This window comes from Streptomyces sp. NPDC056835 (assembly GCF_042789485.1).
In the GTDB taxonomy this organism is placed as follows: domain Bacteria; phylum Actinomycetota; class Actinomycetes; order Streptomycetales; family Streptomycetaceae; genus Streptomyces.
Genome location: NZ_JBHUBB010000025.1, coordinates 1 through 114,526, shown reverse-complemented (window position 1 = coordinate 114,526; position 114,526 = coordinate 1). Strand labels below are relative to the sequence as shown.

General features: G+C 69.6%; 94 protein-coding genes and 13 pseudogenes (1 of these 107 cut by a window edge). 52 read left to right on the top strand and 55 right to left on the bottom strand.

Annotation, left to right across the window (positions count from 1 at the left end):
* Nucleotides 1–230 carry the start of a winged helix-turn-helix transcriptional regulator gene (locus ACFRMN_RS26655; protein WP_383023584.1) on the bottom strand. Its footprint begins 634 nt before the window's first position, so the window shows 230 of its 864 coding nt (coding positions 1–230); the start codon lies at nucleotides 228–230; its stop codon lies beyond the left edge, outside the window.
* 91 nt (nucleotides 231–321) lie between these two features.
* Between ACFRMN_RS26655 and eno the strand changes: the two genes are divergently transcribed.
* On the top strand, nucleotides 322–1,614 hold the full coding sequence (eno, locus tag ACFRMN_RS26650; protein ID WP_383023581.1) for a phosphopyruvate hydratase: 1,293 nt from the start codon (nucleotides 322–324) through the stop codon (nucleotides 1,612–1,614).
* Here the strand turns inward: eno and ACFRMN_RS26645 are convergent.
* From ACFRMN_RS26645 to ACFRMN_RS26630, 4 genes are read right to left on the bottom strand one after another with little or no spacing between them, the layout of a single operon-like run.
* A complete protein-coding gene (locus ACFRMN_RS26645; protein ID WP_383023579.1) occupies nucleotides 1,611–2,681 on the bottom strand; it encodes a serine hydrolase domain-containing protein in 1,071 nt (356 codons plus the stop codon). The genes eno and ACFRMN_RS26645 overlap by 4 nt on opposite strands.
* Nucleotides 2,665–3,603 (bottom strand): DUF6895 family protein, encoded by a 939-nt coding sequence (locus tag ACFRMN_RS26640; protein WP_383023576.1) that lies wholly within the window; start codon nucleotides 3,601–3,603, stop codon nucleotides 2,665–2,667. The genes ACFRMN_RS26645 and ACFRMN_RS26640 overlap by 17 nt, the downstream gene beginning before the upstream one ends.
* Complete coding sequence (locus ACFRMN_RS26635) at nucleotides 3,600–4,424, bottom strand: hypothetical protein (RefSeq protein WP_383023573.1); 825 nt, start codon at nucleotides 4,422–4,424, stop codon at nucleotides 3,600–3,602. Before ACFRMN_RS26635 ends, ACFRMN_RS26640 begins: the two co-directional genes overlap by 4 nt.
* 55 nt (nucleotides 4,425–4,479) lie before the next feature.
* Nucleotides 4,480–4,674 carry a hypothetical protein gene (locus ACFRMN_RS26630; RefSeq protein ID WP_383023571.1) on the bottom strand — a complete coding sequence of 65 codons (195 nt, stop codon included), beginning with the start codon at nucleotides 4,672–4,674 and terminating at the stop codon, nucleotides 4,480–4,482.
* A gap of 437 nt (nucleotides 4,675–5,111) precedes the next feature.
* Between ACFRMN_RS26630 and ACFRMN_RS26625 the strand changes: the two genes are divergently transcribed.
* Together ACFRMN_RS26625 and ACFRMN_RS26620 are read left to right on the top strand one after the other, a co-directional pair.
* Nucleotides 5,112–7,034 carry a glycoside hydrolase family 97 catalytic domain-containing protein gene (locus ACFRMN_RS26625; RefSeq protein ID WP_383023568.1) on the top strand — a complete coding sequence of 641 codons (1,923 nt, stop codon included), beginning with the start codon at nucleotides 5,112–5,114 and terminating at the stop codon, nucleotides 7,032–7,034.
* Nucleotides 7,035–7,332: 298 nt separating this feature from the next.
* A complete protein-coding gene (locus ACFRMN_RS26620) occupies nucleotides 7,333–9,543 on the top strand; it encodes a glycoside hydrolase family 95-like protein (RefSeq protein WP_383023565.1) in 2,211 nt (736 codons plus the stop codon).
* A gap of 91 nt (nucleotides 9,544–9,634) precedes the next feature.
* Here ACFRMN_RS26620 and ACFRMN_RS26615 read toward each other — a convergent pair whose 3' ends face one another.
* The 3 genes from ACFRMN_RS26615 to ACFRMN_RS26605 form a co-directional block, all read right to left on the bottom strand.
* Complete coding sequence (locus tag ACFRMN_RS26615; protein ID WP_383023562.1) at nucleotides 9,635–10,930, bottom strand: PP2C family protein-serine/threonine phosphatase; 1,296 nt, start codon at nucleotides 10,928–10,930, stop codon at nucleotides 9,635–9,637.
* A gap of 17 nt (nucleotides 10,931–10,947) precedes the next feature.
* On the bottom strand, nucleotides 10,948–11,268 hold the full coding sequence (locus ACFRMN_RS26610; protein ID WP_383023559.1) for a hypothetical protein: 321 nt from the start codon (nucleotides 11,266–11,268) through the stop codon (nucleotides 10,948–10,950).
* Nucleotides 11,269–11,452: 184 nt separating this feature from the next.
* Complete coding sequence (locus ACFRMN_RS26605) at nucleotides 11,453–12,904, bottom strand: amidase (protein ID WP_383023623.1); 1,452 nt, start codon at nucleotides 12,902–12,904, stop codon at nucleotides 11,453–11,455.
* A gap of 127 nt (nucleotides 12,905–13,031) precedes the next feature.
* Here ACFRMN_RS26605 and ACFRMN_RS26600 point away from each other — a divergent pair, with 127 nt between their 5' ends.
* Nucleotides 13,032–13,658 (top strand): TetR/AcrR family transcriptional regulator, encoded by a 627-nt coding sequence (locus tag ACFRMN_RS26600; protein ID WP_383023556.1) that lies wholly within the window; start codon nucleotides 13,032–13,034, stop codon nucleotides 13,656–13,658.
* 173 nt (nucleotides 13,659–13,831) lie between these two features.
* Here ACFRMN_RS26600 and ACFRMN_RS26595 read toward each other — a convergent pair whose 3' ends face one another.
* From ACFRMN_RS26595 to ACFRMN_RS26530, 14 genes are all read right to left on the bottom strand, one after another.
* Nucleotides 13,832–15,238, bottom strand: coding sequence for a cytochrome P450 (locus ACFRMN_RS26595; RefSeq protein WP_383023553.1), 1,407 nt, complete (start codon nucleotides 15,236–15,238; stop codon nucleotides 13,832–13,834).
* A 47-nt stretch (nucleotides 15,239–15,285) separates the two neighbouring features.
* Nucleotides 15,286–16,818 carry an FAD-dependent oxidoreductase gene (locus tag ACFRMN_RS26590; RefSeq protein WP_383023550.1) on the bottom strand — a complete coding sequence of 511 codons (1,533 nt, stop codon included), beginning with the start codon at nucleotides 16,816–16,818 and terminating at the stop codon, nucleotides 15,286–15,288.
* Nucleotides 16,815–18,737 (bottom strand): prenyltransferase/squalene oxidase repeat-containing protein, encoded by a 1,923-nt coding sequence (locus ACFRMN_RS26585; RefSeq protein ID WP_383023547.1) that lies wholly within the window; start codon nucleotides 18,735–18,737, stop codon nucleotides 16,815–16,817. Before ACFRMN_RS26585 ends, ACFRMN_RS26590 begins: the two co-directional genes overlap by 4 nt.
* A complete protein-coding gene (locus tag ACFRMN_RS26580; protein WP_383023544.1) occupies nucleotides 18,734–19,177 on the bottom strand; it encodes a DUF2834 domain-containing protein in 444 nt (147 codons plus the stop codon). Before ACFRMN_RS26580 ends, ACFRMN_RS26585 begins: the two co-directional genes overlap by 4 nt.
* A complete protein-coding gene (locus tag ACFRMN_RS26575) occupies nucleotides 19,164–20,735 on the bottom strand; it encodes a flavin-containing monooxygenase (RefSeq protein ID WP_383023541.1) in 1,572 nt (523 codons plus the stop codon). Before ACFRMN_RS26575 ends, ACFRMN_RS26580 begins: the two co-directional genes overlap by 14 nt.
* The gene (locus tag ACFRMN_RS26570; RefSeq protein ID WP_383023538.1) at nucleotides 20,732–21,628 is read right to left on the bottom strand and encodes a 1,4-dihydroxy-2-naphthoate polyprenyltransferase; all 897 of its coding nucleotides are present in this window, start codon (nucleotides 21,626–21,628) and stop codon (nucleotides 20,732–20,734) included. Before ACFRMN_RS26570 ends, ACFRMN_RS26575 begins: the two co-directional genes overlap by 4 nt.
* Nucleotides 21,625–22,344: a bifunctional 2-polyprenyl-6-hydroxyphenol methylase/3-demethylubiquinol 3-O-methyltransferase UbiG gene (gene ubiG, locus ACFRMN_RS26565; protein WP_383023535.1), complete on the bottom strand. Its 720-nt coding sequence runs from the start codon at nucleotides 22,342–22,344 to the stop codon at nucleotides 21,625–21,627. The genes ACFRMN_RS26570 and ubiG overlap by 4 nt, the downstream gene beginning before the upstream one ends.
* A 114-nt stretch (nucleotides 22,345–22,458) precedes the next feature.
* Nucleotides 22,459–23,523: an LLM class flavin-dependent oxidoreductase gene (locus ACFRMN_RS26560; protein WP_383023532.1), complete on the bottom strand. Its 1,065-nt coding sequence runs from the start codon at nucleotides 23,521–23,523 to the stop codon at nucleotides 22,459–22,461.
* A gap of 1 nt (nucleotide 23,524) precedes the next feature.
* Nucleotides 23,525–24,595 carry a methyltransferase gene (locus ACFRMN_RS26555; protein ID WP_383023529.1) on the bottom strand — a complete coding sequence of 357 codons (1,071 nt, stop codon included), beginning with the start codon at nucleotides 24,593–24,595 and terminating at the stop codon, nucleotides 23,525–23,527.
* A gap of 18 nt (nucleotides 24,596–24,613) precedes the next feature.
* A complete protein-coding gene (gene kynU / locus ACFRMN_RS26550) occupies nucleotides 24,614–25,891 on the bottom strand; it encodes a kynureninase (protein WP_383023526.1) in 1,278 nt (425 codons plus the stop codon).
* Between the two features lie 30 nt (nucleotides 25,892–25,921).
* A complete protein-coding gene (locus tag ACFRMN_RS26545; RefSeq protein ID WP_383023523.1) occupies nucleotides 25,922–26,749 on the bottom strand; it encodes a tryptophan 2,3-dioxygenase in 828 nt (275 codons plus the stop codon).
* The gene (locus ACFRMN_RS26540) at nucleotides 26,736–27,620 is read right to left on the bottom strand and encodes an alpha/beta hydrolase (protein ID WP_383023521.1); all 885 of its coding nucleotides are present in this window, start codon (nucleotides 27,618–27,620) and stop codon (nucleotides 26,736–26,738) included. Before ACFRMN_RS26540 ends, ACFRMN_RS26545 begins: the two co-directional genes overlap by 14 nt.
* Nucleotides 27,617–29,338, bottom strand: a complete 1,722-nt coding sequence (locus tag ACFRMN_RS26535; RefSeq protein ID WP_383023518.1) for a polyprenyl synthetase family protein — start codon at nucleotides 29,336–29,338, stop codon at nucleotides 27,617–27,619. Before ACFRMN_RS26535 ends, ACFRMN_RS26540 begins: the two co-directional genes overlap by 4 nt.
* 238 nt (nucleotides 29,339–29,576) lie before the next feature.
* Nucleotides 29,577–30,539, bottom strand: coding sequence for an amidohydrolase family protein (locus tag ACFRMN_RS26530; RefSeq protein WP_383023515.1), 963 nt, complete (start codon nucleotides 30,537–30,539; stop codon nucleotides 29,577–29,579).
* Between the two features lie 225 nt (nucleotides 30,540–30,764).
* Here ACFRMN_RS26530 and ACFRMN_RS26525 point away from each other — a divergent pair, with 225 nt between their 5' ends.
* The 9 genes from ACFRMN_RS26525 to ACFRMN_RS26485 all read left to right on the top strand — a co-directional run bounded on the left by ACFRMN_RS26525 (nucleotide 30,765) and on the right by ACFRMN_RS26485 (nucleotide 40,040).
* The gene (locus tag ACFRMN_RS26525) at nucleotides 30,765–31,544 is read left to right on the top strand and encodes an MBL fold metallo-hydrolase (RefSeq protein ID WP_383023512.1); all 780 of its coding nucleotides are present in this window, start codon (nucleotides 30,765–30,767) and stop codon (nucleotides 31,542–31,544) included.
* 82 nt (nucleotides 31,545–31,626) lie between these two features.
* Nucleotides 31,627–32,733: an NAD(P)-dependent alcohol dehydrogenase gene (locus ACFRMN_RS26520; protein WP_383023510.1), complete on the top strand. Its 1,107-nt coding sequence runs from the start codon at nucleotides 31,627–31,629 to the stop codon at nucleotides 32,731–32,733.
* A 74-nt stretch (nucleotides 32,734–32,807) separates the two neighbouring features.
* Nucleotides 32,808–33,359 (top strand): VOC family protein, encoded by a 552-nt coding sequence (locus tag ACFRMN_RS26515; protein WP_383023507.1) that lies wholly within the window; start codon nucleotides 32,808–32,810, stop codon nucleotides 33,357–33,359.
* On the top strand, nucleotides 33,356–35,101 hold the full coding sequence (locus ACFRMN_RS26510; protein WP_383023504.1) for an FAD-dependent monooxygenase: 1,746 nt from the start codon (nucleotides 33,356–33,358) through the stop codon (nucleotides 35,099–35,101). The genes ACFRMN_RS26515 and ACFRMN_RS26510 overlap by 4 nt, the downstream gene beginning before the upstream one ends.
* A gap of 15 nt (nucleotides 35,102–35,116) precedes the next feature.
* On the top strand, nucleotides 35,117–35,974 hold the full coding sequence (locus tag ACFRMN_RS26505) for a fumarylacetoacetate hydrolase family protein (RefSeq protein ID WP_383023501.1): 858 nt from the start codon (nucleotides 35,117–35,119) through the stop codon (nucleotides 35,972–35,974).
* Nucleotides 35,971–36,411 carry a hypothetical protein gene (locus tag ACFRMN_RS26500; RefSeq protein ID WP_383023499.1) on the top strand — a complete coding sequence of 147 codons (441 nt, stop codon included), beginning with the start codon at nucleotides 35,971–35,973 and terminating at the stop codon, nucleotides 36,409–36,411. Before ACFRMN_RS26505 ends, ACFRMN_RS26500 begins: the two co-directional genes overlap by 4 nt.
* Nucleotides 36,412–36,483: 72 nt before the next feature.
* Nucleotides 36,484–37,734 (top strand): oxygenase MpaB family protein, encoded by a 1,251-nt coding sequence (locus ACFRMN_RS26495; protein ID WP_383023497.1) that lies wholly within the window; start codon nucleotides 36,484–36,486, stop codon nucleotides 37,732–37,734.
* Nucleotides 37,735–37,841: 107 nt separating this feature from the next.
* Entirely contained in the window at nucleotides 37,842–38,501 is a 660-nt protein-coding gene (locus ACFRMN_RS26490; protein WP_383023494.1) for a TetR/AcrR family transcriptional regulator, read from the top strand.
* 555 nt (nucleotides 38,502–39,056) lie between these two features.
* A complete protein-coding gene (locus ACFRMN_RS26485) occupies nucleotides 39,057–40,040 on the top strand; it encodes a heme o synthase (protein WP_383023621.1) in 984 nt (327 codons plus the stop codon).
* Between the two features lie 355 nt (nucleotides 40,041–40,395).
* Here the strand turns inward: ACFRMN_RS26485 and ACFRMN_RS26480 are convergent, their stop codons facing one another.
* Nucleotides 40,396–41,895 (bottom strand): phosphoesterase, encoded by a 1,500-nt coding sequence (locus tag ACFRMN_RS26480; RefSeq protein ID WP_383023491.1) that lies wholly within the window; start codon nucleotides 41,893–41,895, stop codon nucleotides 40,396–40,398.
* Nucleotides 41,896–42,389: 494 nt separating this feature from the next.
* On the opposite strand from ACFRMN_RS26480, the gene ACFRMN_RS26475 reads away from it, so the two are divergent.
* The gene (locus ACFRMN_RS26475; RefSeq protein ID WP_383023488.1) at nucleotides 42,390–43,430 is read left to right on the top strand and encodes a C40 family peptidase; all 1,041 of its coding nucleotides are present in this window, start codon (nucleotides 42,390–42,392) and stop codon (nucleotides 43,428–43,430) included.
* Nucleotides 43,431–43,521: 91 nt separating this feature from the next.
* On the opposite strand, the gene ACFRMN_RS26470 is transcribed toward ACFRMN_RS26475, so the two are convergent.
* Nucleotides 43,522–44,424: a M56 family metallopeptidase gene (locus ACFRMN_RS26470; protein WP_383023485.1), complete on the bottom strand. Its 903-nt coding sequence runs from the start codon at nucleotides 44,422–44,424 to the stop codon at nucleotides 43,522–43,524.
* Complete coding sequence (locus ACFRMN_RS26465; RefSeq protein WP_365751676.1) at nucleotides 44,421–44,786, bottom strand: BlaI/MecI/CopY family transcriptional regulator; 366 nt, start codon at nucleotides 44,784–44,786, stop codon at nucleotides 44,421–44,423. The genes ACFRMN_RS26470 and ACFRMN_RS26465 overlap by 4 nt, the downstream gene beginning before the upstream one ends.
* 435 nt (nucleotides 44,787–45,221) lie before the next feature.
* Between ACFRMN_RS26465 and ACFRMN_RS26460 the strand changes: the two genes are divergently transcribed.
* From ACFRMN_RS26460 to ACFRMN_RS26450, 3 genes are all read left to right on the top strand, one after another.
* Nucleotides 45,222–45,797 (top strand): hypothetical protein, encoded by a 576-nt coding sequence (locus ACFRMN_RS26460; protein ID WP_383023482.1) that lies wholly within the window; start codon nucleotides 45,222–45,224, stop codon nucleotides 45,795–45,797.
* Between the two features lie 79 nt (nucleotides 45,798–45,876).
* Complete coding sequence (locus ACFRMN_RS26455; protein ID WP_383023479.1) at nucleotides 45,877–46,458, top strand: copper resistance protein CopC; 582 nt, start codon at nucleotides 45,877–45,879, stop codon at nucleotides 46,456–46,458.
* A 16-nt stretch (nucleotides 46,459–46,474) separates the two neighbouring features.
* Nucleotides 46,475–48,505 (top strand): cytochrome c oxidase assembly protein, encoded by a 2,031-nt coding sequence (locus ACFRMN_RS26450; protein WP_383023476.1) that lies wholly within the window; start codon nucleotides 46,475–46,477, stop codon nucleotides 48,503–48,505.
* Between the two features lie 61 nt (nucleotides 48,506–48,566).
* Here ACFRMN_RS26450 and ACFRMN_RS26445 read toward each other — a convergent pair.
* Nucleotides 48,567–48,725 (bottom strand): annotated as a pseudogene (locus ACFRMN_RS26445) (MFS transporter); the annotation flags it as partial.
* Nucleotides 48,726–48,775: 50 nt separating this feature from the next.
* On the bottom strand, nucleotides 48,776–48,934 hold the full coding sequence (locus tag ACFRMN_RS26440; protein ID WP_383023626.1) for a hypothetical protein: 159 nt from the start codon (nucleotides 48,932–48,934) through the stop codon (nucleotides 48,776–48,778).
* Between ACFRMN_RS26440 and ACFRMN_RS26435 the strand changes: the two are divergent.
* Nucleotides 48,870–49,312 (top strand): annotated as a pseudogene (locus ACFRMN_RS26435) (DeoR family transcriptional regulator); the annotation flags it as partial. The gene ACFRMN_RS26440 and the pseudogene ACFRMN_RS26435 sit on opposite strands and share 65 nt — an antisense overlap.
* 178 nt (nucleotides 49,313–49,490) lie before the next feature.
* Here the strand turns inward: ACFRMN_RS26435 and ACFRMN_RS26430 are convergent.
* Entirely contained in the window at nucleotides 49,491–50,696 is a 1,206-nt protein-coding gene (locus ACFRMN_RS26430; RefSeq protein ID WP_383023473.1) for a glycosyltransferase, read from the bottom strand.
* Between the two features lie 483 nt (nucleotides 50,697–51,179).
* Here ACFRMN_RS26430 and ACFRMN_RS26425 point away from each other — a divergent pair, with 483 nt between their 5' ends.
* Complete coding sequence (locus tag ACFRMN_RS26425) at nucleotides 51,180–51,869, top strand: hypothetical protein (RefSeq protein WP_383023470.1); 690 nt, start codon at nucleotides 51,180–51,182, stop codon at nucleotides 51,867–51,869.
* Nucleotides 51,870–51,889: 20 nt separating this feature from the next.
* Here ACFRMN_RS26425 and ACFRMN_RS26420 read toward each other — a convergent pair whose 3' ends face one another.
* Nucleotides 51,890–52,231: a sigma factor gene (locus ACFRMN_RS26420; protein WP_383023467.1), complete on the bottom strand. Its 342-nt coding sequence runs from the start codon at nucleotides 52,229–52,231 to the stop codon at nucleotides 51,890–51,892.
* Between the two features lie 242 nt (nucleotides 52,232–52,473).
* Here ACFRMN_RS26420 and ACFRMN_RS26415 point away from each other — a divergent pair, with 242 nt between their 5' ends.
* The 3 genes from ACFRMN_RS26415 (at nucleotide 52,474) to ACFRMN_RS26405 (ending at nucleotide 53,910) form a co-directional block, all read left to right on the top strand.
* Nucleotides 52,474–52,743 carry a Tn3 family transposase gene (locus tag ACFRMN_RS26415; RefSeq protein ID WP_383023464.1) on the top strand — a complete coding sequence of 90 codons (270 nt, stop codon included), beginning with the start codon at nucleotides 52,474–52,476 and terminating at the stop codon, nucleotides 52,741–52,743.
* Nucleotides 52,730–53,029: a hypothetical protein gene (locus ACFRMN_RS26410; RefSeq protein WP_383023461.1), complete on the top strand. Its 300-nt coding sequence runs from the start codon at nucleotides 52,730–52,732 to the stop codon at nucleotides 53,027–53,029. Before ACFRMN_RS26415 ends, ACFRMN_RS26410 begins: the two co-directional genes overlap by 14 nt.
* Before the next feature lie 233 nt (nucleotides 53,030–53,262).
* Nucleotides 53,263–53,910: a hypothetical protein gene (locus tag ACFRMN_RS26405; RefSeq protein WP_383023459.1), complete on the top strand. Its 648-nt coding sequence runs from the start codon at nucleotides 53,263–53,265 to the stop codon at nucleotides 53,908–53,910.
* Here the strand turns inward: ACFRMN_RS26405 and ACFRMN_RS26400 are convergent.
* The 4 genes and pseudogenes from ACFRMN_RS26400 to ACFRMN_RS26385 form a co-directional block, all read right to left on the bottom strand.
* Nucleotides 53,870–54,418 (bottom strand): GNAT family N-acetyltransferase, encoded by a 549-nt coding sequence (locus tag ACFRMN_RS26400; protein ID WP_383023456.1) that lies wholly within the window; start codon nucleotides 54,416–54,418, stop codon nucleotides 53,870–53,872. The genes ACFRMN_RS26405 and ACFRMN_RS26400 overlap by 41 nt on opposite strands.
* Before the next feature lie 112 nt (nucleotides 54,419–54,530).
* A complete protein-coding gene (locus ACFRMN_RS26395) occupies nucleotides 54,531–56,774 on the bottom strand; it encodes a serine/threonine-protein kinase (RefSeq protein WP_383023454.1) in 2,244 nt (747 codons plus the stop codon).
* A gap of 418 nt (nucleotides 56,775–57,192) precedes the next feature.
* Nucleotides 57,193–57,491 (bottom strand): annotated as a pseudogene (locus ACFRMN_RS26390) (hypothetical protein).
* Between the two features lie 103 nt (nucleotides 57,492–57,594).
* Nucleotides 57,595–57,949, bottom strand: a pseudogene (locus ACFRMN_RS26385) (DUF317 domain-containing protein).
* A 444-nt stretch (nucleotides 57,950–58,393) separates the two neighbouring features.
* On the opposite strand from ACFRMN_RS26385, the gene ACFRMN_RS26380 reads away from it, so the two are divergent.
* Complete coding sequence (locus ACFRMN_RS26380; protein ID WP_383023451.1) at nucleotides 58,394–59,227, top strand: PIG-L family deacetylase; 834 nt, start codon at nucleotides 58,394–58,396, stop codon at nucleotides 59,225–59,227.
* A gap of 75 nt (nucleotides 59,228–59,302) precedes the next feature.
* Here the strand turns inward: ACFRMN_RS26380 and ACFRMN_RS26375 are convergent.
* Nucleotides 59,303–59,537, bottom strand: a pseudogene (locus ACFRMN_RS26375) (transposase family protein); the annotation flags it as partial.
* Between the two features lie 29 nt (nucleotides 59,538–59,566).
* On the opposite strand from ACFRMN_RS26375, the pseudogene ACFRMN_RS26370 reads away from it, so the two are divergent.
* Nucleotides 59,567–59,902, top strand: a pseudogene (locus ACFRMN_RS26370) (ATP-binding protein); the annotation flags it as partial.
* Nucleotides 59,903–60,271: 369 nt separating this feature from the next.
* Entirely contained in the window at nucleotides 60,272–60,745 is a 474-nt protein-coding gene (locus tag ACFRMN_RS26365; protein WP_383023448.1) for a hypothetical protein, read from the top strand.
* Between the two features lie 133 nt (nucleotides 60,746–60,878).
* Here ACFRMN_RS26365 and ACFRMN_RS26360 read toward each other — a convergent pair whose 3' ends face one another.
* The 4 genes and pseudogenes from ACFRMN_RS26360 to ACFRMN_RS26345 form a co-directional block, all read right to left on the bottom strand.
* Nucleotides 60,879–61,427: a DUF4240 domain-containing protein gene (locus ACFRMN_RS26360; RefSeq protein WP_383023445.1), complete on the bottom strand. Its 549-nt coding sequence runs from the start codon at nucleotides 61,425–61,427 to the stop codon at nucleotides 60,879–60,881.
* A gap of 173 nt (nucleotides 61,428–61,600) precedes the next feature.
* A pseudogene (locus ACFRMN_RS26355) lies at nucleotides 61,601–61,918 on the bottom strand (MerR family transcriptional regulator); the annotation flags it as partial.
* A gap of 501 nt (nucleotides 61,919–62,419) precedes the next feature.
* On the bottom strand, nucleotides 62,420–63,250 hold the full coding sequence (locus tag ACFRMN_RS26350; RefSeq protein WP_383023442.1) for an SDR family oxidoreductase: 831 nt from the start codon (nucleotides 63,248–63,250) through the stop codon (nucleotides 62,420–62,422).
* A 236-nt stretch (nucleotides 63,251–63,486) separates the two neighbouring features.
* Nucleotides 63,487–64,304 (bottom strand): annotated as a pseudogene (locus ACFRMN_RS26345) (IS5 family transposase).
* Nucleotides 64,305–64,403: 99 nt separating this feature from the next.
* Here ACFRMN_RS26345 and ACFRMN_RS26340 point away from each other — a divergent pair.
* Nucleotides 64,404–64,838: a DUF6228 family protein gene (locus ACFRMN_RS26340; protein ID WP_383023439.1), complete on the top strand. Its 435-nt coding sequence runs from the start codon at nucleotides 64,404–64,406 to the stop codon at nucleotides 64,836–64,838.
* A gap of 41 nt (nucleotides 64,839–64,879) precedes the next feature.
* Here the strand turns inward: ACFRMN_RS26340 and ACFRMN_RS26335 are convergent, their stop codons facing one another.
* Both ACFRMN_RS26335 and ACFRMN_RS26330 read right to left on the bottom strand, forming a co-directional pair.
* The gene (locus tag ACFRMN_RS26335; protein WP_383023437.1) at nucleotides 64,880–66,136 is read right to left on the bottom strand and encodes an LGFP repeat-containing protein; all 1,257 of its coding nucleotides are present in this window, start codon (nucleotides 66,134–66,136) and stop codon (nucleotides 64,880–64,882) included.
* 313 nt (nucleotides 66,137–66,449) lie between these two features.
* A pseudogene (locus ACFRMN_RS26330) lies at nucleotides 66,450–67,209 on the bottom strand (alpha/beta fold hydrolase); the annotation flags it as partial.
* A 117-nt stretch (nucleotides 67,210–67,326) separates the two neighbouring features.
* On the opposite strand from ACFRMN_RS26330, the pseudogene ACFRMN_RS26325 reads away from it, so the two are divergent.
* The 5 genes and pseudogenes from ACFRMN_RS26325 to ACFRMN_RS26305 form a co-directional block, all read left to right on the top strand.
* Nucleotides 67,327–67,722, top strand: a pseudogene (locus tag ACFRMN_RS26325) (sensor histidine kinase); the annotation flags it as partial.
* Nucleotides 67,640–67,930 carry an FAD-dependent monooxygenase gene (locus ACFRMN_RS26320; RefSeq protein ID WP_383023618.1) on the top strand — a complete coding sequence of 97 codons (291 nt, stop codon included), beginning with the start codon at nucleotides 67,640–67,642 and terminating at the stop codon, nucleotides 67,928–67,930. The pseudogene ACFRMN_RS26325 and the gene ACFRMN_RS26320, both read left to right, overlap by 83 nt.
* A gap of 11 nt (nucleotides 67,931–67,941) precedes the next feature.
* Nucleotides 67,942–68,590, top strand: a pseudogene (locus tag ACFRMN_RS26315) (CatB-related O-acetyltransferase).
* Nucleotides 68,591–68,638: 48 nt separating this feature from the next.
* Nucleotides 68,639–69,916, top strand: a complete 1,278-nt coding sequence (locus ACFRMN_RS26310; RefSeq protein WP_383023434.1) for an erythromycin esterase family protein — start codon at nucleotides 68,639–68,641, stop codon at nucleotides 69,914–69,916.
* A pseudogene (locus ACFRMN_RS26305) lies at nucleotides 69,913–70,325 on the top strand (VOC family protein). The gene ACFRMN_RS26310 and the pseudogene ACFRMN_RS26305 overlap by 4 nt, the downstream one beginning before the upstream one ends.
* A 330-nt stretch (nucleotides 70,326–70,655) precedes the next feature.
* Here ACFRMN_RS26305 and ACFRMN_RS26300 read toward each other — a convergent pair.
* The 3 genes from ACFRMN_RS26300 to ACFRMN_RS26290 all read right to left on the bottom strand — a co-directional run bounded on the left by ACFRMN_RS26300 (nucleotide 70,656) and on the right by ACFRMN_RS26290 (nucleotide 72,595).
* A complete protein-coding gene (locus ACFRMN_RS26300) occupies nucleotides 70,656–71,084 on the bottom strand; it encodes a hypothetical protein (RefSeq protein ID WP_383023431.1) in 429 nt (142 codons plus the stop codon).
* Between the two features lie 387 nt (nucleotides 71,085–71,471).
* Entirely contained in the window at nucleotides 71,472–72,194 is a 723-nt protein-coding gene (locus ACFRMN_RS26295; protein ID WP_383023428.1) for a class I SAM-dependent methyltransferase, read from the bottom strand.
* A gap of 215 nt (nucleotides 72,195–72,409) precedes the next feature.
* On the bottom strand, nucleotides 72,410–72,595 hold the full coding sequence (locus ACFRMN_RS26290; protein WP_383023425.1) for a hypothetical protein: 186 nt from the start codon (nucleotides 72,593–72,595) through the stop codon (nucleotides 72,410–72,412).
* Between the two features lie 249 nt (nucleotides 72,596–72,844).
* Between ACFRMN_RS26290 and ACFRMN_RS26285 the strand changes: the two genes are divergently transcribed.
* A complete protein-coding gene (locus ACFRMN_RS26285; RefSeq protein WP_383023422.1) occupies nucleotides 72,845–73,591 on the top strand; it encodes a phosphotransferase family protein in 747 nt (248 codons plus the stop codon).
* A 274-nt stretch (nucleotides 73,592–73,865) separates the two neighbouring features.
* Here the strand turns inward: ACFRMN_RS26285 and ACFRMN_RS26280 are convergent, their stop codons facing one another.
* Nucleotides 73,866–74,132, bottom strand: coding sequence for a transposase (locus ACFRMN_RS26280; RefSeq protein ID WP_383023615.1), 267 nt, complete (start codon nucleotides 74,130–74,132; stop codon nucleotides 73,866–73,868).
* A 543-nt stretch (nucleotides 74,133–74,675) separates the two neighbouring features.
* Here ACFRMN_RS26280 and ACFRMN_RS26275 point away from each other — a divergent pair.
* Nucleotides 74,676–76,331, top strand: coding sequence for a phosphatidylinositol-specific phospholipase C domain-containing protein (locus tag ACFRMN_RS26275; protein WP_383023421.1), 1,656 nt, complete (start codon nucleotides 74,676–74,678; stop codon nucleotides 76,329–76,331).
* A 278-nt stretch (nucleotides 76,332–76,609) separates the two neighbouring features.
* Here ACFRMN_RS26275 and ACFRMN_RS26270 read toward each other — a convergent pair whose 3' ends face one another.
* Nucleotides 76,610–78,658: an RICIN domain-containing protein gene (locus ACFRMN_RS26270; protein ID WP_383023418.1), complete on the bottom strand. Its 2,049-nt coding sequence runs from the start codon at nucleotides 78,656–78,658 to the stop codon at nucleotides 76,610–76,612.
* A gap of 1,142 nt (nucleotides 78,659–79,800) precedes the next feature.
* Nucleotides 79,801–80,766 (bottom strand): pirin family protein, encoded by a 966-nt coding sequence (locus ACFRMN_RS26265; protein WP_383023416.1) that lies wholly within the window; start codon nucleotides 80,764–80,766, stop codon nucleotides 79,801–79,803.
* A 115-nt stretch (nucleotides 80,767–80,881) separates the two neighbouring features.
* On the opposite strand from ACFRMN_RS26265, the gene ACFRMN_RS26260 reads away from it, so the two are divergent.
* Nucleotides 80,882–81,226, top strand: coding sequence for a tetratricopeptide repeat protein (locus ACFRMN_RS26260; protein WP_383023413.1), 345 nt, complete (start codon nucleotides 80,882–80,884; stop codon nucleotides 81,224–81,226).
* Nucleotides 81,227–81,451: 225 nt separating this feature from the next.
* Here ACFRMN_RS26260 and ACFRMN_RS26255 read toward each other — a convergent pair whose 3' ends face one another.
* The 5 genes and pseudogenes from ACFRMN_RS26255 to ACFRMN_RS26235 all read right to left on the bottom strand — a co-directional run bounded on the left by ACFRMN_RS26255 (nucleotide 81,452) and on the right by ACFRMN_RS26235 (nucleotide 89,465).
* Nucleotides 81,452–83,857, bottom strand: a complete 2,406-nt coding sequence (locus tag ACFRMN_RS26255) for a phosphoketolase (protein ID WP_383023410.1) — start codon at nucleotides 83,855–83,857, stop codon at nucleotides 81,452–81,454.
* Between the two features lie 105 nt (nucleotides 83,858–83,962).
* Entirely contained in the window at nucleotides 83,963–85,372 is a 1,410-nt protein-coding gene (locus tag ACFRMN_RS26250; protein WP_383023408.1) for an NADP-dependent succinic semialdehyde dehydrogenase, read from the bottom strand.
* 219 nt (nucleotides 85,373–85,591) lie between these two features.
* Nucleotides 85,592–85,774, bottom strand: a pseudogene (locus ACFRMN_RS26245) (WhiB family transcriptional regulator); the annotation flags it as partial.
* A 450-nt stretch (nucleotides 85,775–86,224) separates the two neighbouring features.
* Nucleotides 86,225–88,075 (bottom strand): transketolase, encoded by a 1,851-nt coding sequence (locus ACFRMN_RS26240; protein WP_383023612.1) that lies wholly within the window; start codon nucleotides 88,073–88,075, stop codon nucleotides 86,225–86,227.
* Between the two features lie 67 nt (nucleotides 88,076–88,142).
* A complete protein-coding gene (locus ACFRMN_RS26235; protein WP_383023405.1) occupies nucleotides 88,143–89,465 on the bottom strand; it encodes an NAD(P)/FAD-dependent oxidoreductase in 1,323 nt (440 codons plus the stop codon).
* A gap of 303 nt (nucleotides 89,466–89,768) precedes the next feature.
* On the opposite strand from ACFRMN_RS26235, the gene ACFRMN_RS26230 reads away from it, so the two are divergent.
* Nucleotides 89,769–90,221: a DUF5709 domain-containing protein gene (locus tag ACFRMN_RS26230; RefSeq protein ID WP_383023609.1), complete on the top strand. Its 453-nt coding sequence runs from the start codon at nucleotides 89,769–89,771 to the stop codon at nucleotides 90,219–90,221.
* A gap of 43 nt (nucleotides 90,222–90,264) precedes the next feature.
* Here the strand turns inward: ACFRMN_RS26230 and ACFRMN_RS26225 are convergent, their stop codons facing one another.
* Nucleotides 90,265–90,642 carry a hypothetical protein gene (locus ACFRMN_RS26225; RefSeq protein WP_383023402.1) on the bottom strand — a complete coding sequence of 126 codons (378 nt, stop codon included), beginning with the start codon at nucleotides 90,640–90,642 and terminating at the stop codon, nucleotides 90,265–90,267.
* 157 nt (nucleotides 90,643–90,799) lie between these two features.
* Entirely contained in the window at nucleotides 90,800–91,810 is a 1,011-nt protein-coding gene (locus tag ACFRMN_RS26220) for an amino acid ABC transporter permease (protein ID WP_383023399.1), read from the bottom strand.
* Between the two features lie 655 nt (nucleotides 91,811–92,465).
* Between ACFRMN_RS26220 and ACFRMN_RS26215 the strand changes: the two genes are divergently transcribed.
* The 11 genes from ACFRMN_RS26215 to ACFRMN_RS26165 all read left to right on the top strand — a co-directional run bounded on the left by ACFRMN_RS26215 (nucleotide 92,466) and on the right by ACFRMN_RS26165 (nucleotide 105,137).
* Nucleotides 92,466–93,599, top strand: coding sequence for an LLM class flavin-dependent oxidoreductase (locus ACFRMN_RS26215; RefSeq protein WP_383023396.1), 1,134 nt, complete (start codon nucleotides 92,466–92,468; stop codon nucleotides 93,597–93,599).
* Nucleotides 93,599–94,129, top strand: coding sequence for a GNAT family N-acetyltransferase (locus ACFRMN_RS26210; protein WP_383023393.1), 531 nt, complete (start codon nucleotides 93,599–93,601; stop codon nucleotides 94,127–94,129). The genes ACFRMN_RS26215 and ACFRMN_RS26210 overlap by 1 nt, the downstream gene beginning before the upstream one ends.
* Nucleotides 94,130–94,193: 64 nt before the next feature.
* Nucleotides 94,194–95,099, top strand: coding sequence for an ABC transporter substrate-binding protein (locus ACFRMN_RS26205; RefSeq protein WP_383023606.1), 906 nt, complete (start codon nucleotides 94,194–94,196; stop codon nucleotides 95,097–95,099).
* A 16-nt stretch (nucleotides 95,100–95,115) separates the two neighbouring features.
* Nucleotides 95,116–96,114, top strand: coding sequence for an amino acid ABC transporter permease (locus ACFRMN_RS26200; RefSeq protein WP_383023390.1), 999 nt, complete (start codon nucleotides 95,116–95,118; stop codon nucleotides 96,112–96,114).
* Complete coding sequence (locus ACFRMN_RS26195) at nucleotides 96,111–96,926, top strand: amino acid ABC transporter ATP-binding protein (RefSeq protein ID WP_383023386.1); 816 nt, start codon at nucleotides 96,111–96,113, stop codon at nucleotides 96,924–96,926. The genes ACFRMN_RS26200 and ACFRMN_RS26195 overlap by 4 nt, the downstream gene beginning before the upstream one ends.
* Before the next feature lie 97 nt (nucleotides 96,927–97,023).
* Nucleotides 97,024–98,025 (top strand): ABC transporter substrate-binding protein, encoded by a 1,002-nt coding sequence (locus tag ACFRMN_RS26190; RefSeq protein WP_383023383.1) that lies wholly within the window; start codon nucleotides 97,024–97,026, stop codon nucleotides 98,023–98,025.
* A gap of 65 nt (nucleotides 98,026–98,090) precedes the next feature.
* Nucleotides 98,091–99,215, top strand: coding sequence for an LLM class flavin-dependent oxidoreductase (locus tag ACFRMN_RS26185; protein WP_383023380.1), 1,125 nt, complete (start codon nucleotides 98,091–98,093; stop codon nucleotides 99,213–99,215).
* Nucleotides 99,216–99,900: 685 nt separating this feature from the next.
* On the top strand, nucleotides 99,901–101,742 hold the full coding sequence (locus tag ACFRMN_RS26180; RefSeq protein WP_383023603.1) for an APC family permease: 1,842 nt from the start codon (nucleotides 99,901–99,903) through the stop codon (nucleotides 101,740–101,742).
* Between the two features lie 368 nt (nucleotides 101,743–102,110).
* Nucleotides 102,111–102,857, top strand: a complete 747-nt coding sequence (locus ACFRMN_RS26175; RefSeq protein ID WP_383023378.1) for a hypothetical protein — start codon at nucleotides 102,111–102,113, stop codon at nucleotides 102,855–102,857.
* Between the two features lie 154 nt (nucleotides 102,858–103,011).
* The gene (locus ACFRMN_RS26170; protein WP_383023375.1) at nucleotides 103,012–103,935 is read left to right on the top strand and encodes a DUF6895 family protein; all 924 of its coding nucleotides are present in this window, start codon (nucleotides 103,012–103,014) and stop codon (nucleotides 103,933–103,935) included.
* Entirely contained in the window at nucleotides 103,932–105,137 is a 1,206-nt protein-coding gene (locus ACFRMN_RS26165; protein WP_383023372.1) for a serine hydrolase domain-containing protein, read from the top strand. The genes ACFRMN_RS26170 and ACFRMN_RS26165 overlap by 4 nt, the downstream gene beginning before the upstream one ends.
* A 94-nt stretch (nucleotides 105,138–105,231) precedes the next feature.
* Here ACFRMN_RS26165 and ACFRMN_RS26160 read toward each other — a convergent pair whose 3' ends face one another.
* A complete protein-coding gene (locus ACFRMN_RS26160) occupies nucleotides 105,232–106,626 on the bottom strand; it encodes an LCP family protein (RefSeq protein WP_383023369.1) in 1,395 nt (464 codons plus the stop codon).
* A gap of 328 nt (nucleotides 106,627–106,954) precedes the next feature.
* Here ACFRMN_RS26160 and ACFRMN_RS26155 point away from each other — a divergent pair, with 328 nt between their 5' ends.
* From ACFRMN_RS26155 to ACFRMN_RS26140, 4 genes are all read left to right on the top strand, one after another.
* The gene (locus tag ACFRMN_RS26155) at nucleotides 106,955–107,533 is read left to right on the top strand and encodes a hypothetical protein (RefSeq protein ID WP_383023366.1); all 579 of its coding nucleotides are present in this window, start codon (nucleotides 106,955–106,957) and stop codon (nucleotides 107,531–107,533) included.
* Between the two features lie 14 nt (nucleotides 107,534–107,547).
* On the top strand, nucleotides 107,548–108,033 hold the full coding sequence (locus ACFRMN_RS26150; RefSeq protein WP_383023364.1) for a hypothetical protein: 486 nt from the start codon (nucleotides 107,548–107,550) through the stop codon (nucleotides 108,031–108,033).
* A gap of 206 nt (nucleotides 108,034–108,239) precedes the next feature.
* The gene (locus ACFRMN_RS26145) at nucleotides 108,240–109,601 is read left to right on the top strand and encodes a bifunctional o-acetylhomoserine/o-acetylserine sulfhydrylase (protein WP_383023361.1); all 1,362 of its coding nucleotides are present in this window, start codon (nucleotides 108,240–108,242) and stop codon (nucleotides 109,599–109,601) included.
* Nucleotides 109,598–110,770, top strand: coding sequence for a homoserine O-acetyltransferase (locus tag ACFRMN_RS26140; protein WP_383023601.1), 1,173 nt, complete (start codon nucleotides 109,598–109,600; stop codon nucleotides 110,768–110,770). Before ACFRMN_RS26145 ends, ACFRMN_RS26140 begins: the two co-directional genes overlap by 4 nt.
* A 32-nt stretch (nucleotides 110,771–110,802) precedes the next feature.
* Here ACFRMN_RS26140 and ACFRMN_RS26135 read toward each other — a convergent pair whose 3' ends face one another.
* Nucleotides 110,803–112,554, bottom strand: coding sequence for a purine-cytosine permease family protein (locus ACFRMN_RS26135; RefSeq protein WP_383023358.1), 1,752 nt, complete (start codon nucleotides 112,552–112,554; stop codon nucleotides 110,803–110,805).
* A gap of 108 nt (nucleotides 112,555–112,662) precedes the next feature.
* On the opposite strand from ACFRMN_RS26135, the gene ACFRMN_RS26130 reads away from it, so the two are divergent.
* Both ACFRMN_RS26130 and ACFRMN_RS26125 read left to right on the top strand, forming a co-directional pair.
* Nucleotides 112,663–112,860 (top strand): hypothetical protein, encoded by a 198-nt coding sequence (locus ACFRMN_RS26130; RefSeq protein ID WP_383023356.1) that lies wholly within the window; start codon nucleotides 112,663–112,665, stop codon nucleotides 112,858–112,860.
* 348 nt (nucleotides 112,861–113,208) lie between these two features.
* On the top strand, nucleotides 113,209–114,486 hold the full coding sequence (locus ACFRMN_RS26125) for a YeeE/YedE family protein (RefSeq protein ID WP_383023353.1): 1,278 nt from the start codon (nucleotides 113,209–113,211) through the stop codon (nucleotides 114,484–114,486).
* Nucleotides 114,487–114,526: the final 40 nt, after the last annotated feature.

Sequence of the window (114,526 nt, the reverse complement as noted above, 5' to 3'; positions counted from 1 at the left end):
TAGCGGACCGGACGTCGCTGGTAGAGGCCGCGGCGCAGCACTCCCAGGGCGACGAGCCGGCCGAGCCGTTCGGTGAGGACCTTGCGGGAGAGCCCGATCTCGGTGGCCAGCGCGTCGAAGCGGACGTGGCCGCGCACGATCTCCCGCAGGACCAGGACGTTCCACCAGTCCCCCAGGACGACGGCCGCCTGGGCGATACCGCAGGTCTCGTCAGCGTTGTGCATTCTCATCCGCCCATAGTAAGTTCCCTTTCGAGACTCACTTTGTTTCTCGACGGAACTTAAATCCGTCGTCGTACAGCCGAACGTGAGGAGCAGCAAGGTGACCGCTATCAGCCGAGTCGTCGGCCGAGAGATCCTCGACAGCCGGGGCAACCCCACCGTCGAGGTCGACGTCGAACTGTCGGACGGATCGCTCGGCCGTGCGGCCGTACCATCCGGGGCCTCCACCGGCGCCCGCGAGGCGGTGGAGCTGCGCGACGGTGATCCCGCCCGCTTCCACGGCAAGGGAGTGCGGCGCGCTGTCGACGCCGTCAACGACACCATCACGGATGCCGTCGTCGGGCTCCACGCCGAGGACCAGGCAACGGTCGACGCAACGCTCATCGAGGTGGACGGCACGCCGGATAAATCAGTGCTCGGCGCGAACGCGGTCCTCGGTGTCTCCCTGGCCACCGCGAAGGCCGCCGCGGCCGCCCACCGCCTGCCGCTGTACCGCTACGTGGGCGGGGTCGACGCCCGCCTGCTGCCGGTGCCGATGATGAACATCGTCAACGGCGGCGCCCACGCCGACAATCCGCTCGACTTCCAGGAGTTCATGATCGCTCCGATCGGCGCGGCCACCTTCGCCGAGGCCGTCCGGATGGGCTCGGAGGTCTTCCACACCCTGCGCCGTGACCTCCTCGCCGCCGGCCACAGCGTGAACGTGGGCGACGAGGGTGGCTTCGCCCCCGACCTGCGCACCGCCGACGAGGCTCTGGACTTCGTCGTACGAGCTGTCGAACGCACCGGTTACAAGCCCGGCACTGACATCACCGTCGTCATGGACCCGGCCTCTTCGGAGTTCTACCGCGACGGCGTCTACGACTACACGGGGGAAGGCGTACGCCGCGGCCCCGCCGAGCACGCCGACTATCTCGCCGCACTGGTCGACCGCCACCCCATCGCCTCCATCGAGGACCCGATGGCCGAGGACGATCAGGACGGCTGGCGGCTGCTCACGACCCGGCTCGGCGACCGCTGCCAGCTCACCGGCGACGACGTCTTCTGCACCAACGAAGCCCTGCTGCGGGCGGGGATCCGCGACGGCATCGCCAACTCGATTCTGGTGAAGGTCAACCAGATCGGCACCCTGACGGAGACCCTGGCCACCGTCGCCACCGCCCACCGCGCCGGCTACACCGTCGTCATGTCCCACCGCTCGGGCGAGACCGAGGACACCACTATCGCCGACCTCGCCGTTGCCACCGGCTGCGGCCAGATCAAGACGGGTTCGCTCTCCCGCGCCGACCGCACCGCCAAGTACAACCAGCTCGTGCGCATCGAGGAGGAACTGGGCGCCCGGGCCCGCTACGCGGGACGGGAGGCACTGGGACTGGGCCGTCGGGACAACTAGAACCTCTCCGGTCGATCTTCGCGGGCGAGGTCCCGGAGCAGCTGGTACGCGGCCTGGACTAATCGGCTGTGCAGGCCGGGCGCGGTGTTCGTCAGGGCTACGACGGCGACCGCCGGGTCCTGGCTGAAGCCGATGAAGGCGGTGAAGCCGCGGGTGGCGCCGGAGTGGAAGTACAGAGCGGGGGCGCGGCCGGGCCGCGCGCGCCTGGTCCAGGCGAGACACAGTTCCGGGCCGCCGGGGGCGCGGCGGCGGGGGCGGGTCACCTCGTGCAGGGCGAGATTCAGCGGGTCCCCGGGCGGTGCGGCGGTGTGCGGGGCGATGAGGCCGCGCAGGTAGCGCAGCAGGTCCCGGGCGCTGGAGCGAAGGGCGCCGGCGGCGGGCATCGCGGGGATGAGGAAGGGCGGCCGCGGGCGGCCGTGCCAGTGGCCGGTGGCCTGGGGTTCGGCGGGGTCGGCGGTGGTGTCGGTCAGGGCCAGCGGCTCCAGTACATGTGCGTGAAGCAGCGCGCCGTAGCTGGTGGCGGCCCGCTCGGTGAGCAGGCCGCCGAGCAGGCCGACGCCGAAGTTGGAGTAGCGCACCCGTGTGCCGGGGGTGTGCCGCAGTCGGCTGGCGGCCAGGGAGTCCAGCAGCGCGTCCGGCGGGAAGGCCCGGTACGGGTTCGTGGTCCACGAGGGCAGTGCGGTCCACAGCAGACCCGGGGGGAGCCGTGGCAGGCCGGAGGTGTGGGTCGCCAGGTGCTCCAGGGTGATGTCCGCGGCTACGGCGCTCCGTGGCAGCGACCGGATCGGGATCCGGTCGCCGAGTCGTTCGTCGAGACGTACCGAACCCCGCACCGCCAGGTCGGCGAGCAGCAGCGAGGTGAACGTCTTGGTGACCGAACCGAGTTCGAAGCGGGTCCGGTCGGTGACGGGGACCGTTCCGGTGCGGTCGGTGAACCCCCGGCAGAGCGTGGCGGATTCGCCCGCCGCGTACGCCGCGACCACCAGGCCCGCCCGGTCGCCCGTGGCGTTCGCGACCGGTTCCAGTCGCCCGGGCGGCAGCCGGGCGGAGTCAGGCGCGGGCGGCATCGCCGTAGCGGGACGACGCCAGGGTCCCTGCGACGGTCACCACGACCGCCGTGTGGCGGTGATCCCGGAACGCGTTGTCGGGGTCCTCGTCCACCGGCTGACCGTCGCGGGGCAGCAGACCGTCCGAACGCTGGGCCTCGGCAAGCCGCTCCCAGACTCCCGGCACACATCCCGGCCGAGGGAGGCAGCCGTCGACGATGAGCAGTTCGGCGACGAGGTCCCACTCCTGGATCTCCAGCCAGATATCCATCCAGACCGGCAGCCAAGCGGTCAGGTAGTCGCCCACGCGGGGCGGCAGACCGTCCGGTCGTGCTCCCCAGTCGGTGGCGTGGAAGACGGTGTGGGTCATGGAGTAGGCCGTCATCCAGTCGATCATCCACGGCTCGGGGGTGTGCCCCAGCCATGTGGCGTCGAGCAGCGCCCGCCAGTCGGCACGGCGACCCACCCCGGAGATCCTGGCCGCGTTCGCCACCGCCAGCCGGCGGTTGGGCAGCATCTCCGCGCCCCGCTGTGACATGAGGCCGCCGAGGTGCGCGATCAGCGTCTCCAGGCGCTCGTGCCGATGGCCGCCGCGCGCGAAGTGGGTATACAGCTCCATCGGATCCGTCACCATCGGATACCGCAGTTGCCGCTCGTAGAGCAGGTCGCCGGAGCCCAATTGCTTCCACGCGAAGTCGAGGAGATCCCGGGCCGCCTGCCGGCCGCCCGACGAGGCCATGCCTTCGCGCAGCACCAGGGAGGCGGCCAGCGCCGATTCGCCGAGGGGTTTGTAGACGCTGTCGGGATCGGCGAGTTCGGCCGTGGTGTCCGGCGGTACCCCGGCGCGGTCGAGGTTGTGGTGCAGCCATCCCAGCGCGCGAGCGGCCATCAGGTGCGCGACCTGCCGGGCGGGCACCGGCGCTCCGTTCGACGTCGTACTCATGTGCCGTGCTCCTTCCGCTGCTGGTGCTCGGCGATGAGCAGCCGTGCGATCGCCGTGTTCACGACGGTCCTGACACCGGTCGCTCCGCACAGCTCCAGGTGTGTCACTACGGCGGCGATGTCCATGCCCGGCACGGCGACCTCGCCCGGGGCCAGCGCGATCCAGCGGGCGAGCCGCGCGGCCGTGGGGTAGTCGCGGCGCAGCATCGAGCGGGTGAGCCCCCGGCTCAGATCGAGCGTCCGGTCGGCGGCCCGCTCGGACACCGGCCCCGCCAGGTCGGGCAGCGCGAGCGGTGACAGCCGCGCCATCCACTGCGCCCAGGCACGCCAGTCACCTTCGGTCTCCACCACCGACAGGTCACGCACCGACAGGTCACGTACCGACAGGTCACTCGCGGCCGTGACACCGTCCGCGGCCTCCACCGGGCCGGATCCGGCCACCGGGCCCGGCCGGGCCGCGCCCCTGTCCGGCACGGCGGCGCTCGTCCCCTCGCACCGGGCGAGCAACGTGGCCGTCGCCCGGCCGAGAAGGACGGCCTCGGGCGGATCATCAGGGGACAGCGGGAAGACACGCAGCGCCTCGGCCACCACCTCCCGGTCCGCCGGCCCGAAGGGTATTCCGGTGAGCAGTGCGGGTGCGAAGACATCGGGTCCCAGCACCCGCACCGCCGCCAACGCCGCGTGCGTGTCCGCCGCTCGCGCGACATGAACAGCCAGGCCCTGCACGTGCTTCACGTTCCGCAGGGCATCCAGAATCTGTCCGGCCAGACTGTCCACGGCCGCCGCATAGTCAGCCGACGGCGCGAAGCCCGCGTGCGACATCGGCAACCCACCTTTCTCTGTGAACCATCGGAGAAGCTTCCGTCACCTACGGCGTCTACTTCTCGCGAGGCTCCGTCGGCTCCTTGGGCGACAGCAGAAGCAGGGCCAGCAGGAGCGCGGCGGCCTCCGGCGCGAACACGGGCGCGCCACTGACCGATGCCTCCGGTTCGGCGATCAGTGAGTTCACCGCGGCACGCTCCGCCGATCCGGCGAGCACCGCGCGGGTGCGAGTGATGGTCTGCACAGACATCTTTCCTCCAACCTGACAGCCGCCCAATCCTGGACGGCCCCAGCCACGTCGCGCGGCGACTACCGCCAACGAACGGGCCGCCACGCACAACGTGCGCCCGTTACAAGTCAGTTGCCCAGGTACCTTCGCCTTCACGACAGACCACACCTTTTTCACTCCTTCCAGCGAGCGTGCGGGGCGGCGGAGTTGGGGTGGTGATGTGCTTGCGCGGCCATGGGCAACACCGTGGGCCGGACCCGCGCGCAGCACGGAAGGCACCGTGATCAGCCCGCGGCGTCGGCGCCGCGCATGCCCCGGGATCAAGGCGGGTCCATGTGACAGGTGATCAAGCGGAATCACCCAGCCACCCGATGAATTGCGCGTCAGATTCATTGACAGGCCCTTGAATCTCCGCCACGCTCCGATTCATCCGATGACTGGAGAAGGAGTGGATCCGCATGGCGGTCCATGTCCGTATCCGCACCACTGTGTTGACGCTGTGTCTCGCGCTCGTGGCAGTGCTGGTCGCCGCGCTGCCGGCCGGCGCCGGGCCCTCCGGCTGGCGGGTCTCCGCCCCGTCCGCGCATGCCGGGCACGGTCCCGGCGCCGTACTGAGACTCGATCCCTCCAGCGGCAGCCCGTCGCTGGAGGTGACCCACGACGGGCAGACCGTCATCGAGCCCTCTCCCCTCGGGATCGTCACGGAAAGAGCCGACCTCTCCACCGGGCTGCGCCTTCTCGGGCGCGGCGACCGTAAGGTCTCCGAGTCGTACCGCACCACCGTCGGCAAGAACCGCACCCGCCATGTCCGGATGACTGAGGCGCGCTTCCGCTTCGGCACCGCGGACGGCGCCAGGCTCGATCTGCTCGTGCGGGTCTCCGGCGACGGGGTGGCCTACCGCTATGTCCTGCCCGCCGACACCGGCGATGTGGTCGGTGAGACCTCCGCGTTCACCCTGCCCGCCGGATCGGCGGCCTGGCTCGGCAAGTACCGGAAGGACAACGAGAATCTGTTCGCCCGGTACGACGCGGCCGGCGCCCCCGCCGGCGAGTACATGATGCAGGCGCTGTTCAAGGCCGGTGACAGCTACGCGCTGGTCGCGGAGTCCGATCTCACCGGGACCTACTCGGGCGCGCGCCTGGTGCACGACGCGGGGTCGGCCACCTACCGTGTCAAACTCTGGGACGGGCGGGTGCGGGTCGACGGGGCGCTCACCACCCCCTGGCGTGCTGTGATCACCGGCGATCCGGCGACCGTCACCGAGTCCACGTTCGTCGACGACCTCGCCCCCGCCTCGAAGGTTCGTGACACCTCCTGGATCAAGCCGGCACCCGCGCTGTGGACCTGGCTCGCGGGAGGCCGGCCGGCCGGGCAGAGCCTGGAGAAGCAGAAGGCGTACGTGGACTACGCGGCTCAGCGCGGCTGGCCGTACACCGTGGTCGACGCGGGCTGGTACTTCGACCCGGACGAGTGGGACGTCACCGATCCGGACTGGCAGACGAACAGCTGGATGCCCGAGCTCGTGCGGTACGGCCGTGAGCACGGCGTCGGCATCCAGGTCTGGATCCACCACCGTGACCTCGACACTCCCGAGGAGCGGGAGCGGTGGCTGCCGACGCTGCAGGAGTGGGGCGTCAAGGGCGTGAAGATCGACTTCATGGACTCCGAGGCGCAGGAGACCTTCCGCTGGTACGACGCGATCCTGGCCGGGACCGCGGAGCACCGCCTCCTCGTCAACTTCCACGGCTCGACGATCCCCAAGGGAATTCACCGCACATGGCCGCAGGTCATGACGATGGAGGGCGTCAACGGCGAGGAGAAGAAGACCAATACCCCGGAGCACCTGGCGACGCTCCCCTTCACCCGCAATGTCATCGGTGGGATGGACTACACGCCGGGCGCGTTCCACCGCGCGGAACGTCCCAACGCGGCTTCGGACGCGGGCGAGTTGGGGCTCTCCGTGCTCTACGAGTCCGGCATTCAGAACCTCGCGGGCACGCCCGAGTCGTATGACGAACGACCCGAGGCCCGGCGTTTCCTGGAGCAGATCCCGGCGGCCTGGGACGAGACGAGACTGCTGGCGGGTGACCCGGGCGAGAGCGCGGTGCTGGCCCGGCGCGACGGCGAACGCTGGTTCATCGGCGGCACCTTCGCCGGTGCGGCCCGCACCGCCGAGGTCCCGCTGCGCTTCGGTCATGGCAAGTGGCTGGTGGAGACGGTCACCGACGGTCCCGGTGGCCTGGTGCGCGAGGGCAGGACGCTGCGCGGTGAAGCGAAGCTTTCCGTGCCGGTGGTCGCGAACGGCGGCTTCGCGGCGGTGGCGTGCCACTGGTATCAGGGCCGTACCAGCTGCGATCGCCAAGGCGTGTTCCGGAAGTAGCGCGGTCCCCCGCGGCGCGTGCCGTCGCGAGCTGGAGGACCGGCGTCGGCGGCGTCCCGGACGCACTCGGGCCTTCACCGGACGCACTCGGGCCCTCAAGGGATAGCTCGGATCAATCTTGTCATCTTTGTATGAGTCGCTGGGAGGCATCATGGCCACCGCACCAGATCCGTCGAGAAGGGCCCTTATCGCTACCGGCACCGCGTTGGGCGGCGCGCTGGTCGTGGGAGGCGGCACGGCCGTGCCGGCCCGGGCCGCTTCCCCCGCCCGGGAATCCGGATCACCGCGGAACGCGCCGATGGAACCACAGGTATCCCCGGACACCTGGCGCGCCGTCCTCGACGACGCCGACCCGGTATGGCAGCGGATGCCGAAGACCTGGTACGAGGGCCCGTTCCTCGGCAACGGCTTCCTCGGCTCCGGCATCTACGCCGAACCGGGCGGGAACGCCGTCCGCTTCAATGTCCAGCACTCCGAAGTCCAGGATCACCGGCCGGAGTTCGGTTCGCTCTTCGGCCTCGCCCGGCTGCCGATCGGTTACTTCACGCTGGAACCCGTCGGCACCATCACCGGCCTCGACTGGCGGCTGCGGCTGCGCGACGCCGAGCTGACCGGCACCCTCACCACCACCGCGGGCTCCCTGACGCTGCGCGCTTTCGTACACTCCTCGACCGACCTGCTCGCCGTCGAGATCACGCCGAGCGAGGGAGAGCGCGGCTTTCGCTGGGTCTTCCACCCGGCCGTGGCGATCAGCCCGCGCGCCGCGTCCAAACCCATCCCCCCGGGATACGTGGCCAATCCACCGGCCACGATCGAGCGACACGGGGACATGACCGCCGCCGTACAGCCGCTGCTCGCGGGCGGCCGGCATGTCACCGCCTGGCAGGAAGTGGCCCGCCACGGCAGGCGCACCCTCTATGCGACGGTCGCGCACTCCCACCCGGCGAACACCGCCCGTGACCGTGCGCTGCGCTCCGTGCGGGCGGCTCGGGCCGTTCCGTACGACGTGCACGCGCTCCCCCACCGCGCGTGGTGGCAGCGCTACTACCAAAAGGGCTTCCTGTCGCTGCCCGACGCCCGGTTGCAGAGCTTCTACTGGCTCCAGCTCTACAAGGTCGCGGCGGCGGCCCGCAAGGACGCGCCGGTGATGGCGACCTCCGGGCCATGGCTGGAGCCGACGCCCTGGCCCAACACCTGGTGGAACCTCAACGTCCAGCTTGAGTACTGGCTGATCCACGGCTCCAACCATCTCGAACTCGACGCCGTCACACGCACGTTGAGCGAGTTCCGGGATCAGCTGGGTGCGGAGATCGCCGCTCCCTACCGCGGGGACTCGTACGGCATTCCGCGCACCACCGACCCCCGGCTCGTCAACGGCGGTGCCACGTCGGGAGATCTGGGCTACGGCGTCGGCATCCCCGGCCAGGACCCGCCCACCCCCGAGGTCGGCAACCTCACCTGGGCACTGCACAACGTCTGGCTCAGCTACCGGCACACCATGGACGAGGCCATCCTGCGCGATGTCCTCTTCCCGCTGCTGCGCAGGGCCGTCAACTACTATCTGCACTTCCTGTCCCCCGGCACCGACGGCAGGCTGCACCTCCCGGCGACCTTCTCCCCCGAGTACGGGGTCAACGCGCCCGACTGCAACTACGACCTGATGCTGCTGCGCTGGGGCTGCCGAACCCTCCTCGACTCAGCCGAACTGCTGGGCAGGCGGGACCCGTTGGCGGACCGCTGGCGCGAGGTGCTGGCCAGGCTCACGCCGTATCCGGTGGACGGCGACGGTTACATGATCGGGGCCGGGGTCCCGTTCGCCAAGTCACACCGCCACTACTCGCACATGCTCGCCGTCTATCCGCTGTACGAGGTCACGGGCCGGACGGCGGACGAGCGCGCGCTGATCGAGAGGTCGCTCGCCCACTGGGTCGGCTTCGAAGGAGCCCTCCAGGGTTACACCTTCACCGGTGCGGCCTCCATGTCGGCGCTCCTCGGCAAGGGCGACGACGCGCTCGGCTATCTCGGTCAACTGATGACACGCTTCATCCAGCCCAACACCATGTACAAGGAGTCGGGCCCGGTCATCGAGACCCCGCTGTCCGCCGCCCAGTCGCTGCACGACATGGTGTGCCAGTCCTGGGGCGGCACGATCAGGGTGTTCCCGGCTCTCCCCGCCGTCTGGCGCGATCTGGCCGTGCACGACTTCCGTACTCAGGGTGCTTTCCTGCTCAGCGCGGTACGGGAGAAGGGCGCGACCCGCTGGGTGCGGCTCACCAGCGAGGCGGGCGCCATGTGCGTCGTACGCCACGGCATCGTGGGAGCCGTCGAAGTCCGGGACAGCCGGGGACGGCCCATGAGGTACGAGCAGACCGGCGAGGGCGAGATCCGCGTCCCCCTCCGCAAGGGTGAGTCGGCGCTCATCACCGCGGCCGGTGACGACCCGGACCTCACCATCCGCCCCGTCGCCCCCAACGAACCGGCCCCCCGGTGGGGGCTGCCGGCCGCATGAGGCGAAGGCGGGCAAGATCGCCCGGGCCCAGAAGGACGGCCTCGTCCCGGCCATGCTGCCCGAGCGGGCGTAGGCCGTGCCGCCTCGGGGGTCACGCGGGCGGAGTACGCAGGGCGAGGACGGCGATGTCGTCGTGGCCATCGCTGGGGTGATGGTCGGCCAGGGCTTCCACGAAGTCCTGCAGGGGAAGGCCGGCGTGCTCGGTGGCGAGGGCGGCAAGCCGTTCCAGGCCGTCATCGAGGGGGTGGTCGTGATGTTCGACGAGCCCGTCGGTGAAGAAGATCACGGTTGCGTCCGCCGGTACCGGGTGCGCGTGGTCGTGGCGTGGCTTGGTGGTGTCTACGCCGAGGGGCAGGTCAGGCTCGGCATTGAGGTAGCGGGTCCGGCGGTCGGGGGTGAGCAGCAGTGGCGGGGGGTGGCCCGCGGTGCTCCAGCGCAGCCTCCAGCTTCCCGGCGCTTCGGGTTCGATGCGGGCGAGGCACGCGGTGGTGAGGGGGTTGTCGGTGATCGCCTGGAGGGATCGGTCGAGGTGGGTGAGGACGATACTGGGTGGTGTGCGCTGGTCGTAGAGCAGGGCACGCAGCATGTTGCGGATCTGGGCCATCGCGGCGGCGGCATGCAGGTCGTGGCCTGTGACGTCGCCGATGACGGCGGCGCAGGCCCGGTCGGGGACGAGCAGGGCGTCGTACCAGTCTCCGCCGAGGTGACGGGGGGTAATGGCGGGGCGGTAGGCCGCGGCGGCGGCGAAGGGCCGCACATCGGGCAGGCGCGGTAGCAGCAGACGTTGGAACTGCTCGGCGTCGAGGCGGGTTTGCTGGTAGAGGCGGGCGTCGTCAATGGCGAGGCCCGCGGCGTCGGCCAGCGCGACGATCATGTCTTCATCGTGGTGGTCGAAAGGCCGGCCGTCGCGTCGCTCGGCGACATACAGTTGTCCGTAGGTCTTGCCCCGGATGCTGACCCTGGCACCGAGCAGGGTGCGCATCGGCGGGTGGCCGGGCGGGAAGCCCGCCGACTCGGGGTGACCGGAGATGTCGTCGACGCGCAGCGGTTCGGGGTGCGCGGTCAGATGCCCCAGCAGGCCGCGGCCCCGGGGGAAATCCACCTTGGCCAGGTCGGCCCGCTCCTCCTCCGACAGGCCCGCCGGAATGAACTGTGCGAGATATTCGCCGCTCTGGTTGAGCACGCCCAGAGCGCCGTAGCGGGCACCGACCAGCTCCATCGCGGTATCAACGATCAGCCGCAGCACAACGGGCAGGTCCGATTCCCGGCCGAGTACCGCCTCGTACAGGTCGTGCAACCGGTCCTGGGCCCGGGCCAGCGACCTGAGCTGCTCCGCGATCCGCTCCAGTTCCGCGCCCAGGGGCAGACGCGGCAGATCCTGGGGCATTTCCCGCTTCCCCGCCATCACCGGCGCCTGGTCAGCTGGTGTTCGGTTTCGGGGCGGCCCTTCCGCACCCGGGCGGGGTTCTCCGGCTCGCTGATCCGGCGACGGCCGGTCCGGGCGGCGAAGTCCCCCGGGCCCAAGCGGTTGGAGGACTTCCGGTTCGAGAGGAACCCGAACGTCGCGCCCGAAGTGACGAACCGCTCCCGGAACGCGGGCTGCCGACGGTCGCGGCAGGCCTCGTCGATCGGCGCGTCCTCCGCATCGCCCGACGGCCGGATCCTGGCCGGCGACGCCGGCGGCGGTTGCCCGCCGGTGGTTTCGGCGGTCTTGGTGGGAGTCATGCGCTCGTGCCCTTCGTCGTCGCGTGGGTCGTCGCCGGCGGGCGATCACCCCACGGCCGTCGGAGATCCAGACCTCGTCTGCCCTCAGCTTCACCCGCACCGGCACGACATGCACGATGTGACTCTTCCTCTCGCCCAGTGCCTGGTCCTCTCCCGTGGCCTCCCGGCTCTCCCGGAGCGCTCCTCAGTGGCCCGCGTGGTTCCCCGCCCACACCGTGGGGGTCCGGCCCGACCACGGGCTTGCCTGTTCGAGTTGGCCGGCGAGGCGGAAGAGGCGGCCTTCGAGCCCGTAACCGGCGGCGAACTGCATACCGATCGGGAGCCCCGTCTCGGCGTCGGCCGTCACAGGCACGGACATGGCGGGCGTGCCCGCCACATTGAACGGCACGGTGAACGGCGAGCGGTCGAGGACGCGGCCGATCCAGCCAAGGCCGTCCAGCGCCTCCGCGCCCTCGGCATAGGTGCCCAAGGGCACGGGAAGCTCCGGCACGGTCGGGGTGAGCAGCATGTCGTGCGCGTCGAAGTACCGTGCCAGGCTTCGAGCGACCCGGTTCCGGATCGCGAGAGCGGTGACGAACTGGGCGCCACTGACCCGCTGCCCGTAGTGGTAGCCGGCGAGGGTCACCGGTTCGAGGGTTGAGGAGTCGATGGGCCGGTCGAAGGCGGCCGCGAGCCCGTCGACCGAGGCGGTGAGATTCGCCGTCCACAGACGGGCGTTGGCCAGGACGAACTCCTCCCAGTCGGCCCCGAGGTCGACCTCGGCGTCCTCCACCTGGTGGCCGAGGGATTCGAGCAGACGCACGGTACGGGAGAGAGCGTCGGCCACTGGTGCGGTGGTGCGGCGTCCGCCCCATGCCTGGGTGAGGACACCGATCCGCAGCGGGCCCGGGGGGCGGGTGACTTCCTCCGCGTACGGCCGGGACGGCTGCTGGGCGAAGTAGGGATCACCCGGTTCCGGGCCGCGGATCCGGTCGAGCAGTGCCGCACTGTCACGTACTGTGCGGCTGACGCCGCCCTGCACGGCCAGGCCGTTGAAGACCTCGTCGGCGTCGGGGCCCATGGAGACGCGGCCACGGGTGGGCTTCAACCCGAAGAGGCCGCTGTAGGCGGCGGGGACGCGCAGCGAGCCGGCGGCGTCGGTGCCGTGTGCGACCGGGACCACCCCGGCAGCGACAGCCGCGCCCGCGCCCCCGCTGGATCCGCCCGCGCTCCGCTCCAGGTTCCACGGGTTGCGGGTCGCGCCGTACAGCACTGGTTCCGTCGTGATGCCGTAGGCCATCTCCGGTGTCGCGGTTCGCCCGAACGTCACGAGGCCGGCGCGACGGAAGCGCAGCATCAGGGCGGAGTCGGCGCCGGCGACGTTGCCGGCCGCGAGACGGCTGCCCAGTTCCGCTCGCCTGCCGGCCATGGAGACTCCGATGTCCTTGATCAGGAAAGGGACCCCGGCCAGCGGTGTGCCGCCGGGGCTGGGCTCGTCGTCGGCCGGCCATGTCTCCACGATGGCGTTGATCCGCGGATTGACCGCCTGCGCGGCCTCGCGTGCGGCTGCTTCCAGTTCGGCGGGGGTCACCTCGCCCTTGGCCACCAGCTCCGCGAGCCCGACCGCGTCGAAGCTCACGTACTCGGTAACTCTCACTGTCACTCCCGGGGGAAGAACGATACCGTTGAGTACCCAACGATACCCAACGGTATCGAGTGGAACGGACTGGTACCGTAGCAGGGAGCGAGGGACCCCACAGCCGACCGGACGTCACGGAGCAGTCATGGCATCGACCGTCAGAAGGCCGAGCAGAGTGGCGAAACTGCCGCCTCGCGAGCGCATCCTCGACGCGGCGGAAGAGCTCTTCCAGAGCGAGGGGATCCGGCGGGTGGGCGTCCAGGCGATCGCCGAGAGGGCCGAGACCACCAAAATGGCGATCTACCGGCACTTCGAAACCAAGGACGCGCTGGTCGCGGAGTGGCTGCGGATCGTCGCCGCCGACTACCGGGCGGCCTTCGACCGGGTCGAGGCCGAATACCCCGGCCGGCCCAGGGAGCAGATCCTGGCCATGGCCCGCTTCATCGCCGAGGGATTGCCCGCGATTTCGCACCGGGGCTGCCCGTTCATCAACTCCATCGCCGAACTGCCCGACCGCTCCCATCCCGCACGGCAAGTGATCGAGCGGCACAAGGCCCACCAGACCCGCAGACTGGTCGGCATGTGCGCCGAGGCCGGGCTGCCCGATCCCGAGCAGGCCGCGGCCGAGATCACCTTCGTACTCGAAGGCGCGCAGGTCAGCACACAGAACGGAAGCATCGATCAGGCAGGCGACCGGCTGATGAGGTTCGTCGAGGGGATCATGGATCAGCGCCGCTCCCCCCGCGGCGCGTCCCGGGCGACCTCCGGCTGACCGCCCCTCAGGAACGAGAACGCCGGTCCGTTGAACGTTACGGGCGACGGTGACAGCGTGGACCGCCCAACGCGGCGGCCGTCCTTGTCGCCGGTTCTCGTTTGGGTGGTCCCCGCCCACATCTCAGGGGTGACGGCTGCCGTCGCGGGACCGTGACGTCACGGCCTCGCGCGTCACGGGGACCCGGCCGGGACCCGCGACCGTACGGTGGCCCGCATCCGGCCCGGGTTGAGCGTGAGCTGCGGCAGCCGCGGCAGGGACAGGCTGTCGGCGTGCAGCTCGATGTGCCAGCGGCCGAGGAGCGAAGCGAGCATCAGAACGCCCTCGACGAGGGCGAACTCGTCGCCGACGCACTTGCGGGCCCCGCCCCCGAACACGGTGACGGGAACCTCCGGCCTCTTGTCCCCGGGTGCCCAGCGGTCTGGATCGAAGCGCTCCGGATCCGGGTAGAGCGTCGGCAGATGGCTGATGAGGTAGGGGCTGTACGCGACGGTCGTGCCCCGCGGGATGGCGTACGGACCGAGTCGGGTGTCGGCCTCGGTGCCCCGGGTGAGGAACCAGCCCGGCGGGTACATCCGGATGGCCTCGGTGAACACCTGCCGGGTGTAGGTGAGTTGGGGCAGGTCCTGCCAGCTCGCGGTCCTGCCGCCGAGAACCGCGTCGGTCTCGGCGGTCAGGCGGTCGCGCACCTCGGGGTGGCGGGCCGCGAGAAACAGCGACCAGCACACCGCGCCGGCCGTGGTCTCGGTGCCGGCGGAGTACATGGTCACGGCCTGGTCGACGAGTTCGTCGTCCGTCAGCGCGGGTGCGTCGCTCTCCGGGTCGCGTGCCGAGATCAGCAGCGACAGCAGGTTCGTCTCCCCCGCCTTCGCGCCCGGCCGCGCCTCCGCCCGCGCCTGGGCTTCCGCCTCCGCCTCCGCCTGCGCGCGGTAGCGGGCGGTGAGCCCGGCCATGGTCCTGCGGACCCGGCGGGTGGCCTGCTCGTACCGGACGTTCGCGGGCGTGGGCAGGGCCCGCAGCCGCTTCGGGGTGAGGCTGTGCCGGGTGAAACCGGCCAGCAGGGTGTGGAAGTCGGTGGCCAGCCGGGTGTGGAGGGCGGGGTCCAGGCCGGTACCGAAGATGGCGGAGATGACCACGTCGGCGGCGATCCGTCGGGTCTCCGTGGTGAGGTCGACGGTCTGGCCGTCGTGCCAGCCACCGAGGAGGACCTGCATCCGCTCGCCCATCACTCGGGCGTAGCCGGGGAAGCGGGCGTGGTGGAAGGCCGGCTGGATCAGCCGGCGCTGGCGGCGGTGCTCGTGCGCCGGGCAACTCGCCAGGCCCTGACCGCCGGCCTCGCGCAGCCGCTCGTAGAGTGGCCCGCCCTTGTCGAAGATCCGGTCGTGGACCAGCATCGTACGGGTGAATTCCGGGTCGCAGACCACGACGACGCGCTGCCTGCCGAGCCGGATCTCCACCAGCGGACCGTGCGCGGGCAGGCCGCGCAGGAACGCCAGCGGCGTCCGCAGGAACGCCGCCAGGTGCCCGAGCACCGGTAGCGCACCGGGTGCCTGGGCTATCACCGCCGAAGCGCTTTCCATGTCGCTCCTCCCGAGTCGTGTTCTCTGGTGAGTGGTGCGTGTCCGGCCTATGGCTCCACAGGCGCCGTCGGCGCCACCGCGCGGCGTACCGCCCGGCGTCCGGCCAGCAGCCGGACGGCAGCGGCAGCCGGGGCCAGCGCGATCCGCAGCCCGCGCAAGGCCGCCGGGCCGACAGTGCCGATGTCGCGGATCTCCACCGCCGGGGCGGCGGGCCGCAGGGCGCGGCGTACGGATTCGGCCGCCGCCAGCCCGGACCGTACGGCGCTCTCCATGCCGGCCACGCCCGGCGGAGCGGCGCAGAAGTCCCCGGCGAGGTGCAGGTTGGGCAGGGCGGTCGAGCTGACCGGCCGGTGGCGGTCGGAGTCCGGTCCCGGTGCGAAGAACGGGGCGCCGTCGTGCGGCTGGAAACAGACATGCTCGATGTCGTCCCAGGTGAGCACCGGCATATAGGCGATCAGCTCTTCCACCAGGACCTTGACCGCGTCCCTCTCCGGGAGCCCGGCGAGGGCGGAGACGCGGCCGACGACGCAGTTCAGCAGGGACGTACGGTGTCCCTCCCACACCTGGCCCACGTCGATCAGGGTGAGGGCGTGCGGGGACCCGACCAGGCGCACATGCTCGTCCGGCAGCCCCGGCAGGCGCCGCCGCAGATACACATGGAGGGCGCCGAGCGGGCGGGAGCGCAGCCGGTCCACTCCGTACGCCGGGCGCAGCGCCCCGGTGACGGCGGGGCCGAGCAGGGAGAGCCGTCCGTGCGGGACGGCGAGGACGACATGCCCGGTGACGGTTTCGGTGACCGGCCCCGCCGGGTCGGTGCCACGGACCGTCAGGTTCTCGACGCGGCCGCCGGAGACGGAGACGTCGAGCAGTTCCACGCCGGTGCGGATCTCGACGCCGTCGGCCTCCAGACGCCGCCGGAAGGGCCCGATGAGCGAGGTGTGCAGGTCGGCCCGGGGCATCCGGACCTGGCCGGGCTGCCGCGAGAACGCGGCGACGCTGCCGCGGAAGCTCGCGGCCGACGCGGCACGGCTCTCGGCGGCGCTGGACGCGACGAAAAGGTGCTCGATGTCGGCGATCGCGGTCTCGGTCAGGTACCAGCGGCCGCGCAAGAAGTCGTGAAGGGACTCGTCGCGGCCCTGGTAACGCTGGGACAGCAGGTCGATCACCCCGTAGTGGAACAGCATCCGGTCGGCGGCCGGGGTGACGCCGCAGCGGATGTCCCTGAGGATGTCGCGGAAGGTGAACAGGGACCGGAAGGACCGGAAGGCGGGGTACTCGCCCGGCAGCAGCTGGTAGAAGTTCTCGCACGCGCGGAGGTTCCCGGCGAGGCCGAGGTCGTCGATCAGCCGGAGGGCGTTGGCGTACCAGGCGGGGAAGACGTGTACGCCGTGATCCTCGACCCGGCCGCCGATAACGCGTGCGCCGGCCATGCCTCCGAGCTCGGGGGCGGCTTCCAGCAGCCGGACCGGCAGCCCCATCCTCCGGAGGTTCCAGGCCGCCGTCATCCCGGCGAGACCGCCTCCGACAACGGTCACATGCTCGGTGGCGTGTTCGATCGCGTGCTCGGCCGGGCCGGTCATCGGTGCTCCGTTCCGCCGCCGTCGGCGGCTCCAGCGATCGACGGTCCGCCGGCGGCCGGTCCGCCGGTGGCAGCGCGGTAGGCGGCCATCGCCATGACCGGGTAGACCAGGCGCAGCATGCTGTCCCGCCAGTACAGGCCGTCGTGGTGGACGACCCAGGTGTGCCAGGGTTCGTCCCAGTCACCGTCGCCCCGTTGGGTGCGGGTGAGGAAGCCCAGGCCGGCGTGTACGGCCTCGCTGTCGGCCCGGCCTGCGGCGATGAGGGCGAGCAGCGCCCAGGAGGTCTGCGAGGGATTGCTGTCCCCCCGGCCGAGCCACGCCGGGTCGCGCAAGGCACGGATGTCCTCGCCCCATCCGCCGTCCGGCTGCTGGTGTGCGGTGATCCACTCGCAGGCCCGGACCACCGCCGGGTCGCTCCCCGGTACCCCGCACGCGGTCAGGCCGGTGACGGCGGCGCTGGTGCCGTGCAGGTGGTAGCAGGCCCACCAGCCGGGCCAGGAGCCGTCGGGGTGCTGGGTACGGCGCAGCCAGGCGATGCCGCGCTGAGCGGCCGGGGCGTGGCCGCGGCCGTCGGCGCCGAGGGCTTCCAGGACATGCCCGGTGATGTCGGCCGAGGGCGCTTCGAGGAAGCCGATCCGGGCCAGCGCGGCGCGTCCGGGCAGCTGCCAGCGCAGCGGTTCGAAAGCGGCCCAGCCGCCGTCCGCGCACTGCTGGGACAGCATCCAGCGCACGGCCCGCTCGCACGCCCTGTCCACGGCGGCATGGGTGCCGCGCGGATGCAGGCGCCGCAGGGCGGCCACGGCGAACGCGGTGTCGTCGGAATCGGGGTTGGCGTCGTTGGCGAACTCGTACGGCCAGCCGCCCGGCACCGGGTCCTTGGTGAGAACGGCCCAGTCGCCGAGTTCGGTGACCTGGTTGTCGAGCAGCCAGGGAACGGCGCGGCCGGCCGCGGACCGGGCGCCGGGGTCGCCCGTCATGGCCGCGGCGGACATGGCGAGGGCGGTGTCCATGAGTACCGAGGTCCACATCTCCAGGCGGCGCTGCCCGCCGCGGTCGACCACGTACCGGTCGAGTGCCGCCATGGCCGCCTTGATGACCGGGTGGTCCTGCGGGAAGCCGGCGGAGTCCAGGCCGACCACGACGTTGGCGGTCTGTGGCCAGTTGCCGCCCCAGCTGCCGTCGCGCTCCTGGGTGCCGACGAGCCAGCGTGCCGCTTTGCGAACCGCGCGGCGGCGCAGGAAGCCGATGGGCCGGCGGGCGTACCAGTGGCTGAGAGTGGTGGCGATCCGTGCGGCGCGGGGCCGGGGCAGCCTCCGCCGGGAGCCGGGCGAGGCGAACAGCTCGGTCAGGGTGAAGCCGACGGGGGTGACGGGGCGGCGGGCCATGAGCAGGCTGTTGGCGACGACGATGCCGCGGGCGGCGGCGCCGATCTGGTAGATGCTGCCCGGACACCTGGGGGGCAGCAGGACCAGCTCGGGCGGGATGAGCGGGATGTCGCGCCACGGCCAGAGCCCGATCAGGGCCAGCCAGGCGAGCATGGTCGGATTGTCGACGGCCTCGATGCCGCCGCCCGCGCGGATGGCGGCGGCGGCCGCGCGCAGCTCCGGCTCGTCCGTGTCGTGGCCGGCCAGGCGCAGCGCGACGTAGCAGAAGACGGAGAGCAGGAGTTCGTCCGGTCCCTTGTGGTGGGCGGCCCAGCCGCCCGTGGGGCTCTGGCCGGCGAGGATGGTCCGGGCGGTGGCGGCGACGGAGCCGTCGTCGGGCAGCCGCAGGAAGTGACGCAGCATCACATCGGCGGCCTCACCGATCAGGCTGGTCTCGAACTCGCCCTTCCAGTACCCGGCGGGGTCCTGGCGGCGCTGGAGGGCGCCTACGGCCGCGGCCAGGGCGCGCTCGACGGTGGCGTCGCTGGTCATCATCGCCTCGTTCCCCTCGTGGTGGTGTCCATGGGCGCGGAGCGCGGCCCGGGTGGACCGGGTGGACCGGGTGGGCCGTCGCCCGCCGCGATCTTGAGCTGGCGTACGAGCATGAAGAGCGGGAAGCTCACGCACAGCGCCAGCGCCGGGGCGCCGACGATGTACGCCCAGACGTGGCGGATACGGTGCCGCCGGGCCTCGACGATCATGTAGCCGGCCAGTACGAGCCAGATGAGCGTGAGGTCCGCGTAGATGAACCGCGAGGCCAGGTTGCCCAGGGCCTCGGTCAGGAAGTCCCGTACGACCCCGGTGGGGCCGCCGTCGAGGTGGCCGGCCACGTAGCCGGCGGCCATGCCGGCCATCACGGCGAAGCCGCCGAGGGTGAACAGCCCGTAGAACACGCACAGGGCGCGGTCCTGCCCGCGCACGTCACCGAATCGCACCACTGGAGCCTCCAGAGCCGGGGGGTGGGGGTGAGTCGTACCGGTAGTCGTCGAGGTCGAAGTGGCGTGCGCGCCAGGCGGCTTCGTAGGTCGTGGCCGGCCGGACGGCCGGGGCGTCGCCGTGAGTGCCGTCGAAGTAGTAGCTGTTTGAGCCCCGGCAGCGAGGGCTGGCGAAGATGGTGCCGCGCTGGCGGCGCAGGGTCGCGCGGAAGGACCTGTCGTGGGGCTCGGGCCGGATGACGGCCTGGGTGGCGTCGCGGCGCCGGGCCTCCCGGATGACGCGCAGCGCGTGGGTGACCTGGTAGTCGATCGCGCCGAACCAGGAGCCGCCGGTGAAGGAGTACGGCCCGACGATGAACCACAGGTTCGGGAAGCCCTTGACGGAGCTGCCCTCGTACGCCTGGAAGCGTTCGGTCCGCCAGAACTCGCGCAGGTCGCGGCCGTCGGGGCCGGTCATCGGGAAGGACGGCAGGTTCTCCAGGACGTGGAAGCCGGTGGCCAGGACCACGACATCGGTCTCGCGCTCGGTGCCGTCGGCCGTGCGGACCGCTGTCGGGGTGACCCGCTCGATCGGGTCCGTGACGAGTCCGACGTTGTCGCGGGTGAAGGAGCGCCAGTAGCCCCGGGCGAAGGAGGGCCGCTTGCAGCCCAGCGCGTACGCGGGGGTGAGGCGGTCGATCAGATCCCGGTCCCCGCGGACTTCGCGCCGCAGATAGAGCCTGGAGACCGCCTCACCGGCCCGCACCAGGAAGGGGAAGCGGCGGTGGTGGACCATGGCGATGACGAAGCTGCCTTCGGTCACGGCGTCGGTGAGCGCCTTGACCGCCCGCTGGGTCCACGGCGCGGCCGCGAAGAGCCGCCGCGCGGTCTCGGGGAGCGCGAGGTCCGGTTTGGGGAAGATCCAGATCGGGGTGCGCTGGTAGACGTCGAGCCGGGCCACCTCGGGGGCGATCGCCGGGACCACCTGGACGGCCGAGGCACCGGTGCCGATGACGGCGACGCGGCGCCCGGCCAGCTTCAGGGAAGGGTCCCAGGCGGCGGTGTGGACGACTTCGCCGCGGAAGTCCTCCAGGCCGTCGAGGGCGGGTGACTTGGGCCGGGTGAGCCAGCCGGTGGCGCATATGACGAAGCGTGCCGTGAGCGCGGTGCCGTCCGCGAGGACGACCTGCCACTGGTGGCGGGCGGCGTCGTAGCCGGCCCGGACCACCTTCGCGTTCAGACGTATCCGGGGCCTGATGCCGTAGGTGTCGACGCAGTGGTCGGCGTATGCCTTCAGCTCGGCGCCCGGCGGGAAGAGACGCGAGGGGGACGGCAGCGGTTCGAAGGTGTAGGAGTAGGAGAAGCCGGTGATGTCGACGGCGATGCCGGGATACCGGTTGGCGTGCCAGGTGCCGCCCGCGCCGTCCTGCTCGTCCAGGACCAGGAAGTCGTCGATGCCGGCCCGGCGCAGTCCGATGGCCGCGCCGATGCCGGCGAACCCGGCGCCGATCACCAGTACCTCGTGGTCGGGGCGGGACGCGCGCGCCGCCGTCCCGCGGTCCTCCGCACGGCCGGTCACCGGGCGAGGCCGATCGCGAGGAGGGTCCCGAAGGCGAGCAGCAGCAGACAGGTGTGCTCCAGCACCGCGACCAGGTCGCCCCCGCGGGCCCCGCTCAGCACCCGGCGCAGCGGGATCACGGCGAACGGCAGTGCGGCCAGCACCAGCAGGGCCCAGGGCCGGGCCGGCGCGAGGGCCACCGCGGAGACGAAGGTGACGACGAGGCAGAGCACGTAGAGCACGCGGGTGCGCCGGTCGCCGATCCGTACCGCGAGGGTGATCTTCCCGGCGGCGGTGTCGGTGGGGATGTCGCGGAGGTTGTTGGTGACGAGCAGTGCGCAGACCAGGACGCCGACGGGGACGGAGGCGGCCGGCGCCAGCAGCGGTACCCGGCCGAGCTGGATATAGGCGGTGGCGCAGACGGCGATGACCCCGTGGAAGAGGAAGACGCCGACTTCGCCGAGCCCGCGGTAGCCGTACGGCCGGGAGCCTCCCGTGTAGAACCAGCCGCCGAGCGCGCACAGAGCCGTCAGCGCCAGCAGCCACCAGGAGACGGTGACGGCCAGAACGATGCCGGTGAGGGCGGCGACGGCGTACAGCACGAGGCCGTTACGCAGGACCTGCCGGGGGCCGGCCTTCCCGGAGCCGACCAGCCGGACGGGGCCGACCCGGTGCGCGTCGGTGCCCCGGACGCCGTCGCTGTAGTCGTTGAAGAAGTTGGTGCCGAGGACGAAGCTCAGCCCGTACACCAGGGTCAGGGTGGTACGCGGGACGCTGAGCGGGGCGTGTGAGTACGCGACGGCGGTGCCGACGGCGATGGGTGCGAGGGTCGCGGGCAGGGTCTTCAGCCGGGCCCCGGTCACCCAGTTCCGCAGGGCGCCCGCGCCGCCCGCCGTGTGCTGGGGCGCGGTCATGCTTTGGTCCCCGCGCCGAGGTAGAGCACACCGGTGGCCGGGACGGGGACCATACGGACCTCCGCGCGCCGGCCTGCGAGGAAGCGCACCCCGTCGCCGAAGTGCGGCCGCAAGCCGATCAGGTCGAGTTCCACACCGTGGGCGCGGGCGGTCCGTGTGAGCCGTGCGCGGTTGACGAAGAGGCGGTGGTCGTGGGTGCCGCGGGGCGGCCGGCCGGGGACGGGAAGGTTCTCGGCGACGGTGATGGCGAGCAACCGCGCCAGGCGGGTGTCGGCGATGGTGTCGACGATCAGTGTGCCGCCGGGGCGCAGGACCCGGCACGCCTCCGCGGTCACCGCGTACGGGTCCGGAACGTGTTCCAGACACTGCCCGGCCGTGACCACATCGAAGGAGTCCGCGGCGAAGGGCAACCGGGTGATATCGGCCTGGACGACGGCGTCGAAGCCGTGCCGGCGGGCCTCGCCCAGGGCCAGGGCCGACAGGTCCACGCCGACGAGCCGGTAGCCCTTGCCCGCGAGGTGCGGGCCGGACAGGCCGCCGCCGCAGCCGACATCGAGCAGCGCGGCGCCGGCGCGGCGGGCGGCGGGGACGAACTCCGCGCGGGCGCGGGCGATCCAGCCCAGCGGGGCGAGCGGCCCCCGGGGGTCCCACCACTGTCCGGCGAGACCGTCGTAATCGGTGATGAAGTTCTTGCGGAGCCCTGACACGACCACCATCCGGTACGGGGCAGGCGGGGCCAGGCCGGCGGGAGGCTGGGGCGTGTCGCGAAAGTGGCGCCGGCCGCCCGCGGGGGGCGCCGTAAGCCGGACGGGACTTTCGCGACACGCGTCCTACGCCCGCGTGAGCCGTGGCATGACCTGCGTGGCGAACAGTTCGATTGAGGTGCGCGCGAGTTCGGGGTCGAGGTCCGAGAAGGAGAACTGGATGCTGGCCGTCTCGAAGCCCCCGCAGGCCGCGTGGTAGTCCAGCAGCATGGCGGTGATCTCATCGGGTGAGCCGACGAGCGCGGAGCCGCGCTCGTAGAGCCGGTCGAAGTCGTCGTGGCGGAGTTTTTCGATCATCCGCTCGTAGCCGGGGTAGGCGGCGCTGCGGACGCCGCCGGTGGTCCATTCCTCCGTGGCTTCGGCCAGCAGCCGCAGATAGCGGTTGACGGGTTCGCGTGCCGCCGCCCGCGCGGCGTCGCCGTCGGGCAGGCACAGCATGTGGAAGGCGAGCATGACGCGGCCGGTGCCGGGGTGCCCGGCCTCCTTCCACGCGGCCCGGTAGAGATCGAGGTTCGCGCGCAGCGACTGGGGCACCACCGGCTGGGCCATCACCCCGTGTCCGAGCCGCCCGGCGAGGCGGAAGCTCTCCGGTGAGGACAGCGCGGCGACCCAGAGGGGCGGGTGGGGGCGCTGGGTGGGGCGGGGCAGGGAGGTGGTCGCGGGGAAGCGGTGGAACCGGCCGTCGTGGGCCACGTCCTCATCGGCCAGCAGGTCGCGGATGATCCGTATGCCCTCGTCGAAGCGGTCCCGGCTCTCGTCCATGTCGACGCCGAACCGCTGGAACTCGTGCGGGAGGAAAGCCCGCGCCAACCCGATCTCGGCGCGTCCGCCGGAGATGGCGTCGAGCATGCCGATCTCACCGGCCAGCTTCAGCGGATGGTTGAAGGCGGGCAGGACCGCCCCGGTGATCAGCTTCAGCCGACGGCTGCGCTGGGCGGCGGCCGCGAGGAAGACGATGGGGTTCGGGGAGTACCCGCCGTACCGGCGGAAGTAGTGCTCGACGATGCGTACGTGGTGGAAACCGAGCCGGTCGCCGAGCTCGACGAAGTCGAGGCAGCGGGCGAAGTACTCGGCGGCGGCGCGGTCGCGCTCGTCCACGTCGGGGAAGAAGGCCAGGCCGACGTCGATCATGTCACTCACCCCTTGTCCGTGGGCCGGTCGTCGCCTTGCGCGCCATGATCAGGCCGTGGGGCGTCCAGCTCTTGCCGGAAATCCGGACCGCGTGGGAGAAACCGGCGTCGGCCAGCCACTCCTCGTACCGCCCCCAGGGATGGATCATGCTGCTGCCGGTGGGCAGGGTGGCGAAGTAGACGTTGTCGAGTGCCGCGTAGAGCGGCCCGTCGCCGGTGTCGTCGGCCATGGCGCTGAAGATGAGGACCCGGCCGCCGTCAGGCAGCGCCTCGTACGCCTTGCGCAGCAGTGCGCGGTTCTCCTCGGGGGACCAGATGACGAGCTGGTTGGCGAAGAGCACGCAGTCGTGGCCCGGCGGGAAGGGGTCGCTGAACATGTCGCCCTCGACGACGCCGATCCGGCCGTCCAGGCCGTCCCGGCGGATCTTGTCCCGGGCAAGGGCACCTGCCCCGGGGAGGTCGAAGACGGTGAAGCCGACACCCGGATTGGCCTCGGCGAGCGCGATGGCGTTGACGCCGTCGCCGCCGCCGACGTCGAGGACCCGGTGGACGCCGCCCAGGTCGGCGTTGCCGACGAGGACCGGGTTGGCCAGCGTCGACCAGGACTTCATACAGCGGAAGAAGAGCCGCTCCAGATCGGGGCTGCCGGCGAGACGCTGGTAGAGGTCGTCGCCGTCGCCGGGGAAACGCGCCAGCCCGGCGTTGGTGTTGCCGCGCAGCGAGGCGGTGAAGTCCAGGGCGGCGGGCCCGGCGATCTTCTGCTGGAATTCGGCGAGATCCTCGATGATCTCCCAGTCGCCCTGCGCGAAGAACTCCCGCACCAGCGGGGCGTTGTCGTAGCGGCCGTCGGTGTGCTCGGTCAGGCCGAGCGCGGTCGTGCCGAGCAGCAGCATCCGGGCCGGGCGGGGCGCGAGGCCCAGCTCCTGCCCTATCAGGCCGGCGGACAGGCCGGGCCGTCGCCGCAGCAGCCTGAACAGCCCCAGCTCGGAGCCGGAGTACAGCATCTGGAAGGCCGCCGCGCCGAACAGGATGCCGACCAGTCCGTCCCTCGTCAGTGGGCTCTTGCCTGTCACGTGCTCCTCATCCCTCTCTCAGGTCACCCGGGGCCGGGCGGTGGACAGTTGCTCGTGGCCACGGCTCCCCATGAGACGGCGGAGACGGTCGAGCCCGTCCCAGACGTCGGTGAAGCGCGTGTACAGCGGAGCCATCCCGATCCGGAGCCGGTCGGGGGGCCGGAAGTCGCAGATGACGCCACGGGCGCGCAGTGCGCGGCAGACGCGCTCGGCGTCGGGGTGGGCGAGCGCGAGGTGCGATCCGCGCCGGACGGGGTCGGGCGGGGAGGCCGGCCGGAAGCCGTACGGGGTCAGCCAGGCCTCCGCCAGGCGGGCCGCCAGCTCACCGAGCCGCAGGGACTTCTCGCGCAGCAGGGTCACCGGCGCCTGTTCGAGGACGTCGAGCGCGGGCTCGGCCGCCGCCAGCGACAGCAACGGGGGTGTGCCCACCAGGAAGCGGTCGAGGCCGTCCACCGGTTCGTAGCGCTCCCCCATCGCGAACTGGTCGCGCTGCCCGTACCAGCCCCAGACCGGCTGCCGCAGCCGCGTCTGGAGGTCCCGCCGTACGTAGAGGAAGGCGGGCGCTCCCGGTCCGCAATTGAGGTACTTGTACGTGGATCCCACCGCCAGGTCCGCCCCGTCGGCGGTGAGCCGCAGCGGGATGACGCCGCCGGCGTGGCTGAGGTCCCACAGCACCAGGGCGCCGGCCGCCTCGGCGGCGCGGTTGACGGCGGCCATGTCGAGGAGCGCGCCCGAGCGGTAGGAGACCAGGGACAGCACGACGAGGGCGATGTCACCGCCGGTCGCCCCGCCGAGGGTCCGGGCGAGCTCGTCCTGGTCGAGGCCCAGGTCGGGGTCGGAGCGCAGGGTCACGAGCTTCAGTCCGCGCTGGGCGGCCAGGCCCTGGAGGAGGTAGCGGTTGGTGGGGAAATCGTCGCTGTCGGCCAGAACGGTGCGACGGCCCGGCCGGGCGTCCAGGGCCGCGGCGGCCAGCTTGTAGAGGTTGACGGAGGTGGAGTCCGAGAGCACCACCTCACCGGGGCGGGCGCCGAGGGTGTGGGCGGCGAGCCGGTCGCCCAGGCGCCGGCTCCAGTCGATCCAGGTCTCCCAGGAGCGCACCAGACCGGTGCCCCAGCCCTCCCGCACCACCTGGTCGAGGAAGCCGGGGGTGGCGGCGGGCAGCCGTCCGAGGGAGTTCCCGTCGAGGTAGATGGTGTCCGGCTCGTCACAGACGAACCGCTGCCGAAGGGCGCGCAGTGGGTCCTCGGCGTCCAGCCGTTCGGCGGCGTCGCGCGTGATCGCCGTGTCCGTGGTCATCCGTGGGCTCCTTCTCCTCTTCCCGCCCGGTCACAGGCCGGAGCGGACCGACCAGAGTTCGGGGAAGAAACGGTGGTCGGCGATGGCGGCGAGCCAGCGCGAACCATCGGTGCCGCCGGTGCCCGGCTTGTCGCCCAGCAGCCGCTGCACCGTCAGCAGGTGGGTGTAGCGCCAGCGCGCGAACGACTCGGCGGTGTCCATGAGCGCTTCGCCCAGCAGAAACAGCTCGTGGTGCCGGCCGGGCGGTTCGTACACCCGCCGCCAGGCGGCCGCCACGTGCTCGTCGGGCTGGTAGGGCAGGGATACGTCGCGGTCGGCGCATTCCCTGGGGATGCCCGGGTCCCGCCTGGCCAGGAAGCGGATGGTCTCGTCGTAGAGGCTGGGCGCGCGCAGCTGCCCGAGCAGATCGGTGTGGTTCGGGGTGCCCCGGTGGGGCGCCACCAGGTCCGGGTTCTTGTTCCCGAGCAGGAACTCCAGGCGGCGGTAGCTGACGGACTGGAAGCCCGAGGCGGAGCCGAGGACCGCGCGGATCGCGGCGAACTCGCCCGGGGACAGCGCGCTCAGGGGGTCCCAGCAGGACAGCAGCACCCGCTGGACCCGGCCGGCCCGGCGCAGGGTCCACAGGGTCTCGTCGAGCCGGTCGGCGGCGAGGTGGTCGCGGGCCGTGGTGAACTCCGTGTGCAGGAGTTTGAAGAGGAGTTCCTTGACCTGGCTGAGGATGATGAAGCCCGGCTCGGCGTCCGTGCCGGTCCGCGGTTCCTGGAGCGACAGCAGGGTGTCCATGTGGGCGTAGGCCGCGTAGGGCGTGGTGTTCCGCGGGTCGGGGTCCGTGCCCTGCTGGGGACTATTCGTGTGCACGCTGTCCCTTCCTGGTGGTCGCGGCGTCGGGGGCCTGTATCTGGGCCAGGACGGCCCTGCCGAGCGCGGTGTGCGGCTCGCCCAGGTCATAGGGGAGGTCGAAGTGGTCACGGGCCGGGCAGACGATCTCGGTGACGGGGGCGCGTGGCCGGAGCAGCGCTGTCATCGTGTCGTGCTGCCGGATGAACTCGCCGGTCTCGCGCCCGCCCCTGGCGATGACGACCGGCGGGAGCCGCGCGGGCAGGTGGTAGAGCGGGCTGTTGCGCAGCGCGGCGCCTCGGTCGAGCGCGAGCGGGCCGTTCACGTACGTGTGCCGCAGCGGTTCCAGGTCGTAGACGCCGCTCAGCAGGGTGGCGCCGGCGATCCGGTGCGTGTCGTCGCGGACGAGGGCCATCGCGACCAGGTGGGCGCCCGCGGAACTGCCGCTGAGATGGATGCGGCGCGGGTCGATTCCGAAGCGGGGAGCGTTCTCGTGGAGCCATACCACCGCCTCGTGGACCATGGTGACGATCTCGTCGAGGTGATAAGCGGGTGCGAGGCCGTAGTCGAGTGCCGCGAAGGCGATATCGGAGGCGAGGAAGCCGGTTGCCGCGAAGGAGGATTCCTCTTTGGTCACCTCCTGCCAGTAACCGCCGTGCACAAAGACCTGGAGCGGTGCTTCGCGGCCCGATACGGGAAATAGGTCGAGTCGCGCCTCGGGGGCCGGTCCGTATGCGAGCGAGATGAGCGGACGGTGCTGGTCGCGCGCGTCGGCACTACGCCGGGCGTATTCGTTCAGGCAGGCGGGAAAATCGGGGACGAGGGAGCTGGGCGAGTACTCACGGTCGAGCTCGGATCGGCTGAATCCCATGAATGCGGTGGCCTCGCTCATTCGCCGGTCCCATAGGCGGCGCAGGCGGCGTGGAAGAGCTCCACAAAATGGGGGTCGATGGCGTCACGGCCCGGGGAGTAGTAGCCGCCGAAACGGCGGTGGTACTCCTCGAAGAACTCCTTCTTGTCTTTGAGGAACAGGATGTCGTGGAGGGCCATGGCGCGTATAGCGACCAGTGGGACCGGTGAGCGGTTGACGGGGAAATCCCGATTCCTGGCCGCCGGTTCCGGGCAGGAAGGATGGAATTGGCCGATCATCACGCCACGGCGCACCGCCTCCGGTTTGACCGCGCGATGTGCGTCGTCGAGCAGACTGCCCTGGTCGGGTGCGAGATCGGGAAGAATCACGAGAAGGCTGCGGAGCGTGGGATTCGATCCCGCCCATGCGATGAGATCGAATTCGTCGAGAGCACGGCTCAGGAGGTCGGTAATGCCGTCGACGCTGGGCGACGGGCCCACGGTGTGTGTCCGTATTTCCAGTGAACCGGCCCGCAGGGAGGGCGATACGAACGGGCAGACGGCGCCGGTGCGGCCGATCAGCTCGTGGGGGCGGGTGATGTAGGCGTTCAGCCAGTCGCGGACCGCCGCCAGCGCGGCGGTCGTGGACCACGCGGCCGGTGCCGGCGGCGGGGAGGCCGCGCCGGTGCCGGCGCGCAGCTCTTGGAGGGCGGGGTGCTGGGCGGCGAGCCTGTCGACGAGTCCGCGCAGGTAGCGGCCGACAGCGGGCGCGCTGGAAGCGAAGGCGGACTGGGACTCCACAGCCTTCAGAGCACTGTCCACGTGCCGCTGCGCCGTGTCGACGGCCCGACGGATCGCGCCGGACTCGTGCAGCAGGGCGGTGATCTCGCGGCACTGTACGTCGGAGAGCGGCTGGGCGCGCAGGGCGGACACCAGGCGGTCGGGCTGGTCCTGGACCGCGTAGATCACCGGAAGCGTGTACACGCCGTTGAGGAGGTCCTTGGCGATTTCCTTTCCGGTGCTGTCACTGCAGAGATCCAGAATGTCGTCCCAGATCTGGAAGGCCATGCCGAGGTGGTGGCCGAAGCTCGCCAGCGCCTCCTGGGCTTCCCTGCTCGCGCCGCTCCGGAGGGCGCCCAGTGCGGTCGCCGCCTTCATCAGCCGCGCGGTCTTGCCCGAGATGGCGGCCAGATAGTCCTCTTCGGAGCGCAGCGGATCGTAGAGCTGGCTGGATTCCAGCATCTGACCGACGCATACGTCGACCAGGGTTTCAGCCATCGGCTTCAGATGGGACACCCCGAGTTCGGCGGCGACCTGCATACAACGGGCCAGCAGATAGTCCCCCACGAGCAGCGCGACGGCGGGGCCGTATTTCGCATTCGCGGTGGGTCTGCCGCGCCTTATCCGCGCGTCGTCGATGAGATCGTCGTGGTGAAGGGTGGCGATGTGGAGAATCTCGACGGCGGCGGCGGAATCGATGACACGCGGGTCAGTGGCGGCGCCCGGTTCACCCTCCAGGAGATAGGCGGAAAGCAATACGAGAGTGGGACGAAGAAGACGGCCGGTATGCTCGACGGCATACATGACCGGGTCCTGGATCTTTGGATTCTGCGGCGCGACCAGAGAACGCAGCCTTTCACGGACCCGCGCCACGTCCTCGTCCAGTTGTTCATGAACTCGGACGAGGCCCGCGTCTTCCAGAAAATCCGTCGTGATCAGAGCTGGAGCATCCCTCATAGACACTTCCTTCAGCCGTGACACCCGGCAAACAAGTCACAGGCTATTGGGGAATCCATAGGGCACGCCAGAGTCTTCGGGGACGCATTTCCCGGTGCAAAGGAACTATTAAGTCCACTTTAACTACACGTACGGGAGATTTAGCCACGAGGCCGCCAAATAGGGCTTCCGCTTGCACGCTTCGTCGCCCACGGGAGACCGTCGATGTGTCTCAGATCACACCACATGAGGGGCCTGCCGCACGCATGCGGCCCTGCCTCCGTCAGGCGAAGCGAGGGAACAGCCTGAGCGCGTTGTCCCGTTCCACGCCGCGCAGTTCGTCCTCGGTGAAGCCCTCGAAGGAGGTGAGGTTGTGGATGTTGTGGATCACGGTGGACTCCGGGGCCGCGGGCCAGTCCGTGCCGAAGAGGATGTGGTCCGGAGTTGTCACCTCAAGCGTCGGCAGCAGTGAGTTGCGGCTGCCGGCCAGCGCGGTCTCGTAGTAGAGCCCGCGCAATACCCGCGCGACATGCGCGGGATCGATGTCGGCGTCCTCGGGCCCCCGGCCCATGACGGTGTGTTCACCGATCCGCCAGCCGAGGGTGGGCAGCGCCCCACCGCAGTGCGCCAGGATCATCCGCAGATTCGGATACCGCTGGAAGACGCCGGTGTAGAGGGCGTTGGTGACGGTGCGCGCCGTGTCAAAGGGGAACTCGACGATCGAGCTCGGGCGGCCGAAGCCCAGGACGTCGATGTACGGACAGTCCTCAGGGTGCACGAAGATCAGCGCCTGGCGCCGCTCCAGCTCCGCCAGCACCGGCTCCAGGGCGGGATCACCGAGGTAGTGCCCCGCCATGTTCGAGGTCAACACGACCCCGTCGAGCCCGAGTTCGTCCAGGGCGTGGGAGATCTCGGCCAGAGCCTCGTCCGGGCCGTCCGCGGGCAGGGTGGCGAAGGCGCCGAAGCGGTCCGGGTACTTCGCGATCAGCTCGGCGTGCCCCTCGTTGACCGTACGGGCCAGCCGGATCCCGAAGCCCGGGTCATCGTCCGCCCCCGCGAACGAGACGGGCATGGACATGATCTGGGCGGCGATGTCATGCCGGTCCATGTAGGCGAGCGCGGCGTCCGGCGTCCACCTCACGGAGATCTTGTAACCACCGGTCAGCCGGAAGCCCCGGCCCGCGATCATCGCGATCGCCCCGTCGGACACGCCGTGAGTGTGAACGTCAATGCGTTGGCCGGGCATGGCACTGCTCCTCTGGTTCTGGTGCGGGCTCTGATCCCTACCCGATCGACCGTAGGACTTTAAGTGTCAGCGGTCAATTTATTCGCCGAGGTAGCGCGGGGCGAATCGCCACACCCTCACCCATCGCCGCACCCCCATTAAATTGACGAACGACACTTTAAAGTCTACGGTCGGAGCATCCCCTGTAGAGCCGGGTCATGCCGGCCCGCACTTTGGAGGGCTTCCATGCGGATAGGCGATATCTCAGTGCACGCACTCCCCGACGGCGTCGTACCGATGCCACCGGGCCTGCTCTATCCCGATGTGCCGGACTCGGTCTGGCGGAGTCTGCCGGGCACGATCGACCGGCACGGGATGCTGCCCGTACCGTTCGGCGGATTCCTGGCGGCCGATCCGCACGGTCACCGCGTCGTCTTCGACCTGGGCGGCGGTCAGGCGCCCCGGATCACGCCGAACGGCGAGCCGCCCCCGGTATGCGAGCTCCTGCCGGTGCAGCTGGAGAAGCTGGAGTGTCCGCCCGGCTCGGTGACCGATGTGGTCCTCAGCCACTTGCACATCGACCATGTGGGCTGGGCCTCCACCGCCGGTGTCCCCACGTTCCCCCGGGCCAGGCACCACATCCACGCCGAGGACTGGCGGCACTTCGTGGACGGCGACGCCGACGAGGCCGTACGCGCCAAGGTCGCGCCCCTGGAAGACACGGCCGTGCTGTGGACGGGCGACTCCGTCTCGCCGTACGACTGGCTGCGGCTGGTCCACGCACCGGGGCATACGCCGGGCGCCTCCGTCGCCCTGATCGAGTCGGGCGGCGAGAGCCTCGCCCTGGTCGGTGATCTCTTCCACCACCCGGCGGCCCTGGACCATCCGGACTGGCGCTGCGGCTTCGACTGGGACCCGCCGGCCGCCGCGGCCACTCGCGCGGTGTGGCTGGAGACGCTGCGCGCCACCCGTACGCCGCTCGTCGGCCCGCACTTCCCCGACCTGGAGCCGGTCACGCTCCGTTGAACCGGCCACGTTCAGCGAGACGAGAGCTGTGCGGCCGCGGCTACCCAGTGCCTACCCGGCCGCTCCTATCGAAAGATCTGCCATGAACCTCGTGAAAGCGGCGGTGTGCCGCCCGGACCGTGACGATCCCTTCCAGGTGGAGGAACTGACCCTCGGCGATCCCCGCCCGGACGAAGTACTGGTGCGCTTCACCGCCGCCGGGTTGTGCCATACGGATCTGGAGGTGGCGGCCGGACGCATGCCCACCCCGCTTCCGGTCGTGGCCGGGCATGAAGGGGCCGGTGTGGTCGAGGCGGTCGGGGCGGCCGTCACCGGGTTTGAGCCGGGCGACCGTGTGGTGGCCGCCTTCAGCTTCTGCGGCAGCTGCCGGAACTGTCTCGGCGGACGCCCCGCCTACTGTCCCCAGCACTTCCCGCTCAACTTCGGTGCCCAGCGCGCCGACGGGTCCGTCGGACTGCGCGACGCCGCGGGCGAGCCCGTGCACGACCACTTCTTCGGGCAGTCGTCCTTCGCCGGATACGGGCTGTGCCGGCCCAGCAGTCTCGTCAAGGTCGGCGCGACCGACCTGCCCGATCATGTGCTCGCTCCCCTCGGCTGCGGCGTCATCACGGGTGCCGGAGCGGTGTGGAACGTACTGCGGGTCACGCCCGGCAGCACGGTGGCCGTCTTCGGCGCGGGAGCCGTGGGGCTCAGCGCGGTCATGGCCGCCGTGGCCGCCGGTGCCGCCCGCGTCGTCGTCACCGACGTGCACGCCTCGCGGCTCGACCTCGCCGCCCATCTCGGCGCGACCGACGTGTTCGACGCCGGCGCCGTCCCCGCCGTCGAACGGATCCGGGAGCTGACCGGGGGTCCCGGCGTCGACTTCAGCGTGGAGTCCACGGGCGTGCCCGAAGTGATGGCGCAGGCCGTGGCAGCGCTCGCGCCACTGGGCAGCGCGGCCGTCCTCGGTGTCGCCCCGGACGCCGACCTGCGCACCAACGCCTTCGCACTCCTCGAAGGGCGGTCCGTGACCGGTTCCATCGTCGGCCACCAGGCCCCCGCGGTCCTCGTGCCACGCGTGCTCGACCTCCACGGAAAGGGCCGCTTCCCGCTGGAGGCCATGATCCGCACCTACCCACTGGATCACATCAACAAAGCCGTGGACGACGTGCGTTCAGGGACCGCCGTCAAGGCCGTCCTGGTCCACTGAGCCGCCCCCGGCCCCCGACTCCCGGCTCCCGGCTCCCGAGCCGCCAAATCTCCCCTCAGGCAAGGACGCAAGACATGTCAGGGATTCGTCTCTCCGAGGTCGTGCTGCGGACGACAGACTACGACCGCCTCTGTGACTTCTATTCACTGCTGCTCGATCAGCCGCGCACCGTGGAAATGACGCCGCCGCCGTCCGACGACCCGGACGAGCCGTCGCGCATCTGCTTCTTCGACTTCTACTTCGAGCCGCCCTACACCCAGCGCATCGCCGTCTTCGAGTGCGAGGACATCGGCTCCGGCCCCAACTCCCTCGGACTGCACCACTTCCAACTGCGGACGCCGACCATCGAAGCCCTGGTGGACCTCTACCGCACGCTCCACGCACACGGTCATCGCCCCGTCGAGGCGTCCAACCACGGGCCGGGCACGAGCTTCTACTACCGCGACCCGGACGGCAACAAGGTCGAGCTGTCCTCGCTGAACTTCTCGTCGCAGGAAGAGATGCGGACGTTCATGGCGACCGACGCCTTCAAGAAGAACCCGGGTGGCTTCCCGCTCGACCCGGAACGGCTGGTCGCCGGTGCGCGGTCCGGCCGGAGCCTGAGCGAATTGATCTGGGAACGATGACACTGACCTCGGCGCCGGGGCCCACCGGCGACATCCCGGACGACACGACGTACGACGTGGTGATCGTGGGCGGCGGCCCTGTGGGACTGGCGACCGCCATCGAACTGGGCGCCCGTCGGCTGTCCGTGCTCCTCGTCGAGCGCGAGGACGGCGTGGTCCGCTACCCGACGGCGGAGTCCATCGACACGGCCTCCATGGAGCTGCTGCGCTGGTGGGGCATCGCCGACGCGGTGCTGCGCAGCGGCTTCCCGGCCGACGTGATGCGCGACATCTCGTTCGTCTCCCGCATGACGGGTTACGAGCTGGCCCGCTTCCCTCGTCCCTCCAACGCCGAACGGCGCAGCACCGCGCAGGGGCTGAGCCCCGAAGGCGGCGTCTGGTGGCCCAAGTTCTGGTTCGACCTCACCCTGCGGGAGCGCGCCGCCGCCGAGACGACGGTGGATCTGCGCTACCGGTGGACCTGCGACGCGTTCGACGACGGCTCGCACGGCGTGACCGTACGGCTTGCCTCGCCGGTGCACGGCGGCAGAACCGTACGGGCGCGCTATCTGGTGGCCTGTGACGGCGCGGGCTCGCCCGTCCGCAAGGCCCTCGGCATTGGTTCGCTGCGTGACTCCGCCGACGTCCGGGCCCGCTGGCAGGGGGCCTTCGTCTCCCTGCCCGGACTGCGGACCCGCGTCCCGCATGCTCCGGCCGTGCAGTACTACCTGGTCAACCCCCGCCGGATGATTCTGGGGTCGCTCGACGGTGCCGATCTGTGGCGCGTCACATACCCGTTGCGAGACGGGGAGACCCCGACTCCCGCCGAGGTCCGCGCCACCATCGCCGACGCACTCGACTGCGCGGTCGAGGACGTCCAGGTGCTCGACACCCGGGAGTGGAGCGGTGACGCGGTCGTCGCCGCGTCCTTCCGCTCCGGACACGTCCTGCTGGCGGGCGACGCCGCGCACCGGATGTGGCCCTCGGGCGGGCACGGCATGAACACCGGCCTCGGCGACGTGGCCAATCTGGGCTGGAAGCTGGAGGCGGTGCTGCGCGGCTGGGCCCCGGAGGACCTGCTCGACACCTACACGGCCGAGCGCCGTCCGCACGCGGAGCACATGGTCCTGCGCGCCTGGCACAACTACCGTGCGGACAACGCGATCCTGCCGGACCCGGCTCTCGACGACCCCGCGGGCAAGGAGGCGCGCGTCCACGCCGGCGAGCGCATCGTCGCCACCCGCCGGACCGAGTGGCGCTCCCTCGGCGTCCAACTCGACGTGCGCTACCTCACGTCGCCGATCATCGCCTTCGACGGCAGCCCCGAACCACCCTCCGACCCGGAGCGGTACGTGCCCACGGCACGCCCCGGCCACCGGGCACCGCACACCACCCTGGCCGACGGCAGCTCCGTACGCGACCTCTTCGGCCGGCACTTCACCCTGCTGAACATCGCGCCCGCCGTGGACAGTGGGCTGCTGGCCCGGGCCTTCCGGACCCGGGGCATCCCCCTCGACGAGGAGTGGATCGGCGCCGAGGGCGCCCGCGAGGTGTACGGGTGCGCCATCGCGCTGGTGAGACCCGACGGCATCGTCGCCTGGCGCGGCGACGACTGCCCGGCGGATCCGGACGCGCTGGTGGACCGGGTGACCGGCCGCGCCGATGAGAACTGCCATGCGGCCGAGGGCTCTTGTACGGCCGCGGACCCCCGTACGGCCACGGACCCCCGTACGGCCGCGGACTCCCGTACGGCCGAGGGCTGAGGAACGGAGACCAGCATGTTGCTCGCACAGACCGCCGACGGCATCGCCCGGGTCGGACCCGACGCGCTCCAACTCCTCGACGCCCCCGGTGGAAAGCTGGAGGACTACATCGTCGAGGGACGCCTGGCCGAGGTGGAGGCCCTGCCGACTCTCAAGGAGATCGGCCGGCAGGAGACAAGCCTGGCGCCCCCGGTGCGGCGGCCCGGCAAGATCATCGTCATCGGGCTCAACTACCGGGACCACGCGGCCGAGACGGGCAGCCCGCTGCCCGCCCTCCCCCGCTTCCACCTGATCCCGGGCTCCGCGGTCACCGCGCCCGGCGCCGTCGTGCGCCTGCCGCGCCCAGCGCCGGGACACGTCGACTACGAAGGTGAACTCGCCATCGTCATCGGGCGCACCGGCCGCGACATTCCCGAGACGGAGGCCTGGGACTTCGTCGCGGGCGGCACGGTCGCCAACGATCTGTCGGCGCGTGACATCCAGACGGGTGACAATCCGGCACTGGCCTTGGCAAGCCCCGCGCTCGCCAAGGGGTTCGACGGCTTCAAGCCGCTCGGCCCCGCCCTGCTCACCTGCGACACACTCCGCGCCGTCGGTGCGCTGGGCATCCGAACCGAGGTCAACGGTGTCGTCCGCCAGCGGTCCTCGACAGCCGAGCTCATCTTCTCCATTCCCCGGCTCCTCTCCTACGTCAGCTCGTTCCTGACCCTGGAGGCCGGTGACGTCCTGCTCACCGGGACACCGGGAGGGACCGGCGTGGCGGAGGGACGGTTCCTCGCCGCGGGCGACGTGGTGTCGGTCACCGTCGAGAACATCGGCACGCTGACCAACGCCATCGGCGCCGCCAACTCCCTTGAGCGAGAGGCGAGATGACGAGCGACGACTGCGTTCTGTGCCGACGGGCCGTGACGCTCGGCGCCGCCGGTCGCGGCTGGCTGCTGCGGACCGCGTGCTGGGGTGTGTCCGTGCATCCGGCCATGCCGGTGCCCGGGTGGGTCGCTGTCCAGACGCTCCGCCACACCGAAGGGCTCGCCGGCCTCGATGACTCCGAAGCCGCCGAGCTCGGCTCCCTGCTCTCCCGGTTGAGTGCCGCGGTGACACGGGTGACCGGCTCGGAACGGGTCTACACCTACTCCCTCGGCGAGGGCTGCCCGCACACGCACATCCTGCTGGGCCCGCCCCGACGCGATCTGCGCGGCCCGGCGTTCATCGCCGGACTGCTGAACCGCGATACGTCCCTGGCGGACCCGGCGGCCGTCCTCCGCATCGCCAGTGAGCTGGCGGACGAGCTGAGCGACCGGCCTGACTGACCTCAAGAGCCCGTCGGCCGCGCAACACAGGCCGATAAGAGAAATCCGAACCATCCGAAAGCGGTGATACCGATGACACAACCGACCGAAGTGGCCATCCCCCAGATCTTCACGTACTTCCAAGCCGCCGAGAGCCCGGCAGGGCGCTCACTCAAGTGGAAGCTCGAACGCCTCGCCAAGTGCCACCTCGACGTCTCCGAGGAGCTGGCCACGGCCTTCGGACGGGCCATGAACACCGGGGACCGGCTCGGCGACGCCTACATCACGGCCGCCTTCTCCTCGCCCAAGGGCAAGGCGCGCGCCAGGAAGGACGTCGAGCAGGCGCTGCGCGGCGGCATCAACAGCGTCAGCGACCCGTCCGCGGAGCTGGTGGCGATGTTCGACCAGATCAACACCGATCCCGAGTGGGTGGACTGGGACAAGGTCGAACACGGTGCCGAGGTCTTCCGGAGGTACAAGGAGCTGTACCCGTACTTCGGCATGGCCACGTTCAACGCGTACGGCCTGGAGACCGTCGCCAAGCCGCTCGCCTTGACCGGCGCCTACACCGGTGGATCCGCGTTCGGCCGGTTCCTGGAGACCTCCCGTCTCTGGACGGACACCACCGAGCCCGGCGCCATGCGGCCCGGTGCCGTGGGCCGGCGCTCCGCGGTCTTCGTGCGCACCCTGCACTCGATGATCCGCCACACGCTGCTGCCGCACCCCGAGTGGAACCGGGACCGGCTCGGCATGCCCATCAGCCAGTTCGCGCAGACCGGGACCCTCGTGCTCAGCTCGTTCGCCCCAGGAATGCAGTTGAAGCTTCTCGGCTACCGTCCCACCGACGCCGATGTCGAGGCGATGATGCATCACTGGCGCTACGTCGGATACCTCATGGGCGTCGAGCCGCCGTGGTACCCCGAGACGGTGGCCGACGGTTTCAAGGCCCAGCTGCTGTTCGGGCTCGCCGAACAGCCGAAGATCGACAAGGACTCGCAGGAGCTGTGCCGCTCGTTCATGGACACCTTCCTGCCTCCGGAGGACGCCAAGGGGGTGCGGCAGCTCTACGGCAAACTCCGTTACAAGGCACAGCTCGGGCACGCCCGCTTCTATCTCGGCGAAGAGAGCTACGAGGGTACGGGCCTCCCCGACCCCGGCCTGTGGCGCTTCGCTCCGCTGGCCCGGGTGCCCGGGAACCTCACACGCGAGACCCTTCGCCGGAACGTCCCCGGAGTGGCCGGATGGATCGACCAGATCAACCGGCGCGATCGCCACGAATTCCTCAACTCGAACCTCGAAGGCGGCGAAGCGAAGTTCAAGCCCGTCGACAAGCTGACGCGCTAACCCGTCGACAATCCCTCGCGCCAATGGAATAAGCCCCTGTCCCCATCCCCGTCCGCTCTCCTCCGGTCCCCAACGGAAGAGAGCGGACGCCCAGCTAAACTGGTCCCATGTCTGACACTCCGCAACGCGTCACCCGGCCCCGTGGACGCCCGCCCAAAGATGCCCAATTCGCCCCCATCGATCAGGTGATGGAGACGGTCATCGAGGCTTTCTCCGTGCATGGGTACAACGGAGTTTCACTGCGGACGGTGAATGACGAATTGGGCGTCAGCCGCAATCTCCTTTATCAGCGCTTCGGTTCGAAGGCCAATCTGTGGCGCGCCGCCGTCGACTGGGCCTTTCGCCCGCTCGTCGACCATCTGGAGGCCGCGGACGACATGTCGGCGGACCCGATGGTGCGGCTGCGCGTGCTCATCCGGAGTTTCATCGAGTACTCGGCGACCCGCCCCTATCTCGCTCGCCTCGTCACGCTGGAGGGAGCGGCGGCCACGGATCGACTCGATTATCTGTATCACCAGTACATCGAGCCCATCTGGTCCCGTTTCACGCCCGTTTTCCAAGTTCTCCAGGACCAGGGAAGAATCAAGAACACCCCACCCGCGGTCATCTATTTCCTGCTGACTTCCGGAGGATCCGCCCCCTACGGCCAGATCGGTCTCGCCTCGTTGATCAATGCCGATCTGATGTCACCGGAGGAGACCCGTGTACGGCTCTACGCCGAGAACGTGGCCGAAATCCTCTTGAACGGCCTGTCACTGTCCGAGTGACGGAGCCGCGCGCCCTGCTGGAGAGCGGAGCGTCCGCTCGGAGTACGCCTCACGTGAAGGAGAATTGACGCCCGACGGACAGGGAAACGGCAATCGATCCTCACGATACAAGATCGCCAACTGCGGTTGGCACACAGGCCCGAGTGGCATGTTTCACCCCAACCCCGACCTGCGGGAGAGCTGTCGGCCAACCGACACGGGTGGCGCGAGCCATTGGTGCGCGTACTCATCCGGGTGCGATCACGGCGGAGACCGTACGCGCGCAGCAGGCCGCCGTTGTGCGGAGGTTGAGTGGGCATCAGAGGGATGCGGGGCCCGACGGACGCCGAGGGAGGACTCGATCGCGCGAGTTGATGACGCTACAGGGCCCTGACGGGGCGCCACATGGTCTGTGCTAGCTTGAGCATTCAGGGGCTCAAAGGCTGTATCTTCTTTCACATGTCGCGCTTTCCTTTCGAAGATTCTTTGCGGTCCTGCCAGTTTGAGGGAACAAAGAAATTCCGCCCCTAAGGGCGATCGAAAGGGGCTTCGATGACCACTGTCGACGACCGAGCCGTGCCGTCCGGGGAAACCATTCGGCCCGCAAAAGACGCGCGACTCGATAAATCCGCGCCGTCCGGGAGTGGTTTCACCGCCGACTCCGATGAGTCCGGGAAGTCCCACACATCGGTTTCCGGAGTTATTCGGGCTTACGCGGACCTCTGCAAGCTCCGCATCGTCGAACTGTTGCTCATCTCCGCTGTCCCGATCCTCTTCCTCGCCGAGCAGGGAATTCCCTCCTTGCTTGACGCGGTGATCGTCATCATCGGCGGCACCTTCGCCGCCGGCAGCGCCAACGCGCTCAACTGCTTCATCGACCGCGACATTGACAAGTTGATGAACCGGACCCGGGAACGCAGTCTCGCCCAGCACCGTGTCACCCCGCATGCCGCCCTCGTCTTCGGAGTCGCCCTCGGCGTGCTCGCGGTCGGCCTGTTCGCTGCCTTCGCCAACCTCCTCGCGGCGGCGCTCACCCTCGGCGCGATCCTCTACTACGTCGTCATCTACACCATGTGGCTCAAACGACGCACCTCACAGAGCACCTTCTGGGGTGGCATCTGCGGATCGGCACCCGTACTGATCGCCTGGGCCACGGTGACGAATTCGATCTCCTGGGCCGCTTTCCTCCTCTTCCTCGTCGTCTTCTTCTGGCAGCCCCCGCATTTCTGGGCCTTGGCCATCAAGTACAAGGACGACTATGCCCGCGCCGGTATCCCGATGCTGCCCGTCGTGGCCCCGATGAGGCGAGTCCTCGGCGAGAGCCTCGTGCACAGTTGGCTCATGGTGATCGCCTCGGTCGCCGTGTGGCCCCTCGCCACCACCCCGCTGTACGGTATCGGGGCAATCATCCTCGGTTCCGCGTTCCTTTTCGAGGTGCACCGCCTCTACGCCGCCGAGCGACGCGGTGCGGAAGTGCGGACCATGCGCCTCTTCCACGGATCCATCACCTACCTCACCTTCCTCTTCCTGCTTGTAGCTGTCGACGGTCTTGTCCAGTAGCCCCACTGACTTTCGCTCACTCAGTGCCGGCCGCTGTGAACCGAGTCGCCCCGTTCATCCAGAACCGCCGGATCATCGCGATCCGGCGGTTCTGTGCTTTCGGGGGCGGCATGGTCGAGGAGCCATGCACCGCGACCAACAGAACTCAGGTGAGCCCGGTCCCTCCCGCCGAGTCTGCTCTGCGGGAGGGACCGGGCTCACCCCTCTGTCACGCCAAACCAGGAGAGCGACTGCCGCTGCCCGGTGACAGGACTCGCTCCGTACCGCGCATGTCACCGATTCGGGTGGCCGCGGCGGCTCCTCGGCGAATGAAGCCCATCCATCTTCACGATCTGCTGACCCGCGGGGTGCGGGACTAGCGGACCTGGACGAACACGGGGTTCGAGTAGAACCACAGATCGTCCCAGGGGCTCTCCTTGCCGTCCGCGAGCGGTTCGGCCTCGTCGGTGCTCGTGCCGCGTACGCGGGCGTAGAGGTCACCTTCCACATTGCGCAGGGTGTAACGGATGACGTAGTCCTTCCCCTGCTTGCGCCAGTCGCGGGGACCGAACCGTGCCACAACCTTCGTGGTGGGGTTGGTGTCGGCGTCGAGGTTGGCGCTCGGGCCGGTGACCTGGCCGACGATCAGGTCGACGCGCTGGACCTCGGGGCGGTCGCCGTTGGCGTTCTTGCCCTCCAGCGGCCGGAACTTGATCTCGATCTCGACGTCGGTGCGGTTGCGGCGGCTCACGGTGAGAGTCTCACCCATGGCAGCGTCGTTCCCGTGGTTGCTCGCCGTGACGTCGAGGCTGCTGATCAGATCCCCGGTCCCGACCCAGACCCGCCCGTTGCGGAGTCCGTCCATGATGTCGGCGTAGTCCTGCCGGGCCAGCACATAGGTCTTGCTGTACTCGCCCGGCCAGAAGTCGGATCCGCCGCGCGTCCAGTGCACATGGGAGTCCGAGGTCGCGGTGATCCACCAGCGTCGGCCTTCGCCGAGCAGTGAATCCCAGAGCCCGCCGACGCGAGCCGTCATCTGGTCGAAGCCGCCGTGGGTCGGGTAGCTGCCGTACGACCCACGTGCGCCTCCGGTGAGCGTGCCCGCCTGGTGGCCGGGAGCCCCCTCAAAGCCGACGTAGACATCCGGTGCGGCGTTGTTGCCGTTGCGGAACTCCCGGGGGGTGTCCTGCCCATAGACGCCGAGGCCGCTCGCCGACCGTGAGGGGTGGTGGGCGATCACCATCGGCTTCTGCCGCATGTCCTTCGCGGCCTTCAGGAACTCAACCATCTTGGCCTCGGTGTCGCGGCCGGGATCGTTGGGGAAGGCGTCGAACTTGGCGAAGCGGCTCTCCAACTCGAACAGCTGCTGTGCCTCGCCGTCGTGGTGAGGGATCATCAGCGTGTGGTGGTCGAGTGCGGGGGCGTCGAGTTCCATCCCCCAGAACTGAAGGACCTCGGGCACGAGTACGCGTGAGCGCAGGAGGTCGGGGTATGCCTGCTCGATGTTCACCTTCGAGTGCGTCGGCCCGCCGTGGTCGGTGCACATCGCCCAGGTGAGGCCGAAGTTCTTGGCCATGATCGCGTTGGTGACGATCGGATAGACGGCGTCGGCACCCTTGTGGAACGTCGGCGGATTCGTCGACGTGTCGAACTCGCCGCTGTACTCCGAGTGCACATGGTGATCGCCGGCGCGCCACACCCGATTGCGGGAGTTGCCGGGCTTCGCGGGCTTGCGGTCGTCATCGTTGGCCCACGCCGTGCCGCCGCCCACCAGCGGGCTCGCGGCCGCCAGCGTCGCGCCGACGCCGGCGAACTTGACCAGCCGACGTCGCGAGATCGCCGAGTTCTCAGGATCTTCGCTGTTCGTGTCCTTCACGGGAAAGCCTCTCGTTCGACTGCTGAGGGGGGCGATGATCGAGCCTCGAAGAACAAACTGAACGCAGCATGAACAGAGACCGGGACCATTGAGAACAGCCGACTCCGGCAGCCCTGACAACACGAGGCGGTCTCCGCGGTGTTCGCGGGCGTGGCGGTGGCCCGGGGTTCATGGCAGTGCTTCGGGGCGGCGGCGTGGTGGGTGCGCCGCAGTGGTCACCAGGCATAGCCACTGGCGGTACCGGTGCGCTCCGCGCGTTGCGCACCCGTATCTGCCCGTTCGCGCCACAAGTGGGCGTTCACGCAATGACGCACCCTCACCCCCGAGCCTGGAACTAAACCGCTAAGCGGATTAGTATTTGACGGTCTTCGTACGGTCGATCACCCGATGGGGGTGGCGGCGGAGACGCCGCCGAATCCGCCGTGCTCGGGCGGAGCCGGAGAACAGCTGAGTTGTTCTTCCGGTGGCGGCCGTGGAAGAAGGAGCTCGCCTCAGTGGCGTCCCACCGTCGTACCAAGCAGCCGAACCGCCCCTACGCGACCGTGCTTTCGGTGACAGCGGCGGCGGCCGTAGCGGTGTCGACACAGTCGGCCTCCGCCGATCCGCTGCCCGACCCGAACAAGAAGGGTGTGCAGGCGCAGATCGACCGCCTGTATGAGGAAGCGACTCAGGCCACGGAGAAGTACAACGGGGCGAAGGAGAAGGCCGAGGGACTACAGGAACAGGTCGGCGCTCTCCAGGACGCCGCCGCCCGCAAGCAGGCGGACCTGAACGAGTTCCGGGAGCGGCTCGGTTCGATAGCGACCGCACAGTACCGAAGCGGCGGCCTCGATCCGTCGATCCAGCTCTTCCTCTCGGCCGACCCCGACGCTTATCTGGACAAGGTGTCCGAACTCGACCGGCTGAGCACCCAGCAGGCCGGCATGCTGGAGCAATTCCTCCAGCAGCAGCGTGACTTGCAGCAGCAGCGCAGCCAGGCCGCGGCAAAGCTCCAGGACCTCAAGGACACCCGCAAGGACCTCGGCAGCAAGAAGACCACGATCCAGGGGAAGTTGGCGGAGGCGCAGCGACTCCTCAATACGCTGACGGCCGAGGAGCGAGCCGAACGAGCGGCGGTGGAGGAACGGGCCAACCGCTCCAGCGAACGAGTCGAGCTCGGCAACGAAGCCAGCGCGTCCCAGCGGACCGCCGCCGCGTTCAGCGCGGCCAAGAGCCGGGTCGGCATGCCGTATGTCTGGGGAGCGGCCGGGCCGAACTCCTTCGACTGTTCAGGGCTGACGTCGTGGGCGTTCCGTCAGGCCGGCGTGACCATACCCCGGACATCTCAGGATCAGGCCAACGCCGGTACCCGTATCAACTCTTTGAGCGCGCTCAAGCCGGGCGATCTCATCATCATGCGTACCGATCTGAGCCATGTCGGCTTCTACGCGGGGAACGGACAGATCCTGCACTCGCCGAAGCCGGGCGCCCAAGTGCGTTACGAGTCGATCGCGCGAAGCGGCATGCCGTTCATGTGGGGCGTACGCATCAGCTGAGAGCCGTGATGCCGGGCGACGGGCCGGACGACGGCCGCGCCCGCGCCACCACGGGCAGCGTGTCTGCACGCGCCACCACGGGCAGCGTGTCTCAGCCCAGTCCAGGAGGGCATGCCAAGAGGAGTGGCAGCAGGGGCGTCATGACCGCGGTCGTGGCCATGACGCCGCGGAGTGCCGGGTGCGCGCACCGCGCCGGCGCCAGAATTCGCCGGAGCCGGGCGAGCGCCGCGGGGCCCCCGGCGGACAGCGTGCCACGAGGGGCGGGGCCTCCGGACGCCATTTCGAGCATAGCGGCGGCCAGTACCCCGTGCGGGTAGCTGCGCAGCGCCCGGTCGTCGGCGGCCATCTCCAGCAGGAGTGGTATCTGCTCGCGGAGGTGCCGGGCCAGCGGCAGTCCGCGGAAGACCGTTGCGAAGGACTGGGCCGCGACGAGCACCAAGTGGTGACGCCAGACGATATGAGCCCGTTCGTGTTCGACCACAGCGCCGAGTTCCGCCCTGGAGAGCAGCTCAACAGCCCCTGTGCTCAGGACGATCCTGGGACGGTGGCCCGGGAGACAGTAAGCGGCCGGTACTCCATGCTCGATCACGGTGGCACGCAGCCGGGCCGATGGGCGGCCGACCTTGTCCAGGACTCTGCGGTGACTGTTGCGTGCCCCACGGGCACGCAACGCGTGAAAGGCGAAACTCACCACGTGGGCGGCCACCACCAGGACCGAGGCCGCGACGCCGAACCGCTCCACCGTGCCCACGTCGGGGGAACCAATTCCCAATGCCACCCCGCACGAGTAGAGAATGCCGTGCAAGTGCGCGTCCGGGGTGGCGAGATGAAGCGCGGCGAGCGCGACACAAAGGGAGAAAGAGGCCGCGAACGCGGTCCACACAGTCGCGGCGAGTACGGGCGACCGATGTGGCCAGCTGCTCCGCAGCATCACAGACGGTGCGACCCAGCCAACGGCGGCCGCATAACCGAGGAGGGCGGGAGCGGCGTTCATTCGGCGGACCGACCGGCGGCCCTGAGCGCCTCGCGCAGCGCGGCCACTTCCTCGTCGGTCATCCGCTCGACGAAGTACGCGAGAGCGGCCGGCCGGTCCTCGCTGGCTCCCAACGCGTCCTCCATGAGGGCCGCCGAGTACGCCTCCCGGCTGCGCACCGGCGTGTAGAGCCAGGCACGGCCCTGCTTCTCCCTGGTCAGCCAGCCTTTGTTGTAGAGGATCGTGGCCACGGTCATCACGGTCGAATAGGCGGCCGGGCGGCGAGTGTTGATGTCATCGACGACTTCACGGACCGTGGCGGGTCTGCCCCACTTCCACAGGCAGTCCAAGATCTCGGCCTCAAGATTCCCCAGCCACCGCATTCCCCGTGTCCTCTCCGCCACCGCCTTCGGTCACCCGCCATAGTAGGTGTGCGGGCGCACGGTCCGTACGGTGAGAGTGCTGCTCCATGAGGCTGTCGGCGTACCGGTGCGCGGTAACGGACTCGCGGCCGCTCTTCACCGGACTCATGACTGAGCCGCCCGCCGCACCGGCCCCCCGGGCCGGGAGGCGGGCCCGGCCCGGACGCTGGGATCGGCACCAGTAGGCTATGGCGGGGAGGGCAACGAGCCCATCACCACACTGCCTTCCGCCCGGTACCTCCGCCACCACGCGGCCTTCGCCGGGTCCGCTCCCCCGCCCTCCGTTCCTACGTGCCTGGAAGCAGCGACACGATGCGACCGACGACACCTGCTACTGGACCGGCCGTTCGGCGTCGGCCGGGCGCTGGTCGGGCGGCCGGTTTCGCGGGGCTGTGTGTGCTGCTTCCGCTGCTGGGACAATGGGCGTTCACCGGGCACCAGCTCACCGGCGGAGCATTGTGGGGGTTCGTCGCGGCTACGGGTACGGCGGCAGCGATCTTCTCCCGTCGATCCCTCTCGCACCAGCAGGCGCTGGCGGCGCTGGCCGGTGCTCAACTCGCCTTCCACGCTGCCTACACCCTGCCCGGGGCGTGCGCCGTCGCGGGATCGCGGACCGCTGCCGTATGGCTGGAGCACACCACCGGCAGCGCCCATCCCGGCTGGGAGGTGCTGGCCGCCCACGCGGTCGTCGTCGGGCTCGCTGCCCGGCTGCTCGGTGTCGCGGAATCCCTGCGGCAGCCGCTGTGCTTCCTGATCGACGCCGCTCGCGAGCGGCTGGCCCTGGTCGGCGTGCGGCTGGTGGGTACGTGTCCGCTGCTGCCCCTCGTCCCGGTGGAGGGGCCACGTAACGCCCCGACCGGGTTCCGCGCCCCGCCGCGCCGCGCGGTCCGCGCCCCGCCGCACCGTCCGCGGTACACAGGCGTCCTGCTTCCCACCCGGCTCGTACCGGGCGGCGGTGCTCTGCCGGCCTGACGGGCCGAAGGCCGCCCCGCCCGTCGGTGCGGCCGTCAACTGTCCGACCGCACTGGCCGGTCGGAACGAAGGCATCGTCATGACCTCATCGCTGCCCACGCGTGCGATCACGGTGGGGGTGGTGGCCTGCGCCGTACTCGGCGCCTCCGCCCTCCTCGCGCCGCCCGCCCACGCGCACACCGCGCTGGCCTCCAGTAACCCCGCCGACACATCGACACTGTCCGCACCTCCCGGGGAGGTCGCGCTGACCTTCAACGAGAAGATGGACGGCGCGTACGCCCGCGTCGCCGTGACCGGCCCCGACAACCGCTCCGTCACCAGCGGCGGTACGAGGGTCAAGGACCGGACCGTGACACAGGCCCTGAACGCCGCCGCCCCGGCCGGCCGTTACACCGTCGCCTTCCGGGTCGTGTCCACCGACGGACATCCCGTCACCGGAAGCCTCACCTATACCCTCGCCGCCACCCCCTCGGTCCCGCCCAGCGCCACTGCCGCGGGCCCCGAGCAGGCGGCCGACCCGTCCGCGCCCGCCACCGCCTCGCACGGACGAGAGGGCGCTGACATCTCGATGGCCGTTCTCGTAAGCGGCGTGGTGCTGATCGTCGCCGCAGGCGCCACCGTGTTCGGGCTGAGGCAACGGCGAGGCCGCTATGGTGCTTGATCACGCCCTTCGGCGAGTGGCCTCGCGCCCACCGCTGCTGGTCACCGTCGTGCTGGCTGCTGCCGGAGCCTCGACCACCGGCGCCGTCTGGTTCGGCGGTGGCATCCCCGAGGCGCTGCCGGGACTGCCCCAGGCCGGACCGGGCACCTCTTGGGGCCTGCCGCTGGCCGAGACCACCGCGAGCCTGACCGCTGTGCTCACCATCGGACTTCTGCTCCTGGTGACCGTCCTGCTGCCCACCGGGCAACCGCGTCTGACCCGACGACGGCAGCGCGCCCTGACCTGCGCCTGGGCGGCGGCCGGATTGTGGCTCGCCGCCACGGTGGCGACACTGCTGCTGACCGCGTCGGATGTGCTGGCTCAGCCGGTCGGGCAGATCGTCGAACCCAGCCTGCTCATCAGCTTCGCCGTCTCCATGCCCCAGGGGCGCGCCCTGGCACTGACCGCCTGTGCGACGGTCCTGCTCGTTACTTTCGGCCCCGGCGTCACCACCGGGCGGGGCGCACGGGTGGCTCTGGTGATCGCGCTCGCCGCACTGATACCGCCCGCGTTCACCGGCCATGCCGCCTCGGCAGGCAACCACGATGCGGCCGTGGTCAGTCTGGCCGTGCACATTGTGGCCGCCACGGTCTGGATCGCCGGCCTCGTCGCCGTCGTCGCCACCGCTGTCCGGGCCCGCGGCTATGCCGCGAAGGCGGCCACCGGATTCAGTGCGCTCGCCGGATGGTGTCTGCTCGCCGTCACCGCGTCCGGCGTCATCAACGCGCTCATCCGCGTCGACTCGCCCGCCCGGCTCCTCACCACCCCGTACGGGCAACTGCTTCTCGCCAAGACCGTCGGGCTCGCCGCACTCGCCGCCTGCGGGGGCTGGCACCGGCGCCGTACCCTGCCCGCGCTGAAGGCCGGGCGCCGGTCGGCATTCGTACGCCTGGCCATGGCCGAGCTGCTGCTGATGGCCGGCACAGTCGGGCTGGCCGTCGGTCTGTCCCGCAGCCCCGCGCCCGCGGTCGGGTCGCTTCCCTACTCGGCGGCGAGCGAGTTGATCGGCTATCCGATGCCCGCCCCCGTCAATGCCCTCCGGCTGCTGACCGAATGGCGCTTCGACCCGGTCTTCGCCCTGCTGATCACCATCGCCGCCCTCGCCTACTGGCGCGGCGTGCGACGTCTGAAAGCCCGGGGCGACGCGTGGCCACCCGGCCGTACCACCGCCTGGATGCTTGGCCTGCTCGCCCTGGCCCTGTGCACCATGAGCGGTCTCGCCACCTACGGACGCGTGATGTTCAGCGTCCACATGGGCCAGCACATGGCGATGGCCATGGTCGTGCCCATCCTCCTCGTGCTCGGCGCGCCGATCACCCTGGCTCTGCGGGCCCTGCGTCCCGCCCCCAGATCCGGCCGGGCCGGGATACGTGAGCTGCTGCTGAAGATCCTGCACAGCCGGGTCAACTCGGTGATCACCCACCCGGTGGCCGCTATGGCGCTGTTCATCGGCAGCTCGTTCATGGTCTACTTCACGCCGCTCTTCGAAATCGCCATGCGCGACCACCTCGGTCACCTGGCGATGCAGCTCCACTTCCTCGCCATGGGCCTGCTGTTCTTCTGGGTGATCATCGGCATCGATCCGACACCACGACGTATCCCGCACTTCGCGAAGCTGATCATTCTCGTCATCACGATGCCCTTCCACTCTTTCTTCTCCATCGCGCTGATGAGCTCCACCGACCTGATCGGCGGGGACTACTTCCAGGCGGTGGAACGGGTCTGGGGCGCCACACTGGCCGACGACCAGTACCGGGCCGGGGCCATCGCCTGGGCCACCGGCGATATCCCCATGCTGATCACCACCATCACCCTGGCGGCCCAGTGGGTCCGCTCGGACGCCCGGGAAGCGAAGCGCGTTGACCGTGCCATCGACCGCGGCGACGGCAAGGACCCGCTCACCGCGTACAACGCCTACCTCGCCTCTCTCCACCGGCGCGACCGTCCCACCAGCCGTACCAGCGCGGCGGGATCCGACTCCGCGGCTGCCAACGAGAGGGCGACCTGACCGGTGTTGTCGCGCTCCGGTACCTCGAAGGCTTCTACGACGGCCTCATGGACGGCGTCGAGCCGAACTTGCCCGCGACCGGTGTGATGAGCGCGCCGGTGATGAGAAGCACGATGCTGAGTAACGCCCCTTCGGCGGGACTCATTTCCAGCTCGCGTTGCAGGAGCGGGAGCGTCGGCGTCACCACCGACTCCAAGGCACCGGTGGCGACCGCCAGCATGCCGAGGGCCCCGACAGCGGCCTTCCCGATGCGGACCGGGGGAGCTACGACTACTTCGGCGACAAGCGGACGCTCACGTCGAGGCAGCCGTTGCGGAAGCCGAAGACCAGCAGGGCACCCGCCAGCGTCCAGAGATCCGGGGACAGGCCGGGCAGCACCAGGGTCGTACAGGAACTCGCCGAGCTGACCGGCGCCTCGGAAATGACCATCCGGCGCGACCTCGACGCACTGGCCGCACAAGGCGCCCTCCAACGCGTCCGCGGCGGAGCACGCACCCTGCTGCTCAGGGGCGAGGAGCCGCCCTTCGCGCCGCACTGCGCTTCGACACCGCGATCATCAGCTGCTGCGGCCTGAGCGCGGCCGAGGGACTGACCGCCTACGGCCTCGACGACGCGGCGGTGAAGAAGGCCGGCATCGCCTCCAGCCGCCGCGTCATCGTCGCCGCGGACGGCAGCAAACTCGGCCGCACCGCCTACGCCTACGTCGGCCCCTCCACACTCCTGCACACCCTCGTCACCGACAACGCGGCGCCTACCGACGAGGTGACCGCACTCGAAGCAGCCGGCACCGTCGTCAAGACCGTCTGACGAGGCCGCCGCGCGGGCACACCACACAGCGATCCGCGTCCGAGGCCGGATCCGAGCCGTACCAGCACCTGGTCACCGTCGTGGATCACGCCGTCGACGCCGAGCTGGACAGCGTTCTTCCTCGGCCTCGTCGCACTTGCGTGGTGGCGTCGTCCCGGGCCGACGGGCCGGGTCCGCCTCACCGGAGGGCGTCGAGCAGCAGCCTCGCGGCCACCGTCGCTCCGTCGGTGCGGATCTTGGTGCCCAGAGCCTTCGCCCGCGCCCGGGTCTCGGGTGCCAGGGCCGTCTTGAACGCGACGTTCAGGGACTCGATGGTCGAAGTCGGACCATCGAGTGCCGCGCCGATATCCAGCTCTGCCACCCGGCCGGCCCAGTACGGGTTGTCCGCCAGTTGGAGAGCTACCACCACTTGCGGCACGCCCGCCCGGGCGGCCGTCAGCGTCGTACCCGCGCCGCCGTGGTGTATCACGGCGGCCACCCTGCCGAACAGACGCTGGTGGTTGACCTCGCCGACGGCGAAGCAGTCGTCCCGGTCGTCGACCAGGTCCAGGTCCGCCCAGCCGCGGGAGACGAGTGCGCGGTGACCTTGCGCGCGGATCGCCTCGATGGCCCTCCGGGCGATGCCCGGCGACGGGCGCATGCTGCCGAAGCCCACGTAGACCGGCGGCGCGCCCGCGTCCAGGAACGTCACCAATTCGGCCGGGAGCGGGCGTTCGTCCGCCAGGGTCCACGCACCCGTCTGGATCACGTCGAGGCCCGGGGTCTCCCGCCACGGTCCCAGGACCGGGTCCGCCGCCAGCCACGGCTGGTCGGTGAGAACGTGGTCGCGGACGTTGTCCACCGGCGGCAGACCGATCGATGCCCGGTGGCCGTTGAGCGTCTCGCCGAATTGCGCGTTCACGTTGTGGGCGTCCAGCTCCCACAGCGTCCGGTTGTCGCTCGCCTCCGGCTCCGGCCAGCCCGGCCGCGGTGGCGGCGCGTGGTGCGGCGACGGCAGGTTGACCGCCGAATAGCTCGCGTACACATAGCGGATGCCCGCGGCCTCGGCCACGGACCGCGCGGCAATCTGCGCCAGGCCGGCCGCCACCAGCGCGTCACATCCGTCGGCCGCCGTAGGGAAGATGTCGAATTGCGTGTCAACCAACTCAGTCCGGTACCGGGACAGATCCGCCGCCGACGGCAGAGTCGTCCCGCGCATCAACTCGCGCACCGGTGGCCCGACCGGCACCAGTTGTATCCCGATACCTGCCAGCCGCTCCGCGAACTCCTCGTCCGGCGGGGCGCACATCCGCACCTCCACGCCGAGCTCCCGTAGCCGCGTCGCGAGTGCCACCAGCGGTTCGACATCGCCACGCGTCCCGTACGTAGACAACAGCACCCGCATTCCGCGTCCTCTTTCGTTGTGTCTTCCCATACGTTTCGGCCCGCGCCCGCCCAGGCTTCGAGCGGTCCTCGTTGACGGCGACGCGTCGGCCGTAGCGGGTGTGCGGCAGCAGTGTACGTCGCGTGGTACTGAACGTGCCGGTGGTCCCGAACACCAAGGTGCCGGGCCCATTCACGCCTTGCCCTCGCCCAAGTGGATGCGCAAGCGAGCACCGCCGTAACGGAGTTGGACGCAGCAGACACCGGACGGGTGCCGGCCGTGGAGCGCCGTGTGGTGACCGTTCCACTGCCTCGCTGACGATCTCGTCGATCAACGCTCCCTCTCGCGTGGAGCCGTCCTCGGTGACTACGGTGAGCGCCAGCGTGCCTTCCAGGCCGACGGTGCGGTGTCGGCCTTGGGCCGCCCGTATCCGGACAGGGTCTGGTCGCGCTGGGTTCCCGATCGTCAACACAACCTGAGAGCCACTCGATGCATAGTTCGTCCGTGCCCATCCCTGATGTTTCGATCATCTTGCCCTGCGCCGGATTCGGAACGCGCTTCAGGGCGCCCTACTCGAAGGAGCTGCACTGTCTGGCTCCTGGGGTCACTGTGCTGGACCGCAGCCTGGAGGCCGTTGTTGAACTGGCCAAAAGCGGACTCAACGTGCGCCTGGTCGTCGTATTCAGGACACACAAGCTGGACACGGTGAGTTATCTCGCGCGCTACGCCGAGACCTTTCAAATTGTCTTTGTCTACCAGGACGAGTCGTTTGAACCGGGGCTCAACGGGGCGATCCGGTCCGCCCTGCCGATGATGCAAGGGCCGGTGGCCCTTGTCCTGCCTGACATCGTTATCACCGGCGCGGGCAGTGCCGGCTGTCTACTCGCCGCATTGCGACACATAGGGGTGGCGGGTTGGAGCGTAGTGGCCGCCGAAGAGCAGGATCCCGACACGCTGCAGCAGATGGGCGCGCTGGCCGTGGTGGAGGGGGGCGGCGTCATCACAGTCGAGGCGGCGGCCGACAAGCCGGCGGATCCTTCGGGCTTCAACGCGTTCTGGGGCATGGTGGCAGTCACCGCGGAGGAAGCACACCGCTTACCTGACGTGGCGAGCAAAGGGGCGGACAGCCCACTGGCCGGTGCGGTCGCTCTCATGGTGGAGCAAATCGTCAACTACAACACCGCCGCGGGCTGACTCCCCATCGCTTTCGGCCGTCACCGGAGTTCAGGCAGCCGGGAGCCGATGTAGGTCTCCCGCCCGCGGCTCATGTCCGCGCGGCGGGCGAGAGCGCGATTGGCCGCGATGCGGACGAGATGGGCCCGGGCGTTGTGGACGGGCTCGGCGTCCGGCTCGCGGTGCCGGGCGGACCAGGCCAGCCACACCTCCTGGAGCGCGCCCTCGGTCTCGGCGACACTGCCGAGCAGGTTGTAGATCACCGAGAACATCAGCTCGCGATGGCCAAGGAACTGGTCGGTGACGGTGTCGGCCGTCGGGTGCGGTGGTGGGGCGGGTGTCACATGTGCCTCCTCGTCTGTCGGACCGAAGAGAGCCGTCACGCCGCGAGTGTGACGCAGAGGGCCCGATCGTGAGCCACATCACGATCGCGCCCGCCGATGTCACAGTTGGCGCCCGACCTTCCTCTCCGTGGTGATGTCCGGGGAGGAAGGGCCTCCTCGACACGCACAGGAGGACTTCGACGCGTACACGGATTCACGGCGCCCGCGGTTCGACGCTGAGCGCACCATCGTCGCCACGGACGTGATGCTGGAGGACGGTCTCATCACCGCGGTCGGCGCCGATGCGGTCGGCACGGCCGACGTTGAGGTCGGGCCTGGCCCTGAACTGCGTAGTCCTCTTCAACAGCCCCCACATCGACGCCGCCGTCAAACAGCTGACCGCCGACGGCTTCCCCGTCACCGACGAGCTGCTCGCCCGGCTCTCCCCGCTCCAGTACGACCACATCAACTTCCTCGGCCGCTACGCCTTCACCCGGCCGCCGGCGCCGGGCCTGCGGCAACCGCGCGACCCGAACAGCGACGAGGAGACGGACGACGGTGAGGACGAGTAGCCGCGCGCCCGTACAGTCGAAAGCGGTCCGGGCCGGATTCATCACCTATGACTCCGGCCCGGACCGCCTTGTGCGCGAGGCTCAGCGGGTCCGCCACTGGATGCGTGACTTGGCGGCCGACGCCTGCGCTCCCGACCCCGAGCAGCTCGCCGACGATCTACTCCTCGTCCTCAATGGTGTCTACGTCACCGCCACCGTCCTCGGCCCCCAGGGTCCCTCCCAGCGCACCGGTGAGCTCGCCCGTCGCCTCATCTGGACCGCCTGCGACGAACCTGGCCGCCCCTGAATCCGGCACCATGCCTGACCAGCCGGGCGTCAGGAGGGGTTGTGGTCCACCGTGCAAGCCTGACAACGACGCGGGATCCGCTCGCATCCACGCCGGCGCCTGCCGGAAAACGATGGCGACCCCAAGTGATCAACGCACCACCCACGGCTACCGCACTCCGGCGGAGGTCTACGCTGACCTTCTGAACGGCGGTGCTGCGCTGACCGCTTGAGCTCGCCATACACGTCTCCGAGATGTTCCGCCTCGTACGCGGCACGCGGCACATCCTCGACGTGCTTGATGTCCCGCACCGTGACCGCATCGCCCTGCGCATCCACGACGGCGCCTTCTCCGCGATGGACCTCACCGCCCGCCACCCGCGCACCGGAGAACTGCTGTCCACCGTGAAGTTCATGATGCAGACCCTCGCGGCCGCCGGTGAACTCCAGCGCGACCTACAACGGGAATTGACCTACGACGGGCTGCGGGCCGCCGAGGCCAAGGGCAACAAGGCCGGACGCCGCCCGGTTGTCACGGCGGCAGGCAACGGGGCTGTTCCGCTTGAACCGTCGGGCCTGTTCCCGCTGGCTGCGCAGGAACGTCGGGGTGAGAGTGCCCGTATCCGTCTGATTGCGGCTGGTGAAGCACGGTGCGGAGAACACGCCGGCTCGCCGCCGGCTCGGACCCGCAGCAGCCGACCAGGCTTGCCGCGCCGGTCCGGCGACAACTCCTCCGGAGGGCTGCCGCAGCGCACCACGCCGCTCTCACCGCGCCGCCCCGCCGACAGCCACGCGGCCCGCCCCCCTCCCGGGCGGGATTCACGCGAGGAGCGCGACATGCGTGATCCTGCTTCGGAACCCGTCAGAGAGCCGTTGCCTCCAGCCCGGTGGCTTCGGCAGTGATAGCGGCGGGCGTTCGCTCGCTGGTGGCGCCGGCCAGGGATTTGGCGTAACAGCGGCTGAGTTCGTGGAAACGGTAGTGGCCGAACTTGGCGCAGGGTTCGTAGCCGCTGGAGACGTAGAGAGCGATGGCTTCCGGCTGTTTGGTGCCGGTCTCCAGGACCATGCGGGTGCGGCCCGCGGCACGCGCGTTGTCCTCCAGTGCGGCCAGTATCCGCCGGGCCAGGCCGTGGCCGCGGGCCTCCGGGGTCACGTACATGCGTTTGATCTCCGCGTCACCGTCCGCGTACCCGTCGTCGTTCTTCTCCTGGGTGCGCCAGCCGCCGGTCGCGACCGGGGCGCCCTGATCGTCGTAGACGATCAGGTAGATGCCCTGCGGCGGTTCGAACATGCCGGGGGCGAGAGGCGTGGCATCGCCCTCGTGCCCGTATCGCTCGGCGTACTCGAACTGCACGCGATCGTTGAGCTTAACGGCGTCGGGGTGATCGAAAGAGACAGTCTGAATATTCATGCCACAGATCGTACTTGTATTCATTGCGTGAGCGGGAACGGTTTCCCAGCCGGCCCGCGGCGGGACACGTGAGGTGTCCGCACGGCAGGGAAGGCGTCCGGTGCCGCCGGAGTCAGCCCGACTTCGGCGGCTTCTGTGCGTCGAAGGCGAAGAGGGTGTTCTTGGCCGCGGCCACGATCACCGCACGCCCTACGACGCTCACGCGCGGGCTTGCGCCCTGCTCGCCCGTGAAACCCTCGGCCTGCGGATCCGTTGTCCACAGGGGTCTGCCGTCGTGCGGCGACAGCGCGACCATCCGACCGGTGGCCGAGCTGAAATACAGCGCGTCGGCTCCCGCCGCGGGGCCGGACGCGCCCTCCACGCCCGTCTGCCGCGACCACTTCTGCCGGCCGGTCGCGGGGTCGAGCGCCGTGACGAGACCGGTCTGCCCGCTCACGTAGACCGTGCCGTCCGCCATGCCGGGCGTCCCCGCGTACGTCCTGGCCAGCCGGGAGTACGTGACCTTCCGCGAGGCCGGGTCGACCCGCGCCACCCCGTCGTACCCGGCCAGCGCCGTTCCCTCCATGCGTCCCAGAAGGAATACGAGCCTGCCGTCGGCGACGCCCATCGGCACGGCGGGGCCGTTGACCGCGATGGCGCTGCCCAGTGCCCCCGAGGCGCGGTCGACCGGGTACAGGGTGGGGTGGCGCACCTCTGAGGCGTCCACCTCCGCATCCGTCGCGCACATCGCGAAGAGCTGTGGGCCCACCGGGACGGGAGCGCACTGCGTACCCGTGGGGAACGGCGTCGTCCAGGTGATCTCACCGTTGTGCGCGTCCCGGGCCTCGAAGCGGGAGTTGAAAGCGTCGACCGTCACGACGGCGGAGCCGACCACAAGGGCGTCCTGGGCCCGGCCCGTGACGGCCGTCGACTGGGCGCCGGACGGCACGGACCACAGCTCCCGGCCGTTGTTCGCGTCGATGGCCACCACCTCGCTGGAAGGGTCCTGCGGGGTGTCCTCGGCGGCGAAGCGGTAACCGAGCACCGTGTCGTCGGTGGCGCCCACCAGGTGCATGCCCTGGACGGGGACGCCCGGGCTCTTCGCCGTCCACACCCGCGAGCCGTCCTGGGCTCTGATACGGGTCGCGACAACACCGCCGCCCCCGCAGAACAGTGCGTCGCCGCGCGCGACGCAACGCAGCTCGTCGGGGATGTCCTCGCGACCGCCCCGGACGGTCTCGCGCCACGGCCCGAAGCCGTCCGGAAGCGCGGCACCCGGCGCCGCAACGCTGTTGCCCTTGTCGCCGCCGCTGTTCTCCCCGACGCCGCCCGTCCGCAGCATGGCGACTCCCCCGCCGATCGCCGCCACCGCGACCGCGGCCGCGAGCACAGGCCGCCATCGGCCGCGCAGACGGCGGCCGATGGGGGTGCCGGTGCTCCCTGTACCGGGACCGGTCGGGGCGCTGGCCGGGGCAGTCGGCGCCGGGGTGGCCCGCGTCGCGAAGTGATGCTGGGTGATCATGTCGCGGGTGCGGCCCGCGCCAACTCCGTTCATGTCGGTCCCGCCGAGGTCGGCCGGCAGGTCCCGCAGCAGCACGAGGAGTTCGTCCGCCGAGGGGCGCCCCGTGGGATCCTTGTCCAGGCACGACTCGACGACCGCGCGCAGAGCCTCCGGCACGGCATCCAGCGACGGCTCCTCGTGTACCACCTGATACGCCGTCAGATACGGACTGTCCGCGTCGAAGGGCCCGTGGCCCGTCACCGCGTACACCAGCAGTGTCCCCAGTGAGAAGACATCGGACCGCGGCCCCACACCACGCGGCGCCTGCAACTGTTCCGGCGACATGAAGGGCGGCGTACCGATGACCCGTCCTGTCATCGTCAGCGTCTGCTGGTCCACGGCGCGCGAAATGCCGAAGTCGATGACGCGCGGACCTTCGGGCGAGAGCACGACGTTCGAGGGCTTCAGGTCACGGTGGACAACCCCCACCCGGTGGATGTCGCGCAGCGCCTCCGCCAGCCCGATGGCGAGCCTTCTCAGCTCCGGTCCGTTCAGCGGGCCCTTCGTGGCGATGCGCTGGGCGAGCGTGGGCCCCTCGATATAGGTCGTCGCCATCCACGGCTGCTCGGCCTCAGGGGCGGCGTCGACCACGGCGGCGGTGAAGGCGCCGCTCACCCGCCTCGCAGCCGCCACCTCCTGCCGGAAACGGATACGGAACTCGTCGTCCCCCGCGAACTGCTGGTGGATCAGTTTGATCGCGACAGGTCGCCCCGAACTCGTACGGGCCAGAAAGACCGTGCCCATGCCACCCGAGCCGAGCCGCGCCTCAAGCGGATAACCGCCGATCTCGGCTGGATCGCCTACGCGCAGCGACACTCTTCCCGACCTCCCATCCCCCGTGCGCCTCTGCCACCACGGGTCTGCGTACCTGTCCTGCATACAAACTAGCCGTAGGGCGGTACGGAAGAGCAAAGCGGGTGACGAACAGGGAGCCCAGGGCTGCTCCCTGGAGTCAGCGAAGGGCCGGCAAGTGCCTGACCGGACCTGGTCACAGAAGACAGCACGTGCACGCCGTCGCGCGCGGTCAAGCTGATCCCCAAGAGATGCGGTCGTCCCTCTCGGCCAAGTCAGCCGCGAAGGACGCCAACCGCATCTGGCCGCCGCGCCCGCGAGAGCTCAGCCGCAGATGGGCGCACCCGCCCACGCGGTTTCAGGGCTACCGGAGGGAGTTCGGCCGACGTCAGCGGGAACTCGGAGTACAGGGGCGCCTACCGAAGGCTGGCCAGGTGCGGTTCTACTTGCCGCCGGCCGTACGGCGGGGGCGGCGCGGAGGCGCCTGGACCGGAGACTGCCAGGCCGGCTCGACGGCGACCTCGGGCGGCAGATGACCGAGCTGCGTGTCCGCGTCCCGCCCTTCAGCGAGGTAGCGAGGTTGACGACGGGCCGACCGGTCTCGTCCACGGCCTGGACGACCTGCGCGAGGCGGTGCGCGATCGGGAAGACCGGGTTCATCGCCTGCCGCACCGGAGCGCTCCGGTCGTAGCCGGACAAAAGGCCGATGAGCTCGCCGACGGTCAGTTCCGTGTCAGTCACGGACAGCCTCCTGGTATCAGGGACGCGGTGAATGGCGGACTGTGACGCCGCCGGGAAACAGAGAGCAGCCTCCGATGGAGGACTTCCGACTGGAGCCTCCGGTTTACACACGCCGGGAGCTCTCCAGCACGCGCGCCACGGCGGCGGCGACGATATCGGCCGGCGTCTCGGTATCGAAGGACATGTCATGACCACGTACCTCGACTGTACCGGTGACGGCGAGCTTCCACCCCTCGCCAACGGGGCCGGGGCGCCCGAGCGGGAACGACCCGAGGTAGAAACGGCCGTCCTTGCCACTGACGTGCGCGTCCGTCCGGTCATCCACAATCAGGCTGAAGACCTCAGCGGAGAACTGGTCCATGACGAGCGCGGGCCGGCCCGGGCCGAGCTGCCACTCGCGCAGCCGCAGGGCTTCGACGGTGGTGGCCGAATCCGGGGCTAACGGGAGCCACGGTCACCAGCAATCATCTCTCTGACCTGGGGTTTCTTGCAAGGTCGCCTACGTTGACATGTCCCTGCACCCGTCGGCCAGTCTTTCGTGGACCTTTCCTGTCCGCCCCCCGGCGAACTGTCCGTTCTCACCGAAGTTGTAGGGTCTCAAATTTCGTGTCGGAATCTCACGGCTGGTGGCGGATGGAAGTCGGATCCGACGTGGCGCTGAGATGTGCGGGTCGCGCCTGTATCTCGTTCGCGTTGAAACGCCGACGCCTGGAAGGCCAAGCGGCCGCGCCGGGAACAGGCGGTCCGGCCGGCACGGTTGCACCGACCGAGGGACCGGCGCCGCACGGGCGGGGAACACGGAGACCACAAGGTCGTCCGCCCCACCAGGATCCGGGCCCCAGGAGCGCGGTACGCCCGCCGCGCACTCGGACCAAGACGTATTTCTGCAGGAGGATTTTTTCATGACTGACCGGCCCTTGACGCTCATGGCAGTACACGCCCACCCCGACGACGAGGCCACCGGAACCGGAGGGGTCCTCGCGCGGTACGCGGCGGAAGGCATCCGCACGGTTCTCGTGACATGTACCGACGGCGGTTGCGGTGACGGAACGGGGGGTGCCAAGCCGGGCGATCCCGGGCACGATCCGGCGGCCGTCGCCTTGACACGCCGTCAAGAACTGGAGGAGAGCTGTGACGTCCTGAAGGTCAGCGATCTGGAGATGCTGGACTATGCCGACTCCGGGATGACGGGCTGGCCGAGCAACGACGCCCCCGGATCCTTCTGGCAGACCCCCGTGGAGGAAGGCGCCGCCCGACTCGCCGAACTCATGCGGCACTATCGACCCGATGTGGTCGTCACCTACGACGAGAACGGCTTTTACGGCCACCCCGACCACATCCAGGCCCACCGCATCACGATGGCGGCGCTGGAGATGACCGCGCTGACACCGAAGGTGTACTGGACGACGATGCCCCGCTCGATGATGCAGCGGTTCGGGGAGACCATGCGCGAGTTTCATGAGGACATGCCGGAGCCGGACCCTGCCGAGGCCGCCGCGATGGCCGAGATCGGCCTCCCCGACGATGAGATCACCACGTGGGTGGACACCACCGCGTTCAGCGGTCAGAAGTTCGATGCGCTGGCCGCGCACGCCAGTCAGGGCGAGAACATCTTCTTCCTCAAGATGGGCAAGGAGAGGTTCGGCGAGTTGATGGGCGTGGAGACCTTCGTACGGGTCAAGGACGCCACCGGCGCGGCCGTACCCGAGAACGATCTCTTCGCCGGACTGCGCTGATCCGCCCGTCCGACCGGGGCCGGGGCCGGGGGCCGGGGGCCGGGGCCGGGGGCTCGGACTGGCCCTTGGGACGGCGGACGGGGACCGGATACCGATGCCCGCACCGATATAGCCCTTGTCCGCCAAAGTCGGCGTTCCCTCGGCGGCTGCCTTGTACAGCGCGGGTAGCGCGTAGCGGCGGGCGGCGGTGATATCGGGGGTGGAACCAGGCTCGACGCCGGAGACCCACAACGGGGTGCCGCCCGGGGGCGGACAGGAACTGCACATTGCCGCCGAACGCCCTGTGCTTCTTGTTGAACCACAGGTCGTTGGGCCGAGGGCACCACTGTCCCCGAACCCACCCAGAACTCCCTCATCACCCTGGAACGGATCGGCCGCGCCGAGAACTTGGTGATCGCCGGCCTGTCCGGCACAGGAATGTCGCACTTCACCGGGGGGCTCGCCCAGGCCGCGATCGAGAGGGACCTGCGAGTGTCCTGGTTCACCCTGGAGCCGCTGAGCGCCGCCATCGGCAAGTCGAAGGTCGACGGCTCCACCGCCCACACCGTCGCCCGGATCTGCCGCGCGGACCTCGTCGTCATCGACGACATCGGCCTGCTGCCCGTCGGGGAAGACGCCGCCGAAGCGTTCTACCGCTCATCAATGCCGCCTGCGAACGACGCTCCATCGTGGTGACCAGCAACATCCCTCGGGCTTCGACACGATCAGGCCGAAGACTCTCGCGGGCGCGAGCACCGACCACCTCATGCACCACGCTCACCTCGTGAGCACCACCGGCGACTCGCATCGCCTTGCCGAGGCCCTCGCCGGGAGGGGAGTGGTCCCCTTGAACTGATCTCCACCCCAGGAACACCACTGGCCACACGCCTGGGTTTCCGATGGCCGCCAGCCGGGACATCCAACGACCACCCGCCTGGGCATCTCAATGACCGTTGACAGCGCTCACCGCCACGCTGCGAGAACCCGCTGCCGGCCTGCCGCTGGTTCGGGTGCATCGGAGCTGTGAGCCTGGCATCTCGGAAGCGGCCAGTAGCCTCATGCACCATGGGCATTCAGATCGATGTAGTGGCGGGTTACCCGATCAACGATGAGGTGGAGAGGGTGCTCGGGCTGGCCGAGGCGGTCGGCGAGCCCGTCACTGTCACGTTCATGTGGGAGGGGCGTGAAGAGGCGGAACGCGCGGTGCTGGTGCCCGCGGCCACGCTGGCGCTCTGGGAGCATTGGGCCCCCACCGCCTACCCGACGAGTGGCGCTGGGGACGAGAACAGGGCTGTGGCGGAGGAGCCGGAACTGACCCACCCAGCGGAATTCGGCGCGTTCACGCTCTTTCGTCGTCGCGTAGGAGGGCGCACGGCGGTTGCTCGCAAAGGCGTCGTGGTCGCCGAACTACTGGACCCCGACGAGGCGCACTGGCTCCAGGAGAAGGCCCGCGATGTCCGCCAAGGCTTCATGGATCCGAAGCAGAAGGCGGCGTTCGAGGAGTTCCTTGCCCGGCAGGCGTCCCTCGATGAGCAGTGACGCTCCGCCCCACCATCCTGGAGATTCCGCAGGAGCCATGTTCGCCAGGAGTGCGTGGCGAGGTTTTCGCAACCATCCTGGCGAACCGGCAGCTCACAGCAAGATCAACAGACAACCAGAGTGAGACGGGACATCAGGGCTGCGTCGTGATCGGAAACTTGGAGCTCAGCTGCGGCAGTTTGCGCGTCGCTTCGACCTCGCCCCGCACGTCCCAACGCTCTCCCAGCGGATCTCGAACCACTTCGTCGCCGCTCTGGCGGGCGTCTACGGCCGTATAGAAGGCTTCGTACTCGTCAGACACCCCGGTCACCTGCTCATGGGCTTCGGCCGCGACATAGTCCAACTCCTCCCACTCCGGCCAGTCATCGTCCCAAGAACCTCGTGGCCTACCCACCAAGCGCCGGACTTCAGGAGCTTCGGCCAGAGTGTCGGGGTTCCGCACAGCCTGCTCGAACGTGGTCCGGCCCAGGCCGACTGCCCACAGGCGGAAGTAGCAGAAGCTGTCGTCCGAGCACCAGCCGCCGAAGATCCGCTCGGCGGCACCCCAAAGGTCCCAGCTGAACCCCTGTTCACACAGGCGATCGAGGCAAACCTGGAACTCCACGATCTCCGCCACGGGCCTTCGCGCCAGCTCATCCCGCAACCAAGCGAGTCGCCCAGCCCGGGGCTTGTATGGCCACACCGGCTGGGGCGGACAGGGCCGTAGCGTACGTCGAGGTGTCGTGCGTGGGTCGCGAGGTCGACGACGAGGTCGATAGGGCAGCTTGCAGATGTAGCCGGCCGTGGCCCCGTGGTGCGTCTGCCCCCAGCCGGCCGCGTCACCAATCTGTCCGAACAACACAGGTAGGCCGTGTTTTAGGTACCGGGTGAATCTTGGGCGGAGAGTTCTTCGGCCAGTTCCATACAGCGCAGGCGGGCTGGGGAGAAGTCGTAGGGCATCTTGCCGATGGCTTCGAACGCGTTCATGGAGTCGGCCTCCCGCCTGCCAGAGCTGAGGTCGGCCTCGCCCTCACCGTCATCGGCGGTAGCGGGGTGCAAAGTGTCCCAGGCGTCGAAGAGGGCATCGTCGTCCTTATCCAGGCCGGACTCCTCGATGACGGCCTGCAGGGCGTTTTCGAAGGCGTGCCGCTCGACGGCCACTTGAGCCACCCGCGGATCATCGACGGCGACGCTGGGTACGGCTCTGTCGCCTCTGTGAGACTTCAGCCGCGACTTGAAGCCCGTCTGCTGTCCGGTCGTCGCCGCCCGGTCGCACCCGGCAGTTTGCGTACATCGTGCACGATCGACCCGGAACCGCGTCCTCAAAGCTGACCATTGCGCAGTCCAGCGGGGCTTCATAGTCTCACCGTAGGTCAGCGGCCTGCCCGTCCGGCGCGGTCTCGGTGAACCGGATGGAATGCACCGGGAGCTGAGACAACCGCAGATGAAGCACCGTGAGACACCGCGAGAAGCCGCAGGTCACAGCCTCGGCGTGTACAGCGAAGCGCGAGATTCCACACCGATTGAAGCGCTTACTCAACAAACCCGCGAGATGGGCGGGAGCCGTCACACGCTGTCCCGGTCCGGGCGGGGAACCCGACGCTCTCACGTCCTTGTGCACGCTGAGCGGAATGGGATGGCTGGCATCGGCGTAGCGTCTTGGGCAGCCTGTCTCCAAATCGTCAGGGCCGAGGGTCAGGCTGCTGCAGTGAGGAATCGCCGGGCGCCGCGTAGCGTGGTGCGCAGTTTCCGCTGGGTCTCGCGGCTGTCGAGGCGGACGTCGATGGGGCCGGGAAGCGTGCTGTGGGCGCGCAGGCCGGTGGGCAGTCGGGAGGCGTCGAGGCCGTCGCGTCCGGCGATGAGGGTGCCGAGTTCGTGGCGGCTGAGGGCGTCTGCTCCTGCGAGATGGTGGATGCCGTGGGTGTTGTGTGACGCCAGTTCCAAGATGGCTGCGGCCAGGTCGGTGACGTGCACCGGGCAGCGGATGTCGTCGGTGAACAGGACGCCTTCGCGCGTGCCGGCGGCGAGCTCGTGCACGGCCCGTTCGTGAACGGACCGCCCGCCGCCGATGATCAGCGAGGTACGGGCGACGACGGCCTGCGGATGCACGAGCAGGACGCCGGTCTCCGCCGCGGCTTTCGCCGCTCCGTACGGGGTGACGGGGTCGGGGAGGCAGGACTCGTCATAGTAGTCGCGCGAACCGGAGAAGACTGCATCGCTGGAGACGTGAACAAGATGGCTGCCGTACTTCGCCGCCGCGATGGCCAGGCGCACGGGGCCTTGAGCCGTGACCGCCCAATCGGCTTCGCCGCTCGATGCGTTGACGATGAGATGGGGTCTGACCTCGGCCATGACCGCGTCCACCCGCCCAGAGTCCCCCCGTAAGTCGAGGCGGTGCCACGCGACTCGGGCGGTGTTGCCGGGGCTGGTCGCGTATGTCGCGACCGTCGGTTGCCCAGCCGCCGCTGCCTGCCGGATCAGCTCAGTGCCGAGAAAGCCACTACCACCGATAATCAAAGTCGTCACGATGTGACACCGTAGCCCAACCGCTGGGCCGGCCTCGGACCGAAGCCGACGGGGTCCTCGATCCGCCACTCGGGCGCACCGCGGTGGCCGTGTCCCCGTCGTATCTGATCCCCCGGAGCCGCCAAGCTGCATGCCGGCCGCCCCGGCGACCGCCACGGACCCCGTCACCGGCTCAATGTTCTCCTTCATGAAGGAGAACGGGGCTTTACGCCAATTGAATTGATTGAGAGGTTGTCTCACGTGGTGAGTTTCGCGAGTTTCCTGTAGCAGGTGAGAGCTGCGGCGAGGCCAAGGAAGGCGAGGAAGTGGCTGCCCTCACGTTCATAACGGACGGTGAGACGGCGGTAGCCGAACAGCCAGGCGATCGATCTCTCGATCTTCCAGCGGTGTCGGCCGAGCCGCTCGCCGGACTCGATGCCCGGGCGAGCGATGCGGGGAATGATCCCTCGTGAGCGGAGCCAGTCGAGGTGTTCGGCTGAGAAATACACCTTGTCGGCGCGGACCTTGACTGGTCGCCGTCGTCGCGGCCCGCGCCGGGAGCGTACGGCAGGAAGGCCCAGGAGCAGCGGCTTGAACGCCTGGCTGTCGTGCACGTTCGCGCCGGATGCCGCAACGGCCAGCGGGATGCCCTGGGCTTCGGACAGCACATGCAGCTTGCTGCCCTTCTTGCCGCGATCGACCGGGTTCGGTCCGGTCAGCGAGCCCCCCTTTTCGCACGGACGGACGCGGCGTCAATGATCGCTGAGGTTCAGTCCAGCTCACCCCTGGCACCGAGTTCGTCCAGGACTGCCCGGTGCAGCCGACGCCATAGACCGGCCCTGGTCCACGCCGTGAACCGGCGATGCGCGGTGGCAGGTGAGGTGCCGAACGTCGGCGGTAGATACCGCCAGGCGCAACCGCTGGTCAGCACGTAGACCACCGCCGTGAACACCTTCCGATCCGCCACCGGCACCGTCCCACCACCTTGCCGCCTGAGCCGGAACGGCGGTATCAGCGGCGCGGCAATCTTCCACAACCTGTCAGGGACCAGTTCCCGCGCAAGATCCACAGCCATAGCGGACGATCATGCCCCAGGTGGTGCCTGCGGCCCGTGCCCGGGGCAGCGAAGGGAAAGCAGTTGGGTATCGAGTCCCGCGCCTTCTACCCTGCCCAAATGATCGAAGATAGCCCCGCGGTACGCGTGGGAGACTCCGGATCGCGACCGGTCCACCTGCTCTTCTCCGAGCTGGCAAAACCGTTCGGGGACGACCCCACGCTCGACTTCCTCGTGAAGGCTCGCGGGCAATGGGTGAGCATCGAAACCCTGGTGCGGACGTGGGACGGCGATGGCCTCGACACCTTCCTCTCCTCGTTGGCCGAGGATTTCCGCGGCTGGGAAGGAGCTCGCGCCTGGCGCTCTCTGGAACGCGACCTGACCATCTCGGCGGAACACCGCCCGGGCGGCTACGTCCACCTGACGTGGGGCATCCACGACCGGCCTCCGTCCGAGGAGTGGCACTTCGAGACCACCACCGTGCACGCGGCCGGCGAGGAGATGCGAAACCTCGCCGCCGAGTTCCACACGTTCCTCACGAGCACGGTTGAGTAACTGAAGCACCACGTGAGACAACCTCTGAGCTGTTGAAGGACTCAGACGCAGCTCATGTCGACGGGGGTGGTATCCGGACCAATCCGGGTGCAGGTGTGCTGCGGAGCTTTCAGATCGGAGACAGCGCCTTGCCAGACAGTGGCCTGCCAAAGGGCCTCCAGTCCGCCGGAATTCTCCTTGAGGCGCGGATAGCGCAGGACTTCCCAGGAAGGGAACTTGTCCTTTTGTGCCTTGCTGTCGAAGCCGGTGAAATTCCGGTTCTTGTCGTCGTATCCGTGCGGCCACACGTAGAACGTCGCGTTAATCCGCCCAAGATTTTGGGTGTCCGCGAGCGGTGCGTCAACGAATGCGTTGGCCATCGACACGTCGATCCGGATACCGCCGTCACCGTACGGCTCGACCCAGTACTCATTCGTCGGCGCGGTGCTGTCGTCCACCACCCGGGCGTGCTGGCTGCGAACCAAAGGCTTGGCGTCACGGCACCACCCGGTCCCCTGGATGCAGGAGTGTTCGACGTAGACGCCGACCTGGCCCGTGGCCGTGTCCCAAGCGAACGTTGCCTTCGCACCGGCTTCAGGGTCGGTGCTCCATTTGCGATGCTCGCCGATGGCGTTTGTCAGCGGGGTGCCCTCGCCGATGAAGCCGCGCACGAGGACGATTCCGCGATCGGCTCCCTTGGGCAGCAGGGTCGCGGTCTCGTGCTGATCGCCCGCGTTCGCGTTGCCGTCGATGTGCTTTGCTTTCGCCCGTGCCCACTGCGGGTTGGGAGTCTCGCCCGGTGACCACCGGATCGGACCACGCTCAAACATCTGGGTGACGCCCTCCTGGGAGAGCTCGTCGGTGATGGGGTAGCCGTACGGGCCGCCCTCCCAGCCTGCGTCACCCCAGCGCTGCCCGATGACGCCCCAGACGGGGTGTACGCCATTGGACCGGGTGGGGTGCCAGTAGAGCGAGCCGCCCGCGAAGACCTGACGCTTACCGGCGCCGTCCGGAAGGGTCAGTTCGTCACTCGTGGGGTATCCGAGTGATCCCCCCTCCCAGCCCATGGCTCCCCACTTGTCGCCGATCAGGCCCCAGATCGCGTGGGCGCCGGTGCTCGGGCTCCAGTAAATCGAGCCGTGCTCGAAGACCTGGCGCCGCCCGGCACCGTCGGAAAGGCCGAGCTCATCGGAGGTGGGGCAGCCGAGGGACTGCTGCACACCGGGTGTTTGGGTGTACTCCGTCCAGATGGCGCCGTCGACCGAGTGGGTACCGCAGAAGGTTTCTGCGGACGCGGGAACGGCTTGTATGCCCAGCATCAGGAAGAGGCTTGCGGTGAGCGTGGCGAGGAGCCGTGTAGCTCTTGATCTGATCACGACCAGCAGTATCTACGGATGCAGATGGTGCGGGCTGCGGGAGAACGAGACAGAATTCGGGCCGAAGACAAGTCGAAAACGCGAGCCATGTCGTTCAGGACATGGCCGTCCACGAGAACGAGTAGCGCAGCCGCAGTGCCCGCTCCGTGCCGGCCGCCACAGTAACGAGCCCGACCACGACGTTGCCCCATGCCGACAGATCAATGGGCGAGGTGAAGGTCCCGACGTACTGGGCGACGCCCTCCGGCACCCGGAGCAACCGTATGGCCGTGACGTCGTAACCGCCGGGGCCCAGCTTGCTGTCGAGCACGACCCGGTCGCCGCGCTTGGGGAACATCGTCGTGTACACCGCACCGAGGTAGGTGCCGTAGGAGGCACCGAGGTACGAGAGCTTCGGCTCGCCCAGCGCCGCCCGGATCCGGTCCATGTCACGCGCGGTGTTGGCGGTGGTGGTGTGGCAGCGTCCACGCCGTCCGTGAGTGGGCGCACTGCTCGGCGATGGTCCGTGCGTTACCCGCCTCCCGCGCGACATCGGCCGCGGTGTGCGCGTACGGCGGGAAGTTGCCGCGTGCCTGCTGCTCCGGCGTCAGATCGCAGGTCACCGGCGTGCTGCGGCCGACGCCACGCGGGTCGAAGCCGATCACGTCGTAGGAGTCCAGCGCCTTCTGCGGTAGCCCTGAGCCGACGAGAACGGCCGGGTAGCCGAGCCCCGTGATGCCGGGGCCGCCCGGATTGGTCAGCAGCACTCCACGGCGCTCCGAGGGTTCCTTGCTCACCAGCCGGGAGATCGCGATCTCGATCTGCCGGCCGTCCGGGTCCCGGTAGTCCAGCCGGACTTCGAGCATCGAGCACTCCAAACGGGGCAAGGCGGCCTTCTCCGAGGCGGCCTCCTCCCGGCACGGTCCCCACCGCACGGTGTCCGGCGTCGGCGTTGCCGCCACCGCCCATCCCGGAATCGTGGTCACCGCCACCGCCACCGCGGTTGCGGTGAGGGCGAGGGACAAGTTTCGGTGTATCTGGTGTCCTCCTGAGGGGTGCACGAGGGCGCCGGAACGGGCATGCTTGGGACGGCCCCGCCGCTGTCAGCCGGCCGGTAAGGCCGCCGGGGAGCCAGTTGCAGATGCCCCGAAGCGGCCGGAGTGCTGGACCACCGCACCGACCTCACAGCAGAGGAAAACCGCGTGCTGGTCCGCGGCATCGCCGACGGCTCCCACCAGGCATTGGAAGAACTACGGAATGTCCTCGGTGTGCTCCGGGCCGACCCCGGCCGCCCGGAACCACCCCAACCCTCCCTCAGCCGCATCCCCGACCTGGTGGCCGACGCCCGCACACCCGAGCTGAAAGTCACGCTCACCACCACCGTGACGGGGAAGACCATCCGACATCGTCGGACGACCTGCTACCGGATCGTCCAGGAAGGACTGACCAACGCCGGAACCGCTTCGCCTGTCGCGTTACCAGTTCCAGGACCGGCGGGCCGAGCGCTACCGCGAGGGACGCGTCCTGCCGGCAGGCGACGCGGCCCATCAGTTCCCGGCCACCGGCGTCGCGCTCAACGCCATCCTGATCCGCCCGGACGCCCGTATTGCCTGGGCCACGCCTGTCGGCGAATCCTCCGACATCCTCCTACCCGCGCTGCGGCAGGCTCTCTCCGCCTGGTTCGGAGCCCCGCGGACCAACGAGGGACCGCACCACCAGCCGGCAACCGACCGCCTACCAACAACTCACACACCATGAGGACGCCCGCCGTGCCCGTACCCGCCGACCCCACAACTCTCCACCCGATACCAGGCCAGCCGCGGGTGGTACTGCTCAAGCCACTGGTCACGTCCGCGCTGATCGAAGTCAGGGAGTACTCCTACTACGACGACCCCGACGACGCGACCGCGTTCAAGAGCCGCAAGGTGCTGTACCACTACGGCCGGAGAGGCTGGTCATCGGCACGTTCCGCGCGCTGGGCACGGGGGTGCGGTTCATCATGAACGGCGCCAACCACCGTATGGACGGCCCCTCGACCTTTCCCTTCCCACCATGGGCGGCTCCTGGCCCGACCACTTCGACCTGCTGACCGGCCCGCCCAACCGCGGGGACACCGTCGTCGGCAACGACGTCCGGTTCGGCCACAGCACGACCGTCATGCCCGGCGTACGCATCGGACACGGCGCGATCATCGCCGGCGGCTCCGTGGTCACCAAGGACGTCCCCGAGTACGGCATCGTCGGCGGCAACCCGGCCGGTCTCCTGCGCACCCGCCACAGCGACAAGGACATCGTCCGGCTGCTCGCACTGGCCTGGTGGGACTGGCCCGCGGAGCACATCAGCGAGCATGTACGGACCCTCATGTCCGGCAGTGTCGCCCAGCCGCAGGACGCGGCACCCTCCCTCCCACACCCGTAATCCACCGCCCACGCGCTCGCCATCATCTGTCGGAGGAAAGCCGCCAACATGCCCGCCGCCATCGACCAAACGCCCTTCGCCAACTGGCTCCACGGCCATGCCACCCCGCTCAGCCACCTCGACCCGGCAGCGCCCCTGGACGACCTGGAACCGCTGCGCGACATCCTCGACGGTGCCCGCGTGGTCGCCCTCGGCGAGCACTCCCACTTCATCAACGAGTTCGCCGCGATGCGCCGGCGCATCCTGCGGTTCCTCGTCGAACGCTGCGGCTTCACCGTCCTTGCCTTCGAGTACGGCTTCTGCGAAGCCATACCCGTCGACGCCTGGGTCCACGGCCAGGGCGCGGACGACGACCTCTCCGCACTCCTGGCCACCGCGGTCCCCATCGGACTCCAGGAGCCGGTGCGCTTCATCCGCCGCCACAACCGCACCGTCGCGGAATCGGTCCGCTTCGCAGGGATCGACATCCCGGCGGCCGGCGGGTCGCTGCTCCCCGCCCTGGCCCCGGTCGCCGACTACCTCCGCCAAATCGATCCGGAAGCCCTGCCGGCGGTCCAGAGCGCGAGCACGATCGCCGCGTCCTTCGCCGGTGACTCCGCGGCCGTGGCCGCACCCGCATGGGCGCGTCTGGCCACCACCGACCAGGACACCCTCAGCGCGCTCCTGGCGCGGCTGCTCATCCGATTCCGTTCCCTGAAGCCGCTGTACCTCTCCCGCGGAGATCGGCACAGCTACGACACCGCCCTGCAATGCCTGAAGGCCGCCTGTCACGGCGACTACACCTTCCGTGCCATGGCCGCCCTCTTCGCCGGAGAGGGTCTCACCGCCGACACCTCTGCCCGCGACCTCTACATGGCGGAGTCACTTCTGTGGCACCTGAACCGACTCGAACCCACGGCCCGCGTCGTATTGATGGCCCACAACGCCCACATCCAGAAGACGCCGATCGCCTTCGACGGCCACCTCACAGGGCTCCCCATGGGGCAGCACCTGCACCACGCCCTCGGTGACTCGTACTTCGCCCTCGGCCTGACCAGCGCCACCGGTGACACCGCCGAAATGCGTCGTGACGAGAAGGCTCCCTTCGGATTCACCGTCCACGACACCCCGCTGGAGCCACCCGCGCCGGGAAGCATTGAAGCGGCCTTCGCCGACACCGGCCTTGAACTGGCCGTCGCTGATCTTCGTCAGGCCCGGGCTGAGAACTTCAGCGGCCCCGACCGCATCCGGATGCAGAGCGTGTACCTGCACACCCCGGTCATCGACGCGTTCGACGGCATCCTCAGCACTCCCGCCTCCACCACCACCAACCTGGAGAAGCCATGACCAGCAGGTTCACCGAATTGGTCGTCGATTGCCACGATCCGCAGCGGCTCGCGGCCTTCTGGTGCGAAGTCCTGGACTTCACCGTGTCGACCGGAGCGAGGGCAAAGTCGAGATCGGCTCCTGGGAGCCGACCGTCGAGGCTGTCCGGGCCGGCCAGATGCCGCCGACGCTGGTGTTCATCCAGGTGCCTGAGGGAAAGACCGTGAAGAACCGGCTCCACCTCGACGTGAGCCCTGTCGATGCCAGCACCGACGACGAGGTCGCCAGGCTGCTCAGCCTCGGCGCCACCACGGTGGACGTGAGCCAGGACCCCACCCGAAGCTGGACAGTCATGGCCGACCCCGAGGGCAACGAGTTCGATGTCCTGCGCACCCTGGCTCCCGCCCCCCACATCACGCCCACTGCATAGCCGGGATTCCGCGCAGGACCGGACCACCTCAAGACCAATCCCCGGGCGATCTCAACGCCGCGCCGACCTCGGACAGGTGAAACGTCCCGCACGGTCCTTGGTAGCGGTCGGTCACCACCGGGCCATGATTTGGTCAAGACTCGTGTTGGTCGAGCGGCGCCGGCACACCACGTCCGCCCCGGCCCGCCCGGTCGGTGGCTGCCTCCGTGTCGCGCGCCCTGCCGGCGGCGTATCGGGCATCGTCGCCGCCGCTTTCCGCGATCCAGTTCGCGGCCGTCTGCCGGCTGAAGCCGAGCAGACGGCTGAAGACGACGGCGGGAGGTCGGTCCCTCAGTCGTAGCCGTCCACCGGCAGCGCGCCCAGCAGTTCCCGTTCCTGCTCAAAGTCGAACCCGATCAACGTGGGCCGGCCATGGACGTGCCGGGCATCCTCGGCCGCATCGATCGCCGCCAGACGCTCGTTGAGCTCCGCCAGGGACTCGACCTGGGGTGGCGGGACCAGATGCTTGCGGCGGAACCGGCCGCCCTCGTGTTCCACCCCTCCCTTCTCGTGGGCGCCTTCCTCACCCGGCGTGCGGTAGAACGCCGAGAAGCCGTACCACGATCTGAAGGTCGCCCACCGGGCCGACTCCGTGCGCGAGTGGCCGAACAGCACCAGCTTCACCGCCGGCTTGAGGTTGTCGTAGCGGATGTGGACAGTCGGCAGCCTGTCCGTCTCCAGCCGCCGCGGCCAGGCCGCAGCTTCGTCACGCCAGGTCACCGGGCCCGCAGTCAATCCCGCGAGCTGCCAACCGTGTCGGCGTCCGGCGACCTCCAAAGCCGCTTGATCAAGATCTATCACTCGTTCCATGCCCTGGTCTCGGCCCAGAACCGGGCCGCCCATCCGGCGACTTCAGCCTGACCGACCCTGCAGCGGCACGAAGGACGCCCTTGCCAGGTGCTGTCAGTTCTCGGCAATATTTCGCGCTCCAAGGACCAACCTGCGCTGTCAGAATCCGCCGACAAGTACTGTCCGCTTTCGGGTTCCGGCTCAATTTCCGTGAAGCGAGCACCCTGAGCAAGGAGTGGGCGGTGATGAGTTGATCTCACGCCGCTCTGATTTGGCAGCGAGGGGACACCTCACCACTCGCCGAGTAAGAGGCTTCGATCACGCGCGACGCGCGTGAAGGAGCATGAAGGGTGGCAGCCCGGCGCGCTGCGGCTGCGCGGCAACGACACGAGCATCCGGTGTCGGCTCTTCGACGGCTTCGATTCCGAAGCCGTTGCGCATCAGCGCGGCGAGATAGGTGGACAGCTTCCGGTGCTGGTTGCCTGCCCGTCGAGCGCCCTCGGGATTGCGGGAACGCCAGAAGCCCTCGGTGAGGTAATCGCCGACGACTCTGCGCACGGTCCCGTCCTCGGTCTCCGCCCAGGCGGCGTGTGGTGCCTCAAAACAGGGATGTGGGATCGTGAAGACCAGGAAGCCTCCCGGGACAAGGACTCTATGCGCAGCCGATAGTGCGGCATCGAGGTCAGGCACGTTGTTCAGTGACAGCCCGGCCGTTACCCAGTCGACTGATCCAGTGGTGACCGTGACCAGCGTGCATCCGTCGTCGACCGAGAAGGACGCTCCACTCGGCTGGTTCCTCTCGGCATCCCGCGCGTGTTCGATCATCCGCGTCGACGGGTCGATACCAAGTACCAATGCCTCGCGGGCAGCTGTGGCGCGGGCGATGATCCCCTCCCCGCACCCGAGGTCGAGGACACGCTGACCCGCGAGAAGCTCAGGGAGACGGTCGAGCAAGATGTCGCGTGCGAAGTCGTGCATGGCCGAGCCGGACCTCAGTAGCTCCGCATACCAGTCGGCAATGGTGTCCCAAGAGTCAGTCATCAAAACCCGAACACTACTGGACGCCTCTTGCTCCCCACCGTCGGCTTACAGCCACTGGCGAAGGCGACGCCCGATTCATGGGTGGCGGTGATGTGCTACGACCTGTCGACGCGGTACGGCGTTCTGAAGAAATTCTGCCGGGACACCTTCCGCCCTGAGGACGCCCCCGTCCCACCCAACGACAAAATCAAGCAGAGGGTCGACGACATCGGTGCTTACGCCGACGGAAACCCGACGGCGTCCCCGAACGCGAACAGCGCCGTGCCCACCGAGCCGCCGTGCTTGCCCCGGACCCGGTCCGGCTGAGGCGGCGGGCATTCGCCGTGGACGACGAGGGCCTGCGCGGTGCCGTCCGCGCCGACAGCAGCCGGATGCTCGTCGCCGGCGGCCGACGCGCTCACACCCGCCCCGATACAACCCTCAACCTGCACGGCATCCCATGATCAAAACGGACGAACAGGATTCTCCCCGGGGCCCTGCCCCAACAACGCCGTCGAACAAAGCGGAGCCGAAACAAAAGTGGTGGACTTGACCCGGTCAGAGATCGGTGTCGCGCACGAGGCCGCCGGGCATCGGGACGCAGTCAGCCGCGTAATCGCACGCGATAAACCCGGCGACGTCGGCAATCATTCCCGGGATACTGGTCGCCCATGGATGAGGTCAAAGTCGTTGTCGCCCATTCCGAGCGCGCGACCCTGCGCGTCGGCGACGTGTTCCTGAAGGTGGACGCCGATCAGGCGCGCATCGACGTCGAGGTCGAGGCGATGTCCCTCGCGCCGGTCCCGACCCCGGAGGTCCTGTGGCGCAAGCCGCCTGTGCTCGCGATCGCCGCACTCCCGGGGACGACGCTTGGGCGCCTCGGCGGGCCGTCGACCGGGTCGTCGGCGGCGTGGGCCGCGGCGGGCGCCGCCATCCGGAAGCTGCACGACGCGCCGCTGCCACCCCGGCCCGGCCGGGCCGGCCGGAGCATCGTCGCGCTGGCGGCGGAACTCGACGACGAGTGCGAGTTGCTCGTGACGAACGGCCTCCTGCCCGCTGACCTGGTCACCCACAACCGCCAGGTCGCCGAGGCCGCGCTCCGGCCGTGGACTCCGGCGTTCACGCACGGCGACCTGCAGATCGCGCACGTCTTCGTGGACGGCGACGAGGTCACGGGCATCATCGACTGGTCCGAGGCGGGTCAGGGTGATGCCCTGTACGACCTCGCCACCTTCACGCTCGGACACGAGGAGCACCTCGACGACGTCATCGCCGGCTATGGCATCGACATCGACCTCGACATGATCCACGCGTGGTGGTCGTTGCGAAGCCTGCTGGCAGTTCGCTGGCTGATCGAGCACGGCTTCGACCCCTTCGCGCCTGGCTGTGAGGTCGACGTGCTGAAATCCCGGATGTGAGGCTGCGCGGGCCCGACTGCTACGAATGCGTTCTGACGCATCGAGCAGGCCATCCCCAGGGGGCGCATCGCCTGCCCCAACTCTCAACAAAGTGCGGTGCGCAGTCGTCGCCAGCAGATGACGGCGCAGCCGAGGGGGACGAACGCGCGGTGGATGTCGTCGCGGATCTCCCAGCGGATGCACAGACGGCGGGATCAGTGCAGCAGCGCGATCGCTCCCCGATCGGGTGGTGCTTGCTGCCGGCCATCAGCCGGCCGAAGGTCCGCTCGATCACTCACCGCTTGGGCAGCGGCTCGACATAGATTCCCAACCTGGCGCCGTGGTTGAAGATGCTGTTCTGGTAGCCGCCATCCGCCCAGAGCTTGGTCACGCCGGGGTGTGCAGCGGCCAGGTCGTCGAGCGGGAGCTTTCCGCCGGTGGTGTCGTGCACGTTTGCGGCGTTGACAAGGACGGCCGGCACCAGACCGAGCGTGTCCGTAATCAGGTGCCGCTTGAGCCCTTTGATCTTCTTGCCGGCTTGCCGGCTTCGATCAAGGCCCAGCGGGCGTCGGACACGTCACCGCGGTAGGGACGACGAACACTCACGCCTCATGCAACGACTACCAACGGCGCTCGTCACAAAAACATCCCAGAACACCAACTACTAGGATCAGGTGCCCTCTTACTCGTCTAGGGCGTGTGGTGACGCCACCGCACCACAAGATCAAGAAGAATTGCCCCAGACATCGCAGGTGTCACCGCGCGCGGGTGGATTGCGCCTTGTGTGAGCCGGGGTGATCGGGTTCAGAGTGGGGTGGCAGGTACGCGACGGGGGCCATCCGGGCCCGCCCCGTGATCCGCCTGCGGGATCAAGAGGTCACCCGCACCACTGCCCTACCCGCCAACTCTCACGCAGCGTGAGGCGTGCCGCTTGACCAGCTCAGACCAGACCGGAACCGCTCCGCGCCCTCTTCCCGGAGCACCGCCCGGAAAGCTTACGGAGAACACTGTGGAACTCACCAACATCAACCCCACCAAGTCTCCCGGTTCGGCTGACCCTACGGTCCGATCTCTCGGAGGAGTCCGGTCCGCCACCGTCCGCTGGATGTCCCGTGTCCCCGATGGCGTCCGCCTCACTGATATGTCCATCCCCGGCACGCACGAGACCTGCGCGATGTACAAGGCCGGCAGCCTCGGTTGGGCCCGATGCCAGTACCAGCCACTGAGCTGGCAGCTCTATGCCGGAATCCGTTACATCGACATCCGGCTGGGCAGGCACGAGACCGCATTGGGCGTCTATCACGGGCCGTTCTACATGTCCAAGAGTCTCTACTCCGTCCTGAACGACTGCAAGCAATTCCTCAGGGCACACCCGACCGAGACCCTCTTGATGCGAGTGAGGAGAGAAGATAAAACTTCCGACTCCGGCTTCATCGCGCTTTTCGAGAGGGAAGTGTCCAATATCGGCTGGGGTTGGGTCTGGTACGACAAATCCGCCACCCGCTTCCCGACTCTGGAGGAAGCGCGGGGAAGAATCGTCATCATGTCGGGAGAGCCCTACCTGGGCGGGGGAGTCAAGTGGAACGACCCCAGCCTTTTTGTGACACAGGATCTCTACGCGGACCCCTCCGTGGCAGAGAAGCAGAGGCGTGTCGCTGAAAACCTGGAGAGTTCCATCGCGACAGGTGTGGGCGAGGGGCGGAAGAAGCTGTACGTCAACCACACCAGCGCCAACGGCAAGACGGGAAGCAACATCGCTTGGACTCCCTGGGACTTCGCCAGGCGACTGAACCCTTACGTTCTCGATCTCCTGAACGACAAGTACGCCGAGAACATCAGGACCGGTGTGATCGCGATGGACTACGTCTGCACCCCCGATCCAGGCGGGAAGGACGATGCATCGGACATCGATCTCATCGCCGCGGTGATCCGCATGAACGAGTTCAAGAACCCCAGGCTGGCAGACAGCAAGAGTTACGTCATTTGGAACCGGAGCACCGGCAAAGCGATTGGAGCGAAGGGGGGAGCCGGTGTAAAACAGGAGAGTTACGACGGATATCCCAATCAAGTTTGGCAGCCCGTCAGAGGCCGCGCCGGCCTGGTGAACGAGAAGAGCGGGTCGGGCTTCTACCTGGGCAACGTGGCCGAGAAGGCGGTGATGGCTGACGACTACGCCGGATGGGATTTTCAGGAAGTTCCGGGTAAAACGGGGTTCCTCGTCAAACGCTTCGGGAATATCGGCTACCTGCACATCCCCCATGGATCGAAATCCTGGGGCGTACAGGCAGAAGTCGACAAAAACACCAGCTACGACTGGTACCGCTGGCAGTTCGATGAGCGGGTATCGCTGGACCAGAAGGTCATCATGTACGACACGCGGGAAGAAGCGGAGAACGTCGATGTCGACTTCAAGGTCCTGGAACAGGCCGAAGGCGGCTACTACAAGGCCCGCTATACCCTGCGCAACACTGGGACCCGGCCCATCGAAACCTGGGCCGTCGACCTCCTTATGCCGACCGGTGTGACCATCGACACCGTCTGGGGCGCCGCGACCAAAACAAAGACCCGCGACATCGACCCCCCACTCGACCCGCCCCCCGCCAACGGCCAGTCCAACCACGGGACCATCGTTGTCACTCTCACTGGCAACACCGCCCTGCCCACCAGCACCGACGTCCAGATCGAATACAGCGGCAACACACCCGATGACCGCGATCCCACCCCGCACGACTTCACCCCCACCACCGACACGCCCGCCTAATACTCCGGCCATACATCGCGATCGGCCCGACGCCTCGCCATCACGGGCGAGCACGATCTCGCGAATGCCGCAGCTGTCGCTCCGCCGGATCCAGTAGGGGAATTTCGCCCTGGAGCAGCCGGTCATCCGATGGTGGGGGGGGGGAACGGCCGGCTCCGCGCGAGTTCGTCGCGACGACATCGTCCGGCAGCTACTTCCATGGCTCCCGCGTCCGCTACACCCTCAACGAGAACCCTTTGAGTTTCTGATCAATAACCCGCTGACACCACCCCTCGCATTCACATGGTGCTCTCGTCGGGGGTGCAGTCCATCTCCATGGTGTTCAGGACGCATCCGTGGAATGTGGGGCGCATGCCTTGGTTGCCCGATCCGCGCAGGTGGAATTTCACAGACCCGCCGGGCGGAATCGCAGCATCACCGCCATACACGTCCACCCGTGGGGCCGGGTTGCCCTGCGCGTCGGTCTGCTGTACGAAGGCCACGCCGTCGTAAGCCTCGTCGACCTTGAATCCCGGGGGCAGCAGGAACGAGAACTTCCAGTCGGTAAGCGGGTCCCTGTCCGCCGGCAGGCCGGAGATCTGCACCGTGGTCATGTAGTAGTCCTGGTCGTACTGCCCGGCGGGTGTCGCGTAGTCGACTCGGGCCTTGCTTGACCAGTCCCACGGCCCGATGCGGGTGTTGGCCGTGAGCTTGGAGATGGTCCAGTTCTCGCTGTTGCCGCTCTTGCACGTCTGCGCGACCAACTGGACCACGCTCTTGTTGGGCGCTGCCAGGCATTTGTTGCTGTAGTCGCTCTTGAGCCGGTAGTAGCCGTTGCTGCCGTGCTGGGGGACCCAGTTGGTCCCCTTCTCTCGGCCGGGGCACTCCATCAGCTCAATATTCGTGCTTGAAGGCGGCTCCGACATGCACATGGCCTTGCTGTGAGGCACCTGGTTCCAGAACTGAAGCCTGCCGTCCTCAAAGTTCGACAGTGTCCAGTCCTCGGATGTGTCGTAGGCGGGTTGGTATTGGTTGACGACCGTGCCCGGTGTCATCCCGCCGCTCTTGCGGTTCATGACCTTGCCGCTGTCGAGGTTGGTCACCATGTAGTCCCCGGAGTAGCGCGGGAACGGGTCGACGCTGCCGTTGGCGTTCGTGACGGTGTAGGTCAGATAGCCGGCGCCGTACTTTCCCTTGAGCTTCGTGGTGAACGAGCCGGTCCCCATGCCCGGTGTCCAAGTGGCCGAGTCCTCCACCAGGTTGTCGTCATCGCTGGTTGAGCTGCCGCCGTCTTGGTCCATGACGTTGACGTAGATGTGGCCCCCGCCGTCGGCGGTAGTGACCCAGTCGTCTTTGACGCCAGGCAGGTCGTAGGGGAAGTGCTTGTTGGGCAGGTGCTGGCTTTGGCTGAGGGACCACACCTCGCGGGTGCCGTTGGTGATCATTCCGTAGAGGTCGTCCCCGGTTCTTCCCTGCTCGTCGCCGGAGGTCATGGTGAACTTGTCCACCCGGAACCGGTGGCTGCCCGTGGCGGGCTGAAGGAACTCGAATACGCCGTCGATGACGTCGTCGACCTTCGGGATTTTATCGTGCGCACCACCTTTTCCGTTTTTATCCGATCCGCACGGTTCGCTGGTCGAGCGGTTGTCTGCGTTATCGACCGGAACGCTCCACTCCCCCACCGCGTCGTCGCACGGCGCACGGTACGTCAGGTACTGGGTGGGCCCGGGCGCTGCCGGAGCTTTATTCAGTTTCGAGATGAAACCACCGGTTACGGCCAGATCAGCGCACGCGACGCCGGCGGCGCTGCAGAACGCCGCACCGCGAACCCCTCCGTTGGGGCCTCCGAGAGAGACCCAGTGCTTGGCCTGCCCGCGCAGGCCATCAAACTCGATGCCCGTCCCGATCGAGGGAACGAAGCCGCCCTTGACCGCAAACCGAGTAAGCGGCCCCCCGGCGGAGTGCGTAACGATGTCGAACGCCTTGCTGCCGAATACGGACCGCATGTCGTTTCGGAACTTGTACGCGAGAACATCGAGATGTTCGTTCGACTTCCATGACCAATCGCAGAAGTCACTGCTGGTGAAGGAGGCAGAACCGCCCTTCTTTTCCTTGAACGCCGCCTTCATGGTGTCGAAGATGCCGGTATACCCGTTCAGTCCGTGGACGAAGACGACGGGGCGGGCGGACTCGGCTGCGGTGGCGCAGTTCGCACCGGGCCCGGCCGCGGCTGTGGCAGCCGCACCGTTGCCAACGGGTCGCGGCAGGGCTGCCGTTGGTGCCGCGGAGACGCCGGCGACCGCGAGCACCGCAGCGAAGGCGACGACAGCCGTACGTGAAACCATCATTGGATCCCGTCTCGTCTGACGGACCGTCCTACATGCGGCACGGGTTAAACCCGCGGCCATGTCACGCGGCGAATCCAATGTCCGTCCGGGGGAGGGGGCGTTGCCGGGCTGGGCAGGGGGAAGTACGTGGTCATCAGTCGGTTCCACGGTGCTCTCCTGGGCTGGGCCTGAAGCCTGCTGGGGCAAGAGGGGGCGGAGTGAGAGGTTCCTGGCGGCTGTACACCCGTGACAACGATCCCTTCGCCGGATGGATACGCCACCGGCGTTGGACCCGTGCTCGCTTCCGCGACGGGCCGCCACTCGGCAACGGGATGGGTCCGGTTTGTCGCGCATCGCGACGGTGCCCCCTCGGATGCGGGAATCCGGCCGTCGGGGACCCTCCTCGGAACGGGTGTGACCCCGGCAGCGCTGCGAAGAGATCCGTGAACTCGTGTCGGCGGAGCCGGGGATCCGAGTCTCGGATCGGTGACCTCGCTCCGAGGGTTGGTCCTCCGCGCGAGCACGGCGGTGCGCATCCCGCGGTGGGCCACCCGGGCGCGACACCGGCGACGACCCGCACGGCACCATCCGGGCCGGCGCCGAAACGCTGTGGCAGGACGTTCCACCTGAAGAACAAGTTCTTCCCCTACGGCCTGCCCAGCCTCGGCAACAGTGGACCATCTCCAGGCTCGGCAGCGACACCAGGCTGCGCATACGAGCGGTCCCAGCGTCGGCGATTGCTCGAATGAGGCACCGGCGAGCACCGTATCGAGTCCGAAGGTGGACCAGCCGAACCTACGGTTCGAGCGCGAAGGTGACCGAGCCGAACTCGGCATCGCCTGTGAAAGTAGCTCCTCGGAAGTCAGCCCTGCCCATTCGGGGTAGGCCGGTGGCCGGATCGGCGAATGGGTCGAACAGTGCGGTGAGCAGCGCTGAACTGATGGTGTCACCAGGCAGGTTCAGGTCGGCTCCGGGAACCAGGACACCGAGACAGGCGGTTCACTCGGCGGAGTTCACATGCATCAGGCAACAGTCCGAACCCGCAACCGGCGACCACCCCAAAGAAGCGACAGATGGCAGGCATGGCCGAGCCCCTCGCCGGTCCGGCAAGGGGCTCGGCGCAGGTCACGTCACGGGGCGACAGCGAGCTCAATAACCGCGGGTCAGCGCACCCGGCCGCGTGGTTTGAGGGCCACCGGCGGAAGTTCGGGGGCGGGCAGCCGGTCGCCGTCGTAGCCATGCACCTCGCCGAAGCGGGAGTCTTCCATCCAGGCCCTGCGCGCCTCCTCGATCTCCTCGTGCGAACGCCCGATGAAGTTCCACCACATGACGATCTCCTCCTCGAAGGGCTCGCCGCCGAGGAGCATCAGACCGGCGTCGGACTCGGCGCGCAGGGGGAGTTCCGTGCGGCCGCAGCCGAGGTAGAGCATGGATCCGGGCAGTACGGGTACGCCGTCGACCTCGGCCTCGCCCGACATGGCCAGTACGGCGTATTCGAAGTCGGGGTCGAGCGGCAGCCGGGTCTCGGTGCCGCGGGCGAGGGCCAGGTCGGCGCCGACCAGGGGGCTGTAGGTGGTGCCGGGTGAGACGGCGCCGTCGAGGGCGCCGAGGATGACGGTGGCGATCAGGCCCGGGGCGGTGACGACGGGGAGGTCGGCGTGGTGCTGGAAGTGCGGGGTGACCTCGCGGTGGGCGTCCGGGAGCGCGACCCAGAGCTGGGCGCCGTGCAGGAAGCGGGCGTGCGAGCGCGGGGTCTCCTCGGAGTGGGAGATCGCCCGGCCGGAGGTCATCAGGCCCAGCTCGCGCGGGCGTACGGTCTGGAGACTGCCCAGGCTGTCGCGGTGCAGCACCTCACCGTCGTGCAGCCAGCTGACGGTCTGGAGGCCCATGTGCGGGTGGGGCGGCACCCGCATGCCGGGCTCGTCGGCGATGTCGTCGGGCCCGTAATGATCGACAAAGGCCCAGGCACCCACCATGCGGCGGCCCAGATTGGGCAGCAGCCTGCGGACCTCCGTGGACTCCCCCAGCTGGACCCGGCGCGGGCTCAGCAACTCACGTACCGGTTCGGCGACGACAAAGCCGCGACCGCCGCAGACGGTGACGGATGCCTGACGATCAAGATTGCTCATGGCGGACAACCTATTCCCGTGGTGCCCGGCCGGGCAGTACCCACACGAAATCGATAGTGGAATGTTCAACCATCTTACGGTGTTCACGGTGTACGAAGACGATGAAGGAGGGCACGTGGAGACCACGTACTACGAGTACGGAACGGCCGCGGAGCGCTGGGACCGCGCGCAGCTGTTCTTCGACGCCAAGGAGTACGTCACGGCCGCCCGTATCCTCACCGGGCTGGTGGACGAGGTCCCGGAGCAGGTCGCGCCGCGGCTGCTGCTGGCGCGCGCCTACTACCACTCGGCGCGGCTGGCGAAGGCCGAGGCCGAGCTGCGGGCCGTCCTGGAGCGCGACCCGGTGGAGCACTACGCCCGGCTGATGCTGGGCCGCACGCTGGAGCGGCAGGGCCGGACGGAGGAGGCCGCGCCGCAGCTGCGCATGGCCGCCGCGCTGGCCGGCGAGTTCACGCCGTAAGAGGCCGCCCGGCAAGGCGGAGGAGGGAGGCGACGCGGAGGGGCCCCTCCCACGCCCTCAGGGCTGTGGGGGAGTCGTCGCCCGACGACAACGCCGCCGGGCGCCGCCCATCGGCACGCGACGCCGCCCCACCTATCCGCGCGGCCTCCAAGCCGGGGCGCGTTCGCGCGGTGGTGCGCGCTCACGCGGTGACGAGCCCGGTTCCGCCGTCCGGTGGAGCCGGGCTCAGCCCGTCCAGGTCCAGTTGGCGACCTCGGGCAGGTCCGTGCCGTGCTCGCGGATCCAGGCGTGATGGCGGGTACGGACGTCCGCCATCGCCTGGCGTACGGCGACCGCCCGTACCCCCAGCCCCGGCACCCGGTCGATCACATCCATGACCAGCCGGTACCGGTCGAGGTCATTGCGGACGACCATGTCGAACGGGGTCGTGGTCGTCCCCTCCTCCTTGTAGCCGCGGACATGGAGGTTGTCATGCCCCCGGCGGCGGTAGGTGAGCCGGTGGATCAGCCAGGGATAGCCGTGGTAAGCGAAGATCACCGGCTTGTCGGTGGTGAACAGGGCGTCGTACTCGGAGTCCGTCATCCCGTGCGGATGTTCGTCATGGGTCAGCAGCCGCGCCATGTCGACGACGTTGATCACACGCACGACCAGCTGGGGCAGATACCGCCGCAGCAGGTCGGCGGCGGCCAGTGTCTCCTGGGTGGGCACGTCCCCGGCGCAGGCCAGGACGGCGTCCGGCTCCCGGTAGCTGGTCTTGGAGGCGCTCTCCGTACCGGCCCATGACCAGACCCCCGCACCCCGGGCACTGTGGGCGCGGGCCTCGTCGAGCGTGAGCCAGTCGAAGCTCGGCTGCTTGCCGGCGACGATCACATTGACGTAGTCGCGGCTGCGCAGCACATGGTCGGCCACGGCGAGCAGGGTGTTGGCGTCCGGCGGCAGATAGACGCGTACGACCTCGGGGCTCTTGTTCAGGATGTGGTCGACGAAGCCGGGGTCCTGGTGGGAGAAGCCGTTGTGGTCCTGGCGCCAGACGTGGGACGTCAGCAGGTAGTTGAGGGAGGCGATGGGGCGGCGCCAGTGCAGTCGCCGCGAGGTCCGCAGCCACTTGATGTGCTGGTTGACCATGGAGTCGACGATATGGGCGAACGCCTCGTAGCTGGCGAAGAGACCGTGCCGGCCGGTGAGGAGATAGCCCTCCAGCCAACCCTGGCACAGATGCTCGGAGAGCACTTCCATCACCCGGCCGTCGGGCGCGAGATGCTCGTCCGTGTCGAGCGTCGCGGCCTGCCATGCCTTGGCCGTGGCCTCGTAGAGCGCGTCCAGCCGGTTGGAGGCGGTCTCGTCGGCGCCGAAGACCCGGAAGTCGCGCCGTCCCGAGGTGGCTTCCATGACGGATTCCAGCAACGAGCCGAGCACTCGGGTGGGTTCGTGCAGGACCGTGCCGGGCTTGTCCACCCGTACCGCGTGCCGCTCCAGTGGCGGGACCGGCAGATCCCGCAACAGCAGACCGCCGTTGGCGTGCGGATTGGCCCCCAGTCTGCGCGTTCCCGCCGGTACGCAGTCGAGTACGGAGGGGTTGGGCGCGCCCATCGCGTCGAACAGTTCGTCGGGACGGTAGGAGCGCAGCCATGCCTGGAGCATGCGCAGATGGTCGGGGTTGTCCCGGACACCGCTCAGCGGGACCTGATGCGCACGCCAGGTCCCCTCGACGGGCAGTCCGTCGACCTCGCGGGGGCCGGTCCAGCCCTTGGGCGTACGCAGCACGATCATGGGCCAGTACTGCCGGTCGGCGGTCCGGCCCTCACGGGCGTCCCGCTGGATCTGGGCGATACGGTCCAGGGCGCGGTCCATGGTCGCCGCCATGGCGCGGTGGACGGCCAGGGGCTCGTCACCGGTGACATGGAGGGGTTCATGGCCGTAGCCGCGCAGCAGGGAGTCGAGTTCGCCCTCCGGCAGCCGGGCGAGCACGGTCGGGTTGGCGATCTTGTAGCCGTTGAGATGCAGGATCGGCAGGACCGCGCCGCCGTGGACCGGGTCGAGAAACTTGTTCGAGTGCCAGGACGCGGCGAGCGGCCCCGTCTCCGCCTCGCCGTCACCGATCACACAGGCGACCAGCAGCTCGGGGTTGTCCAGTGCGGCTCCGTAGGCGTGCGCGAGGGAGTAGCCGAGTTCGCCGCCCTCGTGGATCGAGCCCGGGGTCTCGGGAGCGACATGGCTGGGGACCCCGCCGGGGAAGGAGAACTGCCGGAAAAGCCGCTCCATGCCCGCCCGGTCCCGGCTGACGTCCGGATAGGTCTCCGAGTACGTGCCGTCCAGCCAGGAGTTGGCGAGGACGGCGGGGCCGCCGTGTCCCGGCCCCCAGACGCAGAGCGCGTCGAGATCCCGGGCCTTGATCACCCGGTTGAGATGGGTGTGCACCAGATTCAGGCCGGGTGAGGTCCCCCAGTGGCCGAGGAGACGGGGTTTGATGTGCTCCGGCGCCAGCGGCTCCTGGAGCAGCGGGTTCGCCATCAGATAGATCTGGCCGACGGCCAGATAGTTGGCGGCACGCCAGTGGGCGTCGAGTGCGGCGAGCTCTGCTTCGGTGAGCCCGGCCGACGCGCCCGCGGTGGTCGTGGTCGCCTTGCGCATACCCGTCTCCCTGTTGGTCCCCGTCCTGACCGTGATCCGGCCCTCCTTCGAGCCGTCGTCCCGGTCGTGGCGGCCCGGTCCAAGGGCCTGTCCGGCGGACCGGACCTAATGGGTGTCGTCCGGTTCCGCGGCGTGCCACACCGTGGTGATGTTGCAGAACTCCCGGATACCGTGCGCCGACAGCTCGCGCCCGTAACCGGAGCGCTTCGCGCCGCCGAAGGGGAGGGCGGGGTGCGAGGCCGTCATCCCGTTGAAGAAGACCCCGCCCGCCTCCAGATCCCGTACGAAGCGGCGCACGTCCTCCTCGTCACGCGTCCAGACGTTGGAACTCAGCCCGAAGGGCGTGTCGTTGGCGAGCGCCACCGCCTCGTCCAGCCCGGAGACCCGGTAGAGCGTGGCCACCGGCCCGAACGTCTCCTCGCGGTGGATCCGCATCGCGGAGGTGATACCGGCGAGCACGGTGGGTTCGTAGTACCAGCCCCGCTCGTGCTCCTTGGGCCGCTGTCCGCCGCAGAGCGCGGTCGCGCCCCGAGTCAGCGCGTCGTCGACCAGCCTCTCCAGATCGGCGCGGCCCCGCTCACTGGAGAGCGGCCCCACATCGGTGGACTCGTCCATCGGGTCGCCGACCGTCAGATCACGCATCCCCGCGGTGAACCGCTCGGCGAAGGCGTCATAGACGTCCTCGTGCACGATGAAGCGTTTGGCGGCGATACAGGACTGGCCGTTGTTCTGCACACGGGCCGTGACGGCCGTACGCGCCGCCCGTTCGATCTCCGCCGAGGGCATGACGACATACGGATCGCTGCCGCCCAGCTCCAGAACGGTCTTCTTGACCTCGTCGGAGGCGATGGCCGCCACCGACCGGCCTGCCGGTTCGCTGCCGGTGAGTGTCGCGGCGGCCACCCGGGGGTCGCGCAGGATGTTCTCGATCGCGCTGGAGCCCACCAGCAGCGTCTGGAAGCAGCCGGCCGGGAATCCGGCCCTGCCGAACAGGTCTTCCAGGTACAGGGCGGTCTGCGGGACGTTCGAGGCGTGTTTGAGGAGTCCCACATTGCCGGCCATCAGGGCGGGCGCGGCGAACCGTACGACCTGCCAGAGGGGGAAGTTCCACGGCATCACCGCGAGGACCACGCCCAGCGGGCGGTAGCGGACGATCGCCCTGGACGCGCCCGCGTCCCGTACGTCGGCGTCCGAGGGGTGCTCGTCCGCGAGCAGTTCCTCGGCGCGCTCGGCGTACCAGCGCATCGTCTTCGCGCACTTCAGCGCCTCGGCGCGGGCCGCCGCGACCGGCTTGCCCATCTCGGTGGTCATGGTCCGGGCGATCTCCGGCGCGTCCTGCTCCAGCAGATCGGCGGCGCGGTTCAGCAGCCGCGCGCGTTCGTCGAATCCGGTGAGCCGGTAGTGCCGGAACGCCTGGGCGGCGCAGGCGATCCGGCTTTCGATCTCCTCGGCTCCCAGCGCGTCGAAGGTCTTGAGCGTCTCTCCGCTGGCGGGATTCACCGTCGCGATGGGCATGGGGGCGATTCCTCCTCGATTCGCCTCGATTCGGCAGTCCGACCCTCCCGTGCCCCGCCCGGCCCCGCAACACGGGACGCGGGCGCGCGGGCCCGGCCACGCGCGATGCGGGAACGGTCGGGGACGCCTTTGCCGGCCCGGCGCGGCGGACCGGCGGGTGCGCGCCGAGGGACCGTCCTGGGCCCCGCGCCGTTCGGCGCGGCGCCGCAGCCGTCGGCGCTCCTCCTCGTCCGTACCGCCCCGGACTCCGGAGGTACGGCCGGTGGCCAGCGCCCATTCGAGGCACCGGCTCTCCACCGGGCAGCCGTGGCACACCTTCTTGGCGCGCTCCGCCCGCTCGACGGCCGGTCCCGAGTCGTCCACGGGGAAGAACAGCTCCGGGTCTACACCGGTGCGGGCCGCGTGCCGCGGCCACTCCTAGGGCGTGTCCCGGTCCCATTCCACGTACAGGACGTACAGGCCGATGTTCAGGCGGCTGTGGTCAGCCGCACAGTCAGTCAGTCCTCTCCACGCACTACGTTCCACTCCTGATCGGCCGTCTCCTGTCGCTCATGGCCGGCTCCGGCCCGGCGCTCGCGCGGGGTGACCCGCGCCGGAACGCAGGTACGTATCCGTCCCTCGCGCTCGGTCGGCCGGTGTGTCACGGCCGGCGCGGGCCGCGGGCCTGGATGGGTGCTCATACCGTCTTCCCTCTCTTCGCCGTGCGTCCGGTCCTTCTGCGTGTATCCGCCATGTATTCCGGTCCTTCTGTCTGTCCGCCGTGTGTTCCGGTCCCACTCGCGTCTGAATCCCGGTGTTCGGCTCCCGGTGTTCGGCTCCTGGTGTTCGGCTCCTGGTGTTCGGCTTCCGCCGTCAGCGGAGGGTCTGTTCCACCAGCAGCCGCAGCCCCGCCGCGATCGAGTCAGCGTCGATACCCGCCGCCCTGAGCTGCTCCGCCGGAGTCGCCGAGCCCGGCATGTTCCCCACCGCGAGCCGTACGAGCCGCTTCGGCGCGGGACGGCCGTCGGAGAACACCTCTGCCACCGCGTCCCCGATGCCGCCCTGCGGATGGTGGTCCTCGACCGTGACCAGGCAGCCGGTCTCGTCGGCCGCGGCCTGGAGCGTGTGTTCGTCGACGGGCTTGACCGAGTACAGGTCGACGACCCGTACGGGGAAGCCCTCCCCGGCCAGCAGATCCGCCGCCTTGAGGCACTCGTGGACCGTGACTCCGGTGCCGATCAGCGTCACACGGTCCGCGTCCGAGCGGCGCAGCACCTTGCTGCCGCCGACGGGGAACCGTTCGTCGGGGCCGTAGATGACCGGTGTCGCGCCCCGGAGCGTACGCAGGTAGCAGACGCCGGGCAGTTCGTACATCGCCGCCACGAGCCGCGCCGCCTGGTTGGCGTCGCAGGGGTGGAGCACCGTACTGCCGTGTATGGCACGGAACATCGCCAGGTCTTCCAGGCCCATCTGGGACGGACCGTCCTGGCCGATCGAGACGCCCGCGTGCGAGCCGACGACATTGATCGAGGCCCGGCTGACGGCCGCCATCCGCAGGAAGTCGTGCGCGCGGGTCAGGAAGGCCGCGAAGGTCGACGCGTACGGGACATGGCCCAGCGCCTGCATACCGACGGCGGCGGCGATCATCTGCTGCTCGGCGATGTAGCACTCGAAGAACCGCTCGGGGTGTTCCTTGGCGAAGAACTCCGAACGGGTGGAGTCGCTGACCTCGCCGTCCAGCACGACCACGTCCTCGCGGGCCGTGCCGAGGGCCGCGAGTGCCCTGCCGTAGGCGTCACGGGTGGCGACCGAGTCGCCGAGGTCGTAGCGCGGCAGCCTGATGGTGCCGCGCCGTCCGGCGCTGCGGGCGGGGTGCTCGGGCTCGGTGGGCTTCGCCACCGACACCCGGATGGAGCGCCGCCCGCCCAGTTCCTCGATGGCGCTCTCCGCGTCGGGCAGCGGCTTGCCGTGCATGCCCTCGCGATCCTCGACGGAGGCGACGCCGCGTCCCTTGCGGGTGCCCGCGATGATCGCGGTCGGCTTGCGGAAGGTCGACCTGGCCTCGGTGAAGGCGGCGTCGACGGCATCGAGGTCATGGCCGTCGATCTCGATGGTGTGCCAGTCGAAGGCGCGCAGCCTGCGGCCGTAGGCGTCCAGATCCCGCTGATGGCGGGTGGGGCCGCGCTGACCGAGGCGGTTGACGTCGATGACAAGGGTCAGCGAGTCGAGATGCTGGTCCCCGGCCTCCTCGATCGCCTCCCATACGGAGCCCTCGGCCATCTCGCTGTCGCCGGACAACACCCAGACGTGGTACGGAGTGTGGCTGAGCCGCTGGCCCGCGAGCGACATGCCGACACCGACGGGCAGTCCCTGGCCCAGCGATCCGGTGGCGACATCGACCCAGGGCAGCCGTGGGGTCGGATGGCCTTCGAGCCGGCTGCCGAGGGTGCGATAGGTGAGGAACTCCTTCTCGTCCACCGCGCCGGCCGCCAGATACATGGAGTACAGCAGCGGCGAGGCATGTCCCTTGGAGAAGATCAGCCGGTCGTTGCCCGGATCGTCCGGCCGGTCGAAGTCGTAGTGCAGATGGTTGGCGAGCAGCGCCGCCATGAGGTCGGCGGCGGACATCGAGGAGGTGGGATGGCCCGATCCGGCCGCATCGGCGACCCGTACCGAGTCCACCCTCAACTGCTGTCCCAGCTCGGTGAGTTGTTCACTGTTCAGATGGTGGGGGCGGCTTTTCGAGCGCTTACTCTTCGGACCTTGGCTGTTCGGACCTTGGCTGTTCATGTCACTCCTTAGGGGGTGCGCCGGGAACCCTCGCCAGTTCGGGGGAAGACGATTCGAGCGGCACCGTCCACGAGCGGACCAGTCCGAGCTGGACGGACTGCCGCGGCAGGACCGCGTCGAGCATCCAGTCGGCGGCGACCCGCACCCGGTTTCCCGGCATGGCCGCCAGGTGGTAGCCGCGCGTGACAGCGCCCGCGAGCGGTCCCGACAGCGGCACCCCGAGCGGGTTGGCCGCGGCCTTGACTCCGCCGAGGTCCACGACGAACCCCAAGTCGTTGTGTTTGTAGGTCTGCCGCTCCCCGTATCCCAGGGAGGCGGCCACATTGCGGCCCGCCACCTTGCCCTGCCTGCCGGCGTGCTGAGCCGTCATCGGGGTGAAGTGCCCGGGCCTGGTGAGATCCGGTACGGCCGCGGCGTCCCCGCAGGCGAACACCTCGGGGTGGCCGGGCACATTGAGCTGAGGATCCACCAGCACCCGGCCGCGCTCGACGGACAGCCCGAGGTCGGAGACCAGCGGATCGGGCCGTACGCCCACACACCAGACCAGGGTGTGGGTCTCGATGAACTCACCGTTGTCCAGCGTGATCCCGGTCGGTCGCGCCTCCTTGACGGAGGTGCCCGTACGGACGTCCACGCCGCGTTCGCGCAACACCCGCTGGGCGGTGTCCGACAGCCTGTGGTCCAGCTCCGGCAGGACGCGCGGGGCGATGTCGAGGAGCAGCCAGCGGGGTTTGTCCGTCTGGCGCCACGCGGGCTGTTTACGGACCAGCGCGTTGGTGAAGAGCTTGCCCTGGGCGGCGACTTCGGTGCCGGTGTAACCGGCGCCGACCACGACGAAGGTGGCGCGTGCGGCGGCCTCCGCCCGGTCGCCGGTGACAGCGGCCAGCTCTATCTGACGGGTGATGTGATCGCGCAGATAGAGCGCTTCGGGCAGTCCCCGGAAGCCGTGCGCGTACTCCGCCACTCCGGGGACGGGAAGCAGCTTGTTGACGCTGCCCACGGCGAGGACGAGCCGGTCGTACCGCAGCTCGCCCCGGTCGCCCTCCGGCCCGGTGTAGCCGATACTGCGCGCCTCCAGGTCGATATGGTCGGCCTCGCCGAGCACAAGCCGTACCCGTGGCAGTGTGCCCGGGATCGAGACCGTCACCCGGCGCGGCTCCAGAATGCCCGCGGCCACCTGAGGCAGGAGCGGAAGGTAGAGGAAGTAGTCGGTGGGGTTCAGCAGCACGATCTCGGCCGCGCCCCTGACTCGGTGGCAGAGGGTACGGGCGGCTTGGTAGCCGGCGAACCCGGCCCCGACGATGACTATGCGTTCTCGGCTCACGTTCGACTCCGGAGGGTTACATTTCGGGTCGTACGGGTCGTTTTGTCACGTGCCCGACGACAGCGGTGACAAACACGGGGGATCGCGCGGAGGCGGTCCACGCACCCTGTCGCAGGGGTGCTCACCTGCCGTTTGACACCGCGGTGATTGGTGGGAAGGTGGACGGAGCGGATGAGCCGATCCCGGGCAGCGCGCGCCATGAAAGCTCTCGTGTACGACGGCGACCGGATGAGTGTCCGACGTGAGGACGGCCGGGCGCACGGAAGCGAGGAGAGGGACGTGAGCGGCGACAACGGCGAGTCGATGGGCGACGAGGTCTACCAGCCCGACGGCGCCGAGATCGGCGAGGACGAGGGCATCCTCGATCCCGAGGACACCCTCATCGACCGGGGTTCCGACCCCTTCGACGAGGGCTGGTCGCCTCCCGAACGCCCGCTCGGTGTCGAACATGTCGGTACGACGGCCGCCGAGCAGCGGGTGGGGGAAACGCTCGACCAGCGGCTCGCGGAGGAGGTCCCCGACGAGGGCGCCCTTGTCGGGGACGGCATCGGGGATCTGCCGTACGGCGAGGGTGAGCGGCTGGACGACGAGGTCGGTGACAGCCGCTCGGGCCGGCTGGTGGCTCCCGACGAGGGCGCACACGAGGACGCCGAGAAGGACATGATCGCCCGCGATGTCGGCATCGACGGAGCCGCGGCTTCGGCGGAGGAGGCCGCGGTGCATCTCGTCGCGGAGCCGGGCGACGAGTGGGAGTGACCTTCCCGGGACAGCCCTTCGGCGATTCCGCGATTCGCGCGGTTCAGCGATTCGCGCGGTTCTCCAGGCGTAGCTGGACTTCCTCCTCCTGGTCGCCGGAGGCCGTACCGACCATGCGGACGGTGAACGCGGAGGCGAGGCTCTTGCGGAGACTGTCCACCGCCGTGTAGCCGCCCTGGAGGGTAGCCACCACCGGCGCCCTCAGCCGCGCCGGGCGGGGCTCCGCGCGTAGCTCGGACACATTGAACGTCGCGATCCACACGGTCGGGCGGCCCTCGGCCGCCTCCTGCGGGACATCGTCCGCCGCGCGGTCGCAGGCGAAGGCCGTACGGAGCGCGCCGAACACCACCCGCGCGTCTTCCTTCTCATCACCAGTGAGAGCCACGACGACATCCGCCGCGGGCTGGTCCGCACTGTTCACGTGGATCGTTCCTCTCCGTCGCCGCTCCGAACCGGTCGTCTCCAGACTCGCCCCGGTCCCCGGAGTGTGCGACTGGAAGCGGTCAACAGGGCGCACCCGACCGCTCGGCCGCCACGCACTTGCTGGTGTCGCCCGGCGGGCCGGCGGGCCGGCGGTCTCAAAGCGGCTTCGCGTCGGCGGCGCTCGCGGTACGGAGCCGTCCTGCCAGGGCCGCCGTCTGCCGACGCAGGCGCTGGAGGGGCGTGGGTGGCAGCTCGCGGGCGGCGCCCCGGGCGTAGTGGCGTTCGACATAGAACTGGCCGACGGACAGGACGGTCGTGACGATGATGTACCAGATGGTCGCCACCATCAGCAGCGGGACGATCTGATACGTACGGTTGTAGATCAGCTGCACCGAGAACAGCAGGTCCTGCACGGCGAGAACACTGACGATGCTGGTCCCCTTGAGCGTGCCGATGAGCATATTGCCCGCCGTGGGGACGATCGACCGCATCGCCTGGGGCACGACGATACGGCGCAGCACCCGTCGGCGGCTCAGACCGAGTGCCGCGGCCGCCTCCGTCTGGCCGGCGTCGACGGAGAGGATGCCGCCACGCACCACTTCGGCCGCGTAGGCCGCCTCGTGCAGGGTGAGGCCGATCAGCGCGGTGAGTCCGGCGCCGAAGAGGTTCACGGTCTTGAAGGTGAGGAATTCCGGGCCGAAGGGAATCCCGATCCCCAGGGTCGGATAGAGCGCGCCGATGTTGAACCAGAACAGCAGCTGCACCAGCAGGGGGGTCGAGCGGAAGATCCATACGTACCCCCAACTGATGGTACGCAGAACGGGGTTGACGGAGAGCCGCATGACGGCGAAGACCGTACCGATGAGGAAGCCAAGCACCATCACGGCGGCGGTCAGCCAGAGGGTGAGCAGCAGGCCGTCCAGTACGGCGGGGGTGGTGAAGTACTGGCTCACCACACTCCACTGGAATCTCTCGTTGCGGACGAGCGAATTGACGATCATCGCGAGGCCGAGCAGCGCCAGCGCGGCCGACAGCCACCGGCCGGGGTGGCGGCGGGGAACGATACGGGAGATCTCGTCGGGTCCTGGTGGGGAGAGCGGCGAGGTCCCCGGAATCCCCGGCGGGGCGGAGGCGCGCGGTCCATCGAGCGAGGGCGATACGGGCATGAGGGGCTCCGGCGGGAGAGAGGTCGGCGGCGTGGACCCGGCGGCATGGACCGGGCGGCAGGTGTCATCACGCGTACCGCGTCCCTCAACACGGCCGGTGCGGACCGGTGTTCACACAGGAGCCCGGCACCGCACACCCCTCGATCGTACGGGCGCACGCCGGAGGACTGTCAAGGCCGCCCCACCGCCCGCGCTGCCCACAGAGCGAGAGCCTGTTGACTTCACCGAACGTCCCGTGCTCAATTGGCCTTATGCAGAAGCAGCTGCCGTTGGTCATACGCGGCCACATAGACTTCGGTCGTGTGTGGTCCGCTTCTTGTTGCGCCTGACCCGGCAGCGGGCCGCCTGACCGGCCCCTCCCTCCCTCGGTGATCCCGTCTCTTCGGTGACCCCGTCGCGGGCCGATTTCTCGTATCTCACCGGGCGTTCGCTGCCGCCTCTCTCCCTGAAGCGCCCCCTTCCTCTCCCGTCATCGCGCCCTCGCATCCCGTCATCGCGCCCTCGCACCATCCCGTCCGGCTGCCCAGCGCCGCCCGGCCGCTGACCCGTACCGCCGGTGGTCCCCCGTGTCCGCCGTGTCCACGCGACGCCCCGGGTCTTCCTCGGCATGCCTTCCCGCCGACGCACACCCATCTCCCTGTACGAAAGGTCCGTCATGCCTGTGGAGTTCCTCGGCATAGCCGCCACCCACAACGGGTCGGAGACACATCCCCGCTCCGGCGCAGCGTTTGACAAGGAGTTCACACTCAAGCTGGCCCGTGCCCACGAGGACCATGGCTGGGACCGGGTGCTGTTCGCGTACGGTTCCGGCTCGCCCGATCCCGCTCCGGCCGCCGCGTACATCGCCTCCCGGCTGGACAAGCTGCGGATCCTGCTCGCGCACCGGCCGAATGTCTCGTATCCCACCTTCGCCGCCAAGACATTCGCCACGCTCGACCGGATCAGCGACGGCCGGCTGACGGTGCACTTCATCACCGGTGGCAGCGATCACGAGCAGCGCCGTGAGGGGGACACGCTCACCAAGGACGAGCGTTACTCCCGCACCCGTGAGTACATCGAGATCGTCAAGCGGATCTGGACCGAGCACGAGCCCTTCGACCACGAGGGCGAGCACTACCGGTTCCACGACTTCGTCAGCGATGTGTTCCCCGTCCAGCGGCCCAGGCCCGATGTCTCGTTCGGCGGCTCCTCGGCCGCCGCGTACGCGGCCGGTGGCGCCGAGGCGGACATCTACGCGCTCTGGGGCGAGCCGCTGGAGAAGACCGCCGAGCAGATCGAGGCGGTGAAGGCCGCCGCGCGTGCGGCGGGACGTACGACGCCGCCCCGTATCCAGGTGGCCTTCCGGCCGATCATCGCGCCGACCGAGGAGCTTGCCTGGGAGAAGGCGCACCGGACGGTGGACGCGATCAAGGCCCGTAAGGAGAAGGGCGAACCGGCCGTGGTGCGCCACCACCGGCGGGGCGAGCCGGAGAACGCCGGCTCGCAGCGGCTGATCTCGATCGCGCGGTCGGGTGAGCGCTACGACCGGGCGCTGTGGACCCCGACCGCCGCTGCCACCGGGGGCGCGGGCAACTCCAACGCCCTGGTCGGTACGCCGGAGACGGTCGCGCGGGCGCTGCTCGACTACTACGACCTCGGTGTCGACATCATCTCCGCACGCGGGTACGACCTGCTCGGTGACGCCATCGACTTCGGCAGGCATGTCATTCCGCTGGTCCGCGAAGAGGTCGCCAAGCGCGACGCGGAGGGCGCGGCGCGTGGCCCGGGGACCCTGGTCGAGGCCGGCTGATGACCTCCGTCGCCGAACCCGGCGGTCTGACCTGGCTGTCGACCTCCGTCTCCGATCCACGGGTACTGCCGATGCTGCGCGAGCTGGGGCATGAGTACTCCACCCGCTACGGCAAGGACGCGCACGGCGAGCTGGCCCGCTACCCCGCCGAGGAGTTCGACCCGCCGCACGGAGTCCTGCTGTTGTTGCTGGAGCACGGCGAACCGATCTCCGGTGGGGCGTTCCGCCGCTACGACGACAGCACGGCCGAGCTGAAGCGGATCTGGACCCACTCCGCGCACCGCCGGCGCGGGCTGGCGAAGCGCGTTGTCACCGAGCTGGAACGTATCGCCGTCATACGGGGCTACCGTCGCGTCTACCTCACCACCGGGCCGCGCCAGCCGGAGGCCAGGGGGCTGTATCTGACGGCCGGTTACCTACCGCTGTTCGACACGGGGGCGGATCCGGAGACCATCGGTCCGCTCCCCTTCGAGAAGCACCTCGCGGACCGTCCCGTCGGCTCATCGGATTCCCCCGAAAGAGAGCTGTGACCCCGTGCGCATCCTGATCCCGGGCCGTGCGCGGCCCGTTCGTCACCAGGTGGCCGCCGCGCTGATGGCCGCCCTGCTGCTGCCGGTACTCGCGGGCTGCGGATCGGACGCGGCCTCCGGGAGCGAGGCGGCCGGCGCCGCCTCCCCCGCGCCGTCCGACGATGTCACCGCCTCGCTCAAGAAGAACGCGTCGCTGGCGGCCCTGCTCCCCGAGGACGTCAGGAAGCGGGGGACCGTACGGATCGCCTCCTCCGTGGGAGCGCCGCCCAGCGCCTACTACCCCGACGCGTCGACCAGCCGTCCCGCCGGACAGGACATCGACATCGCCGACGCTGTCGGCAAGATCCTGGGAGTGGAGCTGCGCCGCGAGGAGGCGAGTTTCGAGGCGATCCTGCCCGCGCTCGGCAGTGGCAAGTACGACGTCGGCACCGGCAACTTCGGGGTCACCGACGTACGCCGCAGGACGGTCGACTTCGTCACCTATATCAATGACGGTCAGGGGTTCGCCGTCCGCGCGGACGACAAGAGCATCGACAAGGTGACCCGGCTCGACCAGCTGTGCGGCAAGACCGTCGGGGTGGGGGCGGGCACCACCTTCGAGGCCACCCTCAACTCCCAGAAGGGCGTCTGCGCCGACGCGGGCGAGAAGCCGTACAAGGTCAGTGTGTTCTCCGAGAACGGGGCGCTGCTCACCAGCCTCCAGCAGAGCCGGGTCGATGTGGTCATGTCGACGATCAACGGTCTGCGCTACCAGGCGGCCCAGCCGGCGGCCGGGGTCAGGTTCCTCGGCGAGTTCCACCGGCTCGATGTCGGCTTCGCCTTCGCGAAGGGCTCCCCGCTGCTCAAGGCGTTCCAGGGAGCCGTCAACCAACTGATCGACGAAGGCACCTACCGCCGGATCCTCGACAAGTGGGGAACGGGGGATTCCGCGATCGAGGAGTCCCGGATCAGTCCGCCCGAGCAGAAGTAGCCGGCAGGAGCCACCGATGGACACCGCAACCGGCGCCGCGAAAGCCGCGCCGCCGCCCGGCCACCTCGTACCACCGCGCGGACCGGTCCCTGACCGGGACGATCTCGCCACACTGAAGGTCGTGCCCGCGCGTCACTACTGGCGCTGGGTGGCGGGCGTGGCCGCGCTCGTCGTGGTCGCCCAGTTCAGCCACGGTCTGGTCACCAACCCGGGCTGGGACTGGGACACCTTCTTCCGCTATCTGTCCGCCGACACCGTGCTGACGGCCGTCTGGGTGACGCTCCAGCTCACCGTGTACGGCACGGCGCTCGGCTTCGCGCTCGGCGTTGTGCTCGCCTTCATGCGGCTGAGCAGGAGCGTCATCCTCCAGACGGTGGCGTGGACATACATCTGGGCCTTCCGTTCCATCCCGCTGATCGTGCAGCTGCTGTTCTGGTTCAATCTCGCCTATCTCTACAAGGAGTTGGGGATCGGCATCCCCTTCGGTCCTGTTCTGTGGAGCTTCGACACGCTCAACCTGGTCAGCGCGCTGTCCGCCGCCGTCATCGGGCTCGCGCTGCACCAGGCCGCGTACGCCGCGGAGATCGTGCGCGGCGGGATCATCTCGGTCGACGCCGGGCAACTGGAGGCGGCGGCCGCCCTGGGCATCCCCCGGCTGCGGCAGTTGCGCCGGATCCTGCTGCCGCAGGCGATGCGCGGCATCCTGCCCAACGCCGCCAACGAGGTCATCTCCCTCTTCAAGGGAACTTCGATCGTGTCGGTGATGGCGATCGGGGAGCTGTTCTACCAGGTGCAGGTGATCTACGGCCGTAATGGGCGGGTCGTACCGCTGCTGATGGTCGCGACCGCCTGGTACATCCTGCTGACCACCCTGCTGACCATCGCCCAGTACTACGTGGAGCGGCACTTCGCGCGCGGCGCCGAGCGTACGCCCCCGCCCACTCCGCTCCAGCGGGCCCGGAGCTTCACCCGCAGGATGCGGGCCGCCGCCGCCACGGGAGGTATCCAGAAATGAGCACCAACTCCGATTCCGTCACCGGCACGGCTGTGGGTACGTCCGCCGACAGTGGTCTGATGGTCGATGTGCGCGGTGTCCACAAGAACTTCGGTGCGCTCGAAGTACTGCGCGGGGTGGACCTCCAGGTCCGCACCGGCGAGGTCACCGTCGTGCTCGGTCCCTCGGGGTCCGGGAAGTCGACGCTGCTGCGCGGCATCAACCATCTCGAAAAGCTCAACCGGGGATACGTCAGCATCGACGGCGAGCTGATCGGCTACCGCCGCGCGGGCTCCAAGCTGCATGAGCTCAAGGAACGGGAGGTGCTGAAACAGCGTCTGCACATCGGTTTCGTCTTCCAGAACTTCAATCTGTTCCCGCATCTCACGGTGGTCGAGAACATCATCGAGGCTCCGGTCTCGGCGCTGCGCCGGTCCCGTAAGGCCGCCGTGGAGCAAGCCGGACGGCTGCTGGAGCGGGTGGGTCTCGCGGACAAGGCCGACGCCTATCCGCGTCAGCTCTCGGGCGGCCAGCAGCAACGCGTGGCCATCGCCCGCGCCCTCGCCCTGGAGCCCAAGGTACTGCTCTTCGACGAGCCGACCTCCGCGCTCGACCCCGAACTGGTGGGCGAGGTCCTCGATGTCATCAAGGATCTGGCCCGTTCCGGCACCACCATGATCGTCGTCACCCATGAGATCGGCTTCGCCCGCGAGGTCGCCGACACCGTCGTCTTCATGGACGACGGGGTGATCGTTGAGCAGGGTCCGCCGGCGGATGTGCTCGACCGCCCGCTGCACGCGCGTACCAGGGCGTTCCTGTCCAAGGTCCTGTGAGGTCCGTTCCCTCGTTCCCTCGTCCTCTCGTCCCTTCGTCCGTCCTTCCGTCCTTCCGTCCTTCCGTGTGTTCCGCCACCCTGCCGAGGAGCCCTCCGTGCCGCCCCGTCGTCGTCCCCTCCGTATCACCGCCGCCCTGCTCGGCCTGGTCACCGCCTTCTCGCTCACCGCCTGCGGCAACTCCGCCGATGGCAGCACCGACAAGGCAGCACCCCAGAGCGGCGACAAGAAGGACAAGAACGGGTTTCAGATCGATCTGGGCCCCGATCAGAAGCGGATCACCACGCCCGAGGTGGAGTCCATCGCGGCGCTCGTCCCGGCGGAGATCCGGGAACGGGGCACCCTTGAGGTCGTCAACGCGGCCGGCTCGGTGCCTCCGCTCGATTTCTACGCCACCGACGACAAGACCGTGATAGGGGTGGAGCCGGACCTCGCCTCGCTGGTCGCGGACGTCCTCGGCCTGAAGCCGCACTACAACACCGTCGACTGGGCGAATATCTTCGTCGGTCTCGACAGCGGCAAGTACGACCTCGGCCTCAGCAACATCACGGTCACCGAGGAGCGCAAGGAGAAGTACGACTTCGCGACCTACCGGCTGGACAACATCGCGTTCGAGGCCAAGAAGGGCACCGACTGGCGGGTGAAGGGCCCGGCGGACGTGGCGGGCCGGACGATCGGGGTCGCCTCGGGCACCAACCAGGAGAAGCTGCTGGTCGACTGGGGCAAGGCGAATGTGGCGAAGGGTCTGAAGCCCACCGAGATCAAGATCTACCAGAATTCCAGCGACTACTACCTGGCGCTCGGCTCCGGCCGCCTCGACGCGTATCTCGGCCCCAACCCGGTCGCCGCGTACCACTCCGCCTCCACCGGCCAGACCGAGATCATCGGTACGTTCTCGGGGGCCGGGGACGAAGTCCAGGGCAAGATCGCGGCCACCACCAAGAAGGACAACGGTCTGATCAAGCCGTTCCAGCAGGCGATCGACACCGTCATCAAGAACGGTACGTACCAGAAGGTCCTGGAGCGGTGGGGGCTGGCGAACGAGGCCGTGCCCTCCTCCGAACTCAACCCCGAGGGACTGCCGAAGACCGGTCAGTAGCCGGATCGGGCACTCCCCCACCGGCCCTCGCGCAAACGGGGCCCCGGACGCAGCGGAAGGCAGTCATGAAATTCTCCGTCCTCACGATCGTCGGCCACGCACCACACCCCCTCACCGGGGAACTCCCGCCCGCCGCCGACCGGCTGAACGAAGTCGTCGAGCTGGGGGTGGAGGCCGAGCGGCTCGGCTTCGACGCCTATGCCGTCGGGGAGCGGCACGCGGGCCCGTTCCTCTCCTCCAGTCCCACGGTGCTCCTGGGCGCGCTCGCGTCCCGTACCTCGCGTATCCGGCTGCTGACCGGGGTCACGGTCGTGGCAATCCTGGACCCGGTGCGGGTGGCCGAGGACTACGCGACGCTGGACCAGCTCTCCCGGGGCCGGATCGAGCTTGTCATCGGCAAGGGCTCGGAGGCCGGACACTTCGACCTCTTCGGTCTGGACGAGGAACGGCAGTGGGAGTACCAGGCCGAGAAGTACGAGCTGCTGCGCAGGCTCTGGCGCGAGGAACACCTCGACTGGGAGGGCCTGTTCCGGCCGCCGCTCAAGAACGTCACGACCGTGCCACGCCCGTACGCCGGTCCTCCCCGGGTGTGGCACGGCTCGGCCACGAGCCTCAACTCCCCCGAGCTGGCGGCCAAACACGGCGATCCGCTCTTCACCGCCAACGCCATCCAGCCGCGTGAGGCATACGCGCGGCTGATCAGCCACTACCGCGAGAAGTTCGAGGAGTACGGACACGATCCGGCGCGGGCCCATGTGGCGGCGGGCTCCGGCGGTCTCTATATCGCGGATACGACGGAACGGGCGGTCAGCGACTTCAAGGAGCAGTACGAGGCCCGCGTCCAGCAGCTCTTCAAACCGCATCTGGTGGGCAAGGCCGGCTACAACACCCCCTTCACCACCATCGAGGAGGCGATAGAGAGCGGCCCGCAGCTCATCGGCAGTCCGCAGCGGATCATCGACAAGATCCTCGGTTACCACGAGGTCTACGGGCACGATCTGCAGTCCGTCACCGTCGACGGGTTCGGGCTGGGCCTGCCCGAGCAGCGTGAGCAACTCCAGCGGTTCGCCGAGGAGATCGCGCCGGTGATCCGGCGTGCGGCGCCCTCGGCGCTGTGGGCCGCACCGGAGCCGGGAGCCGCGCCGGAGCCGGGAGCCGCGCCGGAGCCGGGGGCCGCGCCGCGTCCGTAGCCAGTTGGCCGGCCCACCCCCCTTGTACCGGTCCCGCGCCCGCTGACGGGAGACAGCCATGGTGCGGGACCTGCCGGGGCCGGGGCATCCCTGCCGGGCGGCTGGTGGGATGCCCCGGCCCGTCCGGCGGGCGCGTGGCCGCGGCGGGCCGTACGTCCGAACGGGTTGTCGCCGCCCCCGGCCGAGTGTCGTCCGGCGCGGGTGGGGCCGGTGGCACGGTCCGCCGAAGAGACTCGCGGATGTGACGGATACCCAGGGACCCCAGGGAGACGAAGGCCGAGGCGGTCAGGACCAGGGCCAGGCCCAGGCCCAGGGCCAGAACCGGGACCGGGACCGGGACCGGGACCGGGGCGACACCTCCTCCGCGCCGCTCTCCGTGCCGGAACTCGACGCCGAGCAGTCCACGATGCTGCGGCTGGTCGGGCGGGAGTGGGGGCGGGTGTCCGCCGGCCCCGACGAGTGGCGGCGCGCGCTGCCCGTGGACCCCGATACCGGCAGCTACCCGGAACCGGCGCAGATCGTCCCGGCCCGCTTCGGCCGTTTCGTACAGGTGCCCGAGCTCAACGCGCCGCCGCCCGAGGCGATGGACAGCGAGATGGGCGCACCTCTCGGCAGGTTCGGCGGTTCCGTCCGGCACGCGCTTCTGGGGGCGCCGCTGAAGAGCACGGCCATCGCGCGGGAGCGGATGCGCAAAGTGATCGCGCTGCCGGTGCTCTCCGCCGACGCGCTGTCGTCGGTGGCGTACGGTCCCGAGGCGCTGCTGGTGGTCCTGGTGCTCGGAGGTGCCGCGGGGCTCGCGTATTCGGTGCCGGTGGCCCTCGCGATCGTCTTTCTGATGCTGGCCGTCGGGGTGTCGTACCGTCAGACGATCCGGGCGTATCCGCAGGGAGGCGGCTCGTACATCGTCGCCACGGACAATCTGGGGCGGATTCCGGGGCTGATGGCGGCGGCCGGTCTGATGACGGACTACGTCCTGACCGTCGCCGTCTCGGTCTCCTCGGGGATGGCGGCGGTCACCTCCGCGGTCCCGGGGCTGGCCGATGACGCCGTGCTGATCGGCGTGCTGGTCATCGCCGTACTGCTGGCGGGGAATCTACGGGGTGTCCGGCAGGCCGGGGCGCTGTTCGCCGCGCCCACCTATGCCTTCATCCTCGCCATCACCGCGCTGGTGATCGTCGGTGTGTACGACGCGGCCGGCCGGGGCTTCGAACCCGTGCCGACCCCGCCGCTGCACGCGGTCGAGGGTGTCGGTCTCCTGCTGGTGATGCGCTCCTTCGCCTCGGGTTCGACGGCGATGACCGGTATCGAGGCGATCTCGAACGCCGTGCCCGCCTTCAAGCCGGTCGCCTGGCGAAACGCACGCACCACCCTGTCCTGGATGGTCGGGCTGCTCATCGCGCTGTTCGCCGGCACGATGGCGATGATCTATCTGGAGGGCGTGATCCCGCAGTCGCGGGAGACGGTGCTGTCCCAACTGGCCCATCGCAGCTTCGGTTCCGGCGCCATGTACATCTTCACCCAGGCGGCGACCGCGCTGGTGCTCCTGCTCGCGGCGAACACGGCGTACAACGACTTCCCCCGGGTGCTGTACCTGCTGGCGCGCGACAACCACGCACCGCGGATCTTTCTGCGTCTCGGCGACCGGCTGGCCTTCAGCAACGGGATCATCGTGCTTTCCGTGACGGCCGCGTGTGTCTATGTCGCGTTCGACGGGAAGACCGCCTCGCTGATTCCGCTGTACGCCGTCGGGGTCTTCCTCGCCTTCACCCTGTCGCAGAGCGGGATGGTGATGCACTGGTGGCGCAAGCGCGACCGGCACTGGCGCAAGAGCCTCTGTTTCAACGCCACCGGCGCGCTGCTCTCCGCGGTGGTCTTCATCACCGCCGGGATCACCAAGTTCACCGAAGGAGCATGGCTCGCGATTCTCACCGTCGCCCTGTTCCTCCTGGTGACGACGCGGATCCGACGCCATTACGACAAGGTCGGGGAGGAGCTGCGGCTGCATTCCCAGACGATCGAGGTCCCCAGCCGTACGATCACGCCGCAGCCGTGCGCGGAACCGCCGACCGGCCCCGGGGCCCCGTCGGCCAGGACGGAGGACTCGGAGGCCGAGGACTCACCGGAGGAGATCCGCCATCTCTCGGTCGTCCCGGTCGACGCACTGCATCAGGCGAGCATGCGCGCGCTGGCGTACGCCGCCTCCCTCCAGCAGCCCGTACTGGTGCTGCATGTCAGCCCCAGCGACGAGGACGCCGAGCGGTTCGCTGAGGCCTGGACGCTGTGGGGCGACCATCTCCCGCTGCGGATCGTGCTCTCCCCCTATCGGGCTACGGTGGCGCCGCTCATCAGCTATCTCGAATCCCTGCACCGTCAGCGCCCCGATCTGACCATCACGGTGATCCTGCCGGAGATCGTCGAACGGCACTGGTGGCACCGTCTGCTCCACACCCCGCTGGCCGGACGGCTGCGACGCGCGCTCCGGCCCCTTCCGAAGATCGTGGTGACCACCGTTCCGTTCCATGTCTAAGGGGGCACGCGGATAGGTGGGGCGGCGGCGCGTGCCGATGGGCGGCGCCGCACCTATCCGTGCGGTCTCTAAGTCCTGGGCCCGAGATGCCCATTCATCATCCCAATTGGCCGGTTTGTCGCATGTCACTTAGCGTGGGCGGTGCATTGCCCAGACAGGGCATTAGGCAACTACATGAGGAGCCCATCGATGCTTTCTCAGACTGTCCGGCCGAGAGAAATCGCTCTGGACCACCACGCGTTGACTATGGCGATTGCGGAACCCGAGGCACCCTTCAGCGACGCTCCCGTCTACGCGCCGGAAGCGGGGGGCCTACTGCTCCTGCTGGCTCTCCTTTCCCCGAAGGAGCCGAAGGAGCCGAAGGGCCTGTGAACCCCGACCGGTCGCGGACCGCTTATCAGGAATCAGCGGCCGGCCTGGCACGACGTGCCCTCGGTGCCCTGCGGGGCACCGAGGGCACGGCCATGGCCGCCGCACATGTCGAGAGCGCTCAGGACCCCGGGGCCGCGCTGGCCGCCATCCGGATCCTCGGCGCCGATACCTTCGCGCCGGTCGTGCTGGCGGGTGCCCCGCTCCACCGCGAGGACGCGCAGGCCATCGCCCTGGCGTTCTCGGCACTGCCGCCCGCGCGGGACGTGCCGCTCCCGCCGCCCGCCGGACCCGAGGGCCCCTGGCTGATGGCCTGGCGCGACTGGGGCACCGTCACCCTGCTGACCGTACTCACGGGCGGTGACGGCGTGCGGCTGACGGCGCCGCGACCGGCGCGACCGGCGCACCCGGCGGACGCCGCGCCTGCCGACGACACGGCGGCCTGGGCCGAATGGTCCGTCAGGATGGCGCAGTTGTCCACGTTGGCGCTGCCGGGCCTGGACGGTCCGGTGCATGACGCCGCCCGCAGATCACCGCTGGCTCTCGCGCGCGGGGCGACCCGTGCCGTACTGCGCCGGGACTACCCCACCGCCGCCCGGATCGCGCGCTGGCTCGCCTGGCTGCGCTCGGACGGCGTGAGACTGCCGCTCGACGCGGCTCCGCTGGTGGAGCACATCGGCTTGCTGGCCGGCGGGGACCGACTGGCGCTGGACACGGCGATCTCCCGTCGGCTGATCGCCATTTGACCCGGCCTCGGATCCCGGACCCCGGACCCCGGACCCCGGACCCTCTGATCCTCCAGCCCCTCTGATCCTCCGGCCCCTCTGATCCTCCGGCCCCTCTGATCCCCCACACAAGCCACCCGGATCCCGCACTCACACCCGATCGGACCGAGACCCGATGGCCATGCCCGTCACAGAAGCCGCCCACCGGATTGCCTCCCAGGCGCTGACCTGGCTCCACACCCAGCGGGAGCATGGCGCCCTGCCGCCCGACACCACCGCCGAACTCGCCGAGCCCGACAGCGTGTACAAGCCGCTGGGCGAGACCGCGCTCGCCGCCTCGCTCGTCCTGCGCGAGGGCGTGGCCGGCTCCGCCGAACTACGGCTCGCCCGCGAGCTGCTGGACTTCAGCTGGAAGCAGCTCGGGGGCGGTGCCATGCTCCATGAGCGGCTGCTGCGCTATCCGATGATGACCGACCCGTTGGAGACATACGCCCACTTCGCCCGCTGCGACTACCGCCATGAAGCACTGGACCGGCTGCTGGCGCACACCAGCTCGCTGCGTTCGGCGCGGGCGGCGGAGGTGCTGCCGAACCGCCGCCTCGCCGTCGCCAACGCGGCGCGGATCGGTGGATTCGACCGGGGCGGCCTCGCCACCGACTGGGCCGTCCTGTCCCGCGCCACCTGGCTGGGCGCGTGCCCGGAGCCCTGGCTCATCGACTGGATGACCGCCTACTGCATGACGCACACCGTCTTCCATCTCACCGACTGGGGCCGGCTGCCCTCGGGGCTGCCGGGCGATGTCGCCCAGTACCTCACTCGCTGGCTGCCCGCCTGGATCGACATCTGGACCGAGATCGGCGAATGGGATCTGGTGGCCGAGCTGTTGATCGTCAGCAGTTGTCTCCCGGAGCCCCGCCGCGAACCGGCGGCGTGGGAGCGGCTGGCCGGGATCCAGCACGCGGACGGGCTGATGCCCCGTGACGGCCACCCCGTCAGCGACGATCCCGCCGAACGCTTCGCCGCGCACCACCACACCACCGTGGTCGCGGCGGTCGCCGGGACCCTCGCCGTCTCCCGTGCCCTCGGCGCCCGGTCGTGACGCTGGGCGCGGCGGGGGCGGAGGAGGCGACCGGAACGGCGGGGCCGGCGGCGCCGCGAGAGACCGCGGGGACGACGCCGGCGGGCGGGGCCGCGATGTACATGGCGAACGGCGACGGCGGGCCGCGTCCGCCCGACTGGGCACGCCGTCCCGCCGACGCCATCAGAGCGGCGGCGCCGCGCGCCCGCGCGGTCGCGGTCGCGCTGCGTCACGGCGACCGGCGGGCCGTCGTGACGTACGGCGGCACCTCGCACCACGGCGGGATTCCGGTCACGGCCGACACCCGGTTCGAGATCGGATCACTCACGAAGTGCTTCACGGCGCTGCTGCTCGCCGAGCAGGTGGCCCGGGGCGAGGTGGCGTACGGCGATCCCCTGGCCCGGTTCCTGCCGCCGGAATCCCTCCCCCGGCCACGCGGCGGACCCATCACCCTGCTCCATCTCGCCACCCACACCTCGGGGCTGCCCCGGCTGCCCCCGGGGTTCCTCGGCGGCGCGGCGGCCGACTGGTTCTCCAATCCGTACGCCCATTTCTCCACCGCCGATCTGCTGCGCGCCCTGGCGAGGACTCGTCCGCACGCCCGCCCCGGCGAGCGCGTGCGGTACTCCAACTTCGGTGTGGGGCTGCTCGGTCATCTCCTCACCCGCGCCGCTAGCGGCGGCCGGCAGGGGTACGGGGATCTCCTCGCGGCCCGGGTGCTCGGCCCGCTCGGGCTGATCCGTACCAGCTGCGGGCCCGACCTTCCGCAGGCCACCGGCTATTGGCACGGCCGCGCCCGGCCGCCGTGGCTGATCCCCGGGCTCGCGGGAGCCGGTGCGGTCCGGTCCAGCGCGCGCGATCTGCTGGGCCTCCTCGACGCCGTACTGGACACCGTGCCGGACGATGTCCCGTCCGGTTCCGCGCCACCGGTGCTGGTGCCGATGCCGGTCACCCTGCGTACGGCGCTGGTGGACGTGGTCCGCCCCCGGCTCGCCCTGGGCGACGGCGGCAAGCGGCTGGCGCTGGTCTGGAACATCCGGGTCCGGCCGGACGGCGATGTCTACCACCACTCCGGTGGCACCCGAGGCTTCAGCGCCTTCGCCGGGTTCAGCCCGCGCCACCGCACCGCCCTGGTCGCGCTGACGAATACGAGCCCGGCGGCCGACCAGGCATTCATCCAGAGCGCGTACAACGCGCTGCTGTCACTGGCGCGGCCCGTCTGACGGTCCTTCTGACGGCTCTTCCGACGGCTCTTCTGATGACACGTCCGGCGGCCGGATCCGGTCTCCACCGCGTCGCGGCGTCGGAGTCACGGGGTCACCCCGTGACATCGGGCAGATCGGGGCCGATGGTGAGGGTCAGCGTGCCGGGCTTGGTCCGCTCGGAGGGGACAGGGTCGAGGCCGGGAAGTCTCGTGGCCAGGGACCGGGCCTGTTCCGCCAAGCCCTCCGGGTAGGTGAGGGTGCTCCGCCCGGCCGCGGCGGGGGCATTGCCGGTCGCGGTGATCCGGAAGCCGAGCGCACGCAGCCGTTCGGCGGTTTCGCGGGCCTTGCCGGGGACGTCGGTGCCGTTGAGAACGGCGACCTGGACGGTACCGGCCGCCGGGGGCAACTGCTCCGCCGCCTTCAGCAGACGGGACCTGGTCATCTCCCGGTCGTGCGTGAGGGCGTTGAACAGCTGCTGGGCCGCGGGCGGGTTCCAGACGACGTTGGCCGTGTCGCCGGGGACGTCCCTGGCCCGGGGATAGTGAGGAACGGTGAGGAACGTGATCCTTTCGGTGGGCATGCTTTTGATGCCGGAGGCCAGGTCGTAGAGGGGTTTGAGGCCTGCCAGTTCGGGGTCGGTGGTCAGTGACTCGGTGGCCGCGTCGAGGAATCCGTAGAGCGCCCGTGGTTGGTACAGCTGGGTCCTGGCCTTGGCGGCGAGGGCGCGCATGAACTCCTGCTGGCGGCCGATCCGGCCGATGTCCGTTCCGTCGCCGAGGCTGTAGCGAGCGCGTACGTAGCCGAGGGCCTGGTCGTTCTTCACCGTCTGGCACCCCGCGCGAAGGTCGAGGTGGGCCTTCTTGTCGTGGATGGGCAGCGGCGGGCAGATCTCGACGCCGCCGAGGGCGTCGACCATGCCGGTGAACCCACGGAAGTCCACGATCATGAAGTGGTCGACACGGACACGGGTGTTCTGTTCGACGGTCTTGATCGCGCAGGCGGCGGCGTTGGCGGTGTCACCGGTGGAGCCACCGATCGCGAACGCTTCGTTGATCTTGAAATGATGGGGGGTGGAGACAGCGCCGTCGCCCTGTCGGCACGCGGGGATCCGTACCCAGGAGTCACGGGGGAACGACACCACGGTGGCCCACTCCCCGCTGCCGCCGATATGGAGCAGCAGCAGGGTGTCCGACTGCATGGTGGTCAGGTTCTTGCCAAAGGCTCCGTCCAGCCCTTCGCGGCTGTCGGAGCCGATGATCAGGACGTTCTCGCCGCCTTGGGTGGCTCCGGGCCGGTTGTCGCCGAGGGCGTCGTCCACGCCGGCGCCTTGGATGTTTCCGCTCAGCGCGGAGTAGAACCAGCCGCCGGCCGCGGCCGTGCCCAGCACCAGGGCGGCGGCGGTCAGGGCGAGCCAGCGGCCGGCCCGGCGGTACTGGTCCCACCTGCTCGGCCGGCCGCGTGGTGAGGGGTCGGGACGGCCCCTCGGGCTCATGGTTGCTGCGTTCACGGCGTCAAGCCCCTTTCGGACGAGGATGGGGAACGGCCCCCGGGCCCGGATCAGAGCGGTGCGCTGTCGGACTCCCCTGTGGTGAACAGCGGACCCGGCCCGCTGGGCACGGTCGTCCGGGGCATCTTCGTGTCGGAGGCCGCCGTCGGCGCGCGGCGCGGTCGTCGACGCGTCCCTCGCCACGTACTTCGCCACGCACCTCGACGCGTACATTCGGACGGCTCTGTCCGGTGGCCCCGTAGCGGGGCGTGGCGTGTAGTGGGTGGTACCGCCGTGATCGGGCGGGCGGCTCGCCGCCCGCCGGAGCGGCCGGATCCGAGGAGCCTCGATGGGGACCATCTCCAGGCGTGCCACCGCGATGGGCACGGCCCTGCTGTGCACGGCGACAGTCGCGGGATGTTCGGGCGGCGGCGGTGCGCCGGCGGAGAAGTCCGGGGCGTCCAAGGACCTCGCGGCGGCCTCCGCGACCGCCACCATCGCCACCCCCACCGCGAGCCCGTCCCCCTCCGAAACGGCTGTCGGCAAGGTGTCCGCGAGGTCCACCTCGCTCGGAAAGATCCTGGTCGACGGGGAGGGGCGGACCCTCTACCTCTTCGAGGCGGACAAGGAGAACAAGTCCACCTGTACGGGTGACTGCGTGAAAATCTGGCCGCCCCTGATCGTCACCGGAAAGCCCGAGGCGGGCACCGGCGGGGTGAAGGGCGACCTGCTCTCCACCGCCACCCGCGACAACGGGGCGAAGCAGGCCACCTACAACGGCCACCCCCTGTACCGGTTCACGGGCGACCACAAGCCCGGTGACACCAACGGCCAGGGCGATGTCTCGTTCCACGACACCTGGTACGTCATCGGCAGGTCGGGCAAGAAGAACACCACTCCGCAGCAGAACACCGGCGGCGGCTACTAACCCCGGGAGAAGTGATGTCCTCAACGCCCTCCGGCGTCCGCTCGCGTTCCGGCCGGAAACTCCGTCTGCTGCGCGGAGCGGCCCGGCTGCTGGCCGCCGCGGGGCTCGCGTGGGACGCCTATCTCCACGCCTATCTGGCCGACCAGTACGACGTGGTCACCGCGACCATCAGCCAGGGCGACCTCTTCCGTATCGAGGCCGCCCTGGCATCGCTCGCGGCGCTGCTCGTGCTGGTCTGGCAGCGGCTGCCCGGGGATCTCTTCGCGTGGTCCGTGGCGGCCGGTGGTCTGGCGCTGCTGCTGGTCTACCGCTACGTCGATGTCGGCAAGCTGGGCCCGATCCCGAACATGTATGAGCCCATCTGGTACGGCGACAAGAAGCTCGCCGTCGTCGCCGAGGCGATCGCCGTGGTCGCGACCGTCGTCCTGCTGATCACCCATCCTTGGGCGCGACGCCACCGCGGCCGGCGCCGCGCGGGCCGGCGCACCCGCCCGACCTGATGGTCTCAGTGGCCGATGCCGTGGACCTTCGCCGTCCGCTTCGCGCCTCGATCCGCCGACGGGCCACCGCTCCCAAGCGCCTTGTATTGCGCCGGTATTGCGGGTTCGTGGCCATGCGCGCGGCGTGCTTCCGACGATGACCCGGTGGCTCTACGGTCCGTAATCAAGCGATCCCGCTGTCACAAGAAACCCGTGCGAGGCCTGATATGAGCCAGCCCGTCGACTCCATCACCGGGGGACACACTCCCGAGGACATCTCCCGGCAGGACGCCGGCCCCTCATGGTCCTTCGAGACCAAGCAGATCCACGCGGGCGCCGGGCCCGACCCGACGACCGGCGCCCGCGCGGTGCCCATCTACCAGACGACATCGTTCGTCTTCAAGGACACCCAGCACGCGGCCGATCTGTTCTCCCTCGCCGAGCCCGGCAATATCTACACCCGGATCCACAACCCCACGCAGGACGTCCTGGAACAGCGGATCGCCGCGCTGGAGGGCGGGGTCGCGGCCGTCGCGCTCGCGTCGGGGCAGGCCGCCGAGACGCTGGCGATCCTGACGCTCGCCCGCGCCGGGGACCACATCGTCTCCAGCACCTCCCTGTACGGCGGGACGTACAACCTCTTCCGGCACACGCTCCCCCGGTTCGGCATCGAGGTGTCCTTCGTCGACGATCCGGACGACATCGACGCCTGGCGGGCCGCCGTACGCCCCAACACCAAGGCGCTGTTCGCGGAGACGCTGGGCAATCCGCGCGGCAATGTCCTCGACGTACGGGCGGTGGCGGACGCGGCGCACGACGCCGGGCTGCCGCTGATCGTCGACAACACTGTCCCGACGCCCTATCTGCTCCGTCCGATCGAGCACGGCGCGGACATCGTGGTGCACTCGGCGACGAAGTTCCTCGGCGGGCACGGCACCACCATCGGCGGGGTGGTGGTCGACGGGGGCACCTTCGACTTCGGCGCGCACACCGAGCGGTTCGCGGATTTCCACACCCCGGACGCCAGTTACCACGGGCTGCGCTACTGGCCGGATCTGGGCCCCGGCGCCTTCGCGGTGAAGCTCCGGGTCCAGTTGCTGCGTGACATCGGCCCCGCGCTCTCCCCGCACTCGGCGTTCCTGCTGCTCCAGGGCGTGGAGACGCTGAGTCTGCGCGTCGAGCGGCACACGTCCAACGCGCTGGCCCTCGCGGAGTGGCTGGAACAGCGCGACGAGGTCTCCGCCGTCCACTACCCGGGGCTGGAGTCCAACCGCTGGTACGAGGCGGGGCGGCGCTACCTTCCGCACGGCGCGGGCGCGGTCCTCGCGTTCGAACTGCGCGACGGGGTCGAGGCGGGCAAGCGGTTCGTGGACGGGGTCGAACTCTTCAGCCATCTCGCCAATATCGGTGATGTGCGCAGCCTCATCATCCATCCGGCGTCGACCACCCACAGTCAGCTCGGCGAGGACGAACTGGCGGCGACGGGCACGGCTCCGGGGCTGGTGCGGCTCTCGGTGGGGCTGGAGAACGTGGCCGATCTCAAGGCCGATCTGGAGGCAGGGTTCCGCGCCGCGAAGGCAACGTCCTGAACACGTCCACGGAACCGGCCACGCTCCCCCTCCCGCCGGTCACCGGTGGCTGGCGGGAGGGGGATCCGGTCGGCCGCCGCTCCTGGGTGACGCTCGACGGTCCGCTCCCGCTGGAGGCGGGCGGGGCGCTGCCCGGGGTCAGGATCGCGTACGAGACATGGGGGCGGCTCGCTCCCGACGGCTCGAACGCGGTGCTGGTCCTGCACGCGCTGACGGGGGACAGCCATGTCGCGGGACCAGCCGGGCCGGGGCATCCCACAGGGGGGTGGTGGGATGCCCTGCTCGGTCCCGGCCGGGCGCTCGACACCACCCGCTGGTTCGTGGTCGCCCCGAATGTGCTCGGCGGCTGCCAGGGCAGCACCGGCCCCTCCTCGGCGCGGCCGGGCGGGGGCCGTTGGGGGCCGGCGTTCCCGTATCTGACCCAGCGCGACCAGGTGGCCGCCGAGGCGGCCCTCGCCGACGCGCTGGGGATCGCGCGCTGGGCCGCCGTCATCGGCGGGTCCATGGGCGGTATGCGGGCCCTCGAATGGGCCGTCGGCCGGCCGGAGCGCACCGGTTCGCTGCTGGTGCTCGCGTGTCCCGCCGCCTCCTCCGCGGAGCAGATCGCCTGGGGCGCCGTCCAGATCGCGGCGATCCGGTCGGACCCGGCGTGGCAGGGGGGCCGCTACCACGACGCCCCGGCCGGTGGCGGTCCGCACCGAGGGCTGGGGATAGCCCGCCGCATCGCGCATGTGACCTACCGCAGCGAGCCGGAGCTCGGCGCCCGGTTCGGCCGGGAACCGCAGCCGGGCGGCCATCCCTGGCAGGGCGGCCGGTACCAGGTCGAGTCGTATCTCGACCATCACGCAGAGAAGCTGGTGCGCCGGTTCGACGCGGGGAGTTATGTGACGCTGACCGAAGCGATGAACGGCCATGACGTGGGCCGGGGCCGCGGTGGCGCGGCGGCGGCCCTTGGCCGGGTCCGGATGCCGGCCCTGGTCGCGGCCGTCGACTCCGACCGGCTCTATCCGCCGGCCCAGCAGGCGGAGCTGGCCGCCGCCATGCCGGGCGCCGACCGGCTCAGGACCATCGAGTCGCCGTACGGGCACGACGGCTTCCTGATCGAGACCGCGCAGGTGGGCGGTCTGATCGAGGAGTTGCTGACCGCCCCGGCCGCACCGAGGCCGTAACCGCGCCTCGCCCGGGGCCCCGCCCTCCTCGGTCAGGGAGCGGGGGGCGCCGCGGGCGCCGCGGGCAGCAGATGGTCGCCCGCCTTGTCCGTGCTCAGGCAGAGCGAGCAGACCACCGCGTCGTGGGTGAGGCAGGCGGCCACGTCGGGCCGTTCGAACTCCTGCCGGCACACATGGCACGTGTAGGTGGTGGCGCTGGGGTTCCCGTCGGCGTCGAGCAGCGGCTCGTCGATCCCGTCGCCGGTGCGCCGCAGGTAGTAACGGCCCTTGGTGGCCACGGCCATCAGCGGGGTGACGACGAACGCGATCACGGCGGCGGCGACGGGTGAGTACGGCTGGAGCGTGTCGCCCAGCGCGTGGAAGTACATGGCGATGGAGAGTCCGGAGGCGGCGACGAAGGCCACCACGCCGACCGGGTTGACCGCGTAGAGCATGCCCCGGCGGAACTCGGGCGCGCGCGGGGAGAGTTTGAGCAGATACTTGTTGATCATGATGTCCGTGGCGACGGTCACGACCCAGGCGATCGCGCAGTTGGAGTAGAACCCCAGGATGCTGTTGAGGAAGCTGAACATGTCGGCCTCCATCAGGATCAGCGCGAACGCCAGATTGACCAGGACGAAGATCATCCGGCCCGGGTAGTGCTTGGTGACACGGGTGACGGAATTGGTCCATGCCAGTGAGCCCGAGTAGGCGTTGGTGACATTGATCTTGATCTGGCTGATCACGACCAGCACCACGGCCAGTGGTACGACCAGCCAGGACGGCATCATCGCGTCGAAGGCGCCACGGAACTGCTGAATGGGTTCGGTGGCCGCCGCCGGTCCCACCTCGGAGAGGATGTACACGGCCAGGAACACCCCCATGGCCTGCTTGAGCGCGCCGAGCACCACCCAGCCGGGGCCCGCCATCACCACGGCGGTCCACCAACCGCGCCGGTTCGCCTCGGTCTTGGGCGGCATGAAGCGCAAGTAGTCGATCTGCTCGCCGATCTGGGCGATGAGGGAGAGGCACACGCCCGCGCCCAGCAGCACCGAGGCGGTGTTGACGCCGCCGTCGCCGTCGGTTCCCGTGTACGCGAGGAAGCGGTTCACCGTGCCCGGGTCATTGGCGACCAGATAGACCAGCGGGCCCACCATCAGCAGCAGCCAGACGGGAGTTGTCCAGACCTGGAGTTTGCTGAGCGCCTTCATCCCGTAGATGACCAGCGGGATCACCATGAGGGTGGAGACGAGATAGCCCAGCCACAGCGGCAGCCCGAAACCCAGTTTCAGCCCCTGCGCCATGATCGAGCCTTCGAGGGCGAAGAAGATGAAGGTGAAGCTGGCGAAGATGACACTGGTCAGCACGGACCCGTAGTAACCGAAGCCGGAGCCACGGGTGATGAGGTCCAGATCGATGTTGTACCGCGCTCCGTAGTACGCGAGCGGGAATCCGGTGATGAAGATGACGGCCGCCGCGACGCCGATCGCGGCCAGCGCGTTCCCGGTCCCGTGGGTGAGCCCGATACCGGCGCCGATGGAGAAGTCGGCGAGATAGGCGATGCCTCCCAGGGCGGTGGTCGCCACCACCATGGGGGTCCAGCGGCGGTAGCCGCGCGGCGCGAAGCGGAGGGTGTAGTCCTCCAGCGTCTCGCTGACCGCACCGGCCCCACCGGCACCCGCGGTGTCCGGTGCGGCCGGTGCGTCTGGTGTGTCCGGTGTATCCGGTGTATTCGGTGCGGCCGGCCCGGTCTTGTGGGGCTCCGGGTGGCTGTCGGGTGCTATCAGCCGTGGTTCGATGCTCATGCCACGCCTCCTGGGGGCCGGGGTGGGGGCGGGAGCCGGGGTGGGGGCGGGAGCGGCTTCCCACGCGGGGACAGTAGGCAGCCGGTGTTTCCCACCCGCGTTCACCGGATGACGGAGACGTTTCCGCCCCCGCCCGCCGTCGCGGCGGCGGTCGCGGCGGCCGGCGCCGGCGCGCTCCCCGCCGGGCATCCGCACGTACGGGACGCGGTGGCCACCCACGGCGGGTGGTGGCACGGCCACGACTGCCGTATCGACACCCTCCACACACGCCGGCCCACACCGTCGCGGATCTCCGCCAAGGTCTGACCGCGCCCCGACGAGTCCCGGCGGCGAGCGCCGACCGCATGGCGAGACACCGGTCCACAAGGCGGAAACCGGCCGTTATGCTCGTCCTCATGTCCGCACCCGCTCGCCTCCTGTGTCTCGCGCTCTTCGCGAACTCGGCGTGGTGTGTCGACGACGGCCTCTGTCGCCGCTCAACCTGTCCTCGCTGATTCGGTCGCCGCCGAACCCCGTAACCGACGAACCCCGTTGCCCGCCGAACCCGCCTTCGCGGGACGTCGGACGTCTGCCGCCAGGGCCGTCGGCGGCCCCCTTCTGATACGCCGCCCCCTCCCGTACCCCGTCCTCTACCCCGTCCTCGGAGACCCCGCAATGACCGCACCGCCCGTGGAGGCGACGAAGTCCGCCGCCCTGCTCGCCCCCTCCCCCACCTCCGTACCGCGCCCCGAGGCTCCCCCCGCCCCGCCCGTGCGCCGGGTGCCGCTCGCCGTGTCCGCGCTGATCGCCGTGGCACTGACCGGTTATGTGTGGTCCGCCCATGGGGCCCGCCCCGGTGTGCTCCTGCTGCTCGGCCTCGGTCTCGGCGTGGCGCTCTTCCACTCGCGCTTCGGCTTCACCTCCGCGTGGCGGCAGCTCGTCGCCGTCGGCAATGGCACCGGACTGCGCGCCCATACCCTGCTGCTCGGGACCACGGCGACCCTGTTCGCGCTGCTGATCGGCACCGGCACCGGTCTCTTCGGGGCGGTGCCCGCGCCGTCGGCCGGGCCCCTGGGCGTGGGGCTGCTGGCCGGTTCGTTTCTGTTCGCCGTGGGCATGCAGCTCGGCGGCGCCTGCGCCTCGGGCACCCTGTTCGCGGTCGGGTCCGGTCAATCGTCGATCGTGCTCACCCTCGGTGGCTTCATCGCCGGTTCGACCCTCGCCGCCTGGCAGTTCGGCCTCTGGAAGGACCTGCCCGCGTTCGAGCCGTTCGTCATGGCCGACCACATCGGCTGGTTCGGCTCCTGGGCCGTGACCATGCTGGCGCTCGCGCTCATCGTGCTCGTCTCGCGACGCGTCCAGGCTCGCCGCAACCCGCCGCCGACCGGCCCCGTACCGTCCGCGCGCGGCGCCGCCGCACGAGTGCTGCGCGGCTCCTGGCCGCTGGCCGCCGGTGCTCTGGCGCTGTCCGTGCTCGGCGCCGGTGTGCTGCTGGTCTCCGGCGGCGCCTGGGGTGTCACCAGCGCGTTCAGCCTCTGGGGCGCGGAGCTGGTACGCGCCCTCGGCGGGCACCCGGAGACCTGGACGTTCTGGCAGCAGCCCAATAACGCCGGGATGCTGGCGGGTCCGGTACTCGCCGACAAGAACAGCCTGACCGACATCGGCATCATGATCGGCGCGGCGGTGGCCGCGGCGCTCGGCGGCACCTGGACGCTCCATCGCGGCGTGCCGTGGCGGACCGCCGTCGCCGCTGTGCTCGGCGGTGTGCTGATGGGTATCGGCGCCCGGCTGGCCGGGGGCTGCAATATCGGCGCCTATCTGGCGGGCATCGCGTCGGGCAGCCTGCACGGCTGGATCTGGGGGGCCGTCGCGATCCTGGGCACCTGGGCCGGCCTGAAGCTGCGTCCGCTGTTCGCGCTGAGCAACCCCAAGCCGGGGGACGGTATCTGCTGAGCGCCGGCACGGCCTGAGGGGGCCGGGGGCGGGTGTCGAC

Coding starts and splice junctions, on each gene's coding strand:
- ACFRMN_RS26645 (WP_383023579.1), bottom strand. CDS start 2,681: ATGCCGCCCGCGCCTGACTCCGCCCGGCTGCCGCCCGGGCGACTGGAA.
- ACFRMN_RS26640 (WP_383023576.1), bottom strand. CDS start 3,603: ATGAGTACGACGTCGAACGGAGCGCCGGTGCCCGCCCGGCAGGTCGCG.
- ACFRMN_RS26635 (WP_383023573.1), bottom strand. CDS start 4,424: ATGTCGCACGCGGGCTTCGCGCCGTCGGCTGACTATGCGGCGGCCGTG.
- ACFRMN_RS26630 (WP_383023571.1), bottom strand. CDS start 4,674: ATGTCTGTGCAGACCATCACTCGCACCCGCGCGGTGCTCGCCGGATCG.
- ACFRMN_RS26625 (WP_383023568.1), top strand. CDS start 5,112: ATGGCGGTCCATGTCCGTATCCGCACCACTGTGTTGACGCTGTGTCTC.
- ACFRMN_RS26620 (WP_383023565.1), top strand. CDS start 7,333: ATGGAACCACAGGTATCCCCGGACACCTGGCGCGCCGTCCTCGACGAC.
- ACFRMN_RS26615 (WP_383023562.1), bottom strand. CDS start 10,930: ATGCCCCAGGATCTGCCGCGTCTGCCCCTGGGCGCGGAACTGGAGCGG.
- ACFRMN_RS26610 (WP_383023559.1), bottom strand. CDS start 11,268: ATGACTCCCACCAAGACCGCCGAAACCACCGGCGGGCAACCGCCGCCG.
- ACFRMN_RS26600 (WP_383023556.1), top strand. CDS start 13,032: ATGGCATCGACCGTCAGAAGGCCGAGCAGAGTGGCGAAACTGCCGCCT.
- ACFRMN_RS26595 (WP_383023553.1), bottom strand. CDS start 15,238: ATGGAAAGCGCTTCGGCGGTGATAGCCCAGGCACCCGGTGCGCTACCG.
- ACFRMN_RS26590 (WP_383023550.1), bottom strand. CDS start 16,818: ATGACCGGCCCGGCCGAGCACGCGATCGAACACGCCACCGAGCATGTG.
- ACFRMN_RS26585 (WP_383023547.1), bottom strand. CDS start 18,737: ATGATGACCAGCGACGCCACCGTCGAGCGCGCCCTGGCCGCGGCCGTA.
- ACFRMN_RS26570 (WP_383023538.1), bottom strand. CDS start 21,628: ATGACCGCGCCCCAGCACACGGCGGGCGGCGCGGGCGCCCTGCGGAAC.
- ubiG (WP_383023535.1), bottom strand. CDS start 22,344: ATGGTGGTCGTGTCAGGGCTCCGCAAGAACTTCATCACCGATTACGAC.
- ACFRMN_RS26560 (WP_383023532.1), bottom strand. CDS start 23,523: ATGATCGACGTCGGCCTGGCCTTCTTCCCCGACGTGGACGAGCGCGAC.
- kynU (WP_383023526.1), bottom strand. CDS start 25,891: ATGACCACGGACACGGCGATCACGCGCGACGCCGCCGAACGGCTGGAC.
- ACFRMN_RS26540 (WP_383023521.1), bottom strand. CDS start 27,620: ATGAGCGAGGCCACCGCATTCATGGGATTCAGCCGATCCGAGCTCGAC.
- ACFRMN_RS26530 (WP_383023515.1), bottom strand. CDS start 30,539: ATGCCCGGCCAACGCATTGACGTTCACACTCACGGCGTGTCCGACGGG.
- ACFRMN_RS26525 (WP_383023512.1), top strand. CDS start 30,765: ATGCGGATAGGCGATATCTCAGTGCACGCACTCCCCGACGGCGTCGTA.
- ACFRMN_RS26520 (WP_383023510.1), top strand. CDS start 31,627: ATGAACCTCGTGAAAGCGGCGGTGTGCCGCCCGGACCGTGACGATCCC.
- ACFRMN_RS26515 (WP_383023507.1), top strand. CDS start 32,808: ATGTCAGGGATTCGTCTCTCCGAGGTCGTGCTGCGGACGACAGACTAC.
- ACFRMN_RS26510 (WP_383023504.1), top strand. CDS start 33,356: ATGACACTGACCTCGGCGCCGGGGCCCACCGGCGACATCCCGGACGAC.
- ACFRMN_RS26505 (WP_383023501.1), top strand. CDS start 35,117: ATGTTGCTCGCACAGACCGCCGACGGCATCGCCCGGGTCGGACCCGAC.
- ACFRMN_RS26500 (WP_383023499.1), top strand. CDS start 35,971: ATGACGAGCGACGACTGCGTTCTGTGCCGACGGGCCGTGACGCTCGGC.
- ACFRMN_RS26495 (WP_383023497.1), top strand. CDS start 36,484: ATGACACAACCGACCGAAGTGGCCATCCCCCAGATCTTCACGTACTTC.
- ACFRMN_RS26490 (WP_383023494.1), top strand. CDS start 37,842: ATGTCTGACACTCCGCAACGCGTCACCCGGCCCCGTGGACGCCCGCCC.
- ACFRMN_RS26470 (WP_383023485.1), bottom strand. CDS start 44,424: ATGAACGCCGCTCCCGCCCTCCTCGGTTATGCGGCCGCCGTTGGCTGG.
- ACFRMN_RS26465 (WP_365751676.1), bottom strand. CDS start 44,786: ATGCGGTGGCTGGGGAATCTTGAGGCCGAGATCTTGGACTGCCTGTGG.
- ACFRMN_RS26455 (WP_383023479.1), top strand. CDS start 45,877: ATGACCTCATCGCTGCCCACGCGTGCGATCACGGTGGGGGTGGTGGCC.
- ACFRMN_RS26440 (WP_383023626.1), bottom strand. CDS start 48,934: ATGGTCATTTCCGAGGCGCCGGTCAGCTCGGCGAGTTCCTGTACGACC.
- ACFRMN_RS26430 (WP_383023473.1), bottom strand. CDS start 50,696: ATGCGGGTGCTGTTGTCTACGTACGGGACGCGTGGCGATGTCGAACCG.
- ACFRMN_RS26415 (WP_383023464.1), top strand. CDS start 52,474: ATGCGGTCGGCACGGCCGACGTTGAGGTCGGGCCTGGCCCTGAACTGC.
- ACFRMN_RS26405 (WP_383023459.1), top strand. CDS start 53,263: ATGTTCCGCCTCGTACGCGGCACGCGGCACATCCTCGACGTGCTTGAT.
- ACFRMN_RS26400 (WP_383023456.1), bottom strand. CDS start 54,418: ATGAATATTCAGACTGTCTCTTTCGATCACCCCGACGCCGTTAAGCTC.
- ACFRMN_RS26380 (WP_383023451.1), top strand. CDS start 58,394: ATGACTGACCGGCCCTTGACGCTCATGGCAGTACACGCCCACCCCGAC.
- ACFRMN_RS26365 (WP_383023448.1), top strand. CDS start 60,272: ATGGGCATTCAGATCGATGTAGTGGCGGGTTACCCGATCAACGATGAG.
- ACFRMN_RS26340 (WP_383023439.1), top strand. CDS start 64,404: ATGATCGAAGATAGCCCCGCGGTACGCGTGGGAGACTCCGGATCGCGA.
- ACFRMN_RS26335 (WP_383023437.1), bottom strand. CDS start 66,136: ATGCTGGGCATACAAGCCGTTCCCGCGTCCGCAGAAACCTTCTGCGGT.
- ACFRMN_RS26310 (WP_383023434.1), top strand. CDS start 68,639: ATGCCCGCCGCCATCGACCAAACGCCCTTCGCCAACTGGCTCCACGGC.
- ACFRMN_RS26295 (WP_383023428.1), bottom strand. CDS start 72,194: ATGACTGACTCTTGGGACACCATTGCCGACTGGTATGCGGAGCTACTG.
- ACFRMN_RS26285 (WP_383023422.1), top strand. CDS start 72,845: ATGGATGAGGTCAAAGTCGTTGTCGCCCATTCCGAGCGCGCGACCCTG.
- ACFRMN_RS26275 (WP_383023421.1), top strand. CDS start 74,676: ATGTCCCGTGTCCCCGATGGCGTCCGCCTCACTGATATGTCCATCCCC.
- ACFRMN_RS26270 (WP_383023418.1), bottom strand. CDS start 78,658: ATGATGGTTTCACGTACGGCTGTCGTCGCCTTCGCTGCGGTGCTCGCG.
- ACFRMN_RS26265 (WP_383023416.1), bottom strand. CDS start 80,766: ATGAGCAATCTTGATCGTCAGGCATCCGTCACCGTCTGCGGCGGTCGC.
- ACFRMN_RS26255 (WP_383023410.1), bottom strand. CDS start 83,857: ATGCGCAAGGCGACCACGACCACCGCGGGCGCGTCGGCCGGGCTCACC.
- ACFRMN_RS26250 (WP_383023408.1), bottom strand. CDS start 85,372: ATGCCCATCGCGACGGTGAATCCCGCCAGCGGAGAGACGCTCAAGACC.
- ACFRMN_RS26230 (WP_383023609.1), top strand. CDS start 89,769: ATGGGCGACGAGGTCTACCAGCCCGACGGCGCCGAGATCGGCGAGGAC.
- ACFRMN_RS26220 (WP_383023399.1), bottom strand. CDS start 91,810: ATGCCCGTATCGCCCTCGCTCGATGGACCGCGCGCCTCCGCCCCGCCG.
- ACFRMN_RS26215 (WP_383023396.1), top strand. CDS start 92,466: ATGCCTGTGGAGTTCCTCGGCATAGCCGCCACCCACAACGGGTCGGAG.
- ACFRMN_RS26210 (WP_383023393.1), top strand. CDS start 93,599: ATGACCTCCGTCGCCGAACCCGGCGGTCTGACCTGGCTGTCGACCTCC.
- ACFRMN_RS26205 (WP_383023606.1), top strand. CDS start 94,194: ATGGCCGCCCTGCTGCTGCCGGTACTCGCGGGCTGCGGATCGGACGCG.
- ACFRMN_RS26200 (WP_383023390.1), top strand. CDS start 95,116: ATGGACACCGCAACCGGCGCCGCGAAAGCCGCGCCGCCGCCCGGCCAC.
- ACFRMN_RS26195 (WP_383023386.1), top strand. CDS start 96,111: ATGAGCACCAACTCCGATTCCGTCACCGGCACGGCTGTGGGTACGTCC.
- ACFRMN_RS26185 (WP_383023380.1), top strand. CDS start 98,091: ATGAAATTCTCCGTCCTCACGATCGTCGGCCACGCACCACACCCCCTC.
- ACFRMN_RS26180 (WP_383023603.1), top strand. CDS start 99,901: ATGCGCAAAGTGATCGCGCTGCCGGTGCTCTCCGCCGACGCGCTGTCG.
- ACFRMN_RS26170 (WP_383023375.1), top strand. CDS start 103,012: ATGGCCATGCCCGTCACAGAAGCCGCCCACCGGATTGCCTCCCAGGCG.
- ACFRMN_RS26155 (WP_383023366.1), top strand. CDS start 106,955: ATGGGGACCATCTCCAGGCGTGCCACCGCGATGGGCACGGCCCTGCTG.
- ACFRMN_RS26150 (WP_383023364.1), top strand. CDS start 107,548: ATGTCCTCAACGCCCTCCGGCGTCCGCTCGCGTTCCGGCCGGAAACTC.
- ACFRMN_RS26145 (WP_383023361.1), top strand. CDS start 108,240: ATGAGCCAGCCCGTCGACTCCATCACCGGGGGACACACTCCCGAGGAC.
- ACFRMN_RS26135 (WP_383023358.1), bottom strand. CDS start 112,554: ATGAGCATCGAACCACGGCTGATAGCACCCGACAGCCACCCGGAGCCC.
- ACFRMN_RS26130 (WP_383023356.1), top strand. CDS start 112,663: ATGACGGAGACGTTTCCGCCCCCGCCCGCCGTCGCGGCGGCGGTCGCG.
- ACFRMN_RS26125 (WP_383023353.1), top strand. CDS start 113,209: ATGACCGCACCGCCCGTGGAGGCGACGAAGTCCGCCGCCCTGCTCGCC.